Annotated in this window: 99 protein-coding genes, 2 riboswitches and 1 other annotated feature (2 of these 102 cut by a window edge); of the genes, 61 read left to right on the forward strand and 38 right to left on the reverse strand. The window is 69.0% G+C overall.

Annotated features, from left to right (window positions below):
* The 5 genes in view from J2S75_RS09960 to J2S75_RS09980 are tightly spaced (at most 43 nt apart) and all read left to right on the forward strand, a layout consistent with a single transcriptional unit that may run on beyond the window.
* A protein-coding gene (locus tag J2S75_RS09960; protein WP_307019706.1) for an NtaA/DmoA family FMN-dependent monooxygenase crosses the window boundary here: on the forward strand, positions 1-1149 show its 3' portion. The gene continues 171 nt to the left of window position 1, outside the view; the window shows 1149 of its 1320 coding nt (coding positions 172-1320); its start codon lies beyond the left edge, outside the window; the stop codon is at positions 1147-1149.
* Between the two features lie 43 nt (positions 1150-1192).
* Positions 1193-2038, forward strand: coding sequence for a transporter substrate-binding domain-containing protein (locus J2S75_RS09965; RefSeq protein ID WP_307019707.1), 846 nt, complete (start codon positions 1193-1195; stop codon positions 2036-2038).
* A 25-nt stretch (positions 2039-2063) separates the two neighbouring features.
* Positions 2064-2789 carry an ABC transporter permease gene (locus J2S75_RS09970; protein WP_307019708.1) on the forward strand — a complete coding sequence of 242 codons (726 nt, stop codon included), beginning with the start codon at positions 2064-2066 and terminating at the stop codon, positions 2787-2789.
* Entirely contained in the window at positions 2786-3523 is a 738-nt protein-coding gene (locus J2S75_RS09975) for an ABC transporter permease (RefSeq protein WP_307019709.1), read from the forward strand. Before J2S75_RS09970 ends, J2S75_RS09975 begins: the two co-directional genes overlap by 4 nt.
* Positions 3520-4287: an amino acid ABC transporter ATP-binding protein gene (locus J2S75_RS09980; protein WP_307019710.1), complete on the forward strand. Its 768-nt coding sequence runs from the start codon at positions 3520-3522 to the stop codon at positions 4285-4287. The genes J2S75_RS09975 and J2S75_RS09980 overlap by 4 nt, the downstream gene beginning before the upstream one ends.
* Positions 4288-4414: 127 nt before the next feature.
* On the opposite strand, the gene J2S75_RS09985 is transcribed toward J2S75_RS09980, so the two are convergent.
* Complete coding sequence (locus J2S75_RS09985) at positions 4415-5728, reverse strand: NtaA/DmoA family FMN-dependent monooxygenase (RefSeq protein WP_307019711.1); 1314 nt, start codon at positions 5726-5728, stop codon at positions 4415-4417.
* A gap of 262 nt (positions 5729-5990) precedes the next feature.
* Here J2S75_RS09985 and J2S75_RS09990 point away from each other — a divergent pair, with 262 nt between their 5' ends.
* From J2S75_RS09990 to gltS, 12 genes are all read left to right on the forward strand, one after another.
* Entirely contained in the window at positions 5991-7022 is a 1032-nt protein-coding gene (locus J2S75_RS09990; protein WP_307019712.1) for a LysR family transcriptional regulator, read from the forward strand.
* Between the two features lie 273 nt (positions 7023-7295).
* Positions 7296-7679: a hypothetical protein gene (locus J2S75_RS09995; protein ID WP_307019713.1), complete on the forward strand. Its 384-nt coding sequence runs from the start codon at positions 7296-7298 to the stop codon at positions 7677-7679.
* Between the two features lie 15 nt (positions 7680-7694).
* Positions 7695-12377: a DUF6603 domain-containing protein gene (locus J2S75_RS10000; protein WP_307019714.1), complete on the forward strand. Its 4683-nt coding sequence runs from the start codon at positions 7695-7697 to the stop codon at positions 12375-12377.
* A gap of 2 nt (positions 12378-12379) precedes the next feature.
* Positions 12380-14383: a hypothetical protein gene (locus J2S75_RS10005; protein WP_307019715.1), complete on the forward strand. Its 2004-nt coding sequence runs from the start codon at positions 12380-12382 to the stop codon at positions 14381-14383.
* Positions 14380-18015: a hypothetical protein gene (locus J2S75_RS10010; RefSeq protein WP_307019716.1), complete on the forward strand. Its 3636-nt coding sequence runs from the start codon at positions 14380-14382 to the stop codon at positions 18013-18015. Before J2S75_RS10005 ends, J2S75_RS10010 begins: the two co-directional genes overlap by 4 nt.
* Before the next feature lie 5 nt (positions 18016-18020).
* Entirely contained in the window at positions 18021-20654 is a 2634-nt protein-coding gene (locus J2S75_RS10015) for a hypothetical protein (protein WP_307019718.1), read from the forward strand.
* 52 nt (positions 20655-20706) lie between these two features.
* Positions 20707-21744, forward strand: a complete 1038-nt coding sequence (locus tag J2S75_RS10020; protein WP_307019719.1) for a hypothetical protein — start codon at positions 20707-20709, stop codon at positions 21742-21744.
* Between the two features lie 39 nt (positions 21745-21783).
* The gene (locus tag J2S75_RS10025) at positions 21784-22392 is read left to right on the forward strand and encodes a hypothetical protein (RefSeq protein WP_307019720.1); all 609 of its coding nucleotides are present in this window, start codon (positions 21784-21786) and stop codon (positions 22390-22392) included.
* Positions 22393-22687: 295 nt separating this feature from the next.
* Positions 22688-23821 carry a nucleotidyltransferase domain-containing protein gene (locus tag J2S75_RS10030; protein WP_307019721.1) on the forward strand — a complete coding sequence of 378 codons (1134 nt, stop codon included), beginning with the start codon at positions 22688-22690 and terminating at the stop codon, positions 23819-23821.
* On the forward strand, positions 23818-25506 hold the full coding sequence (locus tag J2S75_RS10035; RefSeq protein ID WP_307019722.1) for an ATP-binding cassette domain-containing protein: 1689 nt from the start codon (positions 23818-23820) through the stop codon (positions 25504-25506). Before J2S75_RS10030 ends, J2S75_RS10035 begins: the two co-directional genes overlap by 4 nt.
* An 80-nt stretch (positions 25507-25586) precedes the next feature.
* Positions 25587-26735 (forward strand): patatin-like phospholipase family protein, encoded by a 1149-nt coding sequence (locus J2S75_RS10040; protein ID WP_307019723.1) that lies wholly within the window; start codon positions 25587-25589, stop codon positions 26733-26735.
* Between the two features lie 114 nt (positions 26736-26849).
* A complete protein-coding gene (gene gltS / locus J2S75_RS10045) occupies positions 26850-28055 on the forward strand; it encodes a sodium/glutamate symporter (RefSeq protein WP_307019724.1) in 1206 nt (401 codons plus the stop codon).
* A 9-nt stretch (positions 28056-28064) separates the two neighbouring features.
* Here the strand turns inward: gltS and J2S75_RS10050 are convergent, their stop codons facing one another.
* From J2S75_RS10050 to J2S75_RS10060, 3 genes are all read right to left on the reverse strand, one after another.
* Positions 28065-29282 carry an alpha/beta hydrolase gene (locus J2S75_RS10050; protein ID WP_244375404.1) on the reverse strand — a complete coding sequence of 406 codons (1218 nt, stop codon included), beginning with the start codon at positions 29280-29282 and terminating at the stop codon, positions 28065-28067.
* 101 nt (positions 29283-29383) lie between these two features.
* Positions 29384-30877, reverse strand: a complete 1494-nt coding sequence (locus J2S75_RS10055; RefSeq protein ID WP_307019725.1) for an alpha/beta hydrolase — start codon at positions 30875-30877, stop codon at positions 29384-29386.
* On the reverse strand, positions 30874-31905 hold the full coding sequence (locus J2S75_RS10060; RefSeq protein ID WP_307019726.1) for an AI-2E family transporter: 1032 nt from the start codon (positions 31903-31905) through the stop codon (positions 30874-30876). The genes J2S75_RS10055 and J2S75_RS10060 overlap by 4 nt, the downstream gene beginning before the upstream one ends.
* A gap of 245 nt (positions 31906-32150) precedes the next feature.
* Here J2S75_RS10060 and J2S75_RS10065 point away from each other — a divergent pair, with 245 nt between their 5' ends.
* Positions 32151-32690 (forward strand): TRAP transporter small permease subunit, encoded by a 540-nt coding sequence (locus tag J2S75_RS10065; protein ID WP_307019727.1) that lies wholly within the window; start codon positions 32151-32153, stop codon positions 32688-32690.
* 53 nt (positions 32691-32743) lie between these two features.
* Positions 32744-34156: a TRAP transporter large permease gene (locus J2S75_RS10070; RefSeq protein WP_307019728.1), complete on the forward strand. Its 1413-nt coding sequence runs from the start codon at positions 32744-32746 to the stop codon at positions 34154-34156.
* Between the two features lie 2 nt (positions 34157-34158).
* Here the strand turns inward: J2S75_RS10070 and J2S75_RS10075 are convergent, their stop codons facing one another.
* The gene (locus J2S75_RS10075; RefSeq protein WP_307019729.1) at positions 34159-34647 is read right to left on the reverse strand and encodes a hypothetical protein; all 489 of its coding nucleotides are present in this window, start codon (positions 34645-34647) and stop codon (positions 34159-34161) included.
* Between the two features lie 320 nt (positions 34648-34967).
* Between J2S75_RS10075 and J2S75_RS10080 the strand changes: the two genes are divergently transcribed.
* Positions 34968-36179 carry a multidrug effflux MFS transporter gene (locus tag J2S75_RS10080; RefSeq protein ID WP_307020066.1) on the forward strand — a complete coding sequence of 404 codons (1212 nt, stop codon included), beginning with the start codon at positions 34968-34970 and terminating at the stop codon, positions 36177-36179.
* 124 nt (positions 36180-36303) lie between these two features.
* On the forward strand, positions 36304-36711 hold the full coding sequence (locus J2S75_RS10085) for a DUF1236 domain-containing protein (RefSeq protein ID WP_307019730.1): 408 nt from the start codon (positions 36304-36306) through the stop codon (positions 36709-36711).
* A gap of 24 nt (positions 36712-36735) precedes the next feature.
* On the opposite strand, the gene J2S75_RS10090 is transcribed toward J2S75_RS10085, so the two are convergent.
* Entirely contained in the window at positions 36736-37245 is a 510-nt protein-coding gene (locus J2S75_RS10090) for an NUDIX hydrolase (protein ID WP_307019731.1), read from the reverse strand.
* A gap of 104 nt (positions 37246-37349) precedes the next feature.
* On the opposite strand from J2S75_RS10090, the gene J2S75_RS10095 reads away from it, so the two are divergent.
* Positions 37350-37748: an MAPEG family protein gene (locus J2S75_RS10095; protein ID WP_307019733.1), complete on the forward strand. Its 399-nt coding sequence runs from the start codon at positions 37350-37352 to the stop codon at positions 37746-37748.
* Positions 37749-37761: 13 nt separating this feature from the next.
* The gene (locus J2S75_RS10100; RefSeq protein WP_307019734.1) at positions 37762-38328 is read left to right on the forward strand and encodes an RBBP9/YdeN family alpha/beta hydrolase; all 567 of its coding nucleotides are present in this window, start codon (positions 37762-37764) and stop codon (positions 38326-38328) included.
* A gap of 12 nt (positions 38329-38340) precedes the next feature.
* Here J2S75_RS10100 and J2S75_RS10105 read toward each other — a convergent pair whose 3' ends face one another.
* Together J2S75_RS10105 and J2S75_RS10110 are read right to left on the reverse strand one after the other, a co-directional pair.
* The gene (locus tag J2S75_RS10105; protein ID WP_244375426.1) at positions 38341-38550 is read right to left on the reverse strand and encodes a hypothetical protein; all 210 of its coding nucleotides are present in this window, start codon (positions 38548-38550) and stop codon (positions 38341-38343) included.
* A gap of 94 nt (positions 38551-38644) precedes the next feature.
* Positions 38645-39433 carry a phosphatase PAP2 family protein gene (locus J2S75_RS10110; protein ID WP_307019735.1) on the reverse strand — a complete coding sequence of 263 codons (789 nt, stop codon included), beginning with the start codon at positions 39431-39433 and terminating at the stop codon, positions 38645-38647.
* A gap of 288 nt (positions 39434-39721) precedes the next feature.
* On the opposite strand from J2S75_RS10110, the gene J2S75_RS10115 reads away from it, so the two are divergent.
* The 5 genes from J2S75_RS10115 (at position 39722) to J2S75_RS10135 (ending at position 44908) form a co-directional block, all read left to right on the forward strand.
* Positions 39722-42043, forward strand: coding sequence for an MHYT domain-containing protein (locus tag J2S75_RS10115; RefSeq protein ID WP_307019736.1), 2322 nt, complete (start codon positions 39722-39724; stop codon positions 42041-42043).
* A gap of 57 nt (positions 42044-42100) precedes the next feature.
* Positions 42101-42220: riboswitch (TPP riboswitch) on the forward strand.
* Between the two features lie 51 nt (positions 42221-42271).
* Entirely contained in the window at positions 42272-43294 is a 1023-nt protein-coding gene (gene thiO, locus J2S75_RS10120) for a glycine oxidase ThiO (RefSeq protein ID WP_307020067.1), read from the forward strand.
* Entirely contained in the window at positions 43272-43469 is a 198-nt protein-coding gene (thiS, locus tag J2S75_RS10125; protein ID WP_307019737.1) for a sulfur carrier protein ThiS, read from the forward strand. The genes thiO and thiS overlap by 23 nt, the downstream gene beginning before the upstream one ends.
* Before the next feature lie 3 nt (positions 43470-43472).
* The gene (locus J2S75_RS10130) at positions 43473-44291 is read left to right on the forward strand and encodes a thiazole synthase (protein ID WP_370874113.1); all 819 of its coding nucleotides are present in this window, start codon (positions 43473-43475) and stop codon (positions 44289-44291) included.
* Between the two features lie 20 nt (positions 44292-44311).
* A complete protein-coding gene (locus J2S75_RS10135) occupies positions 44312-44908 on the forward strand; it encodes a thiamine phosphate synthase (protein WP_307019738.1) in 597 nt (198 codons plus the stop codon).
* A gap of 323 nt (positions 44909-45231) precedes the next feature.
* Here J2S75_RS10135 and J2S75_RS10140 read toward each other — a convergent pair whose 3' ends face one another.
* From J2S75_RS10140 to J2S75_RS10165, 6 genes are all read right to left on the reverse strand, one after another.
* Complete coding sequence (locus J2S75_RS10140; RefSeq protein WP_307019740.1) at positions 45232-45783, reverse strand: DUF2087 domain-containing protein; 552 nt, start codon at positions 45781-45783, stop codon at positions 45232-45234.
* Between the two features lie 194 nt (positions 45784-45977).
* Positions 45978-47459 (reverse strand): SulP family inorganic anion transporter, encoded by a 1482-nt coding sequence (locus J2S75_RS10145; protein ID WP_307019741.1) that lies wholly within the window; start codon positions 47457-47459, stop codon positions 45978-45980.
* Between the two features lie 63 nt (positions 47460-47522).
* Positions 47523-47578, reverse strand: a sequence feature (sul1 is cis-regulatory element that is thought to sense ions involved in sulfur or methionine metabolism; They are found in Alphaproteobacteria).
* A gap of 169 nt (positions 47579-47747) precedes the next feature.
* Positions 47748-49103 (reverse strand): NAD(P)H-dependent oxidoreductase, encoded by a 1356-nt coding sequence (locus J2S75_RS10150; protein WP_307019742.1) that lies wholly within the window; start codon positions 49101-49103, stop codon positions 47748-47750.
* 161 nt (positions 49104-49264) lie between these two features.
* Positions 49265-50365: a coiled-coil domain-containing protein gene (locus J2S75_RS10155; RefSeq protein ID WP_307019743.1), complete on the reverse strand. Its 1101-nt coding sequence runs from the start codon at positions 50363-50365 to the stop codon at positions 49265-49267.
* Between the two features lie 122 nt (positions 50366-50487).
* Positions 50488-51060, reverse strand: a complete 573-nt coding sequence (locus tag J2S75_RS10160; RefSeq protein WP_307019744.1) for a DUF1134 domain-containing protein — start codon at positions 51058-51060, stop codon at positions 50488-50490.
* A gap of 171 nt (positions 51061-51231) precedes the next feature.
* A complete protein-coding gene (locus tag J2S75_RS10165) occupies positions 51232-52059 on the reverse strand; it encodes a 3'(2'),5'-bisphosphate nucleotidase CysQ family protein (protein WP_307019745.1) in 828 nt (275 codons plus the stop codon).
* A gap of 154 nt (positions 52060-52213) precedes the next feature.
* Between J2S75_RS10165 and chpT the strand changes: the two genes are divergently transcribed.
* From chpT to copM, 4 genes are all read left to right on the forward strand, one after another.
* Positions 52214-52864: a histidine phosphotransferase ChpT gene (gene chpT, locus J2S75_RS10170; protein ID WP_307019746.1), complete on the forward strand. Its 651-nt coding sequence runs from the start codon at positions 52214-52216 to the stop codon at positions 52862-52864.
* A 143-nt stretch (positions 52865-53007) separates the two neighbouring features.
* On the forward strand, positions 53008-54222 hold the full coding sequence (locus J2S75_RS10175) for a response regulator (RefSeq protein WP_307019747.1): 1215 nt from the start codon (positions 53008-53010) through the stop codon (positions 54220-54222).
* Positions 54223-54338: 116 nt separating this feature from the next.
* A complete protein-coding gene (locus J2S75_RS10180) occupies positions 54339-54707 on the forward strand; it encodes a hypothetical protein (RefSeq protein WP_307019748.1) in 369 nt (122 codons plus the stop codon).
* Positions 54708-54760: 53 nt separating this feature from the next.
* A complete protein-coding gene (gene copM, locus J2S75_RS10185; protein WP_307019749.1) occupies positions 54761-55153 on the forward strand; it encodes a CopM family metallochaperone in 393 nt (130 codons plus the stop codon).
* 115 nt (positions 55154-55268) lie between these two features.
* Here copM and ctrA read toward each other — a convergent pair whose 3' ends face one another.
* Positions 55269-55970 carry a response regulator transcription factor CtrA gene (gene ctrA / locus J2S75_RS10190; RefSeq protein WP_091435836.1) on the reverse strand — a complete coding sequence of 234 codons (702 nt, stop codon included), beginning with the start codon at positions 55968-55970 and terminating at the stop codon, positions 55269-55271.
* A gap of 520 nt (positions 55971-56490) precedes the next feature.
* Between ctrA and J2S75_RS10195 the strand changes: the two genes are divergently transcribed.
* On the forward strand, positions 56491-56889 hold the full coding sequence (locus J2S75_RS10195; protein WP_307019751.1) for a flagellar export protein FliJ: 399 nt from the start codon (positions 56491-56493) through the stop codon (positions 56887-56889).
* Between the two features lie 6 nt (positions 56890-56895).
* Here J2S75_RS10195 and J2S75_RS10200 read toward each other — a convergent pair whose 3' ends face one another.
* Positions 56896-57525 (reverse strand): GNAT family N-acetyltransferase, encoded by a 630-nt coding sequence (locus tag J2S75_RS10200; RefSeq protein ID WP_307019753.1) that lies wholly within the window; start codon positions 57523-57525, stop codon positions 56896-56898.
* 158 nt (positions 57526-57683) lie between these two features.
* Here J2S75_RS10200 and J2S75_RS10205 point away from each other — a divergent pair, with 158 nt between their 5' ends.
* A complete protein-coding gene (locus J2S75_RS10205; protein ID WP_244375459.1) occupies positions 57684-58784 on the forward strand; it encodes a sulfate/molybdate ABC transporter ATP-binding protein in 1101 nt (366 codons plus the stop codon).
* Between the two features lie 144 nt (positions 58785-58928).
* Here the strand turns inward: J2S75_RS10205 and tmpT are convergent, their stop codons facing one another.
* The 4 genes from tmpT to recQ all read right to left on the reverse strand — a co-directional run bounded on the left by tmpT (position 58929) and on the right by recQ (position 63270).
* Positions 58929-59567, reverse strand: a complete 639-nt coding sequence (gene tmpT / locus J2S75_RS10210) for a thiopurine S-methyltransferase (protein ID WP_307019755.1) — start codon at positions 59565-59567, stop codon at positions 58929-58931.
* Between the two features lie 56 nt (positions 59568-59623).
* Positions 59624-60568, reverse strand: a complete 945-nt coding sequence (locus J2S75_RS10215) for a YVTN family beta-propeller repeat protein (RefSeq protein WP_307019756.1) — start codon at positions 60566-60568, stop codon at positions 59624-59626.
* A 189-nt stretch (positions 60569-60757) separates the two neighbouring features.
* On the reverse strand, positions 60758-61303 hold the full coding sequence (locus J2S75_RS10220) for an SRPBCC family protein (RefSeq protein ID WP_244375465.1): 546 nt from the start codon (positions 61301-61303) through the stop codon (positions 60758-60760).
* 128 nt (positions 61304-61431) lie between these two features.
* On the reverse strand, positions 61432-63270 hold the full coding sequence (recQ, locus tag J2S75_RS10225) for a DNA helicase RecQ (RefSeq protein WP_307019758.1): 1839 nt from the start codon (positions 63268-63270) through the stop codon (positions 61432-61434).
* 160 nt (positions 63271-63430) lie between these two features.
* Between recQ and cbiB the strand changes: the two genes are divergently transcribed.
* On the forward strand, positions 63431-64411 hold the full coding sequence (gene cbiB, locus J2S75_RS10230) for an adenosylcobinamide-phosphate synthase CbiB (RefSeq protein ID WP_307019759.1): 981 nt from the start codon (positions 63431-63433) through the stop codon (positions 64409-64411).
* An 86-nt stretch (positions 64412-64497) separates the two neighbouring features.
* Here the strand turns inward: cbiB and J2S75_RS10235 are convergent, their stop codons facing one another.
* From J2S75_RS10235 to cobU, 4 genes are all read right to left on the reverse strand, one after another.
* Entirely contained in the window at positions 64498-65988 is a 1491-nt protein-coding gene (locus J2S75_RS10235; protein ID WP_307019760.1) for a cobyric acid synthase, read from the reverse strand.
* 178 nt (positions 65989-66166) lie between these two features.
* Positions 66167-66391, reverse strand: a complete 225-nt coding sequence (locus tag J2S75_RS10240) for an NINE protein (protein WP_244375471.1) — start codon at positions 66389-66391, stop codon at positions 66167-66169.
* 123 nt (positions 66392-66514) lie between these two features.
* The gene (gene cobO, locus J2S75_RS10245; protein ID WP_307019761.1) at positions 66515-67135 is read right to left on the reverse strand and encodes a cob(I)yrinic acid a,c-diamide adenosyltransferase; all 621 of its coding nucleotides are present in this window, start codon (positions 67133-67135) and stop codon (positions 66515-66517) included.
* Complete coding sequence (cobU, locus tag J2S75_RS10250; protein WP_307019762.1) at positions 67132-67677, reverse strand: bifunctional adenosylcobinamide kinase/adenosylcobinamide-phosphate guanylyltransferase; 546 nt, start codon at positions 67675-67677, stop codon at positions 67132-67134. Before cobU ends, cobO begins: the two co-directional genes overlap by 4 nt.
* A gap of 377 nt (positions 67678-68054) precedes the next feature.
* Positions 68055-68259: riboswitch (cobalamin riboswitch) on the forward strand.
* 115 nt (positions 68260-68374) lie between these two features.
* Between cobU and cobW the strand changes: the two genes are divergently transcribed.
* The 6 genes from cobW to J2S75_RS10280 all read left to right on the forward strand — a co-directional run bounded on the left by cobW (position 68375) and on the right by J2S75_RS10280 (position 76325).
* The gene (gene cobW / locus J2S75_RS10255; RefSeq protein ID WP_307019764.1) at positions 68375-69436 is read left to right on the forward strand and encodes a cobalamin biosynthesis protein CobW; all 1062 of its coding nucleotides are present in this window, start codon (positions 68375-68377) and stop codon (positions 69434-69436) included.
* Between the two features lie 124 nt (positions 69437-69560).
* Positions 69561-72992 carry a cobaltochelatase subunit CobN gene (gene cobN, locus J2S75_RS10260; protein WP_307019765.1) on the forward strand — a complete coding sequence of 1144 codons (3432 nt, stop codon included), beginning with the start codon at positions 69561-69563 and terminating at the stop codon, positions 72990-72992.
* Positions 72989-74197, forward strand: a complete 1209-nt coding sequence (gene cobG / locus J2S75_RS10265; RefSeq protein WP_307019766.1) for a precorrin-3B synthase — start codon at positions 72989-72991, stop codon at positions 74195-74197. Before cobN ends, cobG begins: the two co-directional genes overlap by 4 nt.
* Entirely contained in the window at positions 74198-74833 is a 636-nt protein-coding gene (locus tag J2S75_RS10270; protein WP_307019767.1) for a precorrin-8X methylmutase, read from the forward strand.
* Positions 74830-75567, forward strand: coding sequence for a precorrin-2 C(20)-methyltransferase (locus tag J2S75_RS10275; protein ID WP_307019768.1), 738 nt, complete (start codon positions 74830-74832; stop codon positions 75565-75567). The genes J2S75_RS10270 and J2S75_RS10275 overlap by 4 nt, the downstream gene beginning before the upstream one ends.
* Positions 75564-76325: a precorrin-3B C(17)-methyltransferase gene (locus J2S75_RS10280; protein WP_307019769.1), complete on the forward strand. Its 762-nt coding sequence runs from the start codon at positions 75564-75566 to the stop codon at positions 76323-76325. The genes J2S75_RS10275 and J2S75_RS10280 overlap by 4 nt, the downstream gene beginning before the upstream one ends.
* Here the strand turns inward: J2S75_RS10280 and J2S75_RS10285 are convergent.
* Complete coding sequence (locus J2S75_RS10285; RefSeq protein ID WP_307019770.1) at positions 76295-77098, reverse strand: cobalt-precorrin-6A reductase; 804 nt, start codon at positions 77096-77098, stop codon at positions 76295-76297. The two genes, J2S75_RS10280 and J2S75_RS10285, sit on opposite strands and share 31 nt — an antisense overlap.
* Here J2S75_RS10285 and cbiE point away from each other — a divergent pair.
* From cbiE to glgX, 10 genes are all read left to right on the forward strand, one after another.
* Positions 77097-78359, forward strand: a complete 1263-nt coding sequence (gene cbiE, locus J2S75_RS10290; protein ID WP_307019771.1) for a precorrin-6y C5,15-methyltransferase (decarboxylating) subunit CbiE — start codon at positions 77097-77099, stop codon at positions 78357-78359. The genes J2S75_RS10285 and cbiE overlap by 2 nt on opposite strands.
* Complete coding sequence (locus J2S75_RS10295) at positions 78356-78754, forward strand: cobalamin biosynthesis protein (protein ID WP_307019772.1); 399 nt, start codon at positions 78356-78358, stop codon at positions 78752-78754. The genes cbiE and J2S75_RS10295 overlap by 4 nt, the downstream gene beginning before the upstream one ends.
* Positions 78751-79509 (forward strand): precorrin-4 C(11)-methyltransferase, encoded by a 759-nt coding sequence (cobM, locus tag J2S75_RS10300; protein WP_307019773.1) that lies wholly within the window; start codon positions 78751-78753, stop codon positions 79507-79509. The genes J2S75_RS10295 and cobM overlap by 4 nt, the downstream gene beginning before the upstream one ends.
* 157 nt (positions 79510-79666) lie before the next feature.
* The gene (locus tag J2S75_RS10305; protein ID WP_307019774.1) at positions 79667-81001 is read left to right on the forward strand and encodes a cobyrinic acid a,c-diamide synthase CobB; all 1335 of its coding nucleotides are present in this window, start codon (positions 79667-79669) and stop codon (positions 80999-81001) included.
* A complete protein-coding gene (locus J2S75_RS10310) occupies positions 80998-81375 on the forward strand; it encodes a DUF423 domain-containing protein (protein WP_307019775.1) in 378 nt (125 codons plus the stop codon). The genes J2S75_RS10305 and J2S75_RS10310 overlap by 4 nt, the downstream gene beginning before the upstream one ends.
* Before the next feature lie 89 nt (positions 81376-81464).
* Complete coding sequence (locus J2S75_RS10315; RefSeq protein ID WP_307019776.1) at positions 81465-83966, forward strand: glycogen/starch/alpha-glucan phosphorylase; 2502 nt, start codon at positions 81465-81467, stop codon at positions 83964-83966.
* A 201-nt stretch (positions 83967-84167) separates the two neighbouring features.
* Positions 84168-86405 carry a 1,4-alpha-glucan branching protein GlgB gene (glgB, locus tag J2S75_RS10320; RefSeq protein ID WP_307019777.1) on the forward strand — a complete coding sequence of 746 codons (2238 nt, stop codon included), beginning with the start codon at positions 84168-84170 and terminating at the stop codon, positions 86403-86405.
* A gap of 15 nt (positions 86406-86420) precedes the next feature.
* Positions 86421-87689, forward strand: a complete 1269-nt coding sequence (gene glgC / locus J2S75_RS10325) for a glucose-1-phosphate adenylyltransferase (protein WP_307019778.1) — start codon at positions 86421-86423, stop codon at positions 87687-87689.
* Between the two features lie 121 nt (positions 87690-87810).
* On the forward strand, positions 87811-89268 hold the full coding sequence (gene glgA, locus J2S75_RS10330) for a glycogen synthase GlgA (protein ID WP_307019779.1): 1458 nt from the start codon (positions 87811-87813) through the stop codon (positions 89266-89268).
* A complete protein-coding gene (gene glgX, locus J2S75_RS10335; protein WP_307019780.1) occupies positions 89265-93413 on the forward strand; it encodes a glycogen debranching protein GlgX in 4149 nt (1382 codons plus the stop codon). Before glgA ends, glgX begins: the two co-directional genes overlap by 4 nt.
* A 3-nt stretch (positions 93414-93416) precedes the next feature.
* Here glgX and J2S75_RS10340 read toward each other — a convergent pair whose 3' ends face one another.
* A complete protein-coding gene (locus tag J2S75_RS10340) occupies positions 93417-93710 on the reverse strand; it encodes a hypothetical protein (protein ID WP_307019781.1) in 294 nt (97 codons plus the stop codon).
* 309 nt (positions 93711-94019) lie between these two features.
* Between J2S75_RS10340 and J2S75_RS10345 the strand changes: the two genes are divergently transcribed.
* The 4 genes from J2S75_RS10345 (at position 94020) to modC (ending at position 97193) form a co-directional block, all read left to right on the forward strand.
* Positions 94020-94256: a hypothetical protein gene (locus J2S75_RS10345; RefSeq protein WP_307019782.1), complete on the forward strand. Its 237-nt coding sequence runs from the start codon at positions 94020-94022 to the stop codon at positions 94254-94256.
* 171 nt (positions 94257-94427) lie between these two features.
* The gene (gene modA, locus J2S75_RS10350) at positions 94428-95234 is read left to right on the forward strand and encodes a molybdate ABC transporter substrate-binding protein (protein ID WP_307019784.1); all 807 of its coding nucleotides are present in this window, start codon (positions 94428-94430) and stop codon (positions 95232-95234) included.
* A gap of 145 nt (positions 95235-95379) precedes the next feature.
* Positions 95380-96069 (forward strand): molybdate ABC transporter permease subunit, encoded by a 690-nt coding sequence (modB, locus tag J2S75_RS10355; RefSeq protein ID WP_370874122.1) that lies wholly within the window; start codon positions 95380-95382, stop codon positions 96067-96069.
* 2 nt (positions 96070-96071) lie between these two features.
* Entirely contained in the window at positions 96072-97193 is a 1122-nt protein-coding gene (gene modC / locus J2S75_RS10360; protein WP_307019786.1) for a molybdenum ABC transporter ATP-binding protein, read from the forward strand.
* On the opposite strand, the gene J2S75_RS10365 is transcribed toward modC, so the two are convergent.
* The 8 genes from J2S75_RS10365 to xylF form a co-directional block, all read right to left on the reverse strand.
* Entirely contained in the window at positions 97177-97371 is a 195-nt protein-coding gene (locus J2S75_RS10365; RefSeq protein ID WP_307019787.1) for a hypothetical protein, read from the reverse strand. The two genes, modC and J2S75_RS10365, sit on opposite strands and share 17 nt — an antisense overlap.
* 62 nt (positions 97372-97433) lie before the next feature.
* Positions 97434-97874 (reverse strand): winged helix-turn-helix domain-containing protein, encoded by a 441-nt coding sequence (locus J2S75_RS10370; RefSeq protein WP_307019788.1) that lies wholly within the window; start codon positions 97872-97874, stop codon positions 97434-97436.
* Positions 97875-97929: 55 nt separating this feature from the next.
* Positions 97930-99297 carry a PepSY-associated TM helix domain-containing protein gene (locus J2S75_RS10375; RefSeq protein WP_307019789.1) on the reverse strand — a complete coding sequence of 456 codons (1368 nt, stop codon included), beginning with the start codon at positions 99295-99297 and terminating at the stop codon, positions 97930-97932.
* Positions 99298-99402: 105 nt separating this feature from the next.
* Entirely contained in the window at positions 99403-99948 is a 546-nt protein-coding gene (locus J2S75_RS10380) for a copper chaperone PCu(A)C (protein WP_307019790.1), read from the reverse strand.
* Between the two features lie 82 nt (positions 99949-100030).
* Positions 100031-100444, reverse strand: coding sequence for a hypothetical protein (locus J2S75_RS10385; protein ID WP_307019791.1), 414 nt, complete (start codon positions 100442-100444; stop codon positions 100031-100033).
* A gap of 89 nt (positions 100445-100533) precedes the next feature.
* Positions 100534-101355 carry an ATP-binding cassette domain-containing protein gene (locus J2S75_RS10390; RefSeq protein WP_370874115.1) on the reverse strand — a complete coding sequence of 274 codons (822 nt, stop codon included), beginning with the start codon at positions 101353-101355 and terminating at the stop codon, positions 100534-100536.
* A gap of 11 nt (positions 101356-101366) precedes the next feature.
* Entirely contained in the window at positions 101367-102689 is a 1323-nt protein-coding gene (locus tag J2S75_RS10395; protein ID WP_307019792.1) for a sugar ABC transporter permease, read from the reverse strand.
* A 100-nt stretch (positions 102690-102789) separates the two neighbouring features.
* A complete protein-coding gene (gene xylF / locus J2S75_RS10400; RefSeq protein ID WP_307020069.1) occupies positions 102790-103779 on the reverse strand; it encodes a D-xylose ABC transporter substrate-binding protein in 990 nt (329 codons plus the stop codon).
* A 341-nt stretch (positions 103780-104120) separates the two neighbouring features.
* On the opposite strand from xylF, the gene J2S75_RS10405 reads away from it, so the two are divergent.
* The 5 genes from J2S75_RS10405 to J2S75_RS10425 all read left to right on the forward strand — a co-directional run bounded on the left by J2S75_RS10405 (position 104121) and on the right by J2S75_RS10425 (position 109824).
* Positions 104121-105158, forward strand: a complete 1038-nt coding sequence (locus J2S75_RS10405; RefSeq protein WP_307019793.1) for a LacI family DNA-binding transcriptional regulator — start codon at positions 104121-104123, stop codon at positions 105156-105158.
* Between the two features lie 35 nt (positions 105159-105193).
* Positions 105194-106651, forward strand: a complete 1458-nt coding sequence (xylB, locus tag J2S75_RS10410; protein WP_307019794.1) for a xylulokinase — start codon at positions 105194-105196, stop codon at positions 106649-106651.
* Positions 106648-107967 carry a xylose isomerase gene (gene xylA, locus J2S75_RS10415; protein ID WP_307019795.1) on the forward strand — a complete coding sequence of 440 codons (1320 nt, stop codon included), beginning with the start codon at positions 106648-106650 and terminating at the stop codon, positions 107965-107967. The genes xylB and xylA overlap by 4 nt, the downstream gene beginning before the upstream one ends.
* A gap of 163 nt (positions 107968-108130) precedes the next feature.
* Positions 108131-108763 carry a L,D-transpeptidase gene (locus tag J2S75_RS10420; protein WP_244375535.1) on the forward strand — a complete coding sequence of 211 codons (633 nt, stop codon included), beginning with the start codon at positions 108131-108133 and terminating at the stop codon, positions 108761-108763.
* 47 nt (positions 108764-108810) lie between these two features.
* Positions 108811-109824, forward strand: a complete 1014-nt coding sequence (locus J2S75_RS10425) for an amino acid ABC transporter substrate-binding protein (protein WP_307019796.1) — start codon at positions 108811-108813, stop codon at positions 109822-109824.
* Between the two features lie 111 nt (positions 109825-109935).
* Here J2S75_RS10425 and J2S75_RS10430 read toward each other — a convergent pair whose 3' ends face one another.
* The 4 genes from J2S75_RS10430 to J2S75_RS10445 form a co-directional block, all read right to left on the reverse strand.
* Positions 109936-110733: an enoyl-CoA hydratase/isomerase family protein gene (locus tag J2S75_RS10430; protein ID WP_307019797.1), complete on the reverse strand. Its 798-nt coding sequence runs from the start codon at positions 110731-110733 to the stop codon at positions 109936-109938.
* The gene (locus J2S75_RS10435) at positions 110730-111992 is read right to left on the reverse strand and encodes a CaiB/BaiF CoA transferase family protein (protein WP_307019798.1); all 1263 of its coding nucleotides are present in this window, start codon (positions 111990-111992) and stop codon (positions 110730-110732) included. The genes J2S75_RS10430 and J2S75_RS10435 overlap by 4 nt, the downstream gene beginning before the upstream one ends.
* 79 nt (positions 111993-112071) lie before the next feature.
* Positions 112072-112794 (reverse strand): GntR family transcriptional regulator, encoded by a 723-nt coding sequence (locus J2S75_RS10440; protein ID WP_307019799.1) that lies wholly within the window; start codon positions 112792-112794, stop codon positions 112072-112074.
* 86 nt (positions 112795-112880) lie between these two features.
* On the reverse strand, positions 112881-113294 hold the full coding sequence (locus J2S75_RS10445; RefSeq protein ID WP_244375545.1) for a winged helix-turn-helix transcriptional regulator: 414 nt from the start codon (positions 113292-113294) through the stop codon (positions 112881-112883).
* Between the two features lie 102 nt (positions 113295-113396).
* Between J2S75_RS10445 and J2S75_RS10450 the strand changes: the two genes are divergently transcribed.
* A protein-coding gene (locus J2S75_RS10450) for an FMN-dependent NADH-azoreductase (protein WP_307019801.1) crosses the window boundary here: on the forward strand, positions 113397-113981 show its 5' portion. 12 nt of this gene lie beyond the right edge of the window; the window shows 585 of its 597 coding nt (coding positions 1-585); its start codon is at positions 113397-113399; its stop codon lies off the right edge, out of view.

Here is a 113981-nt window from a genome sequence, read left to right on the forward strand (position 1 = left end):
TCGATCTATGTCGGCGAGAACTGGCAGGCCTCGCGCGACATTTTCCTGAAAGGCGGCATCTGCGTGCCCCGGCAGGAGCCGAGCGTGGTGGCGACGCTGCTCGCCGCTTCCACCCGCAAGCTCGGCATCGTGCCGACACTCTCCACCTTCGCCTATCACCCCTATCTCACCGCCCGCATCGTCTCCTCGCTCGACCAGATTTCGGGCGGGCGCGCGGGCTGGAACATGGTGACCGGCTCGTCGGACTTCTCCGCCCAGAATTTCGGCAAGGAGAAGCTGCCCGAGCACGATGAACGCTATCTGATGGCGGAAGAATATATCGACATCGTCAAGGGGCTGTGGGGTTCATGGGAGCCGGGCGCCTTTCTCGACGACCGCGAGAACGGCGTGCTGATCGACCCCGCCAAGGTCCACACCATCGACTATGCCGGCAAATACTACGCCTCGCGCGGGCCGCTGAATTCCGGGCCATGCCCGCAGGGCCAGCCAGTCATCGCGCAGGCGGGCGGCTCCAAGAGCGGGCGCAAGATTGCCGCCACCCATGCCGACACCATCGTCGCCGCGCCGAATGGCGTCGCCGCGATGAAACAGTACCGCGACGACATCCGCGCGCAGATGGCCGGGCTCGGCCGCAACCCGGACGACTGCAAGGTGCTGTTCCTGCTCTCGCCCATCGTCGCCGAGACCGAGGAACAGGCGAAATGGGCCGCCGACCAGCGCCGCGTCTCCGCCGCGCAGAATCTCGACGCGCGCATGGCCCGTTTCGGCTGGAGCACCAATCTCGACCTCTCCGGCCTCGACCTCGACACGCCGGTGAGCCAGCTCACGCTCACGACCAACGGCCACCAGTCCAGCCTCTCGCAATTCCTCACACGCGCCGGCGACAAGCCGCTGCGCCAGGCGATGATCGACCATGTGAGCTGCGGCTATTGCGTCGATGTCGTCGGCACGCCGGACAGCGTCGCCAGCCAGATGGACGAGATCATGCAGGAAGTGGGCGGCGACGGCTTCCTCATCGCCCTGCCGGATGTCTCGCGCCGCTCGGTGGCGACGATCACCGACGGGCTCGTGCCGGTGCTGCAGCGCCGTGGCCTGACCCGCGCCGCCTACACCCATCAGCACCTGCGCGACACGCTGACCGAATTCTGACCCCCCAGCATCGAACCCCGCCCCCCACCAGGACATGACGCCGATGATCTCCCGCCTTCCGCATCATCCTCTCCGCCGGGCCGGTACTCTCGCGCTCGGCCTGTTCCTGGCGACGGCCGGCCTCTCGGCCGCCTCCGCCGAGAAGCTCAAGCTTGGCAATGAGGGCGTCTACCCGCCCTTCTCCATGGTGGATTCCTCCGGCAACCTCACCGGCATGGAGCCGGAGCTGGCGCGCGAGATGTGCAAGCGCATCGGCGCGGACTGCGAAATCGTGGTGATGGATTTCAAGGCGCTCATCCCGTCCATGCTGCAGGGCAAGTTCGACGGCATCGTCACCCAGATTTCGCCGACCCCGGAGCGGATGGAAAAGGCGCTGTTCGCCACGCCCATCGTCTATAATCCCGCGACCTTTGTGGTGAAGAAGGGCAGCAACTACACGCTGACCAAGGAAGGTGTCACCGGCAAGGGCCTGCGCATCGCGCTGCAGCGCGGCGCCTCCATGGTGCCCTACATCCACAAGCATTTCGGCAAGGATACCTTCGTCGAGGTCTATTACGACAATCCCGACCAGATGAAGCTCGATCTGCTCGCCGGCCGGCTGGACCTCGTCTTCGATTCCAAGATCAACTGGACGCTGGAACTGATCGCCAAGCCCGAGGGCAAGGATTACGAGCTGGCCGGCGGCGACCACTGGCTGGGCGACCCGTCCATCCCCGAGGCCGAGCGCGGCTATAGCTGGATCTTCCCGAAGAAGAGCGAGGCGCTCGTCAAGCGCGTCAACACCGCGCTCGCCGAGATGATCAAGGACTGCACCTACACCACCATCCGCAAGAAATACGTGCCGGTGGCGACGCTCTCGGCGGAAGCCGCCTGCGAGAAGACCAACTGACCGCGCGCCCCTTGGAGCCCGGCCGATGACCAACCTCTCCCCCGCCGACCTCGCAGGCTATCTGCGCCAGCTCGGCGAGGGAGCGCTGATCACGCTGGAGCTGTTCCTCACCAGTTTCGCGCTCGCCTTCACGCTGGGCGTAGCGATCGGTGTCGCCACGCTCTCGCGCAACAGGATCATCCGCGCGGCTTGGCGGGTCTATGCCTCCATCTTCATGGGCGTGCCGTCGCTGCTGGTGATCTTCCTCATTTTCTATGGCGGCAGCGCCATGCTGGGCGCGGTGCTGGGCGAATTCGGCTCCCGCATCGACATCTCGCCCTTCGGCGCCGGCGTGGCGGCGCTCGGCATCGTCTACGCCGCCTATATCGCCGAACTGGTGCGCGGGGCGATCGAGAACCTGCCCAGGGGCCAGTTCGAGGGCGCGCGGGCGCTTGCCATTCCCCCGCTCATCATGTGGGGGCGGGTGATCCTGCCGCAGGTGATGCGGCTCGCGCTTCCCGGCCTCGTCAATGTGTGGAGCTTCATGCTGAAGGAGACGCCGCTGGTGTCGCTGGCCGGGCTGCAGGACCTCGTCGCCGCCGCCAAGATCGCCGCCGGGGCGACCAAGGAGCCCTTCGTCTTCTTCATCGCCACCGCGCTGGTGTTCATCGCCTTCAGCGCCGCGAGCCTCTGGGTCGCGAACCGGCTGGAGGCCCGTCTCGACCGCGGCCAGCGCCGCGCGCCCCGTTCACCGAGCCGGGCCGAGGCATGAGCGCGCTGCCCATCGATGTCGCCCTCGCCTGGGAAAGCCTGCCGGCGCTGTTCGCCGGACTCAGGGTGACGGTGTTCCTCACCGTGCTGCCGCTGATGATCGGGCTCATGCTGGCCTTTCCCATCTGCTTCGCCCGCATGTCGCCCCGCCGCGTCCTGTCGCTGCCGGCGGAGATCTTCGTCGTGTTCTTTCGCGGCGCGCCGCTGCTGATCCTGCTCTATCTCGTCTATTACGGCCTCGGCCAGATCGAGGCGCTGCGCGAGGGGCCGTTCTGGGTGCTGTTCGGCTCGCCTTTCGGCTGCGCCATCGTGGCGCTGAGCCTCAACCATGCCGCCTATATGGTCGAGGTGCTGCGCGGCAGCCTGCTCGCCGTGCCGCACGGGCTGGTCGAGGCCAGCGAGGCGCTCGGTATCACAAGGCGCAACATCTTTCTCTGGGTGCGGATGCCGCTCGCCCTGCGCTATGGGCTCAAAGCCTACCAAAACGAGGTGGTGAGCTTCGTCAAGGGCACGGCCATCGTCTCCGTGGTGACGATCACCGACCTGATGGCGGTGGCCAATGCGATCTTCGAGCAGACCTATGATCCGTTCACGCCGATCCTGTGCGCGGCGACCTTCTACTGGGCCTTCGTCAATGTGCTGCGCATCGGCTTCCAGTTCTGGGGACGCTGGCTCAACCGCCACAGCGCCGAGGACGCCGTCGCCGCACCAGCCGGGAGGACGGTGACGCCATGAGCCCGCGCACGCTCCCCGCCGACCTTGCCGCCGTGCCGGCGATCCATCTCGCCGGGGTGGTGAAGCGCTACGGCACGCATCGCGCCCTGGCGGGGGTCGATCTCGATGTGCGGCGCGGCGAGAGGGTGGTGATCTGCGGCCCCTCGGGTTCGGGCAAGTCGACGCTGATCCGCTGCATCAACGCGCTGGAACGCCATGATGGCGGGCGGATCGTGGTCAATGGCGTCGAACTGACGGGCGATGAGGGCACGGTGCAGGACATCCGCCAGGAAGTCGGCATGGTGTTCCAGCACTTCAACCTGTTTCCGCACCTCACCGCGCTGGAGAACTGCATGCTGGCACCCCGGCTCAATCGCGGGCTGTCGAAGGCGCAGGCGGTAAAGCTCGCCATGGCGCATCTGGAGCGGGTGCATCTGGCCGATCAGGCGCGCAAATACCCGGCGCGGCTTTCCGGCGGCCAGCAGCAGCGCGTCGCCATCGCCCGCGCGCTGTGCATGGAGCCGCGCATCCTGCTGTTCGACGAGCCGACCTCGGCGCTCGACCCGGAAATGGTGAAGGAGGTGCTCGGCGTCATGGAGGAACTCGCCGCCAGCGGCGTCACCATGGTCTGCGTCACCCATGAAATGGGCTTCGCCCGGCGCGTGGCGGATCGCTGTGTGTTCATGGACCGGGGCGAGATCGTGGAAGAGGGCGACGCCGCCCGCTTCTTCGAGGCGCCGGAAAGCGAGCGCCTGCGCCATTTCCTGGCGCAGATCCTGCGGTGATCGAGACGTCATCCCGGACGAAGCCGAAGGCGGAGAGCCGGGACCGTTCACAACTCCATGGACGCGATCCCGGACAGGACCTGCGGTCCTTCCGGGATGACGCTTCTGAGGCGGCGCCGCCGCGCTCTCAGAACTCCCGCAGCATCTGCCGCAGCGTGGCGCCTTCGGTGTAGCTTGTGCGGGCGAGGCCCCGCCGTTGCAGGGCGGGCACCAGCCCCTCGCAGATATCGGTGATGTATTGCCGGCTGATATTGGCGGTGAAAGGCCGGGTGATGAGGAAGCCGTCGCCGCCCACTTCCGCCATCACCTCGCCCATGCGCTCGGCCACCTGGTCGGGCGTGCCGATGAGGCCGTCGAGCCCGCGCGAGAGCTGGTCGGCGCAGAGCTGGCGCAGCGTCTTGCCCGAGCCCGCCTGCTGGAAGGCGTCGAGCGAGCCCTGCTCGCCATTGGTGGTGAGGTGGGGCAGGGGAGCGTCGAGGTCGAATTTCGAGAAATCGATATCGGTGATGGCGGCGATCATCGCCAGAGCCTTCTCGCAATAATCCGGCGCCTCGATGATGCGCGCGGCCTTGGCCTTAGCTTCCTCTTCGGTCTCTCCCAGGATCGGGGCGACGACGAACAGCACCTTGATCTCGTCCGGGTCGCGCCCGCCGGCCTGCGCCCGCGCCCGCACATCGTCGCGATAGGCTTTGAGCCCGGCGACGCCCATGGAGGGGGCGATGATACTGTCGGCGGTCATCGCCGCGAATTGCCGCCCGCGCGGCGAGCCGCCGGCCTGCACGAAGGCCGGGCGCTGCTGCGGCGAGGGCACGCAGTTGAGCGGGCCGCGGCTCTTGAAATACTTGCCCTCGAAATGGATCGGCCGGACCTTGGAGGCGTCGGCATAGGTGCCGGTGGCGCGGTCGCGCACCACAGCATCGGCCTCCCAGCTGCCCCAGAGCTGCTTGACGAGCTCCACATACTCGTCCGCCATGTCGTAGCGCTCCTGGCGCGGCGGCAGCTTGTCCATGCCGAAATTCTCGGCGGCGAGGTCCTCGCCCGTGGTGACGATGTTCCAGCCGAAGCGGCCCTTGCAGATGCTGTCGAGCGTCGAGCACAGGCGCGCCAGCATGAAGGGCGGATAGGCCATGGTGGAGAAGGTCGCCACCACGCCGAGATGGGTGGTGTTCGCCCCGATCAGCGCCGCCATGGGCGAGGGGTCGGCCTTCGGGCCCATGATGTTGTGCTTGAGATAGACCGCGTTGGAGCCGCCATAGGCCTCGGAGATCATCAGCGTGTCTTCGAGCATGATGTAGTCGAAGCAGGCGCGCTCCATGGCTTTCGCCATGTCGATGTAGAACCCGCCATCCCAGGGGTCGCCACCGCCGCCGGTGAACGGCTTCGTCCATTCGTCGACCGCGAAATTGGTGAACCAGCCGAGATGGAGTGGCCGTGGCGCCATGATACCTGCCCTGTCTGCCCGTGATGGAGAGGCCAAGGCTAGGGCGGGGCTCCGTGTTCGTACCATCGCGAAAAAGCCAAGCGATGTTCGCGCTGCGGCGGCTCATCCTTGGGCAGCGGGGCAAAGGATGGCCAATCGCTGGGCAATTACCTCCATCGCGATGGTGCGCCGCACGCGGACAGATCGCGCGCGATCATGCGGCGCACAATTTGCTAGCGGAGTGGCGGGGGGAAGAGGTGTCGCTGACCGGAGAGGCCGAACCATGTCGTCTATCAGCCAGATCTACGATATCGACCTGAAGCTTCTGCGCTGCTTCTGCACCATTGTGGAGGAGCAGAGCTTCACCGCCGCGCAGGCCGCGCTGAACCTCTCCCAGTCCACCCTCAGCGAGAACCTCAAATCGCTGGAGATCCGCCTCGGCACGCGGCTGTGCCGGCGCGGGCCGAAGGGGTTCAAGCTCTTCCGCGAGGGCGAGGTGGTCTACAAGGCGGCGAAGGAACTTTTCGCCTCGGTCGAAGCCTTCAAGCAGAAGGCCGCCAACATCAACCAGAATGCCGGCTATGAGCTCTCCATCGGCATACAGGACGGCATTGTCGAAAATCCGTGCGCCCGCATCCACGACGCCATTCACCGCTTCAGCGACTATTATCCCAATATCCGCTTCCGCATGGAGGTGATGCTCGGCTTCCAGCTGGCGGGAAGGGTCGCCGACGGCATGCTGCATGTCGGCATCGGGCTGGTGAACGAGCATTATACGCAGCTGTCCTATGAGCACCTGTTCGATGAGCAGGGCTTCATGTGCTGCAGCCACCGGCATCCGCTGTTCGCGGTTCCCGAAGAGGAGCTGACGCTGGCGGAGATCGAATCCGCCGCCTATTGCAACCGCGGGCACCTCGAATACTACCACCCCGAGCGCACGCGGCGCAGCGACACCTGCGGCGATGTCGGGCTCGGCATCCAGTCGCAGCTGGCGCTCATCCTGTCCGGGCGCAATATCGGCTATGTGCTCGACCACACCGCCCAGCCGCTCATCGCCAGCGGCGCGCTCCGGGCGCTGCGGCCGGACCGGGTGCGCATCGTCAACCCGATCACCGCCATGACCGGACCCGCCGCCGCCGATTTCAAGCTCGCCCGTCAGTTCGTCGACTGCCTGGTCGATGTGCATATGGAGCTGGGCCAGAGCCGTCTTCTGCCTCGCCCGGACTATGTGACGAGTTGCGGCACGGTGGTGGACCGCGACGGTGTGTTCAGCGTGCTTTCCACGGCGCGAACCCCGGTCTTCGCCGGCGCGTGAGAGGCGGCGACATGCCGGGCTGGCCCTGAGGCCGCCCGCTTCGATGAGGCTTCGTTTCTCGTAAGGGTTGTATTTCTCTGGTGGCGCTTTGGTCCGTTCCTAGCGCGGCGACCGGAGTGAGATGCAAGATGAGCGTTGAAGTTCAATGGCTTACGGTGACGCGCGCGCCGTCAGCGGGGCGGCGTCCGGCCAAAAATCTTTGATTGCATTTATTGACGATACAACTATGAGGCGTCAATCTACCCTTCGCGGCTGGAGCGCGGAGGGCGGTGGATGGCGCGGCAGAATGTGAGCCCTGCGAACACGAACGGTCTGCTGGCCGTCCCCGCGCCAGCCGCTCCCGCGCAACCCGCCACGGCCCCTCTCATTCACCGGGATTGTCATGGCTTCGACGACACGCACCTTCCGCCACCGAACGACAAGTACAGGTACGTGCCCGTATTGCTGCCGCCGTTTGGGCACCTGGCCCCGGTGCCGGGTCTGAAGAACCTCCCCGAAAACGCCCTCAAGATCCTGGAACTGCAGGGGCAGGGACTGAAGATCCAGGTCGTCCAATGGCAGGCCCGCGCATCGCAGCAGGTGCGCCGGAGCGCCGCCTTCCCCGTCGAACTCTCCGACATCACCAGGTTCTTCGATCAGGTCCAACTCGGCATCTGAGCGGCTTTTCGCAATGTGACGTGTTCAGCAAAGGGCGAGGCCATGGCCGGCGGCAATGAGGGGGTGAAGGCGGACAACGTCATTCCCCTGTCGAAGATCGACCCGGACCGGTTCGAGGCGCTGGGGTTGACGGATCATGGCTGCGCGCAGCTCGATCTCTGGCTGGCCGCGCTGGGCGAGAGCGGTGGCGCCGTCTCCGCGCTGCAATTCGAGCTGCCGGTCTATGCCGAGGGCGGGTCGCGCACCACCGCCACGCGCGTGGTCGTCGCCTCCCGCGAAACGCGCGAGGTGTGGCGTCCGGGCGATGCCTATGCCGCGCTGAAGCCGGCACAGCTTGCCATCGACAAGGCGCTGGGGCTGCGGGCGGCGCGGCTGTCCTATTGCTCCTTTGATTTCGCCGTGCCCGCCGCCGGCACGGCCAGCGCCGACGACATCGCGCTCATCACCTCCACGGCGCGGGCCCTGCTGCCGGACTGGCCTCACCAGCTGGCGCCGTTGCGCGCCGGCATGAATTTCACCGGCGAAGCGACCCTGCTGCCCGAGGTCGACGCGGCGCTGCGCGAGCGCTTCGGGCTCGACGGCAGCGTGCGTGTCGCCGGCAGCGTCGGCAGGTTGCCGCAGGCGGGGCAGCAAGCGCAGGGCTACCGGATCGAGGCGAGCACCGCCCTCAATGTGCCACCGCTGGAACTGCTGGGCGGGCGCCTGTCGGTCGCCCTCCAGCGCGCCCGCGTGGCGGCGGAAGGGGCGGGGTCCGGGGCTGGCGGCGACGCGCCCTTCTCCTTGAGGCTGTTCGGCGCCCTTTCGCTCGACCAGCAGCGGCTGGCCGCGTCGATCGAGCTCAATCTGGCGAGCCGCGAGCTCAACCTCATCGCCGACGCACCGGAGCTGCTCAAGGCCGGGGCGCTGGTCCGCAGCCTGGCGCCGGAACTCGACGCGGCGCTGTCCGACGCGCTGGGCACGGTGGACAAGGTGGTGCCGTGGCTGCGGCGGCTGGATATGACCGCGCCGCTCGACGGCTTCGACGGTGCCAAGCTGGAGCTGTGGCTCACCTATGCCGAGCCCTTTGTCCTGTTCGACCTGATCCGCGTCACCCCCAGCCTGTTCGCCGCCGGCACCTATGGCGGCGGCGCCTTCGCCTTCGAGGCGGAGATCACCGGCATCGGCACGATCGGCAGCGGCGCGCAGGCGATGCGCTTCGAGACCAGCCTTTCCCTTCCGGAGGGTATTTTCCGCGCTGCGCTGGCGGAAGGCAGTCCGCTCGTTCTGCCGGCGGAGATCGACGCCAAGCTCGACAAGGTGGCGGGCCGGGAGAACCTGCACCTCATCGATCTCGCCCTCAGCGCCCATACGCGCGATGGAGCCTATTTCTTCTCCATCATCACACTGGGCTTTCTGGATATTCCGATCGGCGGCGGCCTCCTGTCGATCGGCGATGTCCGTTTCGAGGTCGGCAAACGGCGGGGCGAGGGCTACAGGGCGCAGCTGGAAGCGACGCTGGTCATTGGCGATGTCGAGGCGGGGGTTGCCATCGACATCGATAAGGACGTGAAGGGCACGGTGACGGTGCCGGTCCTGCCCATCGGTGCCATCGCCGCCGATCTGCTGCAAATCGAGGCGCCCGGCGAGCTGGCAGCGGTCGAGATCAGTGCGTTCGAGCTTAACCTCACGCTCAGCAAGAGCACCAGTTTCGACTTCAAGGCCGAGTCGGAAGAATTCACCATTGGTGGCCTCGCGCTGAAGCTCACCCGGCTCGATGTCCGCTATGCCGGCACCCTGACGCTGAACGGGGAAGGGCGGGTACGCTTCGACGCCAGCGATGTGAAGCTCGCGCTCGCTTACCTCGATGGAAGCTGGAACTTCACTTTCGGCGGTGACACGCGCTTCGATCTTGGCCGGGCGCTGGCGCCGCTGGCGCGGGATATCGGCTTCGAGCCGCCCTTCGCGGAGGGGAGCGTCACTGTCACCCGCGTGGCTGGCGCCCTCCGCCTCGGCGCGGAGGGGCCGCGCTTCGCCGTCAATTTCGAGTTCAAGATCAATGGCGGCGATTTCCGCCTCACCCTGGTGGCGGGGCGCGCGGCGGGCGGCAAGGCGGGCTGGGAGTACAGCCTGAAACTGGGCCCGGCGCAGATCGACTTCCGCTGCCTGCCGGTCGTCGGCGGGGCGATCGGTGCGGCGGCAGACGCCTTCGCCAAGAGTGGCGGCAGGAAGGCGGTCGGCGTCGACGCCTTGCGGGTGGGCGTGCTCTCCACCCTGGAGAAGAAAGCGCTCACCGACATGTTCGAGGGCCTGTCGCAGACGGATTTCCCGCCGCCGGAGGCGCCGACCGGCAAGCTGATGCTGACCGGCACGCTGCAGCTGCTCGACTACGAAAAGTCGATCCTCTACCCCCAGCCCAAGGACAGGACGCCGGCGAAGGACGCGAAGGACAGCAAGGGCGCGAAGGGCGGCGCGAAGGCGGAAGTGGAGATCCTGCCGCCTATTCCGGCCAAGGTCGACGCCGCGACGAAAGCCGGGGGCTCCCCCGCCGCCCCGCCGGACGACAAGCCCGCCGACGACATGCACTGGCTGCCGGTACAGCGCGATTGCGGGCCGCTCCACCTCGCCAAGCTCGGCCTCGGGCTGCGGCCGGCAGGCGGCAGCTACGAGGTCTCCACCGCCCTGGCGGGAAAGATCGGCCTCGCCGGTGTGCAGCTGGAGTTGATGGATGCCGGCATCAGTCTCCGCCTCAACGAGCTTTCCGCGCCGCGCGGCCGCTTGAAGGGCATGAGCCTCAGCTTCAGGCGGGGGGCGGTGTCGGTCGAGGGCGGCTTCCTGCAAATGTCGGAGACGGTCTATGGCGGCCAGCTCAGCGTGCAACTGCCCAAGGTCTCCATCGGGGTGGTCGGCGTCTACGGCGCCTACAAGCTTCCGGACAGTGCTGGCTCATCCACCTCGCTGTTCATCTATGGCACGGCGAGCCTCGCCGCCGGCATCAAGCTCGGCGCGATCACGCTCACCGGGCTGGCGCTCGGCTTCGGTCTCAACCGCCGGGTGATCATACCCGCCATTGGCGAGGTGGCGGCGTTCCCGCTGGTGGCGCTGGCGATGCAGGAAAATGCCGGCGGCGCCAAGCCGTCGGCCTTGGAGATGCTCAACACGTTGGAGCGGCACCTGCCCTTCACCGAGGGACAGATTTTCGCCGCGCTGGGGCTGCGCTTCACCATCGCCGAGACCATCGAGGCCTTCGCGCTGGCCATCGGCCAGTTCGGCCGGGATGTGGAATTCTCGCTGCTGGGCCTTGCCCGCTTCGAGAAATCGGTGGGCGACCAGAAGTTCTGCCGGGTCGAACTGGCGATCAAGATGACCCTGCGCCCGGAAGAGGGCGTCTTTCTGCTTCAGGCCGAGCTCACCGCCAATTCCTGGGTGCTCGACCCTTCCTGCCGGCTCACCGGCGGCTTCGCCCTGGGGGTATGGTTCGGCGGCGCGCGCAAGGGCGACTTCGTGCTCACCCTTGGCGGCTATCACCGCGATTTCACGCCACCGGCCCATTATCCCGTCGTGCCCCGCCTCGGCCTCAACTGGGCGGTGACCAACGAACTCACCCTCAAGGGCGAACTCTATTGCGCGCTCACCCCTTCGCACCTCATGGCCGGCGGGCGCTTCGAGGCGTCGTTCATCCATAGCCGCATCAAGGCCTGGTTCATCGCCGCCGTGGATTTCCTTATCCGCTGGGCGCCGCTGCAATACAGCCTGGAGGCCGGCATTTCGATCCGCGTCGAGGCCGATCTGTGGCTGTTCTCGATCAATCTCAGCCTCGATGTCCATCTCAGCCTGTGGGGGCCGCCCTTCGGCGGAAAGGTGAGGGTGCGCCTGTCGGTGCTGTCCTTCGAGATCGCCTTCGGCGGCGGCCGCGCCACGGCGGAGATCCGTGGCTGGGCGCAGTTCGGCGCGCTGTTCCTCGACAAGGCCAGCCCGCATTGGGACGCCCTCCCCACGCCCGGCCGGTCGGTGGAGGCACCTGCCATTTGCGGCGTCGCTCTGGCCGGCGGGCGGCTGTCGCAGCCCGATGACCGGCCGCCGGGCGGCCCGTGGATGGTGCGCGGGGATGAACTTGTCCTCTCCGTCACCTCGGTGCTGCCGGCGACCGCCATCGTGGTCGGCACGGTCAAAGGCGCGGTGCCGCCGAAGGAGCAAAGCGGCCGCAATCTCGCATTGGCCGTGCCGCTGGCGCTGGCGACCGTCGCGGGACGGCATGGCGCCGAGAGCGCGACCTTCGGCATCGTGCCGCTGGCGGTGACGCGGGCCGAGAGCGCATTGACCATCGCCATCGTCCGCGATCTTGCCGGCGACGGCACGGCGGGGGTGGACCTCGCCGGCTGGCAGGCCGAGCCGGAGCGCCAGGGCATGCCGGCCGCGCTGTGGGACCGGCAACCGCCCGGCGACGCGCCGGCCGCCCGCATGACCGGCGCCTATCTCACCGGGCTTGCCCGCTTCGCCCCCCCCGAGGGGCGACGCCAGGGCGAGGGCACCCGGGTTGAGATCGCCCGCTATCGCGAGAGCGACCGCATCTTCCGCGAAGCCGCAGCCTCCGAGCCCGCTATCCGTGCAGCCGCCGGTGGGGGAGAGGCGAATGTCCCCGTCCGCGATCCGGCGCCGGAAAGGGGCCCGCGCCATTTCCGCGCCCCGCCGATGCACCGCAGCTGGCAGCAAGGAGCCTGACCATGCCACATCCCGGCTCCCCCTCGGAAGCGCTCAGCCTCGGCCTTTACGACGCCTATCTGCCGGCGCTCACCGCCGGCAGCCACCGTGTGCTGGTCCAGCAGTCCATTGTCTATGAGGAGACAGGCGGTGCGCAGAAGGCGCATCACTACTACCGCGACGAGGCGTTCGTGGTGCGCGGCCCGCGCTTCTTCCTTGATGAGAACGACATTCATGCCCGCTACCCCGCGGTGGGCGCGATGGGAGATTTCGGCCGGCACGTCGCCAATATCGTGCTGCGCAAGCGCGCCTTGCCGTGGGAACGTGAACTGACCCTGGCGGGGGCACCCCGGGCGCCATGGATGGCGCTGCTGCTGCTCACCGAGGCGGAGTTCCAGGCGCAGGGCGGGGACGCGGCGGTGCAGACCATCGCGCCGGATGCGCTCTTCGTCCCCGGCCGGCGCACCTCGGATGGAAAGGTGCTGTTTCCCCGGCTGGCCGCCGAGCCGAGCCCCGACGCCGGCCAGCAACGTGTCAGCGTCCTCGATCTGGAGCGCGGGCTTGCGAGCGCCCTGTGTCCCTCGCCGGCCGATCTGCCGCTGCTCGCCCATGTGCGCCAGGTCGCGATGGACGACAAGCCGCGCGCGGCCATGCACGGGGCGGGGGAGTTCCCCGTGGTCTGTGCCCGCCGGGTGCCGGCGCCGGGCGCCAACCTCGCCCTGCTCGTGTCGCTCGAAGGCTGGGAGGAACTGATCGAGGGGCGGCTGCCGGCAGGGCCGGAGCGGCTGCGTCTCGTCGTTCTCGCGCGCTGGCGCTTCATCCACGATCCCGGCTTCGCCCACAGCTTTCCCGGCCTTGCGGGCCGTCTGGACATCGACCTGCTGCGGACAAAGACGCCGCCCGGCACGCCGCCGGCGGTCGCCGTGCCGCACGCGGCCGGCTACACGCAGATGTCGTACCGGCGGGACGCGGGCGACGCTCTCCCTTCCTGGTATCGCGGCCCGTTCGCGCCCGCGCCCGTGGCGCTGCTCCCGGTCGATTGTTTCGACCATGCCGATGCCGCGCTGATCCTCTCGCCCGAAGATGGCGCGCTGACCACGTCCTATGCCGCCGCCTGGCAGCTCGGCCGGCTGATGGCGCTCGCCTCGCCGAGCTTCCTCGCCGCCACGCGGGCCTTCATCACCGACAATGCCGGCCCGCGCGAAGTGGCTTTCCGGCTCGACACCTTCATGCGCCTGCATCTCGGGGCGATCCGGCGCGAATGGGCGGCACCGGGTGCGGCGGTGTCGACACCGGCCGACGAGGCGAAGGCCGCGCCACCGGACAGTTTCCACGCCGTGCTGAAGATGGTCGTTTGGCTGCGGGGCCTGCTGCGGCTCGAAGGCGTGCCCTTCCCCTATCTGGTGGGAGGGGAGGCGCTGCTGCCGGTGGCCAGCCTGCGCTTTTTCCATGTCGACTCCAATTGGCTGCTGGCGCTCGCCAATGGTGCGCTCAGTCTCAGCGGCACCGCCACCGGGGCGGCGGCCCGCGACGGGCTGCCCCTGCGCCGCCTGATCGCGCGGCTGGTCGAGCGTTGCGAGGCCGGCCCCATGGCGGAACTCGATCCGAAAGGCGACGCGCTCGACCGGCCCCGCACCGGCTTCCTGCTGCGCTCGACGCTGGTGTCGGACTGGCCGGGACTGGAGACGGTCGTCGACACCGCGGCGGAGCAGGGCGCGCGGCTGCTGCGGCTGGAGCGCCTGGCGCCGGACGTGCTGCTGGGGGTTGCCGAGGGTCAGCTGGTCCGCCTGACGCTGAAGGAGCCGCCGGAGGGACTGGCCTTCCGGCTGGCGAAGCACCCCGATGTGCCGGAGCCGGACGCGCGCGGCCTGTTCAGCCCGCTGGCGCGGCTTCAGGCGGAAAGCGCGCTTGGGGGCGCCCGGCGTCCGCCCGCCGCGCCCGTCGATCCACTCTCCGCCGCCGCTTTCGCCGCCGGCGCGCTCAGCAGTGGCAGCATTCAGAGCTTCGTTTGGGAGATTGCGCGGTGAGCCCTGTCGAAACCGCCGCCGCTGCGGCCACTGCCATTTTGGTGCCGATCCAGCTCGAAGCGCTGGTGATCGAGGGCGCGGCAGCGCCCGAGGGCGACCTGCTGCTGGCGCGGCACACGGCCGAGCGCGGCGCCTCGCTGCGCTGGAAGGCCAACCGGGTCAATTACGTGTCGGGCCTGCGCACCCTTGTCGATCCCAAGCTCACGCCGTTTCTGGGCGCGGTGCCGGCGGCGGGGGACCGGCTGGCGCTGCGCGACAGCGAACGCCCCACCACGACCGATCGCGGCGTCTATCTGCGCTGGATCGTTCCCGCCGGCCTGCGCAAGTCGCTGGCGCAGAACAGCCTCAGCTTTCCCGCGCTGCCGGACCAATGGGTGATCCTGCGCCTGCTGCGCCGCGCCACCTCCCGCGCCGAGGTCGAGCTGAAGGCCTGGGTGATCGACGGCTCGGCCTATCCCGGCGATGCCGGCTCGGCCAGCCTGCCGGTAGCGACGCCGCGCAAGGGGGGCGCGGCCGGGCCCGAAGTCACGGCGCAGCCGGTCGGCGTCGCGCGCACGCTGGACGAATACGACCCCGCCCGGCAGGCGCAGATGGCCCACACCACGCTGACCGCGCTCGGCACGGCCTGGACCGGCTCGCCGACCTTCTCCACCTCGTTGGCGGAGAACCGCAATGTCCTGTCCTGGCACGACGGGTTGGAGGATTTGCGCGATGCGCAAGACAAGCTGCCGCTCGCCTCTGTCAGCTATGCCGTCGTCGGCTGGTATCTCACCCCCGGCGCCGACCCTCTCGCGGCCCTGCCGCTGACGCTGAAGAGTGAGGCGGGCGCCCCGGCCGATCTCGATGCCGTGCTCAAGCATCTCGGCTGGGCGGCGCCGCTGGGTGCGCAGGGGCGGCTTGGGCCGTGCCTGTTCCACGGCGCGCTCGCCCATATCAATTTCTGGGACGCGGAGCGCTATCGCGGGCCGCTGCTCGGCTACCCCCAATCGCCCCCCGCCCATGGCGGCCTGATGCCGCCGGAGGCGCGGATGGAGGTCGGGCTCGGCACCTCGGCGCAGGCGGCGCTGGCCGCTCTGGTATCCGACCAGTTCTGGGACGACGAGGTCGAGGCGAAGGACCGTCCCAAATGGGCTGTGCTGGAAGGGCATCTGCTCGGCGCCGCCGATCCCGCCGGCCTCGATGCCGCCACCCGGCGCAAGCTCGACCATCCGCTGGGGTTCACATCGCTGGAAGCCGGCCAGCGCCATGTCCTCGTGCAGGAGAAGGAGGCGGCGGAGAAGGCCCCGGGCCCGACGCCGGCGCAGCGCGAGGAATTGGCGCGGCTCAATGAGCGCCAGTCGGCTCTCAACGGTGTGGTGCGGGGGCTGATCGCGCGGGGCAATGCGTTGCGCATCGCCTGGCGGGAGCGTGTCGTCGCCGTGCGCACCGGCACGCTGCGGCCGGATGCGACCCCCGACCCGCTGGCCGGGCTGAAGGCTGAGCTGGACGCGTTCGTCGAAGACGTGGGGAGGGCGAGCGCCACCTCCCTCGTGCTCCTGACCGCGTTCATTCAGTTCGGTGCCAATCTGCCGCCAGGCTGGCGGCTTGAGGCGGAGCCGGAGCCGTCCTTCTGGGTGGCGGCGGACCCGGTGGTGATGCTGGCGGGCGTGCCGGGCGCCAGCCGGCCGGCGCTGCCGGAACCGCTGCCCTGCCGCACGCTGGCGGGCGTGGTGGCCCGCGCGCCGGTCGCGCCGGAGCGCGCGGCGTTTCCCGAGGCCGCGCTTGCCGCGCTCGCGGAACGGCTTCACGCCAAGGGCCTGCCGCAGGCCGGCGCGCTCGCCGCGCTGCTGCGCGAGGCGGCGCTGATGGAACAGGCGGTGGCCTCCGCCGCTTTTGCCGAAACCGCGCCTTTCGTCGGGCAGATCGAGTGGACACGCTGGAAGGACGCGCTGCAGGCACGCTTCCGTTCCGGGACGCCGGGACAGTCGCTGGTGCTCGCCGGCGGCGATGGGCGCGAGGTGCTGCCCGAGACGCTTGTCTCTGTCTGGGGCCAGCAGCCCTGGTCGCCGCTCTACATCGACTGGAGCGTCAATTGGCACACCAGCCCCGGCGGGTTGGACGACTGGCGTTTCGCCACCGGCCAGCACCCGCTCCACTATGATTACCGCCAGCCCGTCGGGGTGCCGGCGACCGGGCGCGCGAACCCGACCGGGGTGAAGGGGCGCAGCCTGATGGCGCCGATGGACGGGCGCTTCATGGCGGACGCGCTCACTGCCGCCATTGCGGAGTCGCGGTTGAACAATGGCGATTTCGCCGCGCTCACCCGCACGCCGCTCGTCGGGCAGGAACTCTCCGGGCTGGGGGCGAGCGTGCGGCGGCTCAACGCCCAGGCGCTGATGCCCCGGCCCGATGCCGCATTGCCCTGGCTTAGTACGGCGACCGACCAATTGCTCGCGCAGGGAACGGACGCACTGGCGCGGCTCGCCGCCGGGCTGCGCATCGCCATGCCGGCGCCTCTTCCTCCGCTGCCCTCGGCCCCCGAGGTGCCGGCGCTGGAGGCCGGCTGGTTCCGCCTCGAACATCTCTGGGTGATCGACGATTTCGGCCAATGGGCGGAGCCGATCGCCCGGCCGGAGACGCGTGTACAGCCGCATCCGCGCTCGCGCCTGCGGCTCGGCCCGGCGGTGGACGACACGCAATGCGGGCCGTTTGCCCGTCCGCCCCGGCTGACCGAGGGCGCCCGGCTGGACATCGCCTTCTCCGGCGGCGCGGACCCGATCCGGGGCTGGATCTACCTCAACCGCCTCGATCAGGCGCTGGTGGTCTGCGCGGGCGATGGCAAGCTGCTGGGCGAACTGGCGCTGGAGGGCGCCGTGGGGGGTGGCGCGGCTGTCTGGCGCAGTCTCGCCGAGGCCGGGCCGGTAGGGCTCGCCGCGATCGGCGATCCGGTCCTGGCCCACTTCGCGACATGGCTGGCGGACCCGCTGGAGGGCGCCGACCGGCTGGTGCGCATGCTGGCAGCCATTGACGAGGCGTTGCCCACCATCCGCGCCCGCGAGGCGGCGCCGGAGCAGATGCTGATCGGCCGGCCGCTGGCGGTCGTGGCCGTCGAGGCGCGATTCCAGTCCTTCCGCGGCGAGCCGCCCCCGGGCGCCGCCGCGCTGCGTCTGCCGCTGCGGCTCGGCAATCGGCGGGATGAGCAGGATGGACTTGTCGGCCATGGCGAGGGGCGGCGCTTTTCCGTCTTCGCCGCCCTCGACACCCCAACCGCACCGCCGGCCGGCTTCGCGACGGCGAGCCAGTTCGTTCTGGTCATGGATCCGTTGGCCTCGGTGGAAATCGCCAGCGGCGTGCTGCCCGCCCGCGCGGCCAGCCTGCCGATCGACACGGTTCGGGCCGCGCTGACACGGCTGGAGATCGGCTTCAGTGCCGGGCCGGTGCTGTTTCATGGCGCGCTGCCGCTGCTGCCGCCGCCGGCCAGCACGGGCGGGCGGTGGGAATGGCATGGGAGCGATGGGGCGTCCGTGCCGATCGCTGCGCTCGGCATTGAACCGCGTTTTGAGGGCGCGCCGCCGTCCGTCGGGGAGGGGCGCCTGATCCTGCGCCGCACGGAACCCGCAGCGAAAGCGTCGCCCCTCGTAGCAGAAGGTTGAATGGCATGAATTCTCGCTCGCGGCTTCACGCCTGGCTCGCCATCGCCCCCCTCGCCGCACTTCCGCTGCTCGCCGATGTGCCGGCTGCCGCTCAGACGCCACCGGCGGCCGCGCTGGTCGAGGCGCGCGTGGTGCCCGGCACACCGCCGACGCTGCAACTTCTGGTGCCGCCGGCGCCCGCGGCGGAGGGCGCGCCCCGCTCGCGTGTCGTGCAGGTGGTCGTCGATCGGCAGGTCCTCGCCGATGCCCTTGTCCGGGACCAGACGGACGAGCTCTGGCAGGATATCGGCAAGGTCAACGGCGTGTTGCGCGATGCCGGAGGCGACCCGCTCTGGTATGTCATGCGCAGCGACGCCGCCGATCCGGCGAAGGTCCGCATCGGTATCGCCAATTTCAACCTGAATGAGGGCGGCGACGCTCCGCTCATTCCCGGCAACAAGGCGCTGCGTATCCTTCTGCCGCTACGCGCCGGCGATCTCGCATTGCCCAACCGCGAGGGTCGCCCATTCCTGCCGTTGGAGGTGAGCGTCGGTATCAGCATCGACCAGCTGTCGAGGACTGATAGGGTGGACGCATGGCTGGAGAAGCCGGCCGATGTCGACCAGGAAGCCAAGGTCCGGTTCGGCACCGATGTCTCTGCATCGCTGACGGGGACGCTGGCGATCGGCGCGCCCGTGACACTGAGCTGGAAGATCGCCGACTGCGTGCAGGCGACGTTGAGCGGACCCGTCGACTATCGCCAGCCCGTGCTCGCCATCACTCCCGAAAACGGCGTGTGCGCGGGATCGAAGAAGGTGCTGGCGCTGGGGCCGGCCACCTATCAGCTGACCGCCGAAATCTCCGGCGAGCAGGGAAGCCGCGTCAGCGTGGTCGTCACCCGCACGGTCACGCTGGATGTGCGCCGGTTCGACCAGTTCGCCAATCTGACGCTGACGCCCTCTTCCGTCCTGCCGGGCGGCAAGGTACGGGCGCGCTGGTACATCCGCGAACTCCCGGCCGACGACCGCCGCGAAGCGATGCTGTCCTGGACCGATGCCAATGGCAACCGCCGCCTGCAGCGTCTGCGCGCCTCGGCCAGCCAGACCACTTCCGGCGAGATGAGCTTCGCGGTGCCGCAGAGCGCGAGCGCGACCGATACCTCGGTACGGCTGCACTATGGCGAGGAGACCATTGCGCGCTCCTTCGACATTGAACGCTGGCAGCCCGCTGGCACTTCCACCCTCGCCACTGGGGCCCTGCGCGGCCTCGCCTTCGCCGGCGGAAGGCTGGTCCTGTGCAGCGAACAGGGCCTTTTCCTCGCCGATGTCGGGGCCGGCGGCGGCATCGGGCCGGATGGCAGCGGCAAGACCAACGACCCGTTTCCGCCCTTTGCCCGCGTGCCGCTGCGCATTGGCGGGCAGCCGGATGCCGCGGGGCCGGTCGCCAACCGGCAGCCGCTGCAGGAGGCGCCATGCCTCGCCGTGCGTGCCATCGATGCCGAGCGCGTGGCGGTGCTGGCCCAGATCGACACGCCTGTGCCGACCCGCCCGGCCTATGCCGAGCTGACTTTGCTCTCGCCGCGCGATCAGGTCGCCTCCTATCCCGTGACGCTGACCGACGACCCGATCAACACCACGGCCGCCCAGCGCCGGGACTACCAATTGGGCATGTTGCGCGGCCGGCTGTTCGTGCAGGTGCAAATCGGCCCCATCGACCGCAAGGGAGGCCTCAATGCTCGCTCCTCGGTCAAGACCTTCTCGATCGCTGAAAGCGACATGCCCACCGGCAAGGCCGGCTGGCGAAACGAGCCGGCGCTCAGCAGCGTCGAACTCAGCCAGAACTATGGCTGGCACCTGGTGGACGGGTTTGGGACCGACAACGAGTTCCTCTTTCTGATCAACGAGGTGACCGGGGCAACGCTGCGCTTCGAGGCAAGCCCCGACAGCGCCAAGAGGCTGGCGCAGGCCCGGTCCAGCGGCTCCCCGGCCCGGCTGACGGCCGCCCGTGAGGCGGTGGAGATCGAGTATCCCACGCCGGCGAAAGAGATGGGGAGGGAATGGGCCGCCGCGCTGTCGGCCGGTCCGGTGACCAATGTCGGCGGCGTCATCGTCGGACTGGGGGCGGGTCTCGCCTACAACCCGCAGACCAATGAGTGGCAGCAGGGCTCCTTCGGGCTGACGGGCAGCGCTGGCGCCGTTGCGGCCTATCGCGGCGACGGCGAGCCCCGCCTTTGGCTGATGAAGGCGAATGGCGAGCGCCTCAGCCTGACGGTCGAGAGCCCGCGCCTGTTCGCCGCCGACTATTTCGAGAACACGCGCGCCGCCAGCCTTCCCTATCTCGTGCTGGGCGCCAAGGTGACGACCCGTACCCGCGAGGCGCGGAACTGGAGAACGGAAAAGCGCACCGAGCTGGAGAAGAAGGATGAGCGCTCGGAGATGGTGACCTGCACGGTCAAGGGCGTCATCAGCACCGTCCCAATGGTGGTTAGCGAATTCACCCTGTTCTACCCCGATCGCCCCTTCGAGTTCGTCGGCAGAGGTGCCGACCGCAAGACCGACGTGTCCAAGGCGCATCTGGGCGCGGGCAACTGGGACGCCACCACCAGTCTCGACCCCTGCGAATCCGTTCGGATCGAGCCGATTCCCGTGCCGAGCCCTTGAGCCCCGCAGCACGATTGCCGCAGGGCGCCAATCCCCAGCAAGGAACAGCAAGATGAGCGATACCGTAACCCCGCCATGGACCCTGACACGGGTCCGGCAGATCGACAGCGACACGGGCAGCCTCAGCCTGACACTGGACGGGGAAAGCACGCCGAAGGTGGAGGTGACGGCCGACGGTCGGACGACCTTCAACACCTCGCTGGCGGTCGCCGGTCCCCTGTTCATGGAGGGGCCGGCAATGGCCCATTCCGGCCTCTCCGTCACCGGCGACATGAAGGCGAGCGGCAACCTTGAGGCGGAGGAGGGGCTGGTCGGCCTGGGGGCGGTGCCGGTCGGGGCCATCCTCATGTGGTCGGGTGATCCGTCGAAGCTGCCGGCGGGCTGGCATCTGTGCAACGGCGTCGGCTGGTTCGCCAATGGCGACCCGGTCCCCGACCTGCGCGGCAGGTTCATCGTCGGCCACGATCCTCGCTACGCCGATTATGCGCAGGTTCGCACCAGCGGCGGTTCCGCCACGCGCGTGCTCAAGGTGGAGAACCTGCCCAAGGAAGAAATGATGAACCTGAAACAGTTCATCGCCGCCCGGCCGATCATCGATGGCGACACCTATGGGTTGTCGCGCAGTGTCGGCCGGGACGTGGAGGTCGGCTCCAAGGGACTGAGCGAACCGATCGACATCCGTCCGCCCTGGTACGCACTCGCCTACATCATCTATGGCGGGCGCGGCGGCACCATCAATGTGGGTAGGGAGCTGCGTGCCGAGCAGTTCCTGGTGAAGGGGCAGGGTATCGCGTCACCGTCCCGGCGCTACGTCCTGATGATGATGGAGGATGACAAGCTAAAGCTGCTCGACATGACGGACAAGGACCAGCCCAAGTCGCTGTGGGTGGCCGAACAGGGCAACCGGCAGGCCACCGGCGTCGAGGCGCACATGCAGTCCGACGGGAATTTCGTCATGTACACCAAGGAAAGCAAGCCGACCTTCGCCTCCAATACCTACAACAAGGGCGGCATTGTTCTCCGCGTGACGGATGAGGGGACAGTCCGGATCGACGACGCGCAAGGCAAACCCGTCTGGTCGAAACCCTGATGCATCGCCGCTGAACTTCAGGCGTGAAAGGACACGGCCATGATCGACCGGACCGTGAGGCCGAAATGGAGGCTGACCCGCGTCGCCCAGGAGGACGACGACCTCAAGCTCACCTGCGTCGGCCAGACTGAACCGGCGCTGGAAATCACCACCGACGGCAAGACCACGCTCAACACGTCGCTGACCGTGAAGGGGCCGCTCACCCTGTCGCAGCCGATCTCCGGGGACGGGGGCACGGTGAAGGTGGCGGGCGGGCTTACCGTCACCGGGCCGGTCGAGGTGCCGGGCGGCATCACCGGGCCGGGGGCGGTGCCGCGCGGCGTGATCCTGATGTGGGGGGGGGGGGGCGACCCGGGGCGGCCGCCGGAAGGCTTGGCACTCTGCGATGGCCGCAACGGCACGCCCGACAGGCGGGCCAGATTCCCCGTCGGAGCCGACAGCGGCGCCTTCCCGGCGAACCAGGCGGGCGGCACGGTGGAACATATCCACCGCATCGACCACGTTTACCACCTTGGCGCGGTAAGAAATGCCGACGGCAAGGAGTTCGGCGTCGTCTCACCGCACGCGTTGCAGCGTCTGACCTGCGACACCCAGCACGCCGTGCACTTCCCGCCCTATCTGGCGCTGCATTTCATCATGAAGCTCTAGATCGGTAAAACGTTCCCTATCAATCATTTAGAGGCTGATTCACCGATCGGGTCGATTCAACTTGATCGGATCAGGCTCTAGGGAACTGTGCGACGTCTCCCACGCATGTCTGACATTCCCGACCCCACCGTGATATGCCATTCCGTTACCGGCGCACCCGTTATGCGCCTGAGGCGGGCCATAGATGCGAGGCGGTGGGGCAGGCATGGGCGGAGCGTCACGACAATCCGCAGTTGAGGACGGGGCCGCCTTCGACCTGCTTCGCCGCGCCTGTGCCGCGGCGGCTCCAAACGGCGTGTCGGCCTCCCTTACCGCCGCCCCCGACCGGATGGTGAACTGGGAGCTATTCCTGCGTCTGGTGGAGCGGCACCGTGTGCCGGGCCTGGTCCATGCCGGGCTCGGGCGCCTTCCCGACATCCTCCCCGACGAGATTCGGCAAGCGATCGCCCGACAGGCTCAGGCGCTGGCGCGGCGCAATCTTACCCTCGTCGCCGCCACCGTCCGACTCCAGACGCTGTTCGACGCCGCCGGCATCGAAGCCATCTTCTTCAAGGGCGCGTTGCTCGGGCAGCGGGCCTACGGCTCGGTCGCGGTCAAGCACGCCAAGGACATCGACTTTCTGGTGCCGCCGGAGGACCTCGCGGCGACCTTCGCCCTGCTCGCCGGGGAAGGCTACCAGCCGGTCCTCCCCGCGGCGCCATTGACGGCGGCCAAGATCGACGCGCTACGGGACTTCCAGATCGAGGCGGTGATGGCCGATCCGGCGCGCGGCGTACAATTGGAGCCGCATTGGCGGTTGACCGAGAACCGTCGGCTGCTGCCGCTCGGCCCGCTTCGGGCGGGGGCCGGCAAGCGCGAGTGCCTCGGCGGTGTGCCGGTTCGCGGCTTTCATCCCGACGATGAGTTCGCCTATCTCTGCGTCCACGGCCTGCGGAGCGGCTGGTTTCGGCTGAAATGGCTGGCCGATCTTCATGCCCTGCTGGCGGGGAAGGCAGAGGAGGAGCGGCTACGCCTCTATCGCCACGCCGAGACCCGGGGGGCGGGCCCGGCCGCCTTGCTGGCTTATGGCCTGTGCCGCGACCTGTTCGCGCTCCCGGTGCCGGCCGCGCTGGCCGGTCCGGTCGAGGCGCCGCTGCAACGGGCCATGCGTAGGCTCTGCCACGCGTCTCTCGGTGCCAGCTACCCGCACACTTCGTTGAGCCAGGTGCTGCTCCAGGCGCTGCTGCTGCCCATGCTGCATGCGGTGGCGTGTGGGCCCGCTCACGTCGGCAGCGAGATTGGGCGCTGGGCGATCGACGGCCGGGACGTGATGGAATTGCCGCTGCCGCGCTACCTGCATTTTCTCTACCCGCTGCTGCGCCTGCCGCTCTGGGTCCGCCGGCAGATCGCGGGAAGAGGCATGTTCAGCGGCATGCGGCGTGCCCCGTGAGACGGCAACCCGTCGATGCGGCGCTTCTCGTCGCCTTCATGCGCGCTCTCGCACAGTCCGCGCGCGGACGTGGGGCACTCAGCATCGCCATCATCATTGGCGGGGCGATGGTGGAAAGCATCGGGCTGATTCTTCTCATCCCGGTCCTGCAGTTGCTCACCGACCGTGAGGGGCTCGTCTCCCTCTGGTTCGCCGAGTGGCGCCGCGAAAGCCTGTTGCTGCTCCTTCTCGCGGCTTTCCTGCTGGCGATGACGGCGCGGGCCTTTCTCCTCTATGCGCGCGACCGGCTGTTATGGCGGGTGGAGAACGACTTCGTCGACGGCCAGCGCGCGCAATTGATGCAGGGGCTGGCCTCGGCGCGCTGGGCGTCGCTCGCCTCGGTGCGCCATGCGGAAATCCAGAGCGTCCTGTCGACGGAGATGATCCGTCTGGCGACGGCTGTCCGGCTGTTCGTGCAGATCGGCGTGGCCGCGCTGCTGGTGTTGGTGCAGGGCGGGCTGGCCGTCTATGTGGCGCCGGTTCTGGCCGGCACCCTGCTCGCGACAGCGGCCGCGGCGGGCTTCGCCTTTTCCGGCCTGCAGCGGGCCGGCGCCCTGGGACACGATCTGGCCCGCACCGGCCTTAACCAGATGCAGGCGATGGGAAGTCTCCTGTCGGGACTCAAGGCGGCGCTGGCGCAGAACCTTCAATACCGCTTCCTGCGCGAATTTCGCGACACGCTCAGCGAGGCACGCGACAACCGTCGGCGCTTCTCCGAACGGCAGGCGCGGCTCCGGCTGGTGTTCGGCATCGGTTCGGCCGCCTGCGCCTGCCTGGTGGTGGCAGGTGGCGCGCTGGTGCTGGAGATGCCGACGCCGGCGCTGATCCTGCTCGTGCTGATCTGCGCCCGTCTCGCCGGCCCGGTGCTGAACCTGCAGCAGGCGATGCAGCAGTTCGCCTATTACCTGCCCTCCTTCGCCGCCGTCGAGGCCCTGGAGGTGCAGATGGAGGCTCCCGCTGCGGGGGCGGTGGAAGCTCAGCGGATCCTGCCGGGGGCGGTCGAACTGCGGGCGGTGCGTCGGCTCCATGGCGAAGGGGCCGGCCTCGCCGGGGTCGATCTCGTCATTAACCCGAGCGAACGGATCGCGGTCACCGGCGCCTCGGGCGCGGGCAAGACGACGATGCTCGACGTGCTGGCCGGGCTGACGGCGCCGGACAGGGGTGCGGTTGTGGTGGGCGGCGCCACGCTTGATGTCGCTGCCCTGCCAGCCTGGCGTGACAGTGTCGCCTATGTCGTGCAGGAACCCTATCTGTTCCGCGACAGCGTGCGCGCCAATGTGACGGCCGATGCACCCTGTGACGACGCCGCGATCTGGTCGGTGCTTGAGCTTGTGGGTGTCGACACGCTGGTGCGGCGCCTGGAGGGCGGGATCGACACGCTTATCGGCGAAGGCGGTGCCGTGCTCTCCGGCGGCGAACGCCAGCGTCTGGCCCTTGCCCGCGCCATTTTGCGGCGTCCGCGCCTGCTCATGCTCGACGAGGCCACCAACGCTCTCGACCTGCCCTCGGAGAGGCGTCTGCTGCAACATCTCTTTGCCCTCGATCCGAGCCCGGCCGTGCTGATGGTGACGCACAGGCGCGAGAATCTGGACCTGTTCGACCGGGTTCTGGAGATGCGGGAGGGGCGGCTGCTGCCCTTGGGATGAGATCGTCGGTCATTCTCCGGATGTTGCGATGCAGCATTCTGACCGCTACGTTGCCGGCCCCGGTTCCAGAAGGCGCGCCCATGCCCTCCAAGATCCCGTCTCCCGCATCGGCATCCGGCTCGACCACCGCCCTGAAGCCGCGGCTCGGGGGCCGGCGGCGGTCTCAGCCGAGCGCGGCGCACGAGTCGAAGGCGGGACAGGCCCCCGTTTCGGCGCGCGGCCCGGTGCGGGTCGAACTCGCCCTGCAGGGCGGCGGCTCGCATGGCGCCTTCACCTGGGGCGTGCTCGATCGGCTGCTCGAAGAGGACTGGCTCAGTATCGAGGGTGTTTCCGGCACTTCCGCCGGGGCGATGAATGCGGCGGTATTGGCGGACGGTTTTGCTGCCGGCGGTCGGGAGGGCGCACGGGCGGCGCTCGACGCCTTCTGGCATTATGTCGCCGAGGCGGCCCGCTTCAGCCCGTTTCAGCGCGGCCCGCTCGATGTGCTGCTCGGGCGCTGGACACTCGACCATTCGCCGCTCTTCGTCACCATGGACCTGATGTCGCGGCTGTACTCGCCCTACGATCTCAACCCGACCGGCGCTAACCCGCTGCGCGCGGTGCTGGAAAAGGCGATCGACTTCGAGCGGCTGCGGGCCTCGCCGATCAAGCTGTTCATCACCGCCACCAATGTGCGTACCGGGCGCGGCCGGGTGTTCCGCAATGCCGAGATCACGCCCGAGGTGCTGCTGGCTTCCGCCTGCCTGCCCACCCTGTTCCAGGCGGTGGAAATCGACGGCGACAGCTATTGGGACGGCGGCTATTCCGGCAACCCGACCATGACGCCGCTGGTACGGGAACTCGCATCGGAGGACACCATCCTCGTTCCGATCAATCCGGTGGAACGCCCCGGCACGCCGCGCACCGCCTATGAGATCCTCAACCGGCTGAACGAAGTCTCGTTCAATTCCGTGCTGATCAAGGAGCTGCGCATGATCGCCCTGCTGCGGCAGGTGGCTGATCCCGGCAATTGCGAGGGCGCGCATTGGGCGCGGATGCGCATCCATGTCGTGCCCAATGGCGTGGTCGATCAGCTCGGCTATTCCTCCAAGCTGAATGCCGAACGCGAATTCCTCGCCATGCTCCGGGAGGAGGGGCGCAAGGCGGCCGACGCCTTCCTCAAGGCCGATGGCGCCAATATCGGCAGATGTTCCTCGGTCGATCTCGACGCGCTGCTTGACGGCGTGTGAGGCGCTGCCCGGCTTGCCATGGCCGGCGCCGGGGTGGCACCTAGGGTTGACCGGGCGCCGTGCGCCAAGGATGTCATGCAAAAGGGTGCCTTGAGGCGCCGAGGCGGAGTGACCATGCCGGCGATCGAGATTTCGGGTCTGCTCACCTTCACGATCGCCATCGTGGTGTTTTTCACCGGTTCCGGCATCAACCGGGCGATACCGCCGCTCGGCCGGTTCAACATCCCCGAGGCGGTGACCGGCGGGCTGCTGGCGGCGCTGGCGACGCTGATCGCCTACCGCGTCTTCGACACCGCCATCGTGTTCGATCTCGCCGCGCGGGACATGCTGCTGCTGTATTTCTTCACCGGCATCGGCCTCAATGCCCGGCTCGACGACCTGCTGGCCGGCGGGCGGCCCTTGCTGATCCTGCTCGCGCTCACCGTCCTCTATCTCGTCATCCAGAACCTGATCGCCCTCGGTGCCGTCAGCCTGCTCGACCTGCCGGAGGGGCTTGCCGTCTTCCTCGGCTCGGCCTCGCTGATCGGCGGGCATGGCACCACCATCGCCTGGGCACCGCTGATCGCGGAGCGCTTCGGCGTCGCCAATGCGCTGGAGGTGGGCATCGCCGTGGCGACGCTCGGCCTCGTGCTGGCGAGCCTCGCCGGCGGGCCCATCGCCCGCTATCTCATCGCCCGCCACCATCTCAGGAGCGAGCCGGGTCAGGAGGCGATCGTCGGCCTGCCAAAGCCGGTAAACGAGCGGGCCGACGACGACATCAGCCATGTCAGTCTGCTGCGCACCGTGCTGGTGCTCAACGTCGCCATCCTCATCGCCTTCGGGCTTGAGGAGGCGGTGGAGTGGACGGGGCTGAAGCTGCCCATGTTCGTGGTATGCCTGCTGGTCGGCATTGCGCTCACCAACACGGTGCCGCGCCTGTTGCCGCGCCTTGCCTGGCCCACCCGGACGCGGGCGCTGGCGCTGGTCTCCGATCTCGCGCTGAACATCTTCCTCGCCATGTCGCTGATGAGCATGCAGCTGTGGAGCATTGGCGGGCTGGGCCTCGCGCTGGTGCTGGTGCTGGCAGTGCAGACGGTGGCGGCGGTGGCCTATATCGTCTTCGTGGTGTTCCCGGCGATGGGGCGCGACTATCAGGCGGCGGTGATCTCCGCCGGCTTCACCGGCATCAGCCTCGGGGCGACGCCGACCGCCATCGCCAATATGACGGCGGTGACCAAGGCGCATGGGCCTTCGCCCCGCGCCTTCATCATCCTGCCGCTGGTCTCGGCCTTCTTCATCGACATCATCAACGCGGCGGCGATCGGCTTCCTCGCGCGCTGAAGCGGCGGCTCAGTCCGCCGCCGGGTCCTCGACCGTCTCGCTGAGCGTCTGGCCGAAGCGTTCGACCTGGCCCTGATAGGTGCGCCTCGTCTTGGGGTCGATGACGGCGATCGGCGCGCTGAGCGCGAGGCCGGCGGCGCTGCCGACCGTCTGGCCGACCCCGATGGCGCCGGCGGCGATGCGGTCGCCGAGACTGATTTCGGAATCGGTGACGGTCTGCCCGTTCACCAGCCGCTGGCCGATGAGCTGCACCACTTCCGGCGAGGAGGCGAAGCGGCCGTGATTGAGCGAATCGCCGCCGCGCATGGCGGTGAGATCGATCACCACGATGCCGGATTTCTCCAGATCGGCGTAGTATTTCTGGGTGTCGATCAGCCCCAGCCGGTCCACGCCGCCGGCGATGCGGCGCGAGACCTGCAGCGCCCGGTCGTCCTGCGACACGAACAGGGTGAAGCGCGCCTGCGGCCCGTTCAGCGCCCGCCATTGCGAGGCGAACACGTCGACATCCACATCGGGAGAGGCGAGGATGACGTTGCGGATCTTGGCCGGCAGCTTGCCGCGCCGGATCGCCATCTGCCGCAGGCTTTCCATGGCGAGCCACGCCCCCATGGAATGGGCCATGATGGTCACATCCTCGACGCGCGGATCGCTGGCGACCTGCCACACGGTCTCCTCGAAGGCGTCGCGCGAGAAGATCGTGCTTTCGCGGTCGAAGAGATAGTCGAACACCCGGGCGCGGGAGGGCCAGGTGAACAGAACCGGCGCCACCTCCGACCCCGAATCATGCACGATCTGGGCGAAGCGGTAGACGGCGTCTTCGAAGCGGTTGTTGAAGCCGTGGACGAAGATCAGCACCCGCCGGCTCGGCGGCAGGTGGCTGTCGAGCCAGCCCTTCGCCGCCTTCACATTGGGCAGCGGTTTGACTGAGAGCGTGGCGAAGTCGGTTTCCGGGTTGGGCGGCAGGCGGCGCGGCCATTGCACTTCGCCGATCTGGCGGCGGCTGTCCGGCGGGATGGAGACGGTGAAGGCATCGAGCGACACGCCCGCGCCGCGCTCGCCGGTGTAGAGGATGCCGGCGTCGGTGGAGGGTTCGCGCGTGGTGGCGACGAGCAGGTCGACCTTGGTGGTGTCGGGCGCGGCGGCCTCGACAGGGGTGAGCACGCCCACCGGCCGGTTCGAGCATCCCGCGCACAAGGCGAGGACCAACGCAACGATGACAAGACGCATTCAGCCTCCGCAGGCCCCAGCCTGTGCCGAGCGCCAGCATTAGCGCGGCACCGTGTCAAAGGCGAGTCGTGGACGCGCCGCGCCGCCGACCGCTGAGCCCCTCAGGGGGACGGTGCGGCTGCTGGTTCCGGTGTCGCGCTGGCCGCCGGAGGGGGCATGATGCGGTCGTTCATGTAAGAGAAGAACGGGTTGGACGACATGCGCACCAGCGCATCGAGGCTGACGATCAGCGCGCCGCGCTCGCCCCGCACCGCCATTGCCCCGAGCTCAAGCCCGAAATTGTCCTTCGGATCGGGATGCGACCCGTACAGCCCGTCCTCAGGCGGGAAGGGCAGGGCGACATGGGACAGCGAATAGACATCGGGCGGGTAGAACAGGCCGAGCGGCCGCACCGTCTCCTCGGTGCTGCCGGCGGGGATGGCATGCTCGATCACCTGGTCCGAACCGGCATCCTCATTGGTGATGATCACGGTGCGGAAGCTGCGCGGCAGCGGCGGCAGCAGGCGCAGCAGCGCCGAATAGGATGTCGCGCGCAGCAGGGGGCCGAGCTTGGTGTTGCGGTTGATGTCGAACAGCACCAGTTCGCTGCCATTGGCGGGCAACTGGCCGTACAGCGCATCGATGATGGCGCGGGTCGAAACCGTGAAGTCCATCACCGACTGGAAGGTGAGCGTCGGCGCCAGATCCTTCAGCCGCCCGGCCCGCGCCTCGGCGGTGATGGAGGCTTGCAGCGCCCGTGTGAGACGGTGCGACTGCACGGCGCCGTTCACCGGGAAGCTGTTGTACTTGAACGGATTGAACTCCGGCACGATGCCGAGCCACGCGGCCTTGTCGAAGGCCGGCAGCCAGGCCGGCAACGCCGCCAGCCCGGCGAAGCGGGCGAAGCGGGTAATGCCGATCATCGGCGAGATCAGCACCAGCCGGTCCGGACGGACGAGTTTGTCGTCGCCGAGCGCGTCGAGCGCGTATTTCAGCGCCAGCGCCCCGCCATTGGAAAAGCCGACGATTTCCAAAGGCTTGCCCGGCGCGCGGGCGGCGGCTTCGCGCATGGCGAGGCGCGTGGCGGCGAGCCAGTCCTCCCACTCGGCGGCGGTGAGCCCCGCCGGCACCGTGCCATGGCCGGGCAGGCGCGGGGCGATGACCAGGAAGCCATTGGCGAGATAGCGCCGGGCGACATGGCGCAGGCTGTAGGGCGAATCGGTGAGCCCGTGCAGCAGCACGACCACGCCCACCGGCGCGCCTTCGGGCGCCAGCTCATAGGAGCGGTTGAAATCGTGCGACAGGCGGGGCGGATAGACCACGCTGCCGGCGAAGTAGCGGTTGGAGGGAACCCGGTCCTCCTCCGGCAGCGTCTGCACGACTTCGCGGGTCACGTCGGCGAACAGCTTGTCCTCGCGGGCGAGGTAGGCGCGCCAGTCGGCCTTGTCGAGCTCGGCGACGCTCATCTCCTCCGGCACGAAGGTGTGCCAGGGTTCCAGCGGCGCGCCGCTCTGGGCGAACCAGACGCGCGAGCCGAGAAAGGCGACGAACAGCACCAGCACCAGCACGCCGGCCCATTTGAGGGCCCTGCGCAGAAGCTTGAGAACTGTGTTCATGGGCGGACCTCGGGTTCCTCGCGGCCGGACAGCAACCGGGCGATCCAGCGTGTGCCGTCCCCTTCTTCACAGAAGGTGAGCGCGGCGATGACCAGCGGCACGCCGATGAAGGCGCCGGACAGGCCCCACATGAACGCCCAGAAGAACACGGCGAACAGCACGAGGAAGGGCGAGATGGCGAGCGCCTTTCCGGCGACGCGCGGCTCGATATAGCTGCCGCTGAAGAACTGGATGACGTTCATGGCGAGGAACACCGCCACCGCCGTTTCCCACGCGCCGAACTGCGCCAGGGCGAAGAAGGTCGGCAGCAGCGTCGCCACGAGCGGGCCGATGAAGGGGATGTAATTGAGCGCGAAGGCGATGACACCGAAGGCCAGCGCGAGATCGAGACCCATGCCGGCGGACAGCGCCCAGACGAACAGGCCGGTGAGCAGGCTCATCACCGTGCGCACCATCATATAGGTGCGGAACTTCGCCGCCGTCGCCGCGCTGGCCCGCACGAGGCGCCGGCCGGTGTCGCCCGCTTCCGCCACCAGCTTGGTGCGGACGATGTCGACCTCCAGCAGGCCGAGCATGACGAAGATCAGCGTGACCACGCCGAAGCCCAGCATGCCGTTGAGCCGCCCGGCGAGCCCTTGAAACGTGCCGATCAGCCAGCTGGCGTTGAACGTGTCGGCCAGCATGCCGGCGGAATAGAGCCCCATTTCTTCGAGCTGCGCCGCCGTCTCGCTGTAGATCGCCTGGAAGCGCCCGGCATTGGCGATGAGCCAGCGGCCGGCCTGGCTGAAGCCCCAGATGGTGACATAGCCGAGCAGGGCCAGCGCGAGGATGGTGAGGACCAGCGTCACCATCATCGCCAGCAGCGCCGGCACGCGCTGCTGCAGCCGCTGCTGCAGCGGCCAGACAAGGGCGATGATGAACAGGGCGAACGCCACCGGCGCCACCACGGAGCGTGCGAGATAAATCGCCCCGGCCGCGAGAATGAACGCGCAGATACCGAGCGGGAGGCGGAGCGCGCCGAGCGTCATGGGAGCTTTCGTGAAAGATGGCGACAACGTGACATGCGGGATAACACGCCGCGCCGCCTTGGGAAATCCGCCAGGGCCGGGGTGACCACGCTTCGCTGACGCAAGGGCAGAGACGCCGTCGGCGCGCGCCGCGACAAGGCGGGTTAAATTGGCTGAGACGATGGTCTATCTTGCCGTCCTCGGCGGGGGCGGCGATGGGGGCGCCCCGGCCCAAACAGAACAGCCGGCCAGTTCGGGGGGATAGGATGGGGGGGCTTCTCGCCTTCAGCCGTTTCGTTGACGGGTTCAACGAGAAGTTCGGCCGCATCGCCGATTACTGCGTGCTGTTCGCCTGTCTCGTCAGCGCCGGCAACGCCACGGTGCGCTACCTCTTCAGCTATTCCACCAACGGCCTGCTGGAAGTGCAGTGGTATCTGTTCGGCGCCGTGGTGCTGCTGGGCGCCCCCTACACGCTGAAGCGCAACGAGCATGTGCGGGTCGATCTCGTCTACATGGCGGTGTCGCCGCGCGTGCGGCTGTGGATCGACACGCTGGGCTTCCTGCTGGTGCTGATCCCGGCCGGCCTCTATCTCACCTGGCTGAGCTTCCCCTTCTTCTGGCAGTCCTTCGAGGCCAGCGAAGTCTCGCAGAATGCCGGCGGGCTGATCCTGTGGCCGGCCAAGCTGCTGCTGCCGCTCGGCTTCGCGCTGCTCACCGTGCAGGGGCTCTCCGAACTCATCAAGCGCATCGCTGCGCTGTCGGGCGTGCTCGACATCTCGACCGACTACGAGAAGCCGCTCCAGTAGGAGCGGCACGACACCCCGCTGTTCCGCCCCCCTATCCGACGCGCGAGCCCCGCATGTTCTCCTATGGCGTGATGCCCCCGCTGATGTTCGCCGGCATGATCTGCTTCATGCTGGCCGGCTTTCCCGTCGCGTTCTCGCTGGTGGCGGTCGGCCTGTTCTTCGGCACGCTGGGCATACTGACCGACCATTTCACCTTCAGCTTCCTGCAGGCGCTGCCGTTCCGCTTCTACGGCATCATCTCCAACGACCTCTTGCTCGCCATCCCCTTCTTCACCTTCATGGGGGCGATCCTGGAACGCTGCGGGCTTGCGGAGGACTTGCTGGAAGGAACGGGCAAGCTGTTCGGCAAGGTGCCGGGCGGGCTGGCCTATGCGGTGATCATCGTCGGAGCCATCCTCGGCGCCATCACCGGCACGGTGGCGGCCTCGGTCATCGCCATGGGCGTGATCTCGCTGCCGGTCATGATCCGCTACGGCTATAATGAGCGCCTCGCCACCGGCGTCATCGCGGCCTCGGGCACCATCACCCAGCTGATCCCGCCCTCGCTGGTGCTGATCGTGCTCGCCGAGCAGCTCGGCCGTCCGGTGGGCGAGATGTATCTCGGCGCCATCGGCCCCTCGCTGCTGCAGGTGCTGATCTTCCTCGCCTATGTGTTCGTGCTGTCGCTGTTCAAGCCGCAGCACATGCCGCCGCTGCCGCCGGAAGCGCGCGGAGAAGGCGGCTGGCCGCTGGTCCGGCAGGTGCTGTGGGGCATGGTGCCTTCCATCGTGCTGATCCTGCTGGTGCTCGGCACGCTGGCGCTGGGCCTGGCTACGCCGACGGAAGCGGGCGCCATGGGGGCGATCGGCGCGATTGCGCTGGCGGCGCTGCACGGGCGGCTCACCTGGACCCTGCTGCGCCAGGCCATGGCCTCGACCGCGCGGCTGACTTCCATGGTGGTGTTCATCCTCATCGGCGCCACCGTGTTCAGCCTGGTCTTTCAGGGCATGGACGGTGCGCTGTGGATCGAGCACCTGCTGGCCCAGCTGCCGGGCGGGAAGGTCGGATTCCTGATCTTCGTCAATGTGTTCATCTTTTTCATCGCCTTCTTCCTCGACTTCTTCGAGATCGCCTTCATCATCGTGCCGCTGCTCGTGCCGGTGGCGATGAAGCTCGACATCAATCTCGTCTGGTTCGGCGTGCTGCTGTGCGTGAACATGCAGACGGCATTCATGCACCCGCCCTTCGGCTTCGCGCTGTTCTATCTGCGCGGCATCGCGCCGAAGTCGATCCGCACCTCGCAAATCTATTGGGGCGCGATCCCCTGGCTGCTGATGCAGCTCATTCTCGTGGTCGTGGTCATCCTGTGGCCGGACGCGGTGACCTACTGGATCAGCGCGCCCTCCACCGTGGACCCTTCGACCATCGAGCTGAACATTCCGCAGTTCGACGCGCCGCCGCTCGACCTGGCGCCGCCGCAGTTCTGACCTCAGGCGGGAAGTGCGCGCGGTCCCTTCCCACGCACCGCCGCGATGCCGGCGAGCACAAAGAGCAGCAGGACGACGCCCTGTGCGATGGCGAAGGGCGGCTCCGACTGGGTGGGCGCCAGCGTCTGCAACGCCGGAACCTTGGCGAAGGCCTGGGCAATGGCGACGAAGACCAGGAACCACTGGCTGGCGACGATGCCGATGGCATAGACCACCCGCCATCGTCCCGCCTGGTGGAAATGGGTGCGCGCCGGCACGGTGACGGCGAGCACTGCCAGAGCGATGGCGCCCACAATGTGCGAGGGCAGCACGCCGTTGAAGGGAAAGCCGAAACCGGTGGCGCTGGTGGCGAAGGCGGTGACGAGGAAGGCCATCGTCCAGCCCCGCCGGTCGCGGCCGGCGATGAGGTCCGCCATCACGATGAAACCGGTGGCGATGGCGATGAGGCTGAGCCAGGTGTGGAAACCCGTCCACGTGGTCGGATCGAACATGCGCATGCTCCCCGATGGCGCCTCCGCCCGACGCGGTGCGCGGCGCCGGCAGGCTGCTGCCGGCGCATTGATGATATCCATCAGATTTATTGACGCCAGCGGGAAAGCCTTGCGGTCGCTGCCTTCGCGGGCCATGCACGGCAGAATTCGCCCGTCTGTGTCTTTCGGCCTATAGGCCGCGCCCGCGCCGCGCGCTAAGGCGAGGTCCACTACCTGCCGCCGCCCGTTCGCCGATCGGGGCGCCCTGCCGCATTGGATCGCCTATGTCCTCCCCCCTGTCCACGCCGGAGCGTCCGCCCGCCGGCTCCCCGCACCCGGGAATGGGTTTCCGGGAATTCGTGCTGTTCATCGCCGGATTGATGGCGACCAACGCCATCGCCATTGACTCGATGCTGCCGGCGCTACCGGAAATCGGCGAGTCGCTCGGCATCGACACGGCGAACCACGCCCAGCTCGTCATCACCGCCTACCTGCTCGGCTTCGGCGGGGCCCAGCTGGTCTATGGCACGCTGGCGGACCGTTTCGGACGGCGCAGCGTGCTGCTGTTCGGCCTCGCGGTCTATACGCTCGCCTCCATTGGCGCGGTGTTCGCCGGCACGCTGGGGGTGATGCTGGCGGCACGGGTGCTGCAGGGCGTGGGCTCGGCGGCGACGCGCATTCTCGCCATCACCATCGTGCGCGACTGCTATTCCGGTTCGCACATGGCGCGGGTGATGTCGCTCGCCTTCCTCGTCTTCCTCTCGGTGCCGATCGTGGCGCCTTCCATCGGGCAGGCGATCATGCTGATCGCGCCGTGGCGCGGCATTTTCCTGATGCTGTGCCTGTTCGGGGCGGTGCTGTTCGTCTGGACGCTGGCGCGCCTGCCGGAAACGCTGCATCCGGAAGACCGCTCGCCCATCTCCTTTGCCGGCATTTCCCACGCCTTCGGGCTGATTGTCCGCAGCCGCATCACGGTTGGCTATACGCTGGCCATCACCATGGCGATGGGAGGGCTGTTCGGCTTCATCAATTCGGCGCAGCAGGTGTTCGCGGATGCTTTCGATGCCGAGGCGTTCTTCACGCTCATCTTCGCGCTGATCGCCGTGTTCATGGCGGCTTCCTCGCTGCTCAATGCCCGTATCGTCGAGAAGCTGGGCATGCGGCGCGTGTCGCATGCGGCGCTGTGCGGCTACCTCACGGTGACGCTTGTGCACGCCGCGATCGTGCTGGCCGGGATAGAGAGCATCTGGAGCTTCTCCATCCTGCAGGGGGGGATGATGTTCTGCTTCGGCCTCATGGTGTCGAACTTCAACTCGATGGCGATGGAGCCGGTCGGGCATGTAGCGGGCACGGCATCGTCGGTGCTGGGTTTCGTCAGCACGGTGGGCGGGGCGCTCGCGGGCTTCGCGCTGGGGCAGAATTTCGATGGCACCACGCAGCCGCTGACCCTGGGCTTCGCCGCCCTGGCCCTCGCGGCGCTGGGCTTCGTGCTGTTCGCGGAGAGCGGAAGGTTGTTCCAGCGCGACCGCCGCGTCTCCGATACCGAGACCTGAACGTCAGAGAAAAGCAAGGTATTCCGCCGCCGTCTTCTGTCGCCTGCCCCGACACTGGAACGCCTTTCCAGCTTCGGCGTTGAATTCCCGCCAATCAAAGGGGCGGGGCGACAGGAGAAATACCATGATTCGACATGCTATTATTGCGGCTTCGCTTGTTCTGGCCGCGCCGCTGGCCGCGAATGCGCAGGACGGCGCCGGTACCGCGGCCGGCGCGACCACGGGTGCCGTCGGTGGCGCGCTGGTAGGTGGCCCCGTCGGGGCCGTGGTCGGTGGCGTGGCCGGCGCCGTGGTCGGCGGCATTTCCGACGATCGCCGTTCGCGCTTCCGCGGCTATGTCGTGGAAGAGAACGTTCCTTCCTACCGCGTTGAGCGCGAGGTCGTGGTCGGCACGGAACTGCCGCCCGGCAGCATCCGCTATTACGACGTTCCCGCCGAATATGGCGTGCAGGAATACCGCTACACCGTCGTGAACGAACGCACCGTGCTTGTCGACCCCGCCACCAACCGGGTCGTGCAGATCATCGACTGACGACGTTGCCCGCTTCGCGGCGGTTCATCCCGCCGCGGAGCTGGGGCTGGCTTCCGCGCGACGCGGCGGGCGCCCGGCGCGCGGCGGCTTGGAGGCCGCGAGCAATCGCGCCGCGCGCGACTGGGCAAAGTCCACCATAATGGCGCCCAGTTCCGGCTCGTCGATCAGCAGCGCGGCGTCTTCGGCCGGCAGCCAGATTTGCGCCCGCTCGTGACGCTCGGGCCAGTCGGCGAGCTGACGGCGCACGGCGAGCGGATAGACGGAAACCTTGACCAGTGCGAAATGGCTGTCGAGCCGCTTCCAGTAGAGATACTGGCCCAGCCGCTTGCGGCCGACCTCGCCCACCACGCCCGCTTCCTGACGGGCCTCGATCTCCGCCGACTTCCAATCCTTGCGGTTCTTCATCGGCCAGCCCTTGGGGATCACGACACGCTGGGTTTCCCGCGAGGTCATGATGAGCACCTCGACTTCGCCGGCAGGTGTCACACGGTAGGGTAGTGCCGCCACCTGGTTGAGGGGGCGGCCATCGGTCATGCGACGCCTTATCTGCTTCTGTTTGGCCATGATGTGCTAAATGTAGGGCATCGCGCGGGAATAGCGATGCCTCCTATGGGGCTTTCTCATCCACGGGATCTCGCATGACGACCGAATTGAGCCTTCTCGCCTGGGTTCTCGTCCTCGCCGTGGTGCAGGTGATGCTCCCCGCCATGTGGCGCAACCGGGAGACGGGGCTCGACTACAATGCCGGTCCGCGCGACGAGCCTGGCCCGCCGGTCGGTATCGTCACCGGGCGGCTCCGCCGTGCGCAGGCCAATCTGTACGAGACGCTTCCCCTCTTCGCTGCGGCGGTGCTGATCGCTCACATTGCCGGCAGGGAAGGCGCGCTCACGCTCTGGGGGGCGTGGCTCTATCTCGGGGCGCGGATCGTCTATGTGCCGCTTTACGCCATGGGCGTGCCTTATCTGCGCTCGGCGGTCTGGTCGGTGTCCCTGCTGGGGTTGGGGCTGATCCTCCTCGCCATTTTGATCCCGGCCTGAGGAGGGCGGGCGCATGGCGGTCGATTTCGCTTCGTTCGATTTTCTCGTCGTCCCGGGTCGTGAGAACGCGCCTGCCGAGCACTGGCAGTCGCATTGGCTCGGTGCCTTCGCCAATTCCAGCCGGCTGATCCAGGCCGACTGGAGCCGGCCCGAGGTCGGGGCCTGGACCCACCGGCTCGATGCGGCGGTGGAAGCGGCGCCGCGGCGGGTGGTGCTCATTGCGCATTCGGTCGGTGTGGCGACCGTCGTGCGCTGGACGGTCGCGCAGCCGGAGCGGGCGCGCGCCAAGGTGGCGGCGGCCTTGCTGGTGGCGCCCACCAATGTCGACGACCCCGACCCTTCCTTCGATCTCGTCCGCAATTTCGGCCCCATGCCACTCTCGCCTTTGCCTTACCCCGCATTGATCCTGTCATCGCGGGATGATCCGCGGGTGACGCCGTGCCAGGCCCACGCCTTTGCGCAGGCATGGGGTGCGGATGTCGCCGATGTCGGCGAACTCGGCCACATCGGCTCCGCCGCCCGGCTCGGCCTGTGGCCGCAGGGGCTTCTGCTGCTCGGTGGGCTGTTGGCGCGGATCTAGTGGCGCTGCCGCTCAGTGCTGCGCCAGAATCGCGGCGATCGCCTGGGCCACGGATTTGGTCACGCGCTTGCGGTAGCGGCGATGGACGAGCTGGCCATTATGGAAGACATCCTGCTCAACATAGAGATTGGTGCCGTCCCAGCGCAGGATGTTGTCGGATTCGACGGTCTCGATGACGCCGATCCCCGGAATCAGATGGCCTTCCGGTGCGGTGGAGCTCATGGGCTTTCTCCTGCGTTTGCTGGCGCGCTCTGCGGCGGCCTGAGGTGATGATAGCCGAGCGCGCGGCGAAAGCCATCGGGTGCTTTGCGGGGTGTCACGAAGGCGGTGTGCGTGGACCGGCCTCCTCCGACCCGTTGCCATTGGGGCTCTCCACCTTTCCGCGCCGTTGCAGCAGCAGGACGGTGATCCAGCACAGCAGCGCCCAGGCGCTTCCGGCGCACCAGCCGGCGAGAACGTCGGTCGGCCAGTGGACGCCGAGATAGATCCGGCTGAAACCCACCAGCAGAGTGAGACCGACCGCCACGGCGAGCGCATAGGCTTTCACCCGTCGCTTGCGCTCGGTGCGGACGATGAGGACGCCGAGTGTGAGAAAGGTGATCGCCGACCCCATGGCGTGGCCGCTCGGGAAACTGAGGGTGCGGACATCGACGAGATGGGCGACGAGGTCCGGCCGGGGACGCTCGAAGCCCAGTTTCAGCGCATAGCTGAGCAGGCCGCCGCTGGAGGTCGCCAGCAGCACGAAAAGAGCAGCGGCGCGTTTGCCGTCGATCGCAAGGAAGCCGGCGACGATGAGGGTGAGGAGGGTCAGCACCGTCGTCCCGCCCAGCGCCGTCACGTCGCGCATGACGATTTCGAGCCAGGCCGGCCCCAGCGGGTCAGCCGGGTCGCCGGGCGCGCGAAAGGCCAGGAGCACCGCCTGGTCGAAAGCGTGGGTTTCGCCCTCCACCACTTCATCCGCGATAAACGCGAAACCGAGCAAAGCCAGCGCCGCGCCGAGCAAGGCCAGGAGGATCGCCAGTTCAGGCAGAACGAGGCCGGGCAAAAGGCGCAGGCGAGGGGGCAGCGAGCGGGCGAGGCGGCGGGGGAAGCGCTGGAACATCATTCACCGGTACAGACGAGAACGGGGCCGAACGGGCCCGGCGGGGATGGAACCCATGACGGCCCTGCGGTGTTCCCTTGCTGCACATGCAAGGAGGTCGTTCATGTTCAAAGGTGCCGCTCTCTGGATGCTCGGTATTCCGCTGCCGATTATTCTCATTCTCTGGTTCATGGGGTATCTCTGAGGCCTTATGAGGGCCTTCAAGCCCTGAGACCTTGAAGCCGCCAACGTGAGGCCGAGGGTGCGCGATAGGGTGCCTTCCGCGCAAAAGGTGAGATACAGGCGCCGATCATGAGTATCATCGGGAGCCACAATAGCGCGCTGGTGGCGCTGTCGATCCTGATCGCCATCGCGGCGTCCTACACCGCGCTAGATCTCGCGGGCCGCATGACGCGCACGCGGTCCGCCGGCCTGGTCTGGCTCGGCGCCGCCGCCGTGGTTCTCGGCGGGGGCATATGGTCGATGCACTTCATCGCCATGCTCGCCCTCGATGTGGGGATGGATGTCTCCTACGGCGCGGAGCTCACACTCGTCTCGCTGCTGCTGGCGGTGTTCGCCACGGCGCTGGCGCTGTTCGGCGCCAGCCGACCGGGCGTGGGCTTCGAAGGAATACTGCTCAGCGGCATCTTCATGGGGCTCGGTATTGTCGGCATGCACTATACCGGCATGGCGGCGATGCGTATGCCGGGTTCGATGAGCTACGACATGATCCATGTCGGCATGGCCATCGTCCTTGCCATTGCCGCCTCCACCGTCGCCATCTGGCTGGCCTTTCGCAACCATTCGGTTCTCCAGCGCGCCATCGCGGCGCTGGCTCTCGGCTTCGGCATTGCCGGCATGCACTATGTCGCGATGCTGGGTGTCACTTTCACCGGCCATGCCGACGCCCATGATGTCGCCGAAACGGCTCACGCGGCCATGTCGGGGGGGATCGGTGCGGCCTCGCTGGTCGCCGTGGTGACCGCCGCCACCTTTGCCATTTTCATCGCTTTGCTGCTCGCCGCCGCCTATGACCGGCGGGTCGCGTTGCTCGCGGACCGCGAGGCCGGCGCGTGGCGCGAGAGTGAGGAGCGCTACCGCAATCTCTACCGTCACACGCCGCTGCCGCTGCACTCTCTGGGCCCGGATGGCAGCATCGCGCAGGTCAGCGACCGCTGGCTGAGCCTGCTCGGCTATCCGCGCGAGGAGGTGGTCGGGCGGCCGCTGACCGATTTCATGACGGAAGACTCCGCCCGGCGGCGGAACGAGGAGCACTGGCCGCGGCTGCTGGAAACCGGCGAGCTGCGGGAGGCGGAATACAAGCTCGTCGCCAAGGACGGACGCCTGCTCGACTGTGTGCTGTCCGCCGTGGCGGAGCGCGATGCCGATGGCAATCTCACCAACACCTTGTGCGGTCTTATCGATGTCACCGAGAGACGCGCCACCGAGGATGCCCTGCGCCAGGCGCAGAAGCTGGAGGCCGTCGGTCAGCTCACCGGCGGGATCGCCCATGATTTCAACAATCTGCTGGCAGTGGTGCTGGGCAATCTCGAACTCGCGGCCAAGCGTGCGCCCGACGATGCCCGGCTGCGGACGCTGCTCGGCAATGCGATGCAGGCCGCCCAGCGCGGGGCGGCGCTGACCCAGCGCATGCTGGCCTTCGCCCGCCGGCAGGACCTGAAGCCGGAAGCGGTGGATGTGCCCGAACTGGTGCTCGGCATGGCGGAGATGATGCGCCGCTCCATCGGCCCGGCGGTGCGCATCGAGACGCGCTTTCCGCTCGGCCTGCCGCTGGCGCGGGTCGATGCCAACCAGCTTGAACTCGCTCTGTTGAACCTCGCGGTGAATGCCCGCGACGCCATGCCCGATGGCGGGGTGATTACCATCGCCGCGCGGGAGGAGACCGTCTCTGCGCCCGCCGGGGAAGATGTGGTGGAGCCGGGGCGCTTGAAGCCGGGGCATTATTTCTGCCTGTCGATCGCCGATACCGGCAGCGGCATGGATGCGGAAACACTCGCGCGCGCGGCCGAACCCTTCTTCACCACCAAGGGCGTGGGCAAGGGCACCGGCCTCGGCCTCGCCATGGTTCACGGTCTCGCCGCCCAGTCGGATGGGCGGCTTGTGCTCTCCAGCACGCCCGGCAAGGGCACGACCGCCACGATCTACCTGCCGGTCGCCGATGCGGCGCGGCCGGCTTCCTCGGCTGAGATCGAGGATGAGAGCGGCGTGCCGGATGGCGAGGACGGCGCCCAGCGGGTTCTGGTGGTCGATGACGACCCGCTGGTGCTTTCCGCCACCGGCGCCATGCTGGAGGATCTCGGCTGCGTCGTCACCGAAGCGATCTCCGCGCGGGAAGCGTTGGATTTGCTCGAATCCGGCGAGGTGTTCGATGTCGTTCTCACCGACCAGGCGATGCCGGGCATGACCGGGGTGCAGATGGCGGCGGTGATCGAGCAGCGCTGGCCGGAACTGCCCGTCGTTCTCGGCACCGGCTATGCCGAACTGCCGGCCGACGCCAGGGCCGGCCTGCCGCGCCTCGGCAAACCCTTCAGCCGCGAGGCGCTCAAGCGCGCCATCGTCGCGGCCACGCGCAAGGTGCCGAGCAATGTGGTGCCGCTGTCGCGCCGGGGCTGAGCGCCCGTTGGATTATTGACAGGCGGCGGTGACATTCGCCGGCTGAGTGATTATATCCAGAGCGTCCAGGGGAGCCTCGTCAGGAGGCTGAGAGGCCATCGGCGCGTTTGCGCGGCATGGCGACCCTTTGAACCTGATCCAGTTGACACTGGCGGAGGGAGGGAGTGCATGGTGTCTCCTCACACGAAATCGACTGAAACGACAACGGTTTACCCGGCGGCCAACGCCATGCGGGTGAAGGTGGTCGGCGCGGGCGTGGCTGGGCTCACCTGCGCCCATGCCTTTGCGCTGCGCGGCGCGCAGGTGACGGTGGTGGACCGCCGACCCGGCTCGGGTCAGGGCTGTTCCTGGTATGCCGGCGGCATGCTGGCGCCCTGGTGCGAGCGCGAGAGCGCGGAGCCGCTGATCGTCGATCTCGGTTTGGAATCACAGGCTTACTGGCAGGTGGCGGTGCCTGATGTGCCCAATGAGGGCTCGCTGGTCCTCGCCCAGCCGCGCGATCTCGCCGACCTGCGGCGGTTTTCGCGAAGAACCGAGCATTTTGAATGGGTTGACGGGGCGCGGATCGGCGAGCTGGAACCCGATCTCGAGGGCCGTTTCGACCAGGGGCTGTTCTTTCCCAGCGAGGCGCATCTTGAGCCGCGCAAGGCACTTGCGGCCCTGACCCGGCGGCTGGTCGATGAGCATCAAGTTACCTTCCGCTTCGAGGCCGATGGGTTCGATGAGGTGGACGATGAGGCCGGTGTGGCCGATGAGGCCGATCTCGTGGTCGATTGCCGCGGCCTGGCGGCGCGCGACACGCTCGCCGACCTGCGCGGGGTGAAGGGCGAGATGCTGGTGCTCTATTCCACCGAGGTGGCGCTCAGCCGTCCGGTGCGCATGCTGCACCCGCGCATCCCGGTCTATATCGTCCCGCGTGGCGACGGGCATTTCATGATCGGGGCCACCTCGATCGAGAATGACGAGCGCGGTCGGGTGACGGGGCGCTCCATGCTGGAGCTGCTCGGCGCGGTCTATGCGCTGCACCCCGCCTTTGGCGAGGCGGAGATCGTCGAGATCGGCGCGGATGTGCGCCCGGCCTTCCCGGACAACCTGCCGCGCCTGCGCAAGCGCGGCAACACGATCTATGTGAACGGCCTCTACCGCCACGGTTTCCTCGCGGCGCCCGCTCTGGCGCGCCGCGCGGCGGAACTGGCGTTCGACGGGGCCTATTTCCCGGAGGTGATGGATGAAGATCATCGTCAATGGTGAGCCGGCCAGCACCGACGCCGCCACGCTGGCGGAACTTCTGGCCGAACTCGAACTCGCCGACGCCATCGTGGCGACGGCGGTGAATGGCGACATGGTGAGGGCCGCGCGCCGCACGGCGACCCCGATCGCCGATGGCGACCGGGTGGAAATCCTCGCTCCCATGCAGGGTGGATGAACCATGGATGCGATGACAGGCCTGACGACCGGCATCGGCACCGACAAGGTGACCTTCTACGACACGGAAATCTCCTCGCGCCTGCTGCTTGGCACGGCGCAATACCCGTCCCCGGCGATCCTTGCCGAGGCGATCCGCGCCTCGGGCGCGGAAATCGTCACCGTGTCGCTGCGGCGCGAATCCGGGGCGGCGAAGGCGGGCCAGAGCTTCTGGCAGCTGATCCGCGACCTCGGGGTGAAGGTGCTGCCCAACACCGCCGGCTGCAAGACGGTGAAGGAAGCCGTGACCACCGCCGAGATGGCGCGCGAACTCTTCGGCACCCCCTGGGTGAAGCTGGAGGTGATCGGCGAGGACGACACGCTGCAGCCCGACGTGTTCGGGCTGGTGGAGGCGGCGCGCATCCTCTCGCGCGACGGGTTCCAGGTGTTCCCCTACACCACGGAAGACCTCGTCGTGGCGGAGAAGCTGCTGTCCGCCGGCTGCGAGGTGCTGATGCCCTGGGGCGCGCCGATCGGCTCCGGGCGCGGGCTCAACAACCCCTATGGGCTGCGCTCGATGCGGGCGCATTTCCCCGGCGTGCCGCTGGTGGTGGATGCCGGCGTCGGCGTGCCCTCGCATGCGGCGGCGGCGATGGAACTCGGCTATGACGCCGTGCTCCTGAACACGGCGGTGGCCAAGGCCGGCGATCCCGTGCGCATGGCCCGCGCCTTCGCCGCCGCCATCGCGGCGGGTCGCGAGGCGGTGCTGGCCGATCCCATGGAGGTGCGCGACATGGCGGCGCCTTCCACCCCTGTGATGGGCCGGGCCTTTGTCGGCTCCTGAGAACCAAGCGTGAGTGCGTGATGAAGCTCGATCCGTTCTATCTCATCGTCGACCGCGCCTCCTGGCTGCCGCGCCTGCTGCCGCAGGGGGTGAAGCTGGTGCAATTGCGCGCCAAGGACATGGACGAGGCCGAGCTGCGGCGCGAGATCGCCACCGCGCGCGAGGTGTGCGCGCGCTATGGCGCGCAGCTGATCGTCAACGACTACTGGAAGCTTGCCATCGAGCTCGGCTGCGATTTCGTCCATCTCGGGCAGGAAGATCTTGCCGAGGCCGATGTGCCGGCCATGCGCCGCGCCGGGCTCAAGCTCGGCATCAGCACCCATGACGAGGCGGAGCTGGAAGCCGCGCTGCTGGCGGGGCCGGATTATGTCGCGCTCGGCCCGGTCTATCCCACCATCCTGAAGAAGATGCGCTGGGCGCCGCAGGGGCTGGAGCGGGTGACGCAGTGGAAGAAGCGGATCGGCGACCTGCCGCTGGTGGGCATTGGCGGCCTCACCATCGAGCGCGCGCCGGGCGTGCGGCAGGCGGGGGCGGACAGCCTGGCCGTCGTCACCGACATTCTCTTGAACGCCAATCCGGAAGCCCGCGCCCGCGAATGGGTGCTGGCGACGCGGTAGGGACTTCCCCGCTTTTGCCGCCCTCATCCCCGGGCTTGACCCGGGGACCCAGACTTTTCCGCGCACGCCGGTGACAGAGGCTTGGCGCGGCCGTCCCAGTCTTCTGGATGCCCGGGTCAAGCCCGGGCATGAGGGGCGCTATTTGGGGCGGCGGTGCCCGCCAAACGGGACGTGCCTGTCTTCCTTGTGCCCATGGCTGCGCCCTCATCCCCGGGCTTGACCCGGGGACCCAGACTTTCCGCGCGCGCCGGTGACAGAGGTTGGCGCGGCCGTCCCAGTCTTCTGGGTGCCCGGGTCAAGCCCGGGCATGAGGGTGGTGGACCTCAGCCGGCGGCCCGGCGCTGGCGTAGCAGGGCGGCGAGCTTGGCCATTTCCGGCGGCGGCTCGCGTTCAATGCGGGAATATTCCCGCCCGTCCGGCGTGCGGCGGAACAGGCCGAATTCCACCATTTCCCGCCGCAGCAGCGCATGATCGCCGAACAGGTGCTCGGCGTTGAGCAACTCGTTCATCCGCCGCTCGGGGAAGGTCTCGCCGCTCGGCATTCGCGACCACAGCAGCCACAGGCAGAGGATCTGCTGGTTGCGCTTCTTGGGCCAGCGCGCCAGCCGGCCCTGCGGGTCGAACAGCCGCAGCGCCTTTTCGCAGCGCGCGTGGTCCGCCACCGGCGGCGGTTCGGGCGGGGCGGCCGACAGCCGCCCGCGCGCCTGCGCATCCGCCCGCAAATGCTGGAAGTTGCGGTAGCCGGCGCCGCGCGCCAGCAGGTTCAGCAGTTCGACATGGCCGGGCGGGCGGTCGAGCGCGGCAAGGCCCTGATGCAGGATGCGGGCGAGCGCAGAAATATCCGGCGCCTCATAGGCCAGATGGAGTCGGGGCATGACTTATCCTCGTTGGTGCCCTTTCGCGAGGAAATGTCGGGGTTGCCGTCTTGCGACCGGGCACAAGGACAAGTGCAGGGTGCGAACGTTAAGCAGGTTTAGCTCCCCTTGCGGGGCGGCAACGCCTCGGTGAACTGCAGACCGTGGCGCAGAGATAGGCGCGGCCGGGCGCGATGTCCAGAGGCGCGGCCGCATCAGTGCAGCGTCGCGACGCGCGCTCCGGCCTTGTCGTGGAGGGCGAAGCGTTCGACCAGGGTGGCGCTGGCCTCGTTCAGCCCGATGACCTCCACCCGGGCGCCGGCCTTGCGGAACTTCAGCACCGCCTTGTCCAGCGCACCGATCGACGTGATGTCCCAGAAATGCGCGTGGGTGAGGTCGATCACCACGTCCCGCGCCGGGGTGTCGAAGTCGAAGGCGGCGAGGAACACCTCGGAGGAGGCGAAGAAGATCTGCCCCTCGACGACGAAGGTGATGCGCCCGGTCGCCTCGTCGATCACCTCGCCGACGCTGACGAGCTGCGCCACCTTGCCGGCGAAGAACACGCCGGAGAGCAGCACGCCGACCAGCACGCCCATGGCGAGGTCATGCGTGGTCACCACGGTGGCGACCGTTGCCAGCATGACGACGGAGGAGGAGCGCGGATTGGTGCGCAGATCGAGGATCGAACGCCAGGAGAAGGTCCCGATCGACACCATGATCATGACCGCCACCAGCGCTGCCATCGGGATGATGCGCACGAGGTCATCGAGAACGAGGATCAGGAACAAGAGGAAAGCGCCGGCCACAAAGGTGGAGAGCCGCCCGCGTCCGCCCGAGCTGACGTTGATCACCGACTGGCCGATCATGGCGCAGCCGCCCATGCCGCCGATCAGCGCCGAGGCAATGTTGCTGGTGCCCTGGCCGAGGCATTCCTGGCTCTTGTTGCTCGGCGTGTCGGTCATGTCGTCGACGATCTGCGCGGTGAGCAGCGATTCCAGCAGGCCGACGGTCGCCAAAGTGAGCGAATAGGGCAGGATGATCTGCAGCGTCTCCAGCGTGAGCGGCACGGCGGGCAGCGTGAACACCGGCAGGCCCGAGGGCAGTTCGCCGAGATCGCCGACCGTGCGCAGGTCCATCCCGCTCCACCACGCGAACAAAGTGAGCACCGCGATGGCGACCAGCGGCGAAGGCACGGCCTTTGTCAGGCGCGGGAAGAGATAGATGATGGCGAGGCCGACCGCGATCATCGGATAGGTCTCGACCGGCACGCCGATCAGTTCGGGCAGCTGCGCCATGAAGATGAGAATGGCGAGCGCGTTGACGAAGCCGGTGATGACCGAGCGCGAGACGAAGCGCATCAGGCGGCCGATTTTCAGGAAGCCGGCGAGAAGCTGGATCAGTCCCATCAGGATGGTGGCGGCGAACAGATAGTGCAGGCCATGGTCGCGCACGAGGCTGACCATCACCACGGCGGTGGCGGCGGTGGCGGCGGAAATCATCCCCGGCCGGCCACCGACCACGGCGGAGACGCAGGCGATGGCAAAGGAAGCGAACAGCCCCACCTTGGGGTCGACGCCGGCAATGACGGAAAAGCCGATGGCCTCGGGAATCAGGGCAAGGGCGACGACGATGCCGGCAAGGACATCGCCGCGGATATTGGCGGTCCAGTCGCGGCGGTACTTCTGAATGGGAGTCATGAGGTCTTTCGCAAAAGAGCGGGCTTCCGCCCCGAGGGGCGGTGAAGGCGGGCGCTGCAGGTGCGTTGTCCGGCGGATCGGCGGCCGGAAGAGCCACCCGGGATTTCACCGGGTCCGGATTTATGGGGCTCTCGTACCCTCATCCGCGCTGCGACGCAACATGAGGGGCGGCCGGGTCAAGCCCGGGCATGAGGGAAACAAGGCCCCCGCTTACGCCGCCCATTGCCGTCATCCCGGACGACGCAGCGCGTCGATCCGGGATGACGTGCGAAAGTCCATTCCCTCCGCTCAGGCTGCGCCCGCGAAGGAGCGCTCCATCTCGCGGCGCAGGCGCACCGCCGGGCTGTCCTTCACCTCGACATCGGCCCAGCCGACGATCTCGCCTTCCGCAATGTCGCGGGTGAGCGTGACGTGATGGGCGAGGCCGATAGGCAGGCCACCCTTGGCGAGCGAGGTGGCAGCGGGAAAGAGCTTGCCCCAGACGGTGAAGCCGCCTTCGCCATCCAGCGTCTCGCCGGCCTTTAGCGGCCGCTTGGCCACCGCCACCACATCGGCGTTGAAGGCTTCCGTCACCCCGGTCGGCTCCTGGCGCAGCGCCGCCGAGGCGACGCTGACGCCCAGTTCCAGCCCGATGAGGTGATAGGGCCGGTAGAGCGCGGTATAGCGGCCGGAGGCATCCGTCACCACGCCATACTCCTTGAAGCAGCGCCGGGCATAGTCGCCGCGCGGGCTGGGATCGGCCTCGAACACGACATAGACGCCCCAGCGCAGATCGCGGAACACCGGGCGGCCGTCGCGCTCCAGCGAGGAGACGGTTTCCACCGTGCCGGAATGCTCCAGCACGCCGCCATGCTCGCGCGGGCGGAGAATGGTGGCGAGGTCGTCGACGCCGCAGGGCGGGAACAGCAGGCCGTCGGAAGGTGCCTTCAGCCCGGCCGCATTGGCGATGGCCGCCATTTCGATGGAGGATTTGGTGCCGTCGGCGAAGGAGTTGAACATCTGCGCGTTCATGCCGCCCTGCGCCGCCTGTTCGGCGGTGAGGCCGTAGAGGCTCCAGATCGTGTCGGGCGTCGAGCGGTGGAAGCTCGGCAGGTATTTGGTGCCCTTGCCGGCGCAGACGACATTGAAGCCGCAGGTGCGGGCCCAGTCCACCATCTCGCACACCAGCGCCGGCTGGTCGCCATAGGCCATGGAATAGACGACGCCCGCCTTGCGGGCGCGCTCGGCCAGAAGCGGGCCGACCAGCACGTCGGCCTCCACCGTGACCATGACGACGTGGCGGCCATGCTCGATCGCCAGCAGCGCATGGGCGGCGCCGGCGGCGGGACTGCCGGTGACTTCCACCACCACATCGAGCCCGTCGGTGGCGATGAGCGCTGCCGCATCATCGGTAAGCATGGTGCGGCCGGTGCCCAGCGCCTCGGTGAAGGAGGAGGCGACGACGGCGTCCGCGTCCCACCCCGTCGCCTCCAGCGCGGCGCGGGCGCGCGGCACGGAGAGGTCGGCGATGCCGAGCAGATGCAGGCCCGGCGTGGTGCGCAGCTGCGAGAGGAACATGGAGCCGAACTTGCCGGCGCCGATGAGGCCGACACGGACGGGCCGGCCGGCATCGGCGCGGGCCCGGAGCAGGCGGGCGAGATTCATGGCGTTTCCTTGATGCGTTTCGTCCCGGGAGGCGGCCGGGCTTATCGTGCCCGGTCCGTTCGTTTCGCCCGCCGGTTCGGGCCGGCGAGGTTCTAACTTTCTGATTCTGCGCAATTCCTGTCGCAAAACCGCCAGGCACTTTTGCGGGAATTGCTCTTGGCTCAGCCGGCGGCGGCGCGGCCCTGCGGGCGGGCCTCTTCCGCCGCCACCGCCTCGATGACGGCGGGGGCGGGCGGGACGGCCGGCGCCTCGGCTTCGGCGCGTTCGGTCTCGGCGCGTTCGGCGGCGGCCTTGAGGTCGAGAATGCGGTCGGCGAGGCTCGGCGGCGCGCCGGGCACGCGCGTATGTTCGGCGAGCAGCGCCTCGATCTTCGAACCGGGGCCTTCCAGCCGGGCGGTGAGATGGGCGACCCCGGCGGCGATGTCGCTGATATGCTCGCGCAGCAGTGCCGCGGCCTCCGTGCCGTTTGCCGCCGCGCCATTGGCGGCCGGCGGCACGGCGGCGGCGAGTGCGGTGAGCTGTTCGATCCGCTCCTGCAGCGCCGCGCGTTCTTCCTGCGCGCGGGTGAGAGCCTCCTGCACCTTGGCCAGTTCATCCTTCATCGCGTGGTTCCGGCGCAGTTCGGTTGCGAGGCTTTCGCCCGTGGTGCGGACCGTCTCGCGCTCGCTCGCCAGATGGGCGTTGGCGGCGACGAGCTGGCGGTCGAGTTCGTGGATGCGGTCTTTCAGCGTGTCGCGCAGCGTGGTCAGCGCCACATGCTCGATCTGCAGCCCTTCCTCGCGCGAACGGGTGTCCTCGAAGGCGTCGCGCGTGCGGGCAAGTTCCGCGCGGGTATGGAGCAGCGCGGCGCGGGCTTCTTCCAGCGCGCTGGTGGTCGTCTCCAGCTCGGCCAGCAGATGGTCGCGATGGGTGGAGACGCTGGCATGTTCGGTCTGCAGCGCGTCGAGCTCGGTGGACAGCCGGTCGATCGTGTCCTGCCGCAGGCGCAGCGTCTCGGCCTGGCGGACGATCTCGCCATATTGGGCGGCGGTGCGGGCCTGCTGGCGCTCCACTTCCATCTCCAGCCGGCGGATGCCGACGGCGAAGAGGGCGCGCTGTTCGTCCTTGTCGGCCTGTACCTCGGCGATGGAGACCGGAATCGCGCCCTCGATCCGCTTGCGGGTGAGCCGCACCGCCCGGCGCCACACGGCCGGCAGGGTGAGCAGCGCCAGCAGGGTCGCGGCCAGGAAGCCGATGGCGCAATACATGATCGCTTCGATCATGCGGTGATTTCACCTCACAACGCGGCGGCGGTCGGGAGCGGGACCGCCGGCCAGGGAGCCAACAGGTTACAGATACCAAAACGGCCGGGCTAGCCCGGCCGCGCTGCATTCTACGGACGTGCTCAGAAGGGGTTCCACGTCGCGGAGGGCGTGAATTTGAGATAGCCGATATTGGCGCCGAGGCGCACGCCGACGCCAGAGCGGATCGGCACCACCACGATATTGTCGGAGGCCAGCGCCGTCATGCCGAAACCGGCGACGAAATAGGCCGAGCCGGAAATGCCGCCGAAGCGCCGGTAAATGTCGTTGATGCCGTTGAGGTTGTACACAAGGATCATGGTGCGGGCGCCGTCGCCGCCGAAATCCCAGCCGAGCGAAGGGCCCTGCCAGTAGACCTTCAGGTCGCCGGCATTGCGGGTGTAGAGCGTGCCGTCGCCATAGCGCAGGCCGCCGACAAAGGCGCCGGAGCCTTCCTGGCCGAGAATATAGCCATTGGGCTGGCCCCACTGGCTCACCGCCTTCTCGATCGACAGAGCGAGGCCGCGCGAGACCTCGCCGAAGAAGCCATGGCCCTTCTCCACCAGTTCGTCCGAGGAGTAGGTGCCGCCCGCCTGCTGCGCGACCGCGGGCGCGGCGAGGAAGGGCAGGGCGAAGAGAAGGGCGAAGCAGGCATAAAGGGCGCGCAAGGTCGGCATGGGCGGTCTCGCGTTTGATCTCGACGGGCAGGGCGCCGCCGGTGACGGGCCCGTTTCAGGACCCGGGCAACCGGCACCGCGCGCCTATCAATAGCATGGAGTGCGACCAGAGAAAGGCACGGCCGGCCCAAAAGGGCGGAAGCGGGGCAGGTGTGGCCCGGCGGCCTTCGCCTACACCTCGCGGCCGCGGGCGATGAAACCGTGGACACGATAGTCCGCCTGCGTGCGCGCATAGGGCAGGGCGCTGCCGTCGGGCCGGCGCACGCTGCCCCCCGCCGCCCGCACCAGCGCATGGCCGGCGGCGACATCCCATTCGCACACCGTGCCGAAGCGCGGATAGAGATCGGCCCGCCCTTCCGCCACCAGCCCGAATTTCAATGCCGAGCCGCAGCTGATCGATTCGGCGATGTCGAGGCCGGCGAGAAAGGCCGAGGTCTCCGGGTCGAAATGCGAGCGGCTGGCGACAGCGACGAGGCCCTTTTCCGGCATCGGCCGGCAGCGAATCGGCGTCCAGCCGGCGGGGGCGGCGTCGTTGCCGCCGAGAAAGGCGAGGCCGCCCTCTGCGGTGGTGGCGCCGGCATAGAGTTTGTTCACCGCCGGGGCGAGCACGATGCCGACGCTGGGCACACCGGCCTCCACCAGCCCGATATTGACCGTGAATTCGCCGCTGGCGCCGATGAATTCGCGCGTGCCGTCCAGCGGATCGACCAGCAGGAAGGTGTCGGCCGGCGCCTCGCCCTTGCCCTGCGCCACCGCTTCCTCGGCGATGACGGGCACGCCCGGCAGCAGGCGGGCGAGTTCCTCGCGCAGGATCGCCTCGGCGGCGAGGTCGGCCGCGGTGACCGGGCTTTCGTCGCTCTTGCGCGCACTGGCGAGGCCCCCGCTGGCGAGCCCTTCGGCGCGGATGCGCAGAATGACCTCTCCCGCCTTCAGCGCCGCATCGGCGAGGGCGGAGAGCAGGCTGAGGGCGGGCGGCAGGTGCGGGGGAAGAGAAGACATTGCGCGCGTGTTTCCGGCTGGAACGGGAGAGCGGAGGGGGAGAAACGGTTGGCCTCCATGGGAGCGCGGTGTATCACACCCGGCGATGCCGGCCACACGGGCCGGCGCGATTTCCGGGCGGGCGATCCCGCCATAGCTCTTCGCAAGGGACGCGATGACGACCGCCATCGACCTCGACAAGCTCGACCTCGCCGCTCTGCTGTGCTCGCGCGTCTGCCACGACGTGATCAGTCCGGTCGGCGCCATCGTCAACGGGCTGGAAGTGCTGGAGGACGAGGACGACCCGGCGATGAAGAGCTTCGCGCTCGATCTCATCGCCAAGAGTGCCCGCCAGGCGTCCGCCCGGCTGCAATTCGCCCGCCTCGCCTTCGGCGCCGCCGGTTCGGCCGGGGCGCAGATCGACACCGGCGACGCGGAGAAGGTGGCGCGCGGCTTCCTGGAGGACGACCGCACCACCCTGACCTGGCAGCTGCCGCGCGTGCTGGCGCCGAAGAACAAGGTGAAGCTGCTGCTCAACCTGCTGGTCGTCGCCACCTCGACCATTCCGCGCGGCGGGCGCATCGGCGTGGAAGAGAACGGTGCGGGCGAGGAGGGCGGCTTCCGCCTCACCACCCAGGGCAGCCATTCGCGCATTCCCCCGCATCTCGTGGCGCTGCTGGCCGGACACCCGGCCGAGGAGGGCGCGGCGCTCGACGCCCATGCCATCCAGCCGCATTACACCGGCTTGCTGGCGCGGGCGACCGGCTATGGCATCGACCTCGCCCATGAGGGCGACACGGTGACGATTCGCGTGGCGCGCGGCTGAGGCCGCGCCGCCTCTTTATGGCAAAACCGCGACGGCGGGCGGGACAGCTTCCCGAAGGTTCAGACGACATTAACGGTATCGGTGGAAACTGACACGCGCAGGCCGAAAGGTCGGTGTGTCGTGTCCCGTAGTGCCGGTCGCCCATGTTCCCCGTCGATTCCCTGCCCGCCGCCCCGCGCGGCCCCGTTTCCCGCGAAGCCGCCCGCATCGCCGCGAGCCTGCGCGCCCCCGCGCCGCGCCCGGAGCCGGCCCGCGCCGCCCCGCGCCCGGCGACGGGGCGCATCGAGATCATGGCCTTCGCCCTTGGCGGGCTGCGCCTCGCCTTCGCCGCCTCCCAGGTGATGGACACGATGACGGTGAGCGGCGCGCGCTGGGCGCGGCTGCTCGCCATGACCCAGACCGGCACGCTGGCGTCCAGCGGCCTGCCGCTCATCCATCTCGCCGCCCGCATGGGCGTGGCGCCGCTGCGCGCCACCACGGGCACGCTGCTGCTGCTCGGCAGCGGCGGCAAGGTGCGCGCCGCCGTGCTGGTGGAAGGCGAATTGCAGGCGCAGACGGCGCGGGTGGAAAGCCTGCCGCCGGGCTGGCGGCCGCGCTTTGGCAGCGGCGCCGACCTCGTGGACGGCATGGCGCTGCTGGCCGACGGCACGCGCGCGGCCATGGTCGCGCTGCCGCTCGGCGTGGCGATGAAGCGCCCCGCCGCCGCCGCGCCGGAGACCGACACGGCGCATCTTCTGGTGCGCGCCGGGCGGGCGCAGATGGAGGCGGTGCGCATCGCCTCGCTGAAGACTGTGACGGCGCTGGAGAAGGTGCCGGGCATCGCGCTTCTGCCCACGGCCGGCGCCCCGGCCCGGCGCATGCTGCTGGCCTTTGGCGGCGAGGGCGAGGTGGTGATCGTCGACGAGATCGTCGGGCTGGCCCCGGAAGGGCGGATCGAGCGCGTGGGCGGGTTGCGCTTTCTCGCCACGGCGCAGGGGCGCTACCGGCTGTTGGAGCCTTCCAGCACCCAGGCGCCGCGTCCCACCCCTTGCCGCGTGCTGGTGACGGCGCCGGCCGGCGCCGCCCGCACCGCGCTGCGCGCCCTCATGCGCTCCCTGGGGCATGAGGTGTCGCTGGCCGAGGATCCGCGCGCGGCACGGCTGATGGGCGAACGTTTCGACGTGATCCTGTTCGACCTCGACGCCTATGGCGAGGGGTGCGAGGCCGGGATTTCCACTGGACTTGCCGCCGGGCCGGGCCGGCGCATCGGGCTCTCGACCTCTCCTCTCGCGACGCCGCCGGGTTTCGAGGCGGTGGTGCCGTCCGGCGACGCGGTGGCGCTGGTGCTGGCCCTGCTGCAGGGCGCGCCGGGGCGCTGACGCCCGATCACGCTTGCGCCATCCGGATGAGCCCGCTCTGTCGTCTCCGGCGGGAGCTTGCTAGCGTGCGTCGGTCGGTCGGCCGTGCGCCTGCGCGGGCCTTCACAGGAGGGATGATGCGGCTTCGATGGCTCCGCCTGCTGCTGGCGCTGTGTGCGCTGGGCGCCGCTCTGGCGAGCCCGGTCGCGGCGGCGCGGGCAATGGCGGCGCCGGTTCCGGCAGCGTCCGCCCCCGCCATGCCCTGCCACGAGACGGCGTCGCAAGCGGCGCAAGCAGTGGCGCAGGCGTCGCAAACTGTCACCCCCGCGCAGAAGCCGGCCGCGTCGCATCTGTGCTGCGTGCTGACCCAGACCGTGCTGCCCCCGCTCAGCACGCCCGCCCTGCCGGTGCCGGAGGCGGTGTCCGCGCGCCCGGCCGTGCGGGCGGAGACGACGCGGGCGGGCCTTGCCCCGGCCATCCCGGTGCCGCCGCCGCGCTTTCTCTGATCGGTCTCGCGCGGCCGGAGCGGCCGCTTTCCCACCATCAGAGGATTTTTCACATGAACCGTACCCTTTGCGCGGCGCTGCTCGCCGCCGGCTTCGCCCTGCCCATGCCGCTGCTGGCGCAGCCGGCGACCGCCCCCATGCCCGGCATGGACCATGGCGCGATGGACCACAGCGCCCAAATGAGCGCCGCGAGCCCCTCGACCCAGGCCTTCGAGGCCGCCAATGCCCGCATGCATGAGGGGATGGCGATCCCCTTCACCGGCAATGCCGATATCGACTTTGCCCGCGGCATGATCCCCCATCACCAGGGGGCGATCGACATGGCGCGGATCGAGCTGGAACACGGCAAGGACCCGGAGCTGCGGGCGCTGGCGCAGGAGATCATCAAGGCGCAGGAGGGCGAGATCGCCTTCCTGAAGGCCTGGCTGGCGAAGAACGCGAAGTAGCGCGGCGTCGAAGGCTCTCCCGGACGGCCGCGCGGCCGTCCGGGGGGGTGCCCCAAAACAAAAACCCCGCCTTGCGGCGGGGCTTTCAGTCGGGGAGGATCGGAGCAGCGGGCGGTCAGGCGGACAGGCGGTCCGACTCGTTGCCGGCGTCGCGCAGCACATAGCCGCGGCCCCAGACCGTCTCGATGAAATTGTGTCCCTGCGAGGCATTGGCCAGCTTCTTGCGCAGCTTGCAGATGAACACGTCGATGATCTTCAGTTCCGGCTCGTCCATGCCGCCATAGAGATGGTTCAGGAACATCTCCTTGGTCAGGGTCGTGCCCTTGCGCAGGGAGAGGAGCTCCAGCATCTGGTACTCCTTGCCCGTCAGATGCACGCGGTTGCCGGCGACCTCGACCGTCTTGGTGTCGAGATTGACCACGAGATCGCCCGTGGTGATGACCGACTGCGCATGCCCCTTGGAGCGGCGCACGATGGCGTGGATGCGGGCGACCAGCTCGTCCTTGTGGAACGGCTTGGTGAGATAGTCGTCGGCGCCGAAGCCGAGGCCCTTCACCTTGTCCTCGATGCCGGCGAGGCCGGAGAGGATGAGGATCGGCGTCTTCACCTTGGCGACGCGCAGCCCCTTGAGGACGTCATAGCCCGACATGTCGGGCAGGTTGAGGTCCAGGAGGATGATGTCGTAATCATAGAGTTTGCCGAGATCGACGCCCTCTTCACCGAGATCGGTCGTGTAGACGTTGAAGTTCTCGGACTTGAGCATCAGCTCGATGCTCTGCGCGGTCGCGCGGTCGTCCTCGATGAGCAAGACGCGCATGCCAATCCCCTTCCCTCGCCATGGCCCCGGGGGGGTCAGCGCTCAACACGACTCTTTCAAGCCGAGCGTGACCCCACCCCGCGCCCGGCCGACACACACCGATTCGTTACTCGTGAGACAAGGGGTAACAAAAACCGATTCCCGAGCACAAGCGGCGATCCGAATTATCTTCGAGTCTTCCGCCAAGAGTTTGTTCGAAAATTGGAATTCCAGATCCCGGTCTTTAGAGTCGAATCTTAACAAGCATGCCTAAGTGAGTCTCTCGACTCCGCTTTCGCGAAAGCCTGACCCCACCGGACGACATCGCGATCATTAATGAGCCCGGTAAACAAATCGTTTCGATCCGGAGGCCTGCGGGCGCTTTCCCCCAGCCCAGCACCCTTTTCCGACGAAAGAGTAAGGAAGCGGCAATATCTGTTGTCGAAAATGGCTTTGCCGCAGCGTGATGGCGGTACGTGACGGCCGCCTTGTCGCGCCCATCGGGGATGCGGGCGGACGACGGAACGGAGTTGTGCCGACCATGAAGTCGCTGGATACCCTTATTCGCCTCAAGCGCTTCCAGGCGGAGGAAAAGCGCCGCCATCTCGCCCAGATCGAGACCATGATCGCGGATTTCGACCGCATGGCACGCGACCTGGAACGCGAGATCGACGCCGAGGAACAGCGCTCGGGCATCACCGACACCCAGCATTTCGCCTATTCCACCTATGCCCGCGCCGCCGCCACCCGCCGCGACAATATGCGCCGCTCCGCCGACGAGCTGAAAGGCCAGCTCAGCGAGGCGCGGCTGGCGCTGGAAGACGCGCTGGACGAGCTCAAGAAGATCGAGGCGCTGGGCGAGCGCGAGCGGATCGAGGCGCCGGTGGAAATGACCCCGCGCAACATCGCCGGCCGCGCACGCGCCGTGCTCGGCGCCTGAATCCTCTCAGTCGGCCGGGCGAATGACCGGCACATGCGGCGCCGCCTCGCGTGCCAACAGGCCGGCGAGGCGGGGATCGTCGACGATCTCCACCGCGCTCGCATAGGGGCGGAAACCGGCCTTGATGTAGAAAGTCAGCGCGCCCTGCTTGTCATGGGTGCAGGTGTGCACATGCACCCGCCGGGGCTGGCGTTCCCAGGCGCGCGCCAGCGCCCGGTTCATCATGAAGCGCCCGGCGCCGCTGCCCACCATTTCGGGCACCAGCCCGACAAAGGCCAGCTCGATCTCCCCCGGTTCGCGGCCATCAAGTTCGATATAGCCGGCGTCCACGCCGTCCTTGCGCAGCACCAGCACATCCACCGCGGGGTGCTGGATGATGGCGGCCAGTTCGCTATCGCTCATGCGCAGCCGCGAGAACCACAGCCAGTCCTCGCCGACGCGGCGGAACAGGGCGCGGTACCAGGCGACATCAGGCGCGGGCATCCGCTCCAGCGTCAGCCCCTCCGTCGCCCGCTCCGGCAAAGGCGGGGGCGGGGCGGTCATGTCAAGCATCGTCACCACCCCCGCGATCTTGCCGGGCGGCAGGGGCGTGTAGCCGTCAAGATTGAGGAGGAGCGGGGCGGCGGGATCGGTCATGGCGGGAACTTCCGGTAAGGTCGCCCCTTTTAGCCGCATTCGCGCATCTTCCGCCATGGGGCGGATGCCGGGGCGCGGCGCGTTGCGGGGTTCACAGCGGCGAATTTTCGGATATCTTGCGGATAATTCCATTTAGTACATCTAATGAGAGTGAATTCATGACGGTCGCCGTCACCATCGACCAGGTCGGCAAGAGCTTCGGCAGCGGCGCGCCGGCGCTTTCCAACGTGTCGCTGGATGTGAAGCCCAGCGAGCTGGTGGCGCTGCTCGGGCCTTCGGGATCGGGCAAGACCACGCTGCTGCGCATCGTCGCCGGGCTGGAACAGCCGAGCCATGGGCGCGTGCTGTTCAATGGAGAGGACGCGCTTTCCGTGCCGGTGCGCCGGCGCGGCATCGGCTTCGTGTTCCAGAATTACGCCCTGTTCCGCCACATGACGGTGGCCGAGAACGTCGCCTTCGGCCTGCGCTCGCGCCCGCGCGCCGAGCGGCCTTCGGAGGCCGAGATCCGCTCGCGCGTCGCCGATCTTCTGGCGCTGGTGCAGCTGGAAGCCTTTGGCGGACGCTTCCCGGCGCAGCTTTCCGGCGGCCAGCGCCAGCGCGTGGCGCTTGCCCGCGCGCTCGCCATCGAGCCCAAGGTGCTGCTGCTGGACGAACCCTTCGGCGCGCTCGACGCGCTGGTGCGCAAGGAACTGCGCCGCTGGCTGCGCGAGCTGCACGACCGCACCGGCCACACCACCCTGTTCGTCACCCACGACCAGGAGGAGGCGCTTGAACTCGCCGACCGCGTGGTGGTGATGGGCAAGGGCAAGATCGAGCAGGTCGGCACGCCGGACGATGTCTATGACCGGCCGGAGACGGCCGCTGTGTTCGGCTTCATGGGCGAATCGAGCCGGATCGAGGTCGAGGTCAAGGGCGGCGTCGCGCTGGCCGGCGCCACCGCCATCGCCGCGGCGACGCAAGGGGTGCCGGACGGGCCGGGCCTGCTCTATGTGCGCCCGCACGATGTGACGCTGGGCCTGCCGGGCACGGAGGGGCTGAAGGGGCAGGTGCGGGCCTTCCGCCGCCACGGCGCCATTCGCCGGGTGGAGATCGCGGTCGGCAATGCGGTGCTGGAAGCCGACATCGCCCCCACGGTGCGGGTGCCGATCGGCGAGAAGGTGGCGGTGCGGCTCGACCGCGCCCGCCTGTTCGCTTCCGGCGGGCCGGGCGTCGACACCAAGGCGCCGCCGGCGCAGCAGCCGGGCGATTACGCGATCTGAGGGGGGCGGGCGCGCGGGCGCCCTCATCCCCGGGCTTGACCCGGGGATCCAGACTTGCGCCGGCGGCTCTGCCCAAGGCGGGAGGCGTCCTCCCAAGCCTCTGGGTGCCCGGGGCACGCCCGGGCCGGAGGGGGGAGCGGGCGGTCAGCGCCGCTCCAGCTTCCAGGCTTCCTCGGCCACCGGTTCCTTGCCGCGCAGCCCGCCCTTGAGCGGGTGCTTTTCCAAAAGGGTCACGTGATAGGCCGCGCCATAGTGCCGGCGCACCTCGTGCTCGTTGACGGAGAAGGGCGGGCCGACGGTGAGCAGCGGGTCGTAATCGAAGGTGATCAGTAATTGCCGGGCGCTGTGCGTGAGATGCACGAGATGGCCGGCATAGCGCGCCCGCATCGCTTCCGGCAGCGCGACCAGCGCGGCGCGGTCATAGACGGCATCGACCGGGCCGAGCGTGTCGCGGGTGAGGTCGAAGATGTCGCCGACATAGATGGCGATGCCTTCCGCCGCGAAGCGCTCCAGCGGGCCGATCTCGGTGATCTCGGGGGCGACGCCGAGTTCGGCGAACAGCTGTTCGACGGCGAGGCGGCTCAGTTCCGCGCCGGCGACCTCATAGCCATGGCCGAGCAGCCAGTTCATGTCGCGGCTCTTGCCGCAGAGCGGCACGAACACCCGCGCGCCGGGGGCGAGGCCGAGCGCGGAGAAATGCCGGACCAGCAGCGGATGGGCTTCGCTCTCGTGGAAGGCGATCTCGTTCGCTTCCCACTTCTTGTGCCAGAAATCGGGGTCCATGGCGTTGCCTTTCCTGGGTGCCGGGCCGGCATCCTAGACCCAGCCGGGCGGGTGGCTCAATCGCCGCTCTGGCGGATGAAGGCGCCGAAGGCGCGCGGGCCGTCGGCGACGGGGATCGTCTCCACCACCTTCAGCGTCACAGCGTCGATGATCTCCAGCGTGTTCGCCTCCCAGCAGGCGACATAGACGAAGGCGCCGTCACGGCTGGCGGCAATGCCTTCGGGATAGTCGCCGACGGGAATGGTGGCGAGCGTCTTCAGGGTGTCGGTATCGAACACGGTGACGGTCGAATCGTACTGGTCGGTGACGAAGGCACGTCCCTGCGCCAGCGCCACCGCATAGGGCCGCGCGCCGACCTTCACGCGCGCCACCACCTTGCGGGCTTTGAGGTCGATCACGCTCACATCGTTGGAGGCGACATTGGCGGTGTAGGCACGCATGCCCGCCGCATCGATGGTGACGCCGAAGGGGCGGGCGCCGACCGGGATGGAGGCGAGCCGGGTCAATGTCTTGGTGTCGATGAGGCTCACCGCGTCGGAATCGCGGTCGGCGGAGAGTAGCAGCGCGCCGTCCGGCGTCACCGCGAGGCCGGAGGGCGACTGGCCGACCGCGACCTCGCCGGTCACGGTGCCGCTCGCCGCGTCCACCGCCTTGATCCGGTGCAGGTACCAGTCGGCGACATAGGCCGGGCTGCCGGAGGGATGCACCGCGACGCCGAGCGGGCCGCCGCCCAGCTCCACCCGGTGGGTGACGCTGCGGGTGGCGGCGTCGAGAATGGTTAGCGTCTTGCCGTCCGGCGCGGTGACGAAGGCGCGTGCGCCGTCCGGGCTCACGGCGATGCCGGCCGGCTTGCCGGGAATCGCCAAGCTGGCGACGACCTTGCGGGTGGCGAGATCGACCACTGACAGCGTCTCGGCCGGCTGCGAGGTGATGAAGGCTTCATCCGCAAGGGCGGGCGGGGCGAGGAGGGTGAGGAGGGCCAGTGCACCGATGAACGTCATCCCGGACGACCGAAGGTCGAGCCGGGATCGCACAGAGGCGGCGCGCGATCCCGGCGCGCGCGGTCGCGCGGCCGGGATGACGCCGGGAGAGCGAGACGGCTCGTCTTGCCGCCCGCGCCCCTCACCCCAACCCTCTCCCCGACGGGGAGAGGGGGCCGGGCGCCGCGAGATCGGGGGCGCCGTCACGGCTCAGCTGCCGCCCTCGATCTGCTTTTTCAGGCTTTCCAGACCCGCCTTGTAGAGGCCGGTCACCGCGTTGACGGCGGCTTCGTCGTTCAGCTCCGGCGGCGGGTCGTTATTGGGGTAGCCGCGATAGAAGGCGCCGCGCCACTCGACCTCGGACTTCTTGCCGTCATCGGCCGGGGTGACGATGAGCCAGGAGGAGTAGTTCGTTACCGGCAGCACCGCCACGTCGACCTTGTCGATGCGGTACATCAGCGTCATCTTTTCCGGCTCGAACTTGGCGACCTCTTCCTCGACGGTGGCGCCGTTCTTCAGGGTGAGGGTGCGCTTGGCGCCGGGAGCGTTGCCGCCCGTGCCCTCGGTCTTGGCGACCACCGGAATCCAGCCGCCATCCTGGAAGTTGGAGACCACGGCCCACACCTTCTCCGGCGGGGCGTTGATCTCGATCTTCTCAGAGATTTTCTGGCGGGTCGGGCCATGCGCCGCCGCGGGCGGCAGGGTGGCGAGCAGAGAGGTGGCGGCCAGCGCCGCGGCAAAAAGTTGAAGCTTCATCGTTTCCATCCCGGAACAGGGTTCATTCCGGACTTTTGCGTCCGTTGGCCACCAGTCTAGGGAGGGATTCGCCGTTCGTGAACTCTCTTGCGCGTGGAAAATTTCCCGGGTCGAATTCTTCGGATTTCTTAAGAGAATTCTTTGAGAATCTTAAGAAACGCCGCCCCGAATGCCTCCAGCTTGGCGGCGCCGACGCCCTTGACGCTGGCGAGCTCGCTGCGCGTGCGCGGGTGCTCCACCGCCATTTCTTCCAGCGTCTTGTCGGCGAAGACGACATAGGCCGGCACGTTGCGCTCGGCCGCGAGATCGCGGCGCAGCGCCTTGAGCTTGCCGAGCAGCGCCGCCTCGGCCGGGGCGAGTTCCGCCCCGCTGTCGGAACGGGCGAAGCGCTCGCGCGAGCGCTTGGCCGGGGCACGCAACGTGAAGGCGCGGGTGCCCTTCAGCACGGCGAGGCCGGTTTCGGTGAGGGTGAGCGCGCCGAAGCGGGTGGGGTCGGCGTGCAGCGCCCCGGTGGCGACCAGCTGGCGCAGCAAGGCGCGCCACTCGGTCGCCGGCTTGTCGCCGCCCGCGCCGAAATCGGCGAGCTTGTCATGGCCGCGCCCGCAGATCGCGTCGGTGCGCTGGCCGGTGACGACGCTGGCGAGATAGGCGGCGCCGAAGCGCTCGCCGGTGGCGCGCACGAGCCGCAGCACCAGCTGGGCCTCGGTGCTGGCGTCGATCACCTTGGGCGGGTCGCGGCAGACATCGCAGGCGCCGCAGGCCTTGGCGCGCTCGCCGAAATAGCCGAGCAGCACGGCGCGCCGGCAGGTCACCGCCTCGCAGAAGCCGACCATGGCGTCGAGCCGGCGGGCTTCCACCATCTTGCGCTCGGGCGAGGAGGGTTCCTCGTCGAGGAAGCGGCGGCGGGTGGCGATGTCGCCGGCGGAATAGAGCAGCAGCGCTTCCGCCGGCTGGCCGTCGCGGCCGGCGCGGCCGATCTCCTGATAATAGGATTCCAGCGTGCCCGGCGCATCGGCATGCAGCACATAGCGCACATCCGACTTGTCGATGCCCATGCCGAAGGCGACCGTGGCGACCATCACCACCCCGTCCTCGGCGAGGAAGATTTCCTGATTGGCGGCGCGCGCCTCCGGGCTCATGCCGGCATGATAGGGCAAAGCGCGGATGCCGCTGGCGGCGAGGCGCTCGGCGGTCTCGTCCACCTTCTTGCGCGAGATGCGGTAGATGATGCCGGAAAGCCCCGGCCGGGCGCGCACATAGCTCTCGATCTGCCGGGCCGGGTCCTTCTTGTCCTCGACGCCGATGAAGATGTTCGGCCGGTCGAAGCCGGAGACGAAGACGCGCGCCTGCCCGCCGAACAGCCGCTCGACAATGTCGTCGCGGGTGGCGCGGTCGGCGGTGGCGGTCATCGCCACCAGCGGCAGGCCGGGGAAGATCTCCCGCAGCCGGCCGAGGCCGAGATATTCATTGCGGAAGGAATGGCCCCATTGCGAGATGCAGTGCGCCTCGTCCACCGCCACCAGCCCGAGCTGGAAGCGCGACAGCGCCGCCAGCATGCGCTCGGTGAGCAGGCGTTCGGGGGCGAGATAGAGCAGGCGCACCTCGCCCGCCGCCACGCGGCGCCAGATCGCGACATTTTCCTCGCGGGATTTTCCCGAATGGATGGCCTCGGCGGCGACGCCCTGCAGCTTGAGCGCGTTCACCTGGTCGTCCATCAGCGCGATGAGCGGCGAGACGACGATGGAGAGCCCGCCCTTCACCAGCGCCGGCAGCTGGTAGCACAGCGATTTTCCCGCACCGGTCGGCATGACCGCCAGAGTCGGCACGCCGGCGAGGATGGAATCGACCACCTCCTGCTGGCCGGGACGGAAACGGTCGAAGCCGAACACCTCGGCGAGCCGCGCCCGCTTCGCCTCCTCGATATGAGGCGGCAGGATGCCGTGCGATGAGGTGACGGGGATATTCATTCCGTGCGTCGTCGTCCGTTTCAGGTGCCCTGGGGCGTCATGGGTCTTGCTGGCGACCGCGCGGGCGGAAATGGTGGCCGCGCGGCCACCGGGGGATTCGTCGGTCGCGGCGGCGGCCCGCTGAGACCGACAGACGCGCTTTCCGAGAGAATCACTTGCGATGAGCCTCGACCTTACTCTTGGTTTAACCCTGGCGGCGCTGCTGTTCGAGGCCGCCTTCGGCTATCCCTCGTTTTTGCTCGCCCGCATCGGCCACCCCGTGATGTGGATCGGCCGGCTGATCGGCGCTCTCGACCGCCATGTCAACCGCGACGCCGCCGCCCCGCGCGAGCGGCGCCTCGCTGGCGTCGGCGCGCTGGTGCTGATCGTAGCGGTGAGCGGCGGGGCCGGGCTGCTGGTACAGGGGCTGGCGCTGTGGGTGCCGGTGGTCGGCCTGCTGCTGGCCGGGCTCGCCGGCTCCAGCCTGCTGGCGCAGCGCAGCCTCTATCAGTTCGTCGCGGCGGTGGCGGACGGGCTGGAGACCAGCCTGGAAGAGGGGCGGCGGGCGGTCTCGCATATTGTCGGCCGCGACCCGGACAGGCTCGACGAGGCCGGCGTGGCGCGAGCGGCGATCGAGAGCCTGGCCGAGAACTATTCCGACGGGGTGGTGGCGCCGGCCCTGTGGATGGCGGTGGGCGGGCTGCCGGGCGCGGCGATCTACAAGGGGGTGAACACCGCCGACAGCATGATCGGCCATCGCGACGCGCGGCACCTCTATTTCGGCTGGGCCTCGGCGCGGTTCGACGACCTGATCAACCTGCCGGCCGCGCGACTGGCGGGCCTGCTCATCGTCGCCGGGGCGCTGTTCTTGCCGGGCGCCTCGCCGCGCCGGGCGTGGCGGGCGATGAGGCGCGACGCCCGCCGCCACCGCTCGCCCAATGCCGGCTGGCCGGAGGCGGCGATGGCCGGCGCGCTCGGCATCGCCATTGCCGGGCCGCGCCATTATGGCGGCCGGCTGTCGGTCGACGGGCTGATGGGCGAGGGCGGGCGCTATGAATGCACCGCCGACGATATCCGCCGGGCGCTGGCGCTCTACCGCGCGGCGGATGCGGTGATGCTGGCGCTGGTGGCGGGGCTGGCGCTGCTCATGTGGGGGTGGTGAGGAAGGGCTTTAACTCCCCGCCTTCATCCGCGGGCTTGACCCGCGGACCCAGGGAATGCCGGGCTCCCGGTCACCGGGTGCCCGGGTCAAGCCCGGGCATGAGGGAAGGTGGTTGCGATGTCCAGCAGCCGGTCGAGATCGATATGGCGTTCCAGATGCGCGGCCAGCGCGTCGAGCGTCGCCTCGACGCCGGCCTCATAGTCGAGCCCGCTCGGCGGCGCGCCGAGCGTTGTGAGCCAGTGGGCGCGCTGGCGGTCGTCGGCGAACAGGCCGTGGGCATAGGTGCCCATCACCCGCCCATCCCCGGAGACCGCGCCTTCCGGCCCGGCGCCGTCGATCTGCGCGAAGGATCGGGCGCGGCCGGGGCCCTCCGTCACGCCCATATGCATTTCATAGCCGGAGAACGGCACGCCGCCGGCGGTGCCGGTGACGGCCACCAGCCGCTTTTCACCTGAGAGCACCGTGTCGACCTCCAGAAGGCCGAGGCCGGCAACGGTGCCGGGCGGGCCTTCGATCCCGTCGGGGTCCGAGAGGCTGCGCCCCAGCATCTGGTAGCCGCCGCACAGGCCGAGCACCCGCCCGCCACGCCTGATATGCGCGAAGAGGTCGATGTCCCAGCCCTCGCGACGGAAGTCTTGAAGGTCGGGGATGGTGGATTTCGAGCCCGGCAGCAGGACGAGCGCGGCATCGGCGGGCAGAGGCGTGCCGGGGCGCACGCGCACCACCTCGATGCCGGGCTCGGCCTCCAGCGGGTCGAGATCGTCGAAATTGGCGATGCGCGGCAGCAGCGGCACGGCGATTTTCACCCGCGCCCCCGGCTTGGGCAAAGCGGCGGCATCAAGCGCCAGCGCGTCCTCCGCCGGCAGGCGGCGGGCGTCGGTGAAGAAGGGGATGAGGCCGAGCGCTTCCCAGCCGGTGCGGGCGGCGATCGCCTCCATGCCGGCGGCGAAGAGGGCCGGGTCGCCGCGAAAGCGGTTGACGAGAAAACCGCTTATCATCGCCGCGTCGTCCTCCGGCAGCACCGCCTTGGTGCCGACCAGGCTGGCGATGACGCCGCCGCGGTCGATGTCGCCGATGAGGATGACGGGCACCTGCGCGGCGCGGGCGAAGCCCATATTGGCGATGTCATTGGCGCGCAGATTGATTTCCGATGCCGAGCCGGCGCCTTCCACCAGCACGAGGTCGGCCTCATGGCGCAGACGCTCATAGCTGTCCAGCACGGCTGCCATGAGGGCGGGTTTGAGCGTCTGGTAATCCGCCGCCTTCGCCGTGCCCTGCGCCCGGCCCTGCACGATGACCTGCGCGCCGATCTCGCTCTGCGGTTTGAGCAATACAGGGTTCATATGGACGGAGGGCGCGACGCGCGCGGCGCGGGCCTGCAGCGCCTGTGCGCGGCCGATCTCGCCGCCATCGGGCGTGACGGCGGCGTTGTTCGACATGTTCTGCGGCTTGAACGGGCGCACGATGAGCCCGCGCCGGGTGAAGGCGCGGGCGAGGCCGGCGACGATGAGCGACTTGCCGACATCCGAGCCGGTGCCCTGGAACATGAGGGCGAGCGGAGAACGAGCGGCGGTCATGCACCCTCTCCCCGTCGGGGAGAGCGGCCTCGGGGCCGATGAGCCGGGAACTCCCTCACCGGCCCGCTGCGCGGGCCACCTCTCCCCCATGGGGAGAGGAAAGAAAGGCCCGCAACAGGAAGGCTCGCACACGTCGTGGATCCCCGGGTCGAGCCCGGGGATGAGGGGGCGGCCGGCCTCAGCCGCGCCTTGCTTCGAGATAGTCGACGCGGCGTTCCAGATTGGCCTCCCGTACCATGCCGGGGATGAGGAACAGGTCGATGATCTGCCCGATGCCGAGCAGGCCGACCGTCAACAGCCACAGGGCGCCGGTCCAGTAGCGGCCGGTATAGAAGCGCTGGATGCCGCACACGCCGATCAGGCCGAAGCACCAGAACAGATAGGCGATGGGGGTGGAACGCATCGAAGCGTTTCTCCATGAAAGAACCACGCCGCAACAGCCGGCGTCGGCTTTCACATAGGAATGCCGTTGCGCAATTGCGAGATCGCCGCCACGGCCCGCGTGCCGATTTCGATCGGTCGCGCATCAGAATTCGATGCCCTTCTGTGCCTTCACCCCGGCTTTGAAATGGTGCTTCACCAGCCCCATCTCGGTGACAAGGTCGGCGGCCTCGATCAGCTCCGCCTTGGCGTTGCGGCCGGTGACGACGATGTGCAGCCCCGCGCGGCGGGCGCTGAGCGTCGCCACCACCTCGGCCAGCGGCAGGTAGTCGTAGCGCAGGGCGATGTTCAGCTCGTCCAGAATGACCAGCCCGAAGGCGGGGTCGTCCATCATCTCCCGCGCCTTGTCCCAGGCGCGGCGGGCGGAAGCGATGTCGCGGGCGAGGTCCTGCGTCTCCCAGGTGAAGCCCTCGCCCATGGAATGCCATTCCACCCGCGCGCCGAAGCTTTCCAGCGCCCGGCGCTCGCCGGAATCCCACGCGCCCTTGATGAACTGGACGACGCCGACCTTTGCCCCGTCCGGCTGGCCGAGCGTGCGCAGAGCAAGGCCGAAGGCGGCGGTGGACTTGCCCTTGCCGGGGCCGGTATGGACGAGCAGAAGGCCCTTTTCGACGGTCTTTTCCGCCACTTCCGCGTCCTGCACCGCCTTGCGCTTTTCCATCTTGGCGCGGTGGCGGGCGGCGTCCTCGGGGGAAATCTCGCTCATGCGGCGCTTCCTTTCACGTAAAGCGGCAGGCCGGCGACGGTGAAGACCACACGCTCGGCGCGGGCGGCGACCATCTGGTTGAGCCGGCCCTGCGCGTCGCGGAACCGGCGGGCCAGCGCATTGTCCGGCACGATGGAGAGGCCGACCTCGTTGGAGACGGCCACAATCGGCCCGTCATGGGCGGCGAGCGCCTCCACCAGCGCGGCGGACTCCGTGGCAAGGTCGGCTTGCCCCAGCAGCCGGTTGGACAGCCAGAGGGTGAGGCAGTCCACCAGCACCGGCCGGCCGGGCGGCAGCGCCTTGAGCGCTCCGGCGAGGTCGTGCGGGGCGTCCAGCGTCTGCCAGCCTTCCGCGCGGCGGGCGCGGTGCTCGCCGATGCGCTCGGCCATCTCCGTGTCCCAGGCCTGTGCGGTGGCGATGTAGCACCAGGGGGGCGGCAGGGCGGTGACGAGGCCTTCGGCATAGGCGCTCTTGCCCGAACGCGCGCCGCCGAGAACGAGGGTCAGGGCCCGGCTCACGGGTGAGCCATTGCGAGGAGGCATTGCAGATCAAGGCCCATATCGGGCGCGCGGGCGCGGTCGATGGTAGTCATTGCGAACTCCAAGGGTCCTCTACATTGCTATGTATTTCACGGCAATTGATGCCCACAATCGCGTCAGCATCCATAACTTGGGAACGGAAAAATGCCGGTCGCTGGAGATGTGAATCCTCTGCATCAAAGATTGCGCGAAAAGACCAGCGCCCGCGGCAATCATCGCTTTGCCCATCTATGGGTACTCGAGTGCACGAAATGCGGCACCGTCTATGGCTCAAACAGTTGCGATTTTCACATTCGCCGCTGTCCTGCCTGTCAGGGAGGAAGTGAGGGGCCATCCCTCGGGGCGTAGCGCTTTATTTGACATTCCTCCGGCGCGCTCCTTTAGTGGCCGCGACCGTCGGTTTCCTCCCGCCAGGGAGGGACGAAGAGGGAATGCGGTGCGGGGCTTTCGGGCCCCAATTCCGCGGCTGCCCCCGCAACTGTAAGCGGCGAGCCTCAGCCGGAAGCCACTGGAGACCTCTCCGGGAAGGCGGCGACGAGGCGGCGACCCGCGAGCCAGGAGACCTGCCGGCGGTCCGGTCGTGCGTGCCGGCGGGGTGCCCGGCAGACAGGCTGAGCCGTGCTGAGGCGCGCGGCTTCGCGCGGGGTTTCCTCCCCGCGACCGACGCATCCCACGATTCCCTTGCCCGTGGAGATGCCGCATGACCACCGATTCCCGCACCGCCCTCGACCGGGTTCCCTGCACCATCGTCACCGGCTTTCTCGGCTCGGGGAAAACGACGCTGATCCGCCATGTGCTGGAGAATGCGCGCGGCAAGAGGCTGGCGGTCATCGTCAACGAGTTCGGCGATGTCGGTATCGACGGCGAAATCCTCAAAGGCTGCGGCATCGACACCTGCCCGGAGGAGAACATCGTCGAACTCGCCAATGGCTGCATCTGTTGCACCGTGGCGGATGATTTCGTGCCCGCGCTCGACGCGATTCTCGCGCGCACGCCCAAGGTCGATCACATCCTGATCGAGACCTCCGGCCTCGCTCTGCCCAAGCCCCTGGTGCAGGCATTCCACTGGCCGGCGATCAAGAGCCGGGTGACGGTGGACGGCGTGGTGGCGGTGGTGGATGGCGAGGCGCTGGCCTCCGGCCGCGTCGCCCATGACCACGACGCGCTCGCCGCCCAGCGCGCCGCCGATGACAGCCTCGACCATGACGACCCGATCGAGGAAGTGTTCGACGACCAGATCGCCTGCGCCGATCTCGTCCTCCTGACCAAGGCCGACCTGATCGATGACGCCGGCCAGGCCAAGGCCCGCGCCGCGCTCGACGCCGAGCTGCCCAAGGGGGTGCGGGTGGTGAGCGTGACCGAGGGGCGGATCGATCCGGCGCTGCTGATGGGCCTCGGCATCGGCACCGAGAACGACATCGAGAACCGCAAGACGCATCACGATGACGAACTCGACCATGACCATGACGATTTCGACAGCTTCGTCGTCGAAGTGCCTGAAATCACCGACCCGGCGGAGTTTTCCGCACGGGTGGCGCGGGCGGCGGACGAGGCCGACGTGCTGCGGGTGAAGGGCTTCCTGCCCGTCGCCGGCAAGTCGATGCGCTTGCTGGTGCAGGCGGTCGGCCCGCGCGTGGCGCATCATTTCGACCGCCCCTGGGGCGAGGGCGCGCGCACCGGACGCCTCGTCGCCATCGGGCTGAAGGGGCTGGACCGGGCGAAGGTGGAAGCGATCCTCGCCGGGGCGAGCGTGGCGGCGTGAGCCTTCCGTCATCCCGGACGGCCGCGAGGCCGATCCGGGATCGCCGGCCGGAATGAACGGCAACCGATCCCGGCCCGGCGCTGTGCGTCGGCCGGGATGACGATTTCAGGAGACCCGCCTCCCCATGCACATTCTCGCCACCAGCTCCTCCAGCCTCGACGATCTCGTCGAGCCGGTCGATCTCGGCCAGACGCCGGGCGAGGTGGTGGTGGTGTCCTTTGCCGACAGCGATCTCGGCGCGCTCGCCGCCGCCATGGCGCGGGCGCAGGAGCGGGGCGAGGACCTAGGCGAGGAGCTGCCCAGCCTGCGCCTCGCCAATCTGCGCGATCTGCGCCACCCGATGTCGGTGGATCTGTGGATCGACAAGGTGGGGACCCGAGCCCGCATCGTGGTGGTGCGGCTGCTCGGCGGGCTCGACTGGTGGCGCTATGGCGTCGAGCGGCTCAGCGCCGAGGCGCGGGCGCGCGGCTTCACGCTCGCCGTGCTGCCGGGCGAGGACCGCGACGACCCGCGCCTTGCCGAGGCCTCCACCCTGAGCGAGGCGGAACTGGGCGCGCTGCTCGGCTATTTCCGCGCCGGCGGGCCGGGAAATATGGGCGCGCTGCTGCGGCTGCTCGCGACTTATGCGGGGAGGGCGATGGCCCCGCCGCCGCCGGCGCCGCAGAACCTGCCGCTGGCGGGGTTTTATGAGGGGAGCGGGGCATGGGCACATCTTGCCGACATTCCGCCGCGCGCTCCCCGCTCTCGCCCCCTCATGGCCGGGCTTGACCCGGCCACCCAGGGGCCGCGCCTCGCGACCTCGGAAACGCTGGGTCCCCGGGTCAAGCCCGGGGATGATGGCATCTCACTTTTGGAGGCTGCCCGCCCCGCCATCCCCGTCATCTTCTACCGCTCCATGGCGCTGGCGGGCGATACCGCGCCGGTGGAGGCCCTGTGTGCGGCGCTTCGCGCATGCGGGCTCGACCCTCGGCCGATCTATGTTGCCAGCCTGAAGGAGCCGACCTCCATCGCCTTCCTGAAGGCGGCGCTGGCGGAGATGGACCCGGCCGCCATCCTCACCCTGACCGCCTTCGCCGCCGCCGATCCCGGCGAGGCGACGGTGCTCGACGCGCCCGGCGTGCCGGTGCTGCAGGCGATTATCGGCACCACCAGCCGCGCCGGCTGGACGGAGGGGGTGCGGGGGCTGACCAGCGCCGATCTCGCCATGCATGTCGTGCTGCCGGAACTCGACGGGCGGGTGCTGGCCGGCGCGCTTTCCTTCAAGGCGCCGCAGGAAACGCCCGCCGTGCCCGGCTTCGCCGCGCTGGTGAACGCGCCGGTGCCCGACCGGGTGGCGCAGGTGGCGGAGCGCGTCTCTCGCCTGGTGCGGCTGCGGCAGACCCCGCGCGGCGAGCGCCGCGTCGCCGTGCTGATGCCGGATTATGCCGGCGCCCCCGGCCGCACCGGCTGGGCGGTGGGTCTCGACGTGCCGGCGAGCGTAATGGCGCTGCTGGCGGATTTGCGGGATGCCGGTTATCGGGTGGAGGATGTGCCGGGCGATGAGAAAGCGCTGGTGGCGGCGGTGAGGGGCGGGCGCTTCGCGCAGGACGGCGTTCTCTCGCTCGCCGCCTATCGCGCCCATCTCGCCACCCTGCCGTCCGAGGCCGTCGCCGCTGTCGAGGCCGCCTGGGGAGCGCCGGAGGACGACCCGGAGCTGATCGACGGCGCCTTCCATTTCCGTGCCGCCCGCTTCGGCAACGTCACCGTGGCGCTGGCGCCGGAGCGCGGCGATGCGGCGGACCGGCGGGCGCAGTATCATGATCCCGCCCTGCCGCCGCGCCACGGGCTCGTCGCCTTCGGCCTGTGGCTGCAGCAGAACGCCGACGCGCTGGTGCATATGGGCGCGCATGGCACGCTGGAATGGCTGCCCGGCAAGCATGTGGCGCTCACCCGCGCCTGTTTCCCCGAAATCGTGCTCGGCGCCCTGCCGGTGGCCTACCCCTTCATCGTCTCCAATCCCGGCGAGGCGGCGCAGGCCAAGCGGCGCATCGCGGCGGTAACGCTCGGCCATCTGCCGCCGCCGACGCAGGAGGCCGGCCTCGCCGGCGACGCCGCCGCGCTGGAGCGGCTGGTGGATGAATATGCTGAGGCCGATGGGCTCGACCGCCGCCGCCGCGAACGCCTCGCCCGGCTGATCGTCGAAGAGGCGACCCGCACCGGTTTTGCCCGCGACGCCGGGCTGAACACGGATGCCGACCCGGAGGAGGCCCTCAGGCAGATCGACGCCTTTCTCTGCGACATCAAGGAGATGCGGCTGAAGGACGGCTTCCATGTCTATGGTCGCGGCCCCTGCGGGGAGGCCGAGCGCGACGGGCTGCTGGCGGCGCTGGACGCCCGCCGCGTGCCTGCCGGCCCGGCCGGCGCGCCGGGGCGCGGGCGGACGGACGTGATGCCGACCGGGCGGAACCTGTTCACCAGCGATCCCCGCGCCTTGCCGACCGCGACCGCGATGGATATCGGCCGGATGGCGGCGGACGAGATCGTGCGCGCCTATGCGCAGGCGCATGGCGACTGGCCGCGTTCGCTCGTGCTCGACCTCTGGGGCAGCGCGACGCTGCGCACCGGCGGCGAGGAGATCGCGCAAGGCTTGGCGCTGATCGGCGCCCGGCCGGTGTGGGACCCGGGTTCGGGCCGCGTCACCGGCATCGAGGTGCTGCCGCCGGCCGTGCTGGGGCGTCCGCGCGTCGATGTCACCTTTCGCATATCGGGCCTGTTCCGCGACCTGTTCCCGGCGCAGATCGCGCTCCTCGACGCCGCGCTCCGGGCGGTGGCGCGGCGCGAGGAGAGCGAGGAGGAAAACCCGCTGCGCGCGGCGGGCGAAGATGCGGCGCGCATTTTCGGCAGCGCGCCGGGGGCCTATGGCGCCGGGCTGGAACGCCGGGGCGACGGGGTGGAGCGGGAGGCGCTGGCGGACGCCTATCTCGCCAGCGCCTCTTATGCCTATGGCGGGGCGGAAGGCGCGGGCCGGGCGACGGGCGATTTCGCGGCGCGGGTGGCCGCGGCGGATATGCTGGTGCACGGCGCCGACGATCCCGGCCGTGACCTGCTGGAGGGCGACGCCGACCTCGCCTTTATCGGCGGTTTCGCGGCGGCGGCGGAAAAGCTCGGCCGCGCACCGGACCTCGTGGTGCTCGACATCTCCGATCCCGCCCGACCGACGGCCCGCCCTCTGGCGGCGGCGCTGGCGCGGATCGTGCGCGGGCGGGTGAACCCGCGCTACCTGCAAGGGCTGACCCGCCACGGCCCGCGCGGGGCGGCGGAGATGGCGGAGACGGTGGACCGGCTGATCGGCTTCGCCGAGGCGACGCGCGCGGTGCCCGGCCATCTGATCGACGCGCTGCACGGCGCCTATGTCGGCGACGCCGGGATGCGCGAATTCCTGATGGAGGCTTCGCCCGAGGCGGCGCGCTTCATCGCCGCCCGGTTCGACGGTGCGCGCGACAAGGGGCTCTGGCACCCGCGCCGCAACGATGTCGGCGCCGATCTCGCGCAACTCGCGGGGGAGGCGGCGGAATGAGCGCGCGCCTCTCCCTGCGCCGGGGCGCCTGCCCCAGCCTGCCGGAACCGATGCAAACCGGCGACGGGCTGCTGGCGCGGCTGCAACCTCTGGCACCGCTCAGCCTGGACCAGCTCGCCGGGCTGGCGCGGCTGGCGGTGGAGCGCGGCAATGGCGTTCTTGAGGTGACGGCACGCGGCAAGCTGCAATTGCGCGGGCTGACGCCCGCCACCGCGCCGGGTCTTCCCGAGGCGGTGGCGGCGCTCGGCATCGAGGTGCCGCAGGGCTTTCCGGTGGAGGTGAGCGCGCTGGCCGGGCGGGACCCTTTGCAGCGCGTCGACCCGCGCCCGCTGACGCGGGCGATCAGTGACGGCGCGGCGCCGCTGGTGCCGCATCTGGCGCCGAAAGCCTCTGTCGTGGTGGATGGCGGCGGGCTGTTCCGGCTCGGTGGGCTGAAGGCGGATATCGCGGTGAGCGCCGGGGAAAGGGGGCTGTCCCTCGCGCTGGCCGGCACGCCGCTCGGCGAGGTGACGCCGCACCAAGCGGCGGCGGTGGTCATCGCGCTGCTGCAGCGGTTGGCGGTGCGCGGCCCGGCGGCGCGGATGGCGGAGCTTGTGGCGGCGGAGGGCATGGAGAGCCTGCGCGCCGAATTCGGCCTCGCCCCGCCCGTCGCCGCATCGGGGGAGGGTGTCGACCCGGTGGGGTTGCATCGGCTCAGCGACGGAAGCGTCGCGCTCGGAATCGGCCTCGCCTTCGGGCAGATCCGGGCGGCGGTGCTGGACGAACTCGTCGCGGCGGCGCGCCGGGCCGGGGTTGCCCATGCCGAACCGGCCGCCGGGCGGGCGCTGCTGCTGGTCGGGCTCGCGCCCGAGGCGGCGCCGGCTCTGCGCGAGGCGGCGGCCGGGCTCGACCTGCTCACCGATCCCGAAGATCCGCGCCGGCGGGTCTATGCCTGCGCCGGGCAGCCGGCCTGCGCCTCCGCGCAGCTCGACACCCATGAACTCGCGGCGACGCTGGTGCCGCTGCTGGGCGGGCGCGATCTCCATGTGTCCGGCTGTCCGAAGGGCTGCGCCCACCCTGCAAAAGCGGCGCTGACCATCGTGGGGCTGGACGAAGGGGCGGGTCTCGTGGTCGAAGGCACGCCGCGTGCCATGCCGGCGCGCCTCGTGCCCGTTGCGCAGCTGCGAGAGGCGGTGCAGGAGCTGTTGCAGAAGGATCTGGCCTGAGTGTCCACCCCGTTCGACTATGAGCGCGACGGCAATGCGATCTATGAGCGCTCCTTCGCCATCATCCGCGAGGAGGCCGAGCTTGGCCGCTTCACGCCTGACGAGGCGGATGTGGCGGTACGGATGATCCATGCCTGCGGGCTGGTGGAAGCCGCCTTCGCCATCGATTTCGCGCCCGATCTGGTGCGCGCCGCCCGCAACGCGCTCAAGGCCGGCGCGCCGATCCTGTGCGACGCGCAGATGGTGGCGCATGGCGTCACCCGCGCCCGGCTGCCGGCGAAGAATGACGTTATCTGCACCCTGCGCGATCCCGACGTGCCCGCTCTCGCCGAGCGGCTCGGCACCACCCGTTCCGCCGCCGCGCTGGAACTGTGGCGCGACCATATGGAAGGCGCGGTCATCGCCATCGGCAATGCCCCGACCGCGCTGTTCCGCCTCTTGGAAATGCTCGATGCCGGTGCGCCGAAGCCTGCGGCGATTCTGGGGATCCCGGTCGGCTTTGTCGGCGCGGCGGAATCCAAGGACGCGCTGGCGCTGGGCGAGCATGGCGTGCCGTGGCTGGTGGTGCGCGGAAGGCTCGGGGGCAGCGCCATGACGGCGGCGGCGGTGAACGCGCTGGCGAGGCCGGGCCTATGAGCGAGATCGCGCAGGGGCGGCTGATCGGTGTCGGCGTCGGGCCGGGCGACCCGGAACTGATGACGCTGAAGGCGGTGCGGGCGCTGGGCGCCGCGGATGTGGTCGCCTATTTCGCCAAGCTCGGCAATAACAGCCATGCCCGCGCCATCGCCCACCCGCATTTCCGCGCCGGGGCGGAGGAACTGCCGCTCGGCTATCCCGTGACCACGGAAATGCCGAAGGACGAGGCGCCCTATCGCACGGCGATAACAGGCTTCTATGAGGAGGCCGCGCAGGCGGTGGCGGCGCATCTGCAAGCCGGGCGCACCGTGGCGGTGCTCTCGGAAGGCGATCCGCTGTTCTACGGCTCCTACATGCATCTGCATGTGCGGCTGGCGCACCTTTATCCGACCGAGGTCATCGCCGGCGTCACCGGCATGTCGGGCTGCTGGTCGCAGGCGGGAACGCCGATCGCGCAGGGCGACGATGTGCTCAGCATTCTGCCGGGCACGCTCTCCGAGGCGGAACTCGCGCGCCGGCTCAAAGGCACGGATGCGGCTGTTATCATGAAGGTGGGGCGCAATTTGCCGAAGATCCGCCGGGCGCTGGCGGTTGCCGGACGGCTGGAGCGGGCGCTCTATGTCGAGCGCGGCACGATGACGGGCAGCCTGTGCGAAAAGCTGGCGACGCGCGGGGATGCGCCCGCGCCCTATTTCGCCATCGTGCTGGTGCCGGGCTGGGAGATTCGGGCATGAGCAAGGGCAGATTGTTCGTCATCGGCCTCGGCCCGGGCGAGGCGCGCTTCCTCACCCCGGAGGCGAGCGCGGCGCTCAGCGCGGCCGAGGCGCTCTATGGCTACGAGCCCTATCTCGCCCGCGTGCCGGTGCGCGAGGGGCAGGCGCGCCACCCCTCCGACAATCGCGAGGAACTGGTGCGTGCCGGCGCGGCGCTGGCCCATGCCGCCTCGGGCGCCACGGTGGCGATGGTCTCGGGCGGCGATCCCGGCGTGTTCGCCATGGCGGCGGCGGTGATCGAGGCGATCGAGGCCGGGCCGGATGAATGGCGGGCGCTCGATCTCGCCATCGTGCCTGGTATCACCGCCATGCTGGCGGTGGCGGCGAAATGCGGCGCGCCGCTGGGCCATGATTTCTGCGCCATTTCGCTCTCGGACAACCTGAAGCCCTGGGAGCTGATCGAGAAGCGGCTGCGTCTGGCGGCGCAGGCCGGCTTCGCCATGGCGTTCTACAACCCGGTGTCGAAAGCCCGCCCGCACCAGCTCGACACCGCCTTCGAGATTTTGCGCGCCGAGCTGCCGGCGAGCGTGCCGGTCATTTTCGGCCGTGCGGTGGGGCGGCCGGACGAGCGGATGCGGGTGGTGCCGCTGGCCAACGCACGCGGGCATATGGCCGACATGGCGACCTGCATCATCGTCGGCTCGCCGGAGACGCGGCTGGTGGAACGCCCCGGCCTGCCGGCGCTGGTCTACACGCCGCGCCGCGCCGGGGACGATTGATGCAGGCGGCGTTCCAGCCAGTCCAGCACCCGTTCCACGCTGTCGACCGTCTCCACCGGCGGGCGGACCGGGCGGGCGACCATCACCACCTCGATACCCAGCGCGCGGGCGGCTTTGATCTTGCCATAGGTCGCTTCCCCACCGCTGTTCTTGGACAGGATGGCGTCGATGCGGTGGGCGTTGAGCAGCGCGTGCTCGTCGGCCTCCGGGAAAGGGCCGCGCGCCTCGATATAGCGCGCCTGCGGCAGGGCGAGCGGCGGGTCGACGGGGTCGATGCTGCGCACGAGATAAGAATGTTGCGGCGCGGCCTCCAGCGCGCGCACCTCATTGCGGCCGAGAGCGACCAGCACCCGGCGCGGGGCGGGGCCGAGCTTTTCCACCGCTTCGGGAATGCTGGCGGCGCCGGTCCAGAGGTCGCCCGGCTGGCGCTGCCATGGCTGGCGCAGCAAGGCGATGAGCGGCACGCCGGCGCGGTGCGCGGCCTCAGCGGCGTTGTGCGACATGGTGGCGGCGAAGGGATGGGTGGCGTCGATCAGCGCGTCGATGGGCTCGGCTTTCAGATAGGCTTCGAGTCCCTCCACGCCGCCGAAGCCGCCCGAGCGGGTGGGGGCGTCCGAGGGGAGCGGGTTGCGCGTACGCCCGGCAAGGGACAGGCTGAGCGCGAATCCCCCGCGCGCCTGCAACGCCGTGGCGAGTTCGCGGGCCTCAGCGGTGCCGCCGAGGATGAGCAGGCGCGGGACGCCAGCCTCCCGGCTCTTATCGGAAGCATTCATGCCCGGCAGTGAAACCATCGCCTCCGCCGCGTCAACCGCTGACGACCGCTGGCTCACCCTTGTCGGCATCGGCGAGGATGGGCTGGCGGGCCTTTCCCCCGCCGCGCGGGTGGCGGTGGAGGCAGCGGAGATCGTGTTCGGCGGCGCGCGGCATCTGGCGCTCGCCGGCGATGCGGTGAAGGGTGAGGCGCGGGTCTGGCCGAGCCCGTTCGCGCGCGGCATCGACGCCGTGCTGGCGCTGCGCGGGCGGAATGTGTGCGTCCTCGCTTCCGGCGATCCGTTCCTGCATGGCGTCGGCGCCACGCTGGCGCGCCATGTGCCGGCAGAGGAGATGCGGGTCTTTCCCGCGCCCTCCGCCTATAGTCTCGCCTGCGCCCGGCTGGGCTGGCCGCTGGCGGACGTGACCTGCCTCACCGTGCATGGCCGCTCGCTCGATCTGGTGCGGGCGCATCTGCATCCCGGCCGCCGGCTGCTGGTGCTGACCTCCGACGCCGCCGGGCCGGGCGAGATCGCGCGCCTGCTGGTGGAAAGCGGCTTTGGCGGCTCCCACCTCACCGTGCTGGAAGCGCTGGGCGGCCCGCGCGAGCGGGTGCGCCGCACCGTGGCCGAAGGCTTCGCCCTCGATGATATCGATCCGCTGAATCTTGTCGCCGTCGAGGTGGCGGCGGGGGAGGGCGCGCGCATCCTGGCCCGCGCGCCGGGCCTGCCGGACGCGCTGTTCGCGCATGACGGGCAATTGACCAAGCGCGAGATCCGCGCGGTGACGCTGTCCGCCCTCGCGCCCCGCCGGGGGGAGCTTCTATGGGACATCGGCGCCGGGGCCGGTTCGGTCGGCATCGAATGGATGCTGGCCGACCCCTCGCTCGCCGCCATCGGCATTGAGGAGCACCCGGAGCGGGCGGCACGGGCGCGGCGCAATGCGGCCGCGCTCGGCGTGCCGGGGCTGGAGATCGTCGAGGGTCGGGCACCCGAGGCGCTTTCCGGCCTGCCGGCGCCGGACGCCATCTTCCTCGGCGGCGGGGCGGGCGATGAAGGCGTGATGGACGCCGCGCTGGCCGCGCTCAAGCCCGGGGGGCGGCTGGTCGCCAATGCGGTGACGCTGGAGACCGAGGCGCTGCTCATTGCCCGCCATGCGGCGCTGGGGGGAGACCTTACACGCCTCTCCATCGCCCGCGCGGTGCCGGTGGGCGGGCTCACCGGCTGGCGACCGGCGATGCCGGTGACGCAATGGAGCTGGGTGAAGCCGGGAGGCGCGCCGTGATCGTCGCCGGTGTCGGCAGCCGGCGGGGCGTCACCTCGGAGGAGGTGTGCGCCGCCGTGCGCGGGGCGATGGAGCGCCACGGCGTGAAGCTGTGCGACATCTCGCTGATGGCGACCCCGGCGGCGAAGGGCAGCGAGGCCGGCATCATCAAGGCGGCGCTCGATCTCGGCCTGTTGCTGGTCATGGTGCCGCAGCGCCAGCTGGAAGCGGCGGGTACGCGGGCGATGACCCATTCCGACCGCGTCGTGGCGCTGATGGGCGTTCCCTCGGTAGCGGAAGCCTCGGCGCTGGCGGTGGCCGGGCGGCGCTCGACGCTGATCGGGCCGCGCTTCGTGCTCGGGCCGGTGACCTGCGCCTTTGCGCGCGAGGCGGAGAAGGGGGCGCAGACGCCATGACCGTGCATTTCATCGGCGCCGGGCCCGGCGCGGCCGATCTGATGACGCTGCGCGGGCGCGACCTCATCGCCCGCTGCAAGGTGTGTCTCTATGCCGGCTCGATCGTGCCGCCGGAGGTGCTGGCCTGGTGCCCGGCGGGCGCGCGGATCGTCGATACCGCCCCGCTCTCGCTCGACGACATCGAGGCCGAGTTCGTCGCGGCGCAGGCGTTGGGGCACGATGTGGCGCGGCTGCACTCGGGCGATCTGTCGATCTATTCGGCGCTGGCCGAGCAGATCCGGCGGCTGGAAAAGCACGGCATCGCCTACACGCTCACCCCCGGCGTGCCGGCCTTCGCGGCGGCGAGCGCGGTGCTGGGGCGGGAATTCACCGTGCCGGGGTTGGCGCAGAGCCTCGTCATCACCCGCGTTTCCGGCCGCGCTTCGGCGATGCCGGCAGGCGAGACGCTGGCGGCCTTCGGCGCCACTGGAGCGACGCTCGCCATCCATCTCGCCATTCACGCGCTTGAACAGGTGGTCGAAGAGCTGGCGCCGCTCTACGGGTCGGATTGCCCCGTCGCCGTGGTGGTGGAGGCGAGCCGGCCGGGCGAGCGGGTGATCCGTGGCACGCTGGGCGATATCGTCGCGCAGGTGGCAGCGGCGCCGGTGGAGCGCACCGCGCTCATCCTGGTCGGCCGGGCGCTGGCGCCGGAGGATTTCCGCGAGAGCGCGCTCTATGACGCCGCCTATCAGCGTCGCTTCCGGGGGCGGGAATGAGGGGGGCGGGCGAGCCTTTTCCTCTCCCCGTCGGGGAGAGGTGGCCCGCGCAGCGGGCCGGTGAGGGGGGAGACGGCTGCCGCGCTCTACTTCCCCTCACCCCAACCCTCTCCCCGTCGGGGAGAGGGAGCGGCGGCGTTTGCGCCGGAGCCGCCGCATGACCGCCCGCGCCTTCATCATCGCCGCGCCGCGCTCCGGCTCGGGCAAGACCACGGTGACGCTCGGCGTGGCGGCGGCGCTGCGCGCGCGGGGCGTGCGGGTGCGGGTGGCGAAGTCCGGCCCGGACTATATCGACCCCGCTTTCCACGCCGCCGCCACCGGGCGGCCGGGGCTCAACCTCGACAGTTTCGCCATGCCGCCCGCCCTCATCGACGCGCTGGCGGCGGAGGTGGGGCAAGCGGCGGACACGGTCATCATCGAAGCCTCCATGGGGCTGTTCGACGGCATCGAGGGCGAGACGGGGCGCAGCGGCGCGGCGGCGGACCTCGCCGCCCGGCTCGGCCTGCCTGTCGTGCTGGTGCTCGACATATCCGGCCAGTCGCAATCGGCCGCGGCCGTGGTGCGCGGCTTTGCCGGCCATGACCCGCGTGTTCGCATCGCCGGGGTGATCCTCAACCAGGTGGCGAGCGAGCGGCACCGGGCGCAGGCCAGCACGGCCATCGAGGCGCTCGGCCTCCCCGTTCTCGGCAGCCTGCCGCGCGACGGGGCGGTGCGGCTGCCCGAGCGCCATCTCGGTCTCGTGCAGGCGGAGGAGCACCCCGCGCTCGCGGCGCAATTGGCGGCGCTGGCGGAACGGGCGGAGAAGCACATCGACCTCGACGCGCTCTGTGCTCTGGGGGCTCCGGTGAACCCGGCCGGCCCGGCGCCGGTGGCGCTCGCGCCGCCCGGCCAGCGCATCGCCCTGGCGCGCGATGTCGCCTTTTCCTTCGCCTATGAGCATGTGATGGCCGGCTGGCGTCGGGCGGGGGCGGAAATCCTGCCGTTTTCCCCGCTCGCCGACGAGGCGCCCGCCGACCATGCCGATGCCTGCTGGCTGCCCGGCGGCTATCCCGAACTGCATGGGGAAAGGCTCGCGCAAGCCTTCCGCTTTCTCGATGGGGTGCGGGCCTTTGCCCGCACCCGGCCGGTGCACGGCGAATGCGGGGGCTTCATGGTGCTGGGCGAAGCGATCGAGGACGCGGAGGGCAAGGTCCACCCGATGCTCGGCCTGCTCGGCCACGCCACCAGCTTCGCCCGCCGCCGGCTCAATCTCGGCTATCGCCGCGCGGTGACGCTCGCCGCCTCGGCGCTGGGGCCGGCGGGGACAAGGCTGCGCGGCCACGAATTCCATTATGCCAGCGTCACACAAGCCGGCGACGATGCGCCGCTGGTCGCGCTGAGCGATGGTCGGGGTATGGACATGGGTCCTTCAGGAAGCCGCCGGGGGCGCGTTTCGGGAACCTTCTTCCACGTCATCGCCACGGACGGCCAGTCAAGCGGAGCCGAGCCATGAACGCCTTTCGCCGTTTCCTCGTTTTTGTCGCCGGCCTGATGGGCGCGGCCGGGGTGGCCGCGGCGGCGGCAGGCGCGCATGTGAACGCCGCCCCGAATTTGACCACGGCCGCCACCTTCCTCATGCTGGGGGCGAGTGCGGTGGTGGGAGGCTGCGCCCTGGCCGCACTGCGCGGTCCGGGCTGGTCCTTCGCCAGCGTCGGCGCCGGTATCATCGCGCTGGGCACGGTGCTGTTCAGCGGGACGCTGGCGCTGCGAGCGCTTTGGGATATCGCGGTTTTTCCTATGGCCGCGCCGATCGGCGGTACTATGCTCATCCTCGGATGGCTGGTGCTCGCCCTGGCCGCGCTGCAAAGGGAACCCCGCGCCGGCTGAGTTGGCCAAAAGGTTGCATCCGGCAGGGGTGAGATACGCGGCCTTTCCCGTTTCACGCGGGGTGGCCGCAACGGGAGCACAAGCTGCACATGTCAGTCGAGGTCGAAGAGAAGATGCTGGACACGCCGGAGACACCCGCCCGCACCCTTTCCGCGCAGGGCGACGAGGTCGCCAAGTTCCGTGCCGCGGTGATCTCGAAGCTCACCTATGCGGTGGGCAAGAACCCCGCCGCCGCGAGCGACCGCGACTGGTTTCTCGCCACCGCTTTCGCCACCCGCGACCGCATCGTCGACCGCTGGATCACCTCCACCCGCCAGACCTATTCGGAAGGGCGCAAGCGGGTTTACTATCTCTCGCTGGAATTCCTCATCGGCCGGCTTCTGTTCGACGCGCTGACCAATATCGAGATGCTGGAGACGGCGCGCTCGGCGCTGGGCGATCTCGGCGTCGATCTCGACCGGCTGCGCCAGGTGGAGCCGGACGCGGCGCTGGGCAATGGCGGCCTCGGCCGGCTCGCCGCCTGTTTCATGGACAGCATGGCGACCCTCTCCATCGCCGCCTATGGCTATGGCATCCGCTACGAGAACGGCCTGTTCCGCCAGATGATCAAGAATGGCTGGCAGCAGGAATATCCCGAGGACTGGCTGTCCTTCGGCAACCCCTGGGAGTTCGAGCGGCCGGAGGTTTATTACGACATCGGCTTCGGCGGCTCGGTCGAGTCGGTGGCGATGGGCGGCGACCGCAAGAAGCAGGTCTGGCATCCCGCCGAGACGGTGGAGGCGGTCGCCTATGACACGCCCATCGTCGGCTGGCGCGGGCGGCATGTGAACACGCTGCGCCTGTGGTCGGCCCGCGCGGCCGATCCGATCCGGCTCGACGCCTTCAACCAGGGCGACCATGTCGGCGCGCTGGTGAACCAGGTGAAGGCCGAGGCGATCTCCAAGGTGCTCTACCCCTCCGACGCCACGCCGGCGGGGCAGGAACTGCGGCTGCGGCAGGAATATTTCTTCACCGCCGCCTCGCTGCACGACCTGATCCGCCGCCATGTCGACAGCTTCGGCGATGTGCGCTCGCTGCCCGACAAGGTGGCGATCCAGCTCAACGACACCCACCCCGCCATCGCGGTGGCGGAGCTGATGCGGGTGCTGATCGACGAGAACGACATCGAATTCGACGAAGCGTTCGACATCACGGTGCGGACCATCTCCTACACCAACCACACCCTGCTGCCGGAGGCGCTGGAGACGTGGCCGGTGCCGCTGATGGAGCGGGTGCTGCCGCGCCACATGCAGATCATCTACCTGCTCAACGCCAAGCATCTGGAGCGGGTGCGCACGCAGTTCCCCGGCGACGACGCGCTGCTCGGCTCGGTGTCGCTGATCCAGGAAGACCATGGCCGGCGCGTGCGCATGGGCAATCTCGCCTTCCTCGGCTCGCACTCGATCAACGGTGTCGCGGCGCTGCACAGCGACCTGATGACGACGACGGTGTTCAAGGATTTCTACCGTCTGTTCCCCGAGCGGATGAACAACAAGACCAACGGCATCACCTTCCGCCGCTGGCTCTACCAGGCCAATCCGGGGCTCACCAACCTCTTGGTGGATGTGTGCGGGCCGGCGGTGCTGGACGACGCGACCCAGCTGAAGACGCTGGAAGCGGTCGCCGGCGATTCCTCGCTGCACGACCGGCTGATGGCGGTGCGGCGGCAGAACAAGGTGGCGCTGGCCCGGCTGATCCGCGACCGGCTGGACATCAAGGTCAACCCCGGCGCGCTGTTCGACGTGCAGATCAAGCGCATCCACGAATATAAGCGCCAGCTGCTGAACGTGCTGGAGACCATCGCGCTCTATGACGCAATGCGCGCCAATCCGGCGCGCAATTGGGCGCCGCGGGTCAAGATCTTCTCCGGCAAAGCGGCGGCGAGCTACCAGATGGCCAAGCTCATCATCAAGCTGGCCAATGACGTGGCCAAGGTGGTCAATGACGACCCGACGGTGAAGGACCTGCTCAAGGTCGTGTTCCTGCCGAACTACAATGTCTCGCTCGCCGAGGTGGTGATCCCGGCGGCGGACCTGTCGGAGCAGATCTCCACCGCCGGCATGGAAGCCTCCGGCACCGGCAACATGAAGATGGCGCTCAACGGCGCGCTGACCATCGGCACGCTCGACGGCGCCAATGTCGAGATCAAGCAGCATGTCGGCGACGACAACATCTTCATCTTCGGCCTCACCGCCGATGAGGTGGAGCAGCGTCGCGCCGCCGGTGTCGACGAGGCGGGCTCGATCCGCAATTCGCAGCATCTCGGCGAGGTGCTGGACGCGGTCGGCTCCGGCGTGTTCTCCCCGGACGAGCCGGACCGCTTCAAGCCGCTGGTCGACGCGCTGCGCTACCACGACTATTTCCTGGTGACGACCGACTTCGACGCCTATTGGGACGCCCAGCGCAAGGTCGATGCGCGCTGGAACAACCGGGCGGCATGGTGGACCTCAAGCGCCATCAACACCGCCAATATGGGCTGGTTCTCCTCCGACCGGACCATCTCCGAATACGCCACGGACATCTGGAACGTGCCGGTTCGCCCGGTTCGCTGACGCTGCCGGCCGCCGGGTTCCGCCCGGCGGCCTTCCTGCGGCCTTCCCGCAGTGGCCCGCCGGCCGCACCCTGTTGGCCCGCCATTAACCTGATGCCGCGACGAGTGGCTGCGACCTGTGGACTTTGTGTTGGCGGTAGAGGAACCTTCACTGCGCGCGGGGCTTGTCCCCGGTGTTTCGGCTCAGGAAGGGTTGGCAGTGATGCAGGCATGGCAGGCACCCGCACGGGAGGTCGACGCTCTCGTCGCAGGCCGCCATCACGACCCCTTCGCGCTGCTGGGTCCGCACCAGACCGAGCACGGGCTGGTGCTGCGCGCCTTCGTGCCGGATGCGCAGACGCTGGACGCGATCGAGCCCGACGGCGCGGTGTTCGCCGCCTTCGAACCCCGCCACCCGGCCGGCTTCTTCGAGGTGCTGGTGCCCGACCGCCCCGCCTGGGCGCGCTACCGCCTGCGCGCCCGCAATGAGGGCGGGACGTGGGAACTCGACGATCCCTATTCCTTTCCGCCGGTGCTCGGCCCGCTCGACGACCATCTGCTGGTCGAGGGCACGCATCGCACGCTGTATGAGCGGCTGGGCGCGCATCCCGACGCGCATGAAGGCGTCGAAGGCGTGCGCTTCGCCGTCTGGGCGCCAAATGCCGCGCGCGTCTCGGTGGTGGGCGACTTCAACCGCTGGGACGGGCGCCGCCATCAGATGCGCAAGCGCGTCGACAGCGGGTTGTGGGAGATCTTCGCCCCCGGCGTCGCGGAGGGAGCGATCTACAAATATGAGATCGTCGCCGCCGACGGCCGGCTGCTGCCGCTGAAAGCCGATCCGTTCGGCTTTGCCGGCGAGTTCCGCCCGGCGACGGGCTCGGTGGTGGCGCGCACCGACAATTTCGCGTGGGGCGACGACGCCCATATCGCCGCCCGCGCCGAGGGGGAGGCGCGCCGCAAGCCGATGAGCACCTATGAGGTGCATCTCGGCTCCTGGCGGCGCGGCGAGGACAACCGCTTCCTCACCTATGACGAACTCGCCGACGAGCTGATCCCCTATGTGCAGTGGATGGGCTTCACCCATCTCGAATTGCTGCCGATTTCCGAGCACCCGCTCGACGCGTCCTGGGGCTACCAGCCGATCGGCCTGTTCGCGCCGACGAGCCGCTTCGGCGACCCCGCCGGCTTCGCCCGCTTCGTCGACAAGGCGCATGCGGCGGGGCTTTCGGTGATCCTCGACTGGGTGCCGGCGCATTTCCCCACCGACATTCACGGGCTGGCGCATTTCGACGGCGGCCCGCTCTATGAGCACCCCAACCCGCAGCGCGGCTTCCACCCGGACTGGAATACGGCGATCTACGACTTCGGCCGCCGCGAGGTCGCCAATATGCTGATCGCCAACGCGCTGTACTGGCTCGACCGTTTCCATGTCGACGGGCTGCGCGTGGATGCGGTGGCGTCGATGCTATACCTCGATTATTCGCGCAAGCACGGGGAATGGTCGCCCAACCCCGACGGCTCCAACGATAACAAGGACGCGGTGTCGTTCCTGCGCCGCGCCAACGAGATCATCTATGCCGAGCATCCCGGCACGGTGGTCATCGCCGAGGAATCCACCTCCTGGGCCGGTGTCTCGCAGCCCGTCTTCGCCGGCGGGCTCGGCTTCGGCTTCAAGTGGAACATGGGCTGGATGCACGACACGCTCGACTATATGTCGCTCGATCCGGTCTATCGCCCGTGGCACCACAACCGGGTGACCTTCGGCATCACCTATGCCTTCTCCGAGAATTTCGTGCTGCCGCTCTCCCATGACGAGGTGGTGCATGGAAAGGGCACCATCCTCTCGCGCATGCCCGGCGACGACTGGCAGCAATTCGCCAATATGCGCGCCTGCTACGGCATGATGTGGGCCTATTCCGGCAAGAAGCTGCTGTTCATGGGCCAGGAATTCGCCCAGCGCCGGGAATGGAGCGAGGAGCGCTCGCTCGACTGGCATCTCGTCGGCATGGGGCCCTATCATCGCGGCATGCAGCTGCTGGTCCGCGACCTCAACCTCATCTACCGCGACACGCCCGCTTTGCATGTGCGCGACTGCGAGCCGGAGGGCTTCCGCTGGATCGTGGTGGACGACAGCGCGCAATCGGTGTTCGCCTGGGCGCGCTTCGGCGAGGATGACGACGCGCCTGTCGTGATGGTCGCCAACCTCACCCCCGTGCCGCGCCACGACTATCGCGTCGGCCTGCCGCGCGCGGGGCGCTGGCGCGAAATCCTCAACACCGACGCCGATCTCTATGGCGGCTCCGGCATGGGCAATCTCGGCGGCGCGGATGCCACCGAGGAGCCCGCGCATGGGCTGCCCGCCAGCGCGCGGCTGACCCTGCCGCCGCTCGCCACGCTGTATTTCAAATGGGAACCGGAAACGCGCGCCGCCGAACGCGATGAGCCGGAACAGAGTAACTGAGGGAGACCACGCGACATGGCACGGCCGACGCTACCCAACGCACCACTGGCCCGCTCCGCGATGGCCTATGTCCTTGCCGGCGGCCGCGGCAGCCGCCTGATGGAACTGACCGACCGCCGCGCCAAGCCGGCGGTCTATTTCGGCGGCAAGTCGCGCATCATCGACTTCACCCTGTCCAATGCCATCAATTCCGGCATCCGCCGCATCGGCGTCGCCACCCAGTATCAGGCGCACAGCCTGATCCGGCATATGCAGCGCGGCTGGAACTTCCTTCGCCATGAGCGGAACGAGAGCTTCGACGTGCTGCCCGCCAGCCAGCGCGTCTCGGAAACCATGTGGTATCTGGGAACGGCGGATGCGGTGTATCAGAACCTCGACATCATCGAGGCCTATGACACCCGCCACATCATCATTCTGGCGGGCGACCACGTCTACAAGCAGGATTACGAGATCATGCTGCAGCAGCACGTCGACTCGGGGGCCGACGTGACCGTCGGCTGCCTCGAAGTGCCGCGGCACGAGGCGAGCGCTTTCGGCGTGATGCATGTCGATGACCGGGACCGCATCATCTCCTTCCTGGAAAAGCCGAAGGACCCGCCGTCCATGCCCGGCCGGCCGGACAAGGCGCTGGCCTCGATGGGCATCTATGTCTTCGAGACCAAGTTCCTCATCGACCAGCTGCGCCGCGACGCCGCCGACCCGCTGTCGACGCATGATTTCGGCAAGGACATCATCCCCTATATCGTCAAGAACGGCACCGCCTCGGCGCACCATTTCTCGCGTTCCTGCGTGCGTTCCGACCAGGAGACGGCGCCCTATTGGCGCGATGTCGGCACGGTGGATGCCTATTGGGAGGCCAATATCGACCTCACCGGCGTGGTGCCGGAACTCGACCTCTACGACCGCGACTGGCCGATCTGGACCTATGCCGAGATCACCCCGCCGGCCAAGTTCGTGCATGACGACGAGGGCCGGCGCGGACAGGCGATTTCCTCGCTGGTGTCGGGCGGCTGCATCATCTCCGGCTCGTCGCTGCGCCGGGCGCTGCTGTTCACCGGCGTGCGGATCAACTCCTATGGGTCGATCGAGAACGGGGTGATCCTGCCCTATGTCGAGATCGGCCGCTCCGCCCGGCTGAAGAATGTGGTGATCGATTCGCATGTGCGCATTCCCGAGGGGCTCGTCGTCGGCGAGGACCCGGAGCTGGATGCCAAGCGCTTCCGCCGCACGGAAAAGGGCATCTGCCTCATCACCCAGCAGATGATCGACAAGCTGTCGGTCTAGGGGGCTCGCATCGGTCGGGTTGGGAAATCCGATCGACAAGAAGCTGCTTTACACTCAACCCGCGCCGGCGGTTCAGGCCGCCGGCGGCTTCGGTTTTAACGGCACAGGGCGCGGGTCTGACGTGTCATCCCTCAAGGTTCTCTCCGTCGTCTCGGAAGTCTTTCCGCTGATCAAGACCGGCGGCCTCGCCGATGTGGCCGGCGCGCTGCCGGCGGCGCTGGCGCGGCACGATGTCGAGCTGCGCACGCTCATCCCCGGCTATCCCGCCGTGATGGCGAAATTGACCGAGGCGGCGCCGGTGCACCGTTTCGACGATCTGTTCGGCGGACCGGCAACGCTGCTCGCTGCCAAGGGCGGCGGGCTCGACCTCTTCGTCATCGAGGCGCCGCATCTCTATGACCGCCCGGGCGGGCCCTATGCCGGGCCGGACGGGGCCGACTGGGGCGACAATGCGCGGCGTTTCGCGGCGCTGGGTGCGGTGGCCTCGGGGCTGGGGCTCGGCCTCATCGCCGGCTTCGTGCCCGATATCGTCCATGCCCATGACTGGCAGGCCGGGCTCGCGCCGGCCTATCTCCACTATGCCGGCACCAGGCGCCCCGGCACGGTGATGACGATCCACAACATCGCCTTTCAGGGGCAGTTTCCCGCCCATGATTTCCCCATGCTCGGCCTGCCGCCGCACGCGTTCGGGCTTGGCGGGGTCGAGTATTACGGCATGGTCGGCTATCTCAAGGCCGGGCTGCAGCTGGCGGACCGCATCACCACGGTCTCCCCGGGCTATGCCGGCGAAATCCTGCTGCCCGATGCCGGCATGGGGCTCGACGGGCTGCTCAATGCCCGCGCCTCCGTGCTGTCGGGGATTCTCAACGGCCTTGACGATGCCGGCTGGAACCCCGCCACCGACACGCTGATCGCCAAGCCCTTCGACGCCAAGACGCTGAAGGCGCGGGCGGCGAACAAGGTGGCGCTGAAGGAGGCGTTCGGGCTCGATGCCGATCCGGAGGCGCTGCTGTTCGGCGTGGTGAGCCGCCTGTCCTGGCAGAAGGGGCTCGACCTGCTGGCCGACAGCCTCGACACGCTGCTCGGCCTCGGCGCGCAGATGGTGCTGCTCGGCGCGGGCGATGCCGATCTCGCCGGCCGCTTCGCCGCCGCCGCCCATGCCCATCCCGGCCGCGTCGGCGTGCAGCTCGGCTATGACGAGGGCGTGGCGCACCGCATCCAGGCGGGGGCGGATGTGCTGATCGTGCCCTCGCGCTTCGAGCCCTGCGGCCTCACCCAGCTTTCCGCGCTGCGCTATGGCGCGCTGCCGCTGGTGGCGCGCGTCGGCGGGCTCGCCGATACGGTGATCGACGTGAACGAGATGGCGCGCACCGCCGGTGTCGGCACCGGGGTGCAGTTCTCGCCCGTCACCGCGCCGGCACTGCAGATCGCGCTCAAGCGGGTGGCCGCGCTGTGGCAGGACAAGGCGCTGTGGCAGAAGCTGCAGCGCAACGCCATGGCGACCGACGTGTCCTGGCAGCGGGCGGCCGGCCAGTACAACACGCTGTTCCGCACGCTGGCGGCGGAGCGGGCGGGGTGAGCGACCTCACCCTCGCCCCCGGAAGTCCCGAGCCGCTCGGCGTCACCCTCGACGGGCGCGGCGTCAATGTCGCGGTGTTCTCCGCCCATGCGACGCGCATCGAGTTCTGCCTGTTCGACGCGGCGGGCGAGGTGGAGATCGCCCGTATCGCCCTGCCGGAGCGCACCGGCGACGTGTTTCACGGCCACATTGCCGGGGTAATCGCAGGTGCCCGCTACGGCCTGCGCGCGGCGGGGCCGTGGGCGCCGAAAGAGGGCCACCGCTTCAACCCGGCCAAGCTGCTGGTCGACCCCTATGCGCGCCGGCTCGACCGGCCGTTCCGGCTGGACGCGGCGTTGTTCGACAACCGCGCCAGCGGCGCGCTGCATGACGAGACCGACAGCGCCTTCGCGCTGCCGAAAGCCATCGTGATGGGGGTGGAAGCCGAACCCGCCGCGCCGCGCGCGCCGTTCCGCTGGGACCGGCAGGTGCTCTACGAACTGCATGTGCGCGGCTTCACCATGCGGCAGGAGGCGATCCCGCCGGCGCTGCGCGGCACCTTCGCCGGGCTGGCCGAACCGGCGGCGCTCGACCATCTGGTGCGGCTCGGCGTCACCACGGTGGAGCTGATGCCCGCCATGGCCTGGATCGACGAGCGGCATCTGCCGCCGCTGGGGCTGAGCAATTACTGGGGCTACAACCCTGTCGTGTTCGGCGCGCCCGATCCGCGCCTCGCGCCGGGCGGCTTCGAGGAGATCGCCCGCACCATCGCCGCGCTGCACGCGGCCGGCATCGCGGTCGTGCTGGATGTGGTGCTGAACCATTCCGGCGAGAGCGACGCATTCGGGCCGACGCTCAGCCTGCGCGGGCTCGACAACGCGACCTATTACCGCCACGCCGCCGACGATCCCTCCCGCCTGATCAACGATGCCGGCACGGGCAACACGCTGGCGCTGGAGCGGGCGCCGGTGCTGCGGCTGGCGATGGATGCGCTGCGACGCTGGGCCGCCTGCGGGCTGGACGGCTTCCGCTTCGACCTCGCCGCCACGCTGGGCCGCCGGCCCGACGGCTTCGACATGGAAGCACCGTTTCTGGCGGCGATGCAGCAGGACCCGGCGCTACGCGACCTCGCGCTGATCGCCGAGCCCTGGGATATCGGGCCGGGCGGCTATCAGGTCGGGCGCTTCCCGCCGGGCTGGGGCGAATGGAACGACCATTTCCGCGACACGGCGCGGCATTTCTGGCGCGGCGATGCCGGCGTCGTGGGCGAGCTGGCAACGCGGCTGGCCGGTTCCGCCGACATTTTCGCCGGGCGCCACCGCCCGCTCTCGCGCGGCATCAATTTCGTCACCGCCCATGACGGCTTCACCCTGGCCGATCTCGTCGCCTTTTCGGCCAAGCACAATGACGCCAATGGCGAGCATAATCGCGACGGCACCGACAATAATGTGAGCTGGAACCACGGCGTCGAGGGCGGCACCGACGATCCCGCCATCATCGCCGCCCGGCGCGGCGATGCGCGGGCGCTGCTGGCGACGCTGCTCGCCGCGCGCGGCACGCCGATGCTGACCATGGGCGATGAATGCGGGCGCACGCAGGCCGGCAACAACAACGCCTATGCGCAGGACAATGAGCTGACCTGGCTCGACTGGGCGGCAGTGGATGCGGAGCTTGCCGCCTTCACCGCCCGGCTGGTGAAGCTGCGCCTCGTCCATCGCGCGCTGCGCGGCGACGCGCCGCTGACCGGGCGCCCGCCCGATGGCAGCGGCCTTGCCGATGTCGACTGGCGCGCGCCTGCCGGCGGCACGGTGCGCTGGGATGACGGTGCCACCCGCGCGCTGGTGGCGGTGTTCTATGCGCCCGCCACATCCGACGAGGCGGCGGACCGGGTGGCGGTGGCGCTCAACGCTTCTGATCGGGCGGAACCTCTGGTGCTGCCCGAACCGCGCGACGGCTTCGTCTGGCGCGTCGCCGCCGACACCGCCCGGCCGGAGGCCGAGGAGGGGGAGCCCCTTGAGGTCGCACCGCGCGCGGTGCTGATCGCCGTCGAGACCGCCGAGCCGGCCGCACCGCGCCGCGCCGCCACGCCGGAGCGGCTGGACAAGCTTTCCGCTGCGGCCGGCATCGATGGCCAGTGGTTCACCGCCGATGGCAAGGCGCAGAAGGTGAGCGACGACACCAAGCGCGCGCTGCTCGCCGCGCTGGAGCTGCCGGCCGGCACGCCCGGCGAGGTGAGCGACAGCCTCGCCCGGCTTTCCGCCCAGCATTTCGACCGCGCCATTCCCTTCGCTGCCATTCTGCGCGAGGGCACGGAACCGCTGCTGACGCTCGCGGGCGAGGCCGCACAGGCGCCGCGCCGGCTGGATCTATCGATCACGCTGGAGGACGGGCAGGAGATCGCCGTTCCCATCCGCCCGGAGGAGGGCGAGAGCCGCAGCGTGGAGCGGCCGGACGGCCGGCTGGCGACGCTGCGCGCCGTGGCGCTGCCGGCGCTGCCGCCGGGCCGGCATGTGCTGCGCCTCGGCGCCGATGCGTGCCGGATCACCGTCGCGCCGCCGGCCAGCCATCTGCCGCGCGCGCTTGAGGCAGGGGGACGGCTGTTCGGCATTGGTACGCATCTCTACACGCTGCGGCGCGGCGGTGCGGATCAGGGCATTGGCGATTTCACCGCGCTGGCTGAACTCGGCGAGCGGGCCGCGCAGGCGGGGGCGCGCACGCTGGGGCTGAACCCGCTGCACGCGCTGTTCCCCGACGACCGGGAGCGCACCAGCCCCTATTCGCCCTCCGACCGGCGCTTCCTCGACCCGATCTATATCGATGTCGCCGCGCTCGGCGCGGAGATGGCGCCGTTCGGGGCGCTCGCTGCCGCATCGTCGGTCGACTATGCCGGCGTGTGGGCGGCCAAGGAAGCCGCGCTGCGGGACGCTTTTGCGGGCTTCGAGCGCGGGCCGGACCCCGATTTCGACCGTTTCATCGCGGAAGGCGACGAGACGCTGCGCCGCTTCGCGCTGTTCCAGGCGATCGCCGGCACCTATCCCCGCCGCCCCTGGCGCGACTGGCCGGACGGCCTGAGCGAGGCCGGCGGCGCGGCGGTGGAGGCGTTCGGCCGCGCCCATGCGGGCGAGGTCCGCTTCGCGCTGTGGCTGCAATGGGTGGCCGATCGGCAGCTCGCCGCGGCGGCGGAGAGGGCCCGCGCGGCGGGGCTCTCGCTCGGCCTTTACCGCGACCTCGCCGTGGGCACGACTTTGGACGGTGCCGAAGCCTGGGCCGAGGCCGATCTGCTGATGCCCGGCGTCACCATCGGTGCGCCGCCGGACCCGCTGGGGCCGGAAGGGCAGAACTGGAACCTGCCGCCCTTCGACCCGCTGGCGCTGCAGCGCGACGGCTATCGGCGCTATGCCGGGCTGGTGCGGGCGAATATGCGCCATGCCAGCGCGCTGCGGATCGACCATGTGATGGGGCTGCGGCGGCTGTTCCTCATTCCCGAAGGCGCGAGCGGGGCGGACGGCGCCTATCTCGCCATGCCGTTCGAGGCGCTGGCGGCGCAGGTGGCGCTGGAAAGCGCGCGGGCGCAGTGCCTCGTCATCGGTGAGGATCTCGGCACCGTGCCCTTCGGCATGCGCGACCAGCTTTCCGCCGAGCGCATGCTGTCCTACCGCGTGCTGTGGTTCGAGCAGAAAGCGGGCGTGTTCACGCCGCCGCAGGACTATCCGGCGCTGGCGGCGGCCTGCGTTTCCACCCATGACCTGCCGACGCTGGCCGGCTGGTGGGAGGGGGTCGACCTGAAGGAACGGGAAGCGCTCGGCCTGATCGACGCGGCGGATTATGCGGCGGGGCTGGTGGAGCGGGCCGCTGAGCGCGAACGACTCTGCGCGGCGCTGCTTGAGGAGGGGCTGATCGCCGCGCTGCCGGCTGCGGGCGCGCCGCTCGACGATGCGCTGCTGGCGGCGATCCACGCTTTCGTCTCGCGCACCAAGGCGGCGCTGGCTCTGGCGCAGCTCGACGATCTCGCCGGGGAGACGGTGGCGGTGAACCTGCCGGGCACGGACAAGGAGCGGCCGAACTGGCGGCGGCGGCTGGCGCAGACGGTGGACGCGGTGATGGAGAGCCCGCGCGCCAGGGCCGCGCTCGCCGCCATGTCGGGCGAGCGCGGCGGGGAGGCGTGAGCCTTACGGGTTCGCGGGCGCCGGGGTAGACGGAGCCGGCTCGGCCGGAGTGGCGGGCGCGGGTTCCGGCGATGCGGCCGGCGGGGTCGAGGGCTGCACGGCCGGGTCGTTAGCCGGCGGCAGCGTGGCTTCCGGCGCGGGCGGCGGCGGGGTGATCGGATCGGCAGCCGGGGGAACCGAGGGCTGTGCGGCCGGCGGGGTCGGGTTTTCCGTGGGCTGAGTCGTCATCCGCCCGGAATATTGGACGGCGGCATAGGCGGCGATCACCAGGACGATCGCAGCCACGATCAGCATCATGTTTCGGCTCATTTGCGCTTCTCCGGCTTGGTGGCCCGGCAGCCTTATCGGAGACCCGATAACGTCGCCCAGTCCACGAGGCATGGCTTCACGGGATGCCCGCAGGCGGGGCCGTTGCAGGTAAATCCGCGCGCGTGCCGCTGGTCCGGGCACAACAAAGCGGCGCAACCTGCGGATTTGCCATTGTCGCAACGCCATTATTCGACGAAAGTTCCTGCTCCATTCCGCCGCAGGGCGGACGCCGATAACCGAGCCGCGCTAACGCGGCCGCCCCGTCCGCGCGCGGACGGGCAGAGGGAGGGGACGACCATGCCGCACGCCGATTTCGACGTAGTCACGCTCTCGCCTTCGACCGTCCGGGTCATGCACCGCGTCGCCCACCACATTTACGAGTTCGCGCTGGAAGAGGATGCCAGCGGCCGGCGGCGGATGCGCGGCGGCCCGCAGGTGACCTGCGGGCGGGGCGATGTGCCGGCGCTGGAACTGCTGAGCGCCGCCGAGCAGGTCGCCGCCGCCACGGCGCGCCATACCGGCATGATCGACTGAGGCCGCGCGCAACCTCCGCCCGCAGCTGACGTTCGACGTTTTTCTCCACTCCGGTGCAAGAACCATCCGCCACGCCCGGCCATAAGCCGGGCATGGCGGGCTGGCATCGTGCGGCTAATCATGTATATGGACGGATACATGTATATCACGGGATATAAGAGGGAGCCCGCCATGCCGTCACGCCTGCCGTCCCGTCGCCATGTGCTGCTTGGCCTCGCGCTGAAGAGCGTCGCCATCGCCGCCCTTCTCGGCATTGCGCTGCCGGCGTCCGTGCGGGCCGAGGCGCCGGTCACCGTCTTCGCCGCCGCCAGCCTGACCAATGCGTTCCAGGACATCGGCAAGCTCTACAAGGCGAAGACCGGCACGGAGGTCGCCTTCTCCTTCGCCGCCTCCTCGGCGCTGGCCAAGCAGCTGGAGGCCGGCGCGCCGGCGGGCATCTTCGCTTCCGCCGACAACAAATGGATGGACTACGCCGAGAGCAAGGACCTGACGCTGAAGGCCACCCGCGTTACCCCGATCGGCAACAGCCTCGTGCTCATCATGCCGGCGGACAAAGCCAGGGACGTGACCATCAACGCCTCCTTCGACTGGCTGGGTTTTCTCGGCGCCGATGGCCGCATCGTCACCGGCCTCACCGACAGCGTGCCGGTCGGCATCTATGCCAAGACGGCGCTGACCGCTCTCGGCGCGTGGGACAAGGTGAAGGAGCGTGTCGTCGGCGCCGAGAGCGTGCGCGCCGCGCTGGCGCTGGTGGAGCGCGGCGAGGCGGCCGCCGGCATTGTCTATTCCACCGACGCGGCGGTGGCGAAGAATGTGAAAATCGTCGCCACTTTCCCGGCGAACAGCCACCCGCCGGTCGAATACCCGTTCGAGATCGTCAAGGGCCAGGACAACCCGGCGACGCGGGCCTTCTTCGACTTCCTGGTGGGGCCGGACGCCAAGGCGGTATATGCGTCCTACGGCTTCGTGGTGAAGTGAGGCGGGTTGCTGGCCGGCTGTCATCCCGGAGCGGCCGGAAGGCCGCATCCGGGACCGCTTTCAGAATGAAAATAGCGGGCGATCCCGGCTCTCGCTACGCTCGGCCGGGATGACGGCGAGAGGGGACGACGACTTTTCGATGAGCATGCTCACTCCCGAGGAATGGACAGCGGTCACTCTCAGCCTGAAGGTTGCCTTCTGGGCGACCTTCTGGAGCCTCCCGCTCGCGGTCCTCACCGCCTTCGTGCTGGCGCGGGCGCGCTTTCCCAGCAAGAGCCTGCTCGACGGGCTGGTCTATCTCCCGCTCGTGCTTCCCAAGGTGGTGGTGGGCTATCTGCTGCTGGTCAGCCTCGGCGCGCGCGGCTTTCTCGGCCAGTATCTCGACGCCTGGTTCGGCATCCGGCTGATCTTCACCACGGCGGGGGCGACGGTGGCGGCGGCGGTGGTGAGCTTTCCGCTCACCGTCAACGCCATTCGCCTGGCGCTGGAAGCGGTGGACCGGGGGTTGGAGACGGCGGCGCGCACGCTGGGTGCGTCACGGCTCGACGTGTTCTTCTCGGTGACGCTGCCGCTGATGCTGCCCGGCGTCCTCTCCGGCGCGCTGCTCGCCATCGCCTCGGCGCTGGGCGAGTTCGGCGCCACCATCACCTTCGTCTCCAATGTCGAGGGCCAGACCCGCACCATTCCCCTCGCCATTTACAGCGCCACCCATATGCCGGATGGCGACGCCATGGCGCTGCGGCTCACGCTGGTCTCGGTGGTGCTGGCGCTCGGCTCGCTGCTGCTGGCGAGCCTCGTCGACCGGCGCATCCGCGTCATGATCGGGCGGGGATAGGCATGATCGAGGTTGATCTGCGCCTAGCCCGGCCCGGCGGCTTCGCGCTCGATTGCGGCTTCGCCGCGCCGGGCGAGGGCGTCACCGCGCTGTTCGGCCGTTCCGGCGCCGGCAAGACCACTATCATTCAGGCGGTGGCCGGCGTGGTGCGGCCCGATACCGGGCGCATCGTGGTGGGGGGCGAGGTGTTCTTCGATGCCGCGCGCGGCATCGACGTGCCGATCGAGGCCCGGCGCGTGGGCTATGTGTTCCAGGATTCGCGGCTATTCCCGCATCTCAAGGTCGAGGGCAATCTGCGCTATGGCGAGCGCCGCTGCCGGGCGGTGGAGCGCCCGATCCGCTTCGAGGCGGTGGTCGAATTGCTCGGTATCGGTCACCTTCTGGCGCGGCGGCCGCACACGCTGTCGGGCGGCGAGCGCCAGCGCGTTGCCATCGGCCGGGCGCTGCTGGCGCAGCCGCGCCTCTTGCTGATGGACGAGCCGCTGGCGGCGCTGGACGAGGCGCGCAAGGCGGAAATCCTGCCCTATCTGGAGCGGCTGCGCGACGCGATGCGCCTGCCCATCCTCTATGTCAGCCATTCGCTCGACGAGGTGCTGCGCCTTGCCGACACGCTGGTGGCGCTGCGCGACGGGCGGCAGGTGGCGGCGGGGCCGGTGGCGCAGGTGCTCTCCCGGCCGGAGATGCTGCCGGTAGTGGGGCGCTTCGACCTCGGTACGCTGCTGGAATGCGTCGTTGCCCGGCATGATGGCGACCTCGCCCTGTCCAGCCTCGCCTTTGCCGGTGGCGAACTGCGCGTGCCGCAGGTGGACCGCGCGATCGGCGAGAAGGTGCGGGCGCGGGTGCGGGCGCGCGATGTCGCCATTGCCCTCACCAAGCCCGAGGGCGTGTCGGTCTCAAACCTCTTGCCGGCGGTGGTGGAGGAGGTGGTGGCGCAGGAAGGGCCTTATGCCGATGTCGGCCTCAACGTCGGCGGCGTCCGCCTCGCTGCCATGGTGACGCGCGAAAGCGTGGCGCGGCTCGCGCTGCGGCCGGGGCTCGATGTGTGGGCGATGGTGAAATCGGTGGCGGTGGACAGCCGTAACCCGGACTTCCTCAGTCCCGGCGGGCTTACGGCGCCTGAATGATCGGCGCCACGCCGGGCCCGACCGCCTGTTCGTCGCGCACGAAGCCGATCACGGCGAGGATGAGCAGGCCGAGTGTGAGTACGATCAGCACCAGGCGCAGCCGGGCCGAGCGGGCGCGTAACACGCCAAAGGCGCTGAGGACGACGAGAATCAGAATGACGATGAGCAGCGTCTGCATGGTGTCCCCCTGGCGGAACGCCCGCCGGTGGGACAACGAACCGGGCGCTCGCGGGTTCCCCGCTACCCGTCCTTGCCCGCCTCTTCGCCCTGCGGCGCCAGCGCGGCGCGCAGTTCGTCCACGGCGTCCCGGCTGGCGGCGGCACTGGCGCGCTCCACTTCGCGGTAGAGCGCGATCAGCCTTTCGCCGAAGGCGGTGAGGTCGGTGCCGTGGCCGCGGCGGCCGGGATGGGTTTCGACCACCGGCTGGCGGAAATTGCGGCCGATCTCGTCCACCAACAGCCAGGCCCGCCGATAACTCATGCCGAGCCGGCGCGCAGCGGAGAGAATCGAGCGCTCGCGGCGGATCGCTTCCAGAAGTTCGATCATGCCGGGGCCGAGATGGCGCCCATCGCCGAAATAGACGCGGATGAACAGCCCGTCGCGCGGAGGGGGCTTGGTTCTTCCCGCGCCGTCACTGTCGGCTGTGCTGTCCGTGTCGGCGGTCGTCTTCGTTCCGGCCATGCGCGCCCCTTGCCCCGCGCAATGTTAGGGGAAGAGGCGCGCGGCTGGAACCCGCTCAGGCGGTGCGCAGCTTCGGGCGGCGGCGGGCGAAGACGAAGTCGAGCGCCACCATCACCACCAGCGAGGCCCCGACCAGCGGGAAGATGACCCCGACCACGGCCATGATGGCGATCAGCCCCCACATCACCCCGGCGCTGGTGGGCGCGGGCGGCACGCCGAGCGAACCGGCCGGCCGGCGCTTCCACCACATCACCCCGGCCGAGACCGCCATCAGAATGATGGCGAGGCAGATGGCGAGCAGGAACAGCTGGTTGGCCAGCCCGAATTCCTGGCCCATATGGACATTGATGCCCCATTCCAGCGCCTTGCCCGCCGGGCCGTAATCGGCATAGCTCATGTCGATCAGGGGCTTGCCGCTGTACTGGTCGAGATGGATGACGCGCTGCTTGGAGAGGTCGTCCGGGTAGATCGAGGCGCTGTAGACGCCCGTGGGCGAGGTCGGCAGGCTCAGCGTGTAGCCCGGCGACATGCCGAGCTTCTCCACGGCGGCGGCCGCCGCGTCGATGCCGAGGGGCTGGCCCGGCGTCGCCGTCGACAGCGGCACCTTGGCCTGTTCGAGCGACCAGGTCGTCGGCCCGTTCACATGCTCCAGATGCTCATCCGACATCGGGATATTGGCCCGCACGCCGCTCGGATAGCCGTAATTGGAGCTGTTGGCCCATTCATTGACCTTGGCGCCCCACAGCACCGACCACGGCATGCCCGACAGCGACATGAAGCCGATGGCAAGGCCGGCGAAGGCGCCGGTGACGGCATGAACGTCGCGCCAGAAGATGCGCTTGCCCGGCGTGCCGCGCACGCTCACGACACCGCCCGTCTGCTTGCGCGGCCACCAGAGATAGAAGCCGGTGGCGACCAGCAGGATCGACCAGCCGCCGACGATCTCGATGATGCCGTTGGCGATGGGGCCGAACTCGGCCAGGCTGTGCAGCCGGCGCATCAGCCACATGATGGTGCCGCGATCCGGCAATTCGCCGAGGACGCGCGAATCATAGGGGTCGACATAGACCGAGCGGCGGGCGCCCTCGGGGGTCTTGATCACCACCTCGGCCGAGGCGGTGGGGTTGACCGGCGAGATGATCTTCAGCGCCGTGCCAGGGCGTGCCTTGAGCGCCGCGTCGATCCAGGCGCTGGGCGCCTCCACCGGCGTGGCGCGGGCCTCGACGACCTTGAGCCGGTGGTGCCAGACATTGTCGATCTCCTCGCGGAAGAGATAGAGCCCGCCGGTCACCGCCAGCAGGATCATGAAGGGCAGCACCAGCAGGCCGGCATAGAAATGCCAGCGCCAGACGGCGCGGTAGAGATTGGCCGAGCGCTCCTCGGCGCCGAGTGCGCGCTCGGCAGACAGAGTCGTGGTGTTCATCGGAGAGGTTCCGGAAAAGGGGCGCGCCACGGCACGCGCCGAGCCCTGGCCCTCACAGGGGAGGGCCGGCCTCAAGGCGCGCGGCGGGCGGTCCGCCGGTGGGGATCAGTTGGCGGGGGTGCCGTGCTGGTGGCTGTGCCCGGTCTCGGAACCCTTCGGCCCGGCCATGCCCTCGATCTTGAACGAGACGTTCACCGTGCCGGCCTTGGCGAAGGTGAGCGTGCCCTTGAAGCTCTCGCCTTCCTTCAGCGGCTGCTTCAGGTCCATCAGCATGAGATGGAAGCCGCCGGGCGCCAGCTTGGCCTCGCCGCCGGCCGGGATCTCCAGCCCGTCGGGCAGCATGCGCATGGTCATGATGCCGTCCTTGACGGCCATTTCGTGGATTTCGACATGACCGGCGACCTCGGCGGTGGCGGAGAGGAGGCGGTCGGCCTCCTTGCCCTCATTCTCGATGGTGAGGTAGCCGCCGCCGACCTTGGCGCCGGCCGGGGTCATGCGCGCCCAGGGGTGCTCGATTTCGAGATTGCCGATCTTGTACTCATGGGCGAAGGCCGGCTGCATGACGAGCAGGCCGAGCGCGGCGGCGAGGGTGGCGAAGCCGACGCGGTCCTCGGTGCGCCGAAGGGCGCGACGCAGAACGGTGGTGATCATGTGAGGTCTCCCGGGCTGCCGGCGGGCACATTCCGCGCACACGGCCGGCGCATTGATGACGATCGAAAGCGGTGTTCCGGCGTCAGGCGGCGGGAGGGGCTCGTGTGTGGCGGGGGGAACGCTCGGGGAGAAAGGCGAGGCGCGCGGTGCGCGGCGCTGGCGTGCGGGCCTGCGCATGGCCGACGGGCAGAGCGGGCGTCGCCGCCACGGGCGGCGGAAGGGCGCTGGCGGGCGCGCTCTGACAGCCGGTGAGGCAGCAATCGGGTGTGTGGCGCCCGGATTCGCCCGGCGCGTCGGGTGCGCCATGGCTGCTCAGGCAGAGCGTCTGGCCGAAGGCGTCGACGGTGAGCAAGCCGGCCGCATGGGCGCCGCTGGCCATGCCGCCGAGAAGCGCCTGCAACACCACCACATAGGCGACAGCCAGCACCAGCGCCAGCCGGCGCAGGGGCGCGTCGGCGGGGCGGATGGCCTTGGCTGTGGTGTCGGCTGCGGACACGGCGTGCTCCCTTACCCGCCTCATATCACAGGCGGGAAGGGGCCGGAACAGCGGCATGCCGCCGCTCCCCAGCCCACCGCGTCAGCGGATCAGTCGGCGGCGGCGCCCGGGCCGGCCAACGCGCCGGGCGGGCTCTTGCCGAGGATGATCATGCCGAGCACCTCGTCCTTGGTCACGTCCGAGGTGCGGGCGGTGCCGACAAGCTTGCCGTTCTTCATCACGCTCACCCGGTCCGCGAGGTCGAACACGTCGTGAATGTCGTGGCTGATGAGGAAGATGGCGATGCCTTCGGCCTTGAGCTGCTTGATCAGTTCGGCCACCTGCGCCGTTTCCTGCGGGCCGAGCGCGGCGGTGGGCTCGTCCATGATCAGGATCTTGGCGTTGAAGTGGATGGCGCGGGCGATCGCCACCGACTGGCGCTGGCCGCCGGAGAGGCCGCGCACCGGCTCCTTGAACTTGCGGAAGTTCGGGTTGAGCCGGCCCATCACCTCGCGCGTCGCCGCCTCCATGGCCACATCGTCGAGCGTGCCCCAGGGGGTCATCAGCTCGCGGCCGAGGAAGAGATTGGCGGCGGCGTCGACATTATCGGCGAGGGCGAGCGTCTGGTAGATGGTCTCAATGCCGTAGCGCTTGGCATCGCGCGGATTGCCGATATCGGCCTTCTCGCCATTGATGCGGATTTCGCCGGCATCCGGGCGATAGGCGCCGGCGAGAATCTTGATCAGCGTCGACTTGCCGGCGCCGTTATGGCCGAGCAGGCCGACGACCTCGCCGGGATAGAGATCGACGGAGACCCCGTCGACGGCGCGGATGCCGCCGAAGGAGATGCAGATGTCGCGCATGTCGACGGCAGGAGTGCCGGTCATGCGGGAGGCGCCAGGATTGGCGACGGGCGACGTGACAGCGTTCATGGTCGCGCTCCTCACTTGATCCGCTTGCGATAGACCGTGTCGATCCACACGGCGACGACCAGCACGATGCCGACCACGATGTTCTGATAGGGCGTGTCGACGCGCATCAGCACCATGCCCGACTGCAGGCTCTGCATGACCAGCGCGCCGACCATGGCACCGACGATGGTGCCAGAGCCGCCGGCGAGCGAGGTGCCGCCGATGACCGCGGCGGCGATGACGTACAGTTCGTCCAGCGTGCCCTGCGCATTGGTCGCCGAGTTGAGGCGGGCGGTGGAGATGGCGGCGCCGATGGCGGCGAGCGCGCCCATCAGCGCGAACACGGCGAGCGTCACCCGCCTGGTGTTGATGCCGGCGAGTTCCGCCGCCTCCGGATTGCCGCCGATGGCGAAGACATAGCGGCCGAAGCGGGTGCGGGTGGTCACGAACGTCATGACGATGCCGACCGCCACCGCCACCAGCACGGGAATGGCATAGCCGAAGCTGATCGACAGGCCCTCCGGCGGCACGGTGAGGCCGGCAGCCTCGGCATAGCGGCGGGCGAGGGCGGGGGGCAGCGTATAGGCGTTGACCACCAGCGTCGCCGCGATCACCGCCAGGCAGCCGGAGATGACGAGCGTGAACTCGGCCCAGACGGGCTTCAGCGGGAAGTGGAAGCGCTGGCGCTGGCGGCGCGCCTGCACTGCGGCGAAGGCGATGGCGAGGCAGGCGATCACGGCGATCACCCAGCTCCACATCTCGCCGACCGAGCCATTGGCGCCGCCACCGAGCAGCTTGAAATTGTCGTCGACCAGCGGGATCGTCTTGCCCTCGGCCACCGCCCAGGCGGCGCCGCGCCACACGAGCAGGCCGCCCAGCGTGACGATGAAGGCCGGAACGCCGAGATAGGCGATGACGAAGCCGTGCAGCGCGCCGATGGCCGCGCCGATGCCGATGCCGGCGGCGAGGGTGAGGACGATCACGGCGGGATGGTTGAAGCCGAAGGTCGGCAGCAGGTAATTGACCTGGAACACCGCCATGATCATGCCGGTGACGCCGAGGATGGAGCCCACCGACAGGTCGATGTGGCGCATCACGATCACCAGCACCATGCCGGTGGACATGACGGCGATTGAGGAACTCTGGACCGAGAGGTTCCAGAGATTGCGGGCGGTGAGGAACGTGCCGCCGGCGAGGAAATCGAACACCACCCAGATGACGGCAAGGGCGCCGAGCATGCCGAGGAAGCGGACATCGATTTCCAGCGCGCCGATGAAGCTGGCGGGCGCGGCGGCGGGGGCGGAGCCGGAAGCCCGCGAGGCGGGGGCCGGCGTCGTGGTGGTGGTGTCTGTCATGAGCGTTCTCTCCCCGCCGCGCGCTGGGTGCGGTGACGCCGCCGCAGCGGCAGGGTGAGCCCCCGCCGCGCGGATCGTTACCGGACCGGCGGCTGCCGGATCAGTTGCAGGCCTTCACCGTGCCGGGCTTCACGCCCTGGCAGACCGTCGCCTTCGGCACCCAGCCGGCGTCGATGATCACGTCGAGATTGTCCTTGGTGATCGGCACGGGCTTGAGGAAGGTGGAGTTCATCGCCACGCCCTTCGGGCCGCCGGTGAAGGTGGTGGTGCCCTTCACCGCCTTGGGATCGGTGCCCTTGGCGAGGTCGATGGCGATTTCGGCGGCGCGCTTGCCGAGTTCGCGCGAGTCCTTCCACACTGACACGGTCTGGGTGCCGAGCGCGATGCGGTTCAGCGCGGCGAAATCGGCGTCCTGGCCGGACACCGGCACCGAGCCGGCGAGGCCCTGGGCCGCGAGCGCGGCGATGGCGCCGCCGGCGGTGCCGTCATTGGAGGCGACGACGGCGTCGACCTTGTTGTTGTTGGCGGTCAGCATCTGCTCGGTGTTGCGCTGGGCATTGGCGGGCAGCCAGCTGTCCGTGTACGCCTCGCCGACATTCTTGATGTCGCCCTTGTCGATGGAGGGCTTCAACACTTCCATCTGGCCGGAGAACAGGAAGTCGGCGTTGGGATCGGAGGCCGAACCCTTGATGAAGATGTAATTGCCCTTCGGCTTCACCTTCATCACCTCGGCGGCCTGCAGGCGGCCGACTTCCTTGTTGTCGAAGGTGATGTAGTAGGCATAGGGATTCTCGATCAGCCGGTCATAGCCGACCACCGGGATGCCCTCGTTCTGCGCCTTGGTGATGGCGGGGGCAATGGCGTCGGAATCCTGCGCCAGAATGATGAGGGCGGTGGCGCCCTGGGCGATCAGCGCCTCGACATCCGAAAGCTGCTTGGCGGCGGAGGACTGCGCATCGGCCGAGATGTACTTGGCGCCGGCGGCGTCGAGCGCCTTCTTGATCGCGGTCTCGTCGGTCTTCCAGCGCTCTTCCTGGAAGTTCGACCAGCTCACGCCGACCACCGGCTGCTGGGCATGGGCGGCGCCCATCGCCAGAACCGTGGTGAGGGCCACGGCGGAAATCGTCAGTTTCAGATTCATCTATTCCTCCCAAGGGGATGCGACAGGCGGGGTGCCGGTGGCTGGGCGTGCCGCCCCGAAGGAGCGACGCCTGCCGCGGTCGTTATCCTGACGTTCGAACCTCAGTGAGGCTCGATCGCCGTCAAGTCGTTGGCCGACGGTGACGCCGGCGGTACGGTTTCACCTCGCTTATCGAGGTGGTGATGGTCAAGGTAACAAATCGTGATGCCGACCGCTTGTCGATCTTTGGTCTAAAGCGGCGGTCCACAGCCTGAGTTGCGTACCTCAGATTTTGAGGGCAACATGGCGTCATGTCCAGAGGTGTTTCGCGCATAACCCTGCAAGATGTTGCCCGGGAGGCCGGCGTTTCGCTGGCCACCGCCGACCGCGTGCTCAATGGCCGCGCCGGCGTGCGCGGCATCACGGCGGAGCGGGTGAAGCAGGCGGTGGCCCGTCTCGGCTACCGCCCGAACCTCGCCGCCGCCCGGCTGGCGCGGGGGGAAACCTATCGTTTCTGCTTCGTGCTGCCGGCCGGTGCGAATGTGTTCATGCGCATGCTGGCCGAGCAGGTGGCGAACACGGCGAGCTGGCTGGCGGCCAACAACGCCTATATCGACACGCTGCGCGTCGACGTATTCGCGCCGGAGACGCTGGCGACGGCGCTTGAGGGGTTGATCGGCCATTATGACGGGGTGGCGGTGGTCGCGCTCGACCATCCGCGCGTGCGGGCGGCGATTGACGACCTCGCGTCTTCCGGCATCGCCGTGGTGACGCTCGTGTCGGACGTACCGTCCTCGCACCGGCTGCATTATGTCGGCATCGACAACATCGCCGCCGGCCGCACCGCCGCCACCCTGCTCGGCCGCTTCGCCGGCGGGCGGCGCGGCTCGATCGGCCTCATCGTCGGCACGCCGGCCCTGCGCGACCATGCCGAGCGCCAGTTCGGCTTCACCCAGGTGATGGCCGGCGAATACACGGCGCTGAAGGTGCTGCCGGTGCGCGAGAGCCTCGACGAGGACGAGCGCAACGAGGCCATCGTCTCGCAGATGCTGCGCGAGGTGCCGGACCTGATCGGCGTCTACAATGTCGGCGCCGGCAATCGCGGCATCGCCGCGGCGGTCTCCGCCGCCAACCGCGCCGGCGACCTCATCTTCATCGGCCACGACCTCACCGACGACACGCGCCGCTTCCTGCTGCGCGGGGTGATGGACGCGGTCATCAACCAGGATGCCGGGCACCAGTCGCGCTCGGCCGCCCGGGTGCTGCTGGCCCATTGCGCCGGCGAGCCGCTGCTGAACGAGCAGGAGCGCATCCGCATCGACATCTTCGTGCGGGACAACCTGCCGTGACCTTCCTTCTCCGTTGTGCCGAAAGGGTGTGAGGCATGTATCTCGGCCTCGATATTGGAACCTCCGCCATCAAGGCGGTGCTCGTCGATGACGGGCAGAACGTCCTCGCGACGGCGGAGACGCCGCTGGCGATCTCCCGTCCGCAGCCGGGCTTCAGCGAACAGAACCCGGAGGACTGGTGGCAGGCAACGCTCGCCAGCATCGACAAGCTGAAGGCGGAACAGCCTGCAGCGCTCGCCGCAGTGCGCGGCATCGGCCTTTCCGGCCAGATGCACGGCGCGGTGCTGCTGGATGCCTTCGGCAAGGTGCTGCGTCCGGCCATTCTGTGGAATGACGGGCGCTCCTCCGCCGAATGCCGCGAACTTGAAGATCGCTTCCCGGCGCTGCACAGGATAGCCGGCAATCTCGCCTTCCCCGGTTTCACCGCGCCCAAGCTGTTGTGGGTGCGCAAACATGAGCCGGACCTGTTCGCCCGCACGGCCAAGGTGTTGCTGCCCAAGGCCTATGTCGGCTACCGCCTCACCGGCGAGATGGTGGAGGAGATGTCGGACGCCTCGGGCACGCTCTGGCTCGATGTCGGCCGGCGCGACTGGTCGGACGAGGCGCTTGCCGCCACCTACCTCTCGCGCGAGCACATGCCGCGCCTTGTCGAGGGCAGCGCGGCGGCCGGGCGGATCAAGCCGGAACTGGCGGCGCGCTGGGGCATGGAGACGCCGCCGGTGCTCGCCGGCGGGGCGGGCGACAATGCCGCCGGCGCCATCGGGCTCGGGGCGATCGGCGCCAATGACGCCTTCGTCTCGCTCGGCACCTCGGGCGTCCTCTGGGCGACGACGGACCGTTACGCGCCGAACCCGCAATCGAGCGTGCACGCCTTCTGCCACGCCATTCCCGCCACCTGGCACCAGATGGGGGTGATCCTGTCGGCCGCCTCGGCGCTGGGCTGGTGGGCGAATGTGGCGAAGGAAGCGCCGGGCGACCTGCTGGCGCCGCTGGGCGACGCGCCCAAGGCGCCCTCGCGCGCCACTTTCCTGCCCTATCTCTCCGGCGAGCGGACGCCGCACAACGACACGGCGATCCGCGCCGCCTTCATCGGCATGGACCACGACACCGGCCGGGACGAACTGACCCAGGCGGTGCTGGAAGGTGTGTCCTTCGCCTTCAAGGACTGCCTCGATGCGCTGACCGCCGCCGGCACGCGCCTCACCCAGGCCGATGTCATTGGCGGCGGCTCGCGCTCGCGCTTCTGGATCGCGGTGCTGGCCAGCGTGCTCGGCATTCCGCTCAACCGCGTCGAGGATGGCGAGCGGGGCGGGGCCTTCGGCGCCGCGCGGCTCGCCCGCATGGCGGCGACCGGCGAGAGCCCGGCCGAGATCTGCCTGCCGCCGCGCCGCATCGAGACCATCGAACCCGATCCCGTTCTTCAACAGGCCTATGCGGAACGCCACGCGCTCTACAAGGCGCTGTACCCCGCGCTCAAGGGAGTGACCTCATGACCGCCCGCTTCTTCCCCTCCATCAGCAAGCTGACATATACGGGGCCCGAGAGCCGGGATCCGCTCGCCTTCCACTGGTACGACAAGGACCGGGTGGTGCTGGGCAAGCGCATGGAAGACCATCTGCGCTTCGCCGTCGCCTATTGGCACAGCTTCACCTGGCCGGGCGGCGACCCCTTCGGCGGCGAGACCTTCCTGCGCCCGTGGATGCACGGCACGGACGAGCTGGCGCTCGCGCGCGCCAAGGCGGATGTGGCGTTCGAGCTGTTCGACATTCTCGACGTGCCGTTCTTCGCCTTCCATGACCGCGACATCGCCCCCGAGGGCAAGACGCTGGCGGAATCCAACGCCAATGTCCGCGCCATCGCCGACATCTTCGCCAAGAAGATGGAGACGTCGAAGACCAAGCTGCTATGGGGCACGGCGAACCTGTTCTCCAACCGGCGCTTCATGTCCGGCGCGGCGACCAATCCGGACCCGGATGTGTTCGCCTATTCCGCCGCGCAGGTGAAGAACGTGCTGGAAGTGACGCACGAGCTGGGCGGCGAGAACTATGTGCTGTGGGGCGGCCGCGAGGGCTATGAGACGCTGCTCAACACCGATCTCAAGCGCGAACTCGACCAGATGGCGCGCTTCCTCAACCTCGTGGTCGAGCACAAGCACAAGATCGGCTTCAAGGGCACGATCCTGATCGAGCCGAAGCCGCAGGAGCCGACCAAGCACCAGTACGATTTCGATGTCGGCACGGTGTACGGCCTGCTCTGCCGCGCCGGTCTGGAGAAGGAAGTGAAGGTCAATATCGAGGCCAACCACGCCACGCTCGCCGGCCACAGCTTCGAGCACGAGATCGCCATGGCGGCAGCGCTCGGCATTTTCGGCTCCATCGACATGAACAAGGGCGACGCACAGTCGGGCTGGGATACCGACCAGTTCCCGACCAATGTCGAGGACACGGCGCTCGCCATGTACGAAATCCTGCGTGCGGGCGGCTACACCACCGGCGGCACCAATTTCGACGCCAAGGTGCGGCGCCAGTCGATCGAGCCGGAAGACCTCGTCATCGCCCATGCGGCGGCGATGGATGTGTGCGCCCGCGCCCTGCTGATCGCCGCCGACATGATCGAGGACGGCGCGCTGCAGAAGGCGGTCGATGAACGCTATGCCGGCTGGGAGGTCCCCGCCAACAAGGCGATGCTCGCCGCCGACAGCTCGCTGGAAGCGATCGCCGCCCGCGTCGCGGCGGAAGGGCTCGACCCGCAGCCGCGCTCCGGCCGGCAGGAGCGGCTTGAGGCGCTGGTGGGCAGCTACCTGCGCTGAGTGCCGGCGCTCTGCGACACGATCTGCGCCGGCACGTCTGGCGCAGATTTCATCAAACAGTGATTGACTTTAGGTCATAATCCTCTTTCGATCCCGACCCAGGGAGCGACCCGTGACTCGGTGGCGCGCGTGCGCGTGCGCCCGGTTCTCAGAGGGGAATGACATGCGTCTTCATCATGTGGGAGCAGGCCTGATCGGGGCGGCGCTGGCGCTGGCTCTCGCGCTTCCCCTCGGCCCGGCTGTGGCGCAGATGCGACCGGCGGCGGGCATGGGCAACCAGATCGTCGATGTGCCGGAGAAGCCCGGCTATGTGCCCTCGGCCGATGAGGAGCAGCTGGACCCGGCCTTCCGCCGGCAGCCGGTGTATTTCCGCACCAATGAGCCGCCGGGGACGATCATCGTCCACACCAATGAGCGTTTCCTCTATCTCGTGCTCGGCGACAACCGGGCGCTGCGCTACGGTATCGGCGTCGGCCGCGACGGTTTCCAGTGGGCCGGGCTGCAGAAGGTGAGCCGCAAGGCGGAATGGCCGGACTGGACCCCGCCGCCGGAAATGATCCAGCGCCAGCCCTACCTGCCGCGTTTCATGGCTGGCGGACCGGGCAACCCGATGGGCGCCGCCGCGCTCTATCTCGGCTCCACCGTCTACCGCATCCACGGCACCAACATGCCGAACACGATCGGCATGGCGATTTCGTCCGGCTGCTTCCGGCTGGTCAATTCGGACGTGCAGGACCTCTACAACCGCGTCCCGGTGGGGACGAAGGTGGTCATCCGGCAGGCGCCCGAGCTGTGAGCGCAGCACGTCCTGCCGCACGGCTTTCGATCGACATTGGGGGAAAAATGAACAGGATCGCAACCGCGCTGGCCGCCGCCGGCGTTCTGCTCTCGGCCGGCTTCGCGCAGGCGGGCACGCTGGCGGATGTGAAGGCGCGCGGCACGCTGAAATGCGGCGTCAGCCAGGGCCTCGCCGGCTTTTCCGCCAAGGACGACAAGGGCCAGTGGTCCGGCTTCGATGTCGATTTCTGCAAGGCGGTGGCCGCGGCGATCTTCGATGACGCCAGCAAGGTGGAGTATGTGCCGCTCTCGGCCGAGGCGCGCTTCCCTGCCCTGCAGAAGGGCGAGATCGACCTGCTCTCGCGCAACTCCACCTGGACCATGCAGCGCGAGGCCGATCTCGGCCTGCTGTTCGCCGCCGTCTCCTATTATGACGGCCAGGGCTTCATGGTGCCGGCGGCCAAGAATGTGATGGGCGCGCTGGAACTCGGCGGTTCCAAGGTCTGCACCCAGGCCGGCACCACGAGCATCGGCAACGTTCAGGACTACTTCAAGCAGAACAAGATGGAGCTGGAGCTGATCCAGCTTCCCACCGTCGACGAGGTGGTGAAGGCCTATGCCGACGGCAAATGCGACGTGCTGACCACCGACGTGTCGCAGCTCTATGCACTGCGGCTGAAGCTGCCGAAGCCCGCCGACCATGTCGTGCTGCCCGACGTGATCTCCAAGGAGCCGCTCGGCCCGGTGGTGCGCCAGGGCGACGACAATTGGCTGAACGTCGTCAAGTGGAGCTTCTACGCGCTGGTGAACGCGGAGGAACTGGGCATCGGCACCGGCACGCTCGACCAGGCGGCACAGTCCGCCAAGCCGGATGTGCAGCGCTTCGTCGGATCCGATGGCGCCTATGGCGAGAAGCTGGGCCTGACCAAGGACTGGGCCATGCGCATCGTCAAGAGCGTCGGCAATTACGGCGACGTGTTTGAGCGCAATGTCGGCGCGCAGTCGCCGCTCGGCATTCCGCGCGGCATCAACCAGCTGTGGAGCACCGGCGGCATCCAGTACGCACCGCCGATCCGCTGAGGCGGGTTTTCGAGCCGTCATCCCGGAACGGCCGTGAGGCCGTGTCCGGGATCGCCGACATGTTGGAGAGCGATCCCTGCTCTGCGGCCGGGATGACGGTCTTTCCCTCCGCTACTCGCCCCGCCACTGTGCCGGGCGCTTGGCGAGGAAAGCCTCCACCCCTTCGCGGAAATCCGCGCTGCCATAGATTTCCCGCACGAGGTCGGCATCGCCCGCGCCGGGATCATGGGCGAGGCGATCCAGCATCTGCTTGGTGACGCGCAGGGTGAGCGGCGCATGGGCCGCGAGGCGCGTGCACAGCGCGTCCACCGCCGCATCCAGCGCCTCAGGCGCGTGGATCGCGACATAGCCGGGGGGCATCTCCTCGGCGGTCGGGGTCTCGGCGGCGAGCAGCATGCGGCGGACCATGCCGAGGCCAAGCGCGGCGACCAGCCGCCGCAGATTCGCCATCGACAGGCAATTGCCCAGCGTGCGGGCAATGGGCACGCCGAAGCGCGCACCGGGCGTCGCCAGACGGAAATCGCAGGCATTGGCGATGGCCATGCCGCCGCCGACCGCCCAGCCTTCCACCACCGCGACAGTCGGCACCGGCAGCTGTTCGAGACGGCGCATGTAGTGCTCGACCTTCGCCTCATAGGCGAGGCCGTCCTCGCCGGAGAAGCCGCGGAACTGTTCGATATCCGTGCCGGCGACGAACGCCTTGCCGCCGGCCCCGCGCAGCACCGCGACGCGGATGGCGGGATCGGCAGCGATGGCGGCGAGGCCCTGCGCCATCTCCTCATACATGCGCCAGCTCATGGCGTTGCGGGCGGTGGGGCGGTCGAAGACGAGGTGAGCGACGGCCCCCTCGCGGGTGAAGTGGACGCGGCCCTCAACGGGCGCGGGGCTTGCACTGTCGGGGGCGCTCATGGGGCGAAGGCTCCGCGCTGGGTCAGGCTTTCCACCGCCGCTTCGTCGAGGCCGATCTCCCGCAGCACGTCGTCCGTATGCTGGCCCAGCAGCGGGGGATGGAGCCGCACCTGCTGCGGCGTGCCGGTGAGCTTCACCGCGAAGCCGATATTCGACACCTTGCCCTCGTGGGGGTGGTCGATTTCCATCCGCATCTGCCGGTGGCGGCCATGTTCGCTCTCGAAGGCCTGGGGGTAGGTGTACATCGTGCCGGCGGGGATGCCGACGGCGAGCAGGGCTTCGACCCATTCGTCGGAGGTACGGGTGGCGAAGGTCTTTTCCAGCTCGGCGATGAGGGCCTCGCGATTGTCCAGCCGGTCGGGAATGGTAGTGAAGCGCGGATCGGCGGCCAGATCCGGCCGCTCCAGCGTCTCGCACAGCTGCAGCCACAGCTTCTGGCTGGTGGCACCCATGACGAAATAGCCGTCCTGCGATTTCACCGCCTGGTAGGGCGCGGTCATGCGGTTGGCGGTGCCGAGCGGGATCGGCTCGGTGCCGCGCCCCCAATATTCCGAAATGTCCCAGACGGAGAAGGCCAGCGCCGCCTCGAACAGCGAGGCGTCGATATACTGGCCCTCGCCGGTGTTCTTCGCGCCGATATAGGCGCCGAGCACCGCATAGGTGGCGAACAGGCCGCAGCCGATATCGGCCACCGGTACGCCGGCCTTGACCGGCGGGCCGCCGGGATGGCCGGTGACGCTCATCACGCCGGACATGGCCTGCGCCATCAGATCAAAGCCGGGACGGCCGGCCCAGGGGCCGGTCTGGCCGAAGCCGGAAATGGAAGCGTAGACGAGGCGGGGATTATAGGCCCGCACCGTCTCATAATCGCATTTCAGCTTCTTCATCACGCCGGGCCGGTAGTTCTCGACCAGAATGTCGGCGGTCTTCACCAGCTCGTAGAAGGCCTCGCGCCCGGCCTCGCTCTTGAGGTTGAGCGCGACGGAGCGCTTGTTGCGGTTCATGTTGAGGAAGCCCATGGAATCCGGGCCTTTCATCTTGAAGCCCATGGCGCCGCGCGTCTGGTCGCCGGTGCCGGGCGGCTCGATCTTGATGACGTCAGCGCCGAGATCGCCGAGCAGCATGCAGCTATAGGGGCCAGCCATCACCTGGCTGACATCGAGCACGCGCACGCCGGCGAGCGGCAGGGGGCGTGGGGCTTTCGCGGCCCCGGAAGCCGGCGCGGCGTCCGGCGGCGCCTGATCGAGAACATCGCTCATGGGTCTCTCCCCGCTCACTGATGATTTAAAATCAATAATTACAGATTGGTCGTTCGTGCCCGCCATGTGAGCCCCTGGCTCAGGCCTCCTGCGGGGCCGGCACGGACCCGCCGCGCGGCGACGGGTCTGCGGCGCCGGTGCGCGTCCGCTCGATGAAGGCGCGGGCAATGCCGGCGGTGGTGCCCATGACGTGGCGTTCCATAAGAGCGCCGAGGCGCGGGGCGTCGCGCGCCTCCAGCGCCTCGATCATGGCCTTGTGCTCCTCCACCGCCGCGGCCCAGTGATAGCGGCTCTTGCGCACCACGAAGCGGCAGGCATGGATGCGGGTGAGAATCTGCTGATAGTAGGCGGAGAGGGTGGCATTGCCGGCGATCGCGAAAAAGGCTTCGTGAATCAGCCGGTTATGCCGCAGATACTCCGCCTCCTCGTCCTTCTCGAAATGCCCCATCATGGCGTCGTGCAGGGTGCGTACGCGGGCGATGTCGTCATCGGAGGCGCGAGCGCACGCCAGCAAGCCGGCCAGCCGCTCCAGCGAGGCCATGATCGGGAAAAGCTCCTCGATCTGCTCCTCGGTGATGCGGGCGACGATGGCGCCGCGATGCGGCAGGATCTGCAGCACGCCTTCCGCCGCCAGCACCTTCAACGCCTCGCGGATGGGTGTGCGCGAGACGCCGAAACGCTCGCACAGCTGTTCCTCGGGCACCTTTTCCCCGGGGCGCAATTCGCCTTGCAGGATCATCTCGCGCAGCGGGGCGACCAGAGATTCGTGCAGGGAATGACGGATGATCGGCGAGGAGGGCATAGGCGTTTCCGGCGGGGTGGGCCTTCAGCCTAGCGCGCCGGGAGGATTGCATCAATAATTATAGCGCGGACACCCCGGCGCGGCGGTCACAGGCCCGCCGCGCGTTGGAGCGGCCGCTCGTCCGGATCGGGCGCGGTGCGCCGGTCGAACGCCGCCTGCGCCTGCGCGATCTCATCGAGGTTCGCTTCCACCCACTGGCCGAGCGCCATCACCGGCCCGCGCAGAGAATGGCCGAGCGGGGTCAGCTCATAATCGACGCGCGGCGGAATGGTGGGGTAGACGGTGCGGGACACCAGCCCGTCGCGCTCCAGCCCGCGCAAAGTGAGGGTGAGCATGCGCTGGGAGATGCCGTTGACCATGCGCTTCATCTCGTTGAAGCGGCGCGGCCCGCCGGCCAGCAGCATGACGATGAGCACGCTCCATTTGTCGCCGACGCGCGCGAGCACGCGGCTGACCGCGAGGCAGCCCTCGGTATGGAAAGGTGGATGTTCCTCAGTCACTTCCGTGTGCCTCAGGGTGAGCCATGTGCGTTCTTGCGGAGTTTAGCGCAGGTATCTAGTTGGGTCAGTTACAAATCGTAACCAGCCAATCACGGTGGCTTCATGTCCAAGACCCTGCTTCACCTCGATTCCTCCATTCTCGGCGACCATTCGGTGAGCCGGCAGGTCAGCGCCGCTATCGTGGCGCGGCTCACCGCCGCCGATCCGTCGCTCGCGGTCGTCTATCGCGACCTCGCCGCCGACCCGCTGCCGCACGCGACGCCCGCCTCCATGCCGGCCGACCATCCGCTGTCCGGCGGCAAGGGCGATGCGGCGAGCCAGCAGGCGCTCGACGAATTCCTCGCCGCCGACATCGTGGTGGTGGGCGCGCCGATGTATAATTTCTCCGTTCCCACCCAGCTGCGGGCCTGGATCGACCGCATCCTGGTTCCGGGCAAGACCTTCGCCTATGGCGCCGGCGGTGCGGTGGAGGGGCTCGCCAAGGGCAAGCGGGTGATCGTGGCGCTGGCGCGCGGCGGCAGCTATGCCGATCCGTCCTTCGCCGCCGTGGCCGAGCACGCCGAGACCTATCTGCGCTGGGTGTTCGGCTTCATCGGGATCGAGCCGGAATTCATCATCGCCGAGGGCATCGCCGCCGGCCGTCGTGAAGCGGCGCTCGAAGCCGCGCTGAAGGATGCGGCCGCGCTG

Source organism: Ancylobacter polymorphus, from assembly GCF_030813495.1.
Classification (GTDB): Bacteria; Pseudomonadota; Alphaproteobacteria; order Rhizobiales; family Xanthobacteraceae; genus Ancylobacter; species Ancylobacter polymorphus.

Coding starts and splice junctions, on each gene's coding strand:
- J2S75_RS09965 (WP_307019707.1), top strand. CDS start 1,193: ATGATCTCCCGCCTTCCGCATCATCCTCTCCGCCGGGCCGGTACTCTC.
- J2S75_RS09970 (WP_307019708.1), top strand. CDS start 2,064: ATGACCAACCTCTCCCCCGCCGACCTCGCAGGCTATCTGCGCCAGCTC.
- J2S75_RS09975 (WP_307019709.1), top strand. CDS start 2,786: ATGAGCGCGCTGCCCATCGATGTCGCCCTCGCCTGGGAAAGCCTGCCG.
- J2S75_RS09980 (WP_307019710.1), top strand. CDS start 3,520: ATGAGCCCGCGCACGCTCCCCGCCGACCTTGCCGCCGTGCCGGCGATC.
- J2S75_RS09985 (WP_307019711.1), bottom strand. CDS start 5,728: ATGGCGCCACGGCCACTCCATCTCGGCTGGTTCACCAATTTCGCGGTC.
- J2S75_RS09990 (WP_307019712.1), top strand. CDS start 5,991: ATGTCGTCTATCAGCCAGATCTACGATATCGACCTGAAGCTTCTGCGC.
- J2S75_RS09995 (WP_307019713.1), top strand. CDS start 7,296: ATGGCGCGGCAGAATGTGAGCCCTGCGAACACGAACGGTCTGCTGGCC.
- J2S75_RS10005 (WP_307019715.1), top strand. CDS start 12,380: ATGCCACATCCCGGCTCCCCCTCGGAAGCGCTCAGCCTCGGCCTTTAC.
- J2S75_RS10015 (WP_307019718.1), top strand. CDS start 18,021: ATGAATTCTCGCTCGCGGCTTCACGCCTGGCTCGCCATCGCCCCCCTC.
- J2S75_RS10020 (WP_307019719.1), top strand. CDS start 20,707: ATGAGCGATACCGTAACCCCGCCATGGACCCTGACACGGGTCCGGCAG.
- J2S75_RS10025 (WP_307019720.1), top strand. CDS start 21,784: ATGATCGACCGGACCGTGAGGCCGAAATGGAGGCTGACCCGCGTCGCC.
- J2S75_RS10040 (WP_307019723.1), top strand. CDS start 25,587: ATGCCCTCCAAGATCCCGTCTCCCGCATCGGCATCCGGCTCGACCACC.
- gltS (WP_307019724.1), top strand. CDS start 26,850: ATGCCGGCGATCGAGATTTCGGGTCTGCTCACCTTCACGATCGCCATC.
- J2S75_RS10050 (WP_244375404.1), bottom strand. CDS start 29,282: ATGCGTCTTGTCATCGTTGCGTTGGTCCTCGCCTTGTGCGCGGGATGC.
- J2S75_RS10055 (WP_307019725.1), bottom strand. CDS start 30,877: ATGAACACAGTTCTCAAGCTTCTGCGCAGGGCCCTCAAATGGGCCGGC.
- J2S75_RS10060 (WP_307019726.1), bottom strand. CDS start 31,905: ATGACGCTCGGCGCGCTCCGCCTCCCGCTCGGTATCTGCGCGTTCATT.
- J2S75_RS10065 (WP_307019727.1), top strand. CDS start 32,151: ATGGGGGGGCTTCTCGCCTTCAGCCGTTTCGTTGACGGGTTCAACGAG.
- J2S75_RS10070 (WP_307019728.1), top strand. CDS start 32,744: ATGTTCTCCTATGGCGTGATGCCCCCGCTGATGTTCGCCGGCATGATC.
- J2S75_RS10075 (WP_307019729.1), bottom strand. CDS start 34,647: ATGTTCGATCCGACCACGTGGACGGGTTTCCACACCTGGCTCAGCCTC.
- J2S75_RS10080 (WP_307020066.1), top strand. CDS start 34,968: ATGGGTTTCCGGGAATTCGTGCTGTTCATCGCCGGATTGATGGCGACC.
- J2S75_RS10085 (WP_307019730.1), top strand. CDS start 36,304: ATGATTCGACATGCTATTATTGCGGCTTCGCTTGTTCTGGCCGCGCCG.
- J2S75_RS10090 (WP_307019731.1), bottom strand. CDS start 37,245: ATGACCGATGGCCGCCCCCTCAACCAGGTGGCGGCACTACCCTACCGT.
- J2S75_RS10095 (WP_307019733.1), top strand. CDS start 37,350: ATGACGACCGAATTGAGCCTTCTCGCCTGGGTTCTCGTCCTCGCCGTG.
- J2S75_RS10100 (WP_307019734.1), top strand. CDS start 37,762: ATGGCGGTCGATTTCGCTTCGTTCGATTTTCTCGTCGTCCCGGGTCGT.
- J2S75_RS10105 (WP_244375426.1), bottom strand. CDS start 38,550: ATGAGCTCCACCGCACCGGAAGGCCATCTGATTCCGGGGATCGGCGTC.
- J2S75_RS10110 (WP_307019735.1), bottom strand. CDS start 39,433: ATGATGTTCCAGCGCTTCCCCCGCCGCCTCGCCCGCTCGCTGCCCCCT.
- J2S75_RS10115 (WP_307019736.1), top strand. CDS start 39,722: ATGAGTATCATCGGGAGCCACAATAGCGCGCTGGTGGCGCTGTCGATC.
- thiO (WP_307020067.1), top strand. CDS start 42,272: ATGCGGGTGAAGGTGGTCGGCGCGGGCGTGGCTGGGCTCACCTGCGCC.
- thiS (WP_307019737.1), top strand. CDS start 43,272: ATGAAGATCATCGTCAATGGTGAGCCGGCCAGCACCGACGCCGCCACG.
- J2S75_RS10130 (WP_370874113.1), top strand. CDS start 43,473: ATGGATGCGATGACAGGCCTGACGACCGGCATCGGCACCGACAAGGTG.
- J2S75_RS10135 (WP_307019738.1), top strand. CDS start 44,312: ATGAAGCTCGATCCGTTCTATCTCATCGTCGACCGCGCCTCCTGGCTG.
- J2S75_RS10140 (WP_307019740.1), bottom strand. CDS start 45,783: ATGCCCCGACTCCATCTGGCCTATGAGGCGCCGGATATTTCTGCGCTC.
- J2S75_RS10145 (WP_307019741.1), bottom strand. CDS start 47,459: ATGACTCCCATTCAGAAGTACCGCCGCGACTGGACCGCCAATATCCGC.
- J2S75_RS10150 (WP_307019742.1), bottom strand. CDS start 49,103: ATGAATCTCGCCCGCCTGCTCCGGGCCCGCGCCGATGCCGGCCGGCCC.
- J2S75_RS10155 (WP_307019743.1), bottom strand. CDS start 50,365: ATGATCGAAGCGATCATGTATTGCGCCATCGGCTTCCTGGCCGCGACC.
- J2S75_RS10160 (WP_307019744.1), bottom strand. CDS start 51,060: ATGCCGACCTTGCGCGCCCTTTATGCCTGCTTCGCCCTTCTCTTCGCC.
- J2S75_RS10165 (WP_307019745.1), bottom strand. CDS start 52,059: ATGTCTTCTCTTCCCCCGCACCTGCCGCCCGCCCTCAGCCTGCTCTCC.
- chpT (WP_307019746.1), top strand. CDS start 52,214: ATGACGACCGCCATCGACCTCGACAAGCTCGACCTCGCCGCTCTGCTG.
- J2S75_RS10175 (WP_307019747.1), top strand. CDS start 53,008: ATGTTCCCCGTCGATTCCCTGCCCGCCGCCCCGCGCGGCCCCGTTTCC.
- J2S75_RS10180 (WP_307019748.1), top strand. CDS start 54,339: ATGCGGCTTCGATGGCTCCGCCTGCTGCTGGCGCTGTGTGCGCTGGGC.
- copM (WP_307019749.1), top strand. CDS start 54,761: ATGAACCGTACCCTTTGCGCGGCGCTGCTCGCCGCCGGCTTCGCCCTG.
- ctrA (WP_091435836.1), bottom strand. CDS start 55,970: ATGCGCGTCTTGCTCATCGAGGACGACCGCGCGACCGCGCAGAGCATC.
- J2S75_RS10195 (WP_307019751.1), top strand. CDS start 56,491: ATGAAGTCGCTGGATACCCTTATTCGCCTCAAGCGCTTCCAGGCGGAG.
- J2S75_RS10200 (WP_307019753.1), bottom strand. CDS start 57,525: ATGACCGATCCCGCCGCCCCGCTCCTCCTCAATCTTGACGGCTACACG.
- J2S75_RS10205 (WP_244375459.1), top strand. CDS start 57,684: ATGACGGTCGCCGTCACCATCGACCAGGTCGGCAAGAGCTTCGGCAGC.
- tmpT (WP_307019755.1), bottom strand. CDS start 59,567: ATGGACCCCGATTTCTGGCACAAGAAGTGGGAAGCGAACGAGATCGCC.
- J2S75_RS10215 (WP_307019756.1), bottom strand. CDS start 60,568: ATGACGTTCATCGGTGCACTGGCCCTCCTCACCCTCCTCGCCCCGCCC.
- J2S75_RS10220 (WP_244375465.1), bottom strand. CDS start 61,303: ATGAAGCTTCAACTTTTTGCCGCGGCGCTGGCCGCCACCTCTCTGCTC.
- recQ (WP_307019758.1), bottom strand. CDS start 63,270: ATGAATATCCCCGTCACCTCATCGCACGGCATCCTGCCGCCTCATATC.
- cbiB (WP_307019759.1), top strand. CDS start 63,431: ATGAGCCTCGACCTTACTCTTGGTTTAACCCTGGCGGCGCTGCTGTTC.
- J2S75_RS10235 (WP_307019760.1), bottom strand. CDS start 65,988: ATGACCGCCGCTCGTTCTCCGCTCGCCCTCATGTTCCAGGGCACCGGC.
- J2S75_RS10240 (WP_244375471.1), bottom strand. CDS start 66,391: ATGCGTTCCACCCCCATCGCCTATCTGTTCTGGTGCTTCGGCCTGATC.
- cobO (WP_307019761.1), bottom strand. CDS start 67,135: ATGAGCGAGATTTCCCCCGAGGACGCCGCCCGCCACCGCGCCAAGATG.
- cobU (WP_307019762.1), bottom strand. CDS start 67,677: ATGCCTCCTCGCAATGGCTCACCCGTGAGCCGGGCCCTGACCCTCGTT.
- cobW (WP_307019764.1), top strand. CDS start 68,375: ATGACCACCGATTCCCGCACCGCCCTCGACCGGGTTCCCTGCACCATC.
- cobN (WP_307019765.1), top strand. CDS start 69,561: ATGCACATTCTCGCCACCAGCTCCTCCAGCCTCGACGATCTCGTCGAG.
- cobG (WP_307019766.1), top strand. CDS start 72,989: ATGAGCGCGCGCCTCTCCCTGCGCCGGGGCGCCTGCCCCAGCCTGCCG.
- J2S75_RS10275 (WP_307019768.1), top strand. CDS start 74,830: ATGAGCGAGATCGCGCAGGGGCGGCTGATCGGTGTCGGCGTCGGGCCG.
- J2S75_RS10280 (WP_307019769.1), top strand. CDS start 75,564: ATGAGCAAGGGCAGATTGTTCGTCATCGGCCTCGGCCCGGGCGAGGCG.
- cbiE (WP_307019771.1), top strand. CDS start 77,097: ATGCCCGGCAGTGAAACCATCGCCTCCGCCGCGTCAACCGCTGACGAC.
- J2S75_RS10285 (WP_307019770.1), bottom strand. CDS start 77,098: ATGAATGCTTCCGATAAGAGCCGGGAGGCTGGCGTCCCGCGCCTGCTC.
- cobM (WP_307019773.1), top strand. CDS start 78,751: ATGACCGTGCATTTCATCGGCGCCGGGCCCGGCGCGGCCGATCTGATG.
- J2S75_RS10305 (WP_307019774.1), top strand. CDS start 79,667: ATGACCGCCCGCGCCTTCATCATCGCCGCGCCGCGCTCCGGCTCGGGC.
- J2S75_RS10310 (WP_307019775.1), top strand. CDS start 80,998: ATGAACGCCTTTCGCCGTTTCCTCGTTTTTGTCGCCGGCCTGATGGGC.
- J2S75_RS10315 (WP_307019776.1), top strand. CDS start 81,465: ATGTCAGTCGAGGTCGAAGAGAAGATGCTGGACACGCCGGAGACACCC.
- glgB (WP_307019777.1), top strand. CDS start 84,168: ATGCAGGCATGGCAGGCACCCGCACGGGAGGTCGACGCTCTCGTCGCA.
- glgC (WP_307019778.1), top strand. CDS start 86,421: ATGGCACGGCCGACGCTACCCAACGCACCACTGGCCCGCTCCGCGATG.
- J2S75_RS10340 (WP_307019781.1), bottom strand. CDS start 93,710: ATGATGCTGATCGTGGCTGCGATCGTCCTGGTGATCGCCGCCTATGCC.
- J2S75_RS10345 (WP_307019782.1), top strand. CDS start 94,020: ATGCCGCACGCCGATTTCGACGTAGTCACGCTCTCGCCTTCGACCGTC.
- modA (WP_307019784.1), top strand. CDS start 94,428: ATGCCGTCACGCCTGCCGTCCCGTCGCCATGTGCTGCTTGGCCTCGCG.
- modB (WP_370874122.1), top strand. CDS start 95,380: ATGCTCACTCCCGAGGAATGGACAGCGGTCACTCTCAGCCTGAAGGTT.
- modC (WP_307019786.1), top strand. CDS start 96,072: ATGATCGAGGTTGATCTGCGCCTAGCCCGGCCCGGCGGCTTCGCGCTC.
- J2S75_RS10365 (WP_307019787.1), bottom strand. CDS start 97,371: ATGCAGACGCTGCTCATCGTCATTCTGATTCTCGTCGTCCTCAGCGCC.
- J2S75_RS10370 (WP_307019788.1), bottom strand. CDS start 97,874: ATGGCCGGAACGAAGACGACCGCCGACACGGACAGCACAGCCGACAGT.
- J2S75_RS10375 (WP_307019789.1), bottom strand. CDS start 99,297: ATGAACACCACGACTCTGTCTGCCGAGCGCGCACTCGGCGCCGAGGAG.
- J2S75_RS10380 (WP_307019790.1), bottom strand. CDS start 99,948: ATGATCACCACCGTTCTGCGTCGCGCCCTTCGGCGCACCGAGGACCGC.
- J2S75_RS10390 (WP_370874115.1), bottom strand. CDS start 101,355: ATGAACGCTGTCACGTCGCCCGTCGCCAATCCTGGCGCCTCCCGCATG.
- J2S75_RS10395 (WP_307019792.1), bottom strand. CDS start 102,689: ATGACAGACACCACCACCACGACGCCGGCCCCCGCCTCGCGGGCTTCC.
- xylF (WP_307020069.1), bottom strand. CDS start 103,779: ATGGGCGCCGCCCATGCCCAGCAGCCGGTGGTCGGCGTGAGCTGGTCG.
- J2S75_RS10405 (WP_307019793.1), top strand. CDS start 104,121: ATGTCCAGAGGTGTTTCGCGCATAACCCTGCAAGATGTTGCCCGGGAG.
- xylB (WP_307019794.1), top strand. CDS start 105,194: ATGTATCTCGGCCTCGATATTGGAACCTCCGCCATCAAGGCGGTGCTC.
- xylA (WP_307019795.1), top strand. CDS start 106,648: ATGACCGCCCGCTTCTTCCCCTCCATCAGCAAGCTGACATATACGGGG.
- J2S75_RS10420 (WP_244375535.1), top strand. CDS start 108,131: ATGCGTCTTCATCATGTGGGAGCAGGCCTGATCGGGGCGGCGCTGGCG.
- J2S75_RS10425 (WP_307019796.1), top strand. CDS start 108,811: ATGAACAGGATCGCAACCGCGCTGGCCGCCGCCGGCGTTCTGCTCTCG.
- J2S75_RS10430 (WP_307019797.1), bottom strand. CDS start 110,733: ATGAGCGCCCCCGACAGTGCAAGCCCCGCGCCCGTTGAGGGCCGCGTC.
- J2S75_RS10435 (WP_307019798.1), bottom strand. CDS start 111,992: ATGAGCGATGTTCTCGATCAGGCGCCGCCGGACGCCGCGCCGGCTTCC.
- J2S75_RS10440 (WP_307019799.1), bottom strand. CDS start 112,794: ATGCCCTCCTCGCCGATCATCCGTCATTCCCTGCACGAATCTCTGGTC.